This is a genomic window from Micromonospora sp. DT46 (genome assembly GCF_049841735.1).
Taxonomy (GTDB): Bacteria; Actinomycetota; Actinomycetes; order Mycobacteriales; family Micromonosporaceae; genus Micromonospora; species Micromonospora reichwaldensis.
Window position 1 is genome coordinate 234,983 of sequence record NZ_JBNCKW010000009.1, and the last position, 84,040, is coordinate 319,022.

Genomic DNA, 84,040 nt, shown 5'->3' on the forward strand with positions numbered 1-84,040 from the left:
CGCGCGGCTGGCCGAGCCGTCCCCGCTGCTCACCCGCGAGGCCGCCACCGTGGCGGCGGCGCTGGTCGCCGACGACCTGCGCGCCCACGCCGAGGGGCGGGTGCCGCGCAGCCGCGCCGCGATCGTGAAGGTCGACCTGCGCGAGCTGACGGTCACGGTGCACCGGATGCTGCCGTACCCCCGGTGCGAGGTGTGCGGGCCGGAGTGGGTCGACGAGCCGGACCACGCGCTCGCCGACCGGCGGGTGATCCCGACCCACCGGCCGGGCAGCCCCCGGGGTCGCGACCTCGTCGCCGAGCTGGACGCCCTGGTGGACACCTACGTCGACCCGCGTACCGGGATCGTGCGCAAGCTCGCCGACCACACCCTCGGCGGGCAGATCGTCACCGTGGCGGAGCTGGCGGGCAGCGTCGGCGAACGTAACGGCTACGGACGGGCGCCGCAACGCCGGGCGAGCCGGACCACCGCCCTGCTGGAGGCCCTGGAACGCTTCTCGGCCGTGCCGGGGGACCGCCGGTCGGTCACGGTGGGCTCGTACCACGACCTCGCGGACCGGGCGCTGGACCCGCGCACCCTCGGGTTGCACCCGGCCGAGGCGTACGCCGAACCCGACGTCGTGTTCGAGCCCTTCGACCCGGATCGCGCCTACCGCTGGACCTGGGGCTGGTCGTTCCTGCGGCAGAGTCCCCTGCTCGTCCCCGAGACGCTCGCCTACTACGGCAACTACCCGCACGGGCCGGACGGCCACGGCTTCGTCTACGAGATCTCCAACGGCTGCGCCCTGGGCAGCAGCCTGGAGGAGGCCGTCCTCTACGGGACGCTGGAGGTCGCCGAGCGCGACGCCTTCCTGCTGGCCTGGTACGCGCGGCTGCCCCTGCCGGAGATGGACCTCGGCACGCTGGACGTCGAGGCGGCGTTGCAGGTGGCGTCGCTGCGGGCGGAGACCGGCTACCGGATCCGGCTGTTCGACATGACGGCCGAGCAGGGCATCCCGGCGGTGTGGGCGCTGGCCACCGCCCCGGCCGGGTCCGCCGGCGCGGCGCTGGTCTGCACGGCGGGCGCCCACGTGAGCGGCGAACGGGCGACCCGGGCCGCGCTGGCGGAGCTCGGCGGCACCCTGATCGGGGCCGTGCGGCAGTCCGCCGACCCGGACGTCCTGGCGCGGGCGGCCCGCATGGTCGACGACCCCTCGGCGGTGCGGGAGATGGAGGACCACCAGGTGCTCTACTACGACCCGCGGGCCGCGTCGCGGCTGTCGTTCCTCACCGGACGTACGCCCACCCGGGGCCTCGGCGCGGTCGGCGTCGACACCGGCGACTTCGACCACGACGACATCGGGGCGTTGACGCGCGCCGTCGTCGACCGGTACGTCCGGCTCGGGATGGACGTGGTCGTCTTCGACCAGACGCCGGAGGAGTTGCGGCACACGGGCCTGCACGCGGCGAAGGTCCTCGTCCCGGGCACGCTGTCGATGACCTTCGGCCACCGCTACCGCCGAACGGACCTGCCGCGCCTGCGGGAGGCCCGCCGCCGGTGGGGGCTCACGGACAAGCTCCTCGCCGACGCCGACATCAACCCGCATCCGCACCCCTTTCCCTGACGGCCGGAATCACCCTGGAAGGGCTCCCATTCGATATCGGGGGCCCTTTCTTCGGCGTACCCGGCGGTTTCCTTTCGGCGTTCAACGCGCGCATGGACGACCGTGAGATCGGCTGCCAGGATGTGCGCACCGGAATCCGCTACGGATTCCCGGAAGTGGGAAAGGAGAATGAAATGGCGATGAACGAGCACTCGCCGGAGTTCGCGATCAGCGACCTGCCGGTGGACGTCTTCGAACTGTCGACCGCCGGGCTGGAGGTCGAGTCGCTGACCGCCGGTCACGGCATGGTGGAGCACGGCGGATCGAACGCGTGCAACTCCATGGTGCTGGCGTGCAGCTGCGGACAGTGCGCGTGCAGCTCGGGCTCGTGTCACGAGGTCTGGTGACGGCATCGCGTCGACGCGTCGCCGGCGGTACACCGACAGACCGCCGGTGACGCGCTGAGGCGGGTCCGGTCGGGCGGGAGTTTCGCTCGGCCGGACCCGTTCCGCCGGTGCCCGCCGGGGGTGTTCAACACCGTTGCTGGACGCCCCGGAGGGTTCGTGTCACCCTCGCCGGGCCGGGGCCCGTCGTGGCCGGAAAAAAATAGGTGGAGGCAAGATGAAGAAAGAGATGAGCGGCCCGAATTTCGCGATCAGCGACCTGCCGGTCGACGTCTTCGAACTGTCGATCGAGGGGCTGGAGGTGGAATCCCTGACCGCCGGGCACGGTATGCCCGAGCACGGCGCCTCCGGGCACCTTTCCCCGGTCGTCTCGGGATGCAGTTGCGGTTCCGCGTGCTACTTCCACTACTGATGACGGCACGTATCGCGGCGGCCCCTCGCCGGCCCGGAGCCATTCCCGGCACCGTTCGGCGGGAGTCGCGGTGAGCCGGCGCGCGGCGTCGGTGCCGGCGCGGACGCCCGCGGTCCTGCGCCGCGCCGCGCTGCCGGTCGCCGTCCTCGACGCGTTGCGGTTCCCCCGCACGGCGCGGGGGGTCGACGAGGCCGTACGACTGCGGGCCGACATCGTCCGGCGGGGCCGGGACCTCGCCGACGCGCTGCACGCGATGGTCGGTCAGCTTCCGGCCGGGTCCCCCCTGCGACCGCGGATCGTCGGCCTGCGCCGCGCCCTGCACGCTGGCCGGCGCCCGGCCGGCCGGGAGTGGGCGCCCGAGGTCGCCGGCCACCTGCCGGCGGCACTCGCGGAGGCGGTCTCGCGCTGGTCGGTCGACCTCGTGGCGGTCGGGGCCGCCGAGGAGGCCGTCGACGGGCTCCTCGCCGCCGAGCACGAGCAGCGGCGGGCCGCCCTGGTGAAGGCCGCCACCGACCCGAGCTTCCGGGTCGCGCTCGGGGGCACGAGCCCGACCCTCGCCGCCGAGCTGGAGAAGTGGATCGGTCAGCCGCACCGGATCCCCCGGGCCAGGACCACGCTGAGCGTCGCCCGCTACCTGGCCCGCGCGTCGGCGAAGACCAGCCCGCTCAGTGCCTTCCTGACCAGCGGGCCGGTCGAGTGGGTCCCGTACGGTCCCGCACTGGCCGTCCGGCCGGGAGCCGGTCGCGGCGCGTTCGAGTTGTCCTACGCCCACCTGCGCGAGGAGATCGCCCACCTCGTCGTCGGGCACCCCGCCGTGCGGGACGAGGCGCCACTGACGCTCAACCCGACCGCCCACGTCGCCGACGAGCACGTCCTCTACCTTCCCTCCGCAGGCTCGGAGGCACTCTGCGCCGTGCCCGCCCGCCCGTCGGTGCGGAGACTGTTATCGTTGCTCGGCCCCGAACCGCACGGGCTGCCCCGCAGGGAGCTGCGGAACCGCCTCGCCGGTGGCGACGCCCGCCTGCACGAGCAGGTCGACACCTTCCTCGACCACCTGTTCCGCAACGGCCTCGTCGTGCGGGCCCTGCCGGTCGCGCGCATCGAGGACGTGCCCGCCGCGCCGGCCGACTGGCTCGCCGACCGCCTCGCCGGCCGCGCCGCCGGCGAGCATGCCGGCGCCACGGACGAGCATGCCGGCGCCGCCCTGGCCGCCGACCTGACCGCCCTCACCGAGGCCTTGTCGGTACGGCCGTCCGCCGACGACCCGGTGGCCTACGGTGACCACCGCGCTGGGCTGGTCGCCCGGGTGCACGGGCTCACGGCGCACGTTGGCGCGGACGACCGGCGCCGGGCGGTGTTCACCAGTGTCGCCGGCCTCCACGTGCGCGACACGGTCGTCTCGGCGGAGCCGCTGGGGACCTGTTCCGTCGCCGCCTGGCAACCCGTCCTCGACGACCTCGACGCGCTGCGGCGGTGGCTCGCCCCCTGGTCGCCCCTGCTCCCGGTCAGGCTGGCGCTCACCGAGATCCTCGGTGACCGCGTCGCCGCCCGGGGAGCCGTGCCGGTGCTCGAGGTCTACCGCGAATTCCAGGCGGCCCTCGGCGCCGACGGTGAGGCCGGCGGGGAGCTGCGTCGCTGGCTCGCCCCGACGATGCCCTCCTGGCGGGGGGAGAGCCCGTTCGCGTCGGTGCGACGCCTGGGTGGCGTGCTGCGCTCCGCCGCCGGTGCCCTCGCCCCCTTCCCGCTGGCGTCCGGTGAGCCGGGCGTGGCCCGGACGCAGGTGGACGTCGAGCCGCGGGTGCTGCGGGAGGCCGCTGCGGCCTACCCCGCCTGGGTTCCGCCACTGCGCTCGATCGGCGTGCTGCTCCAGCCCACAGGCGAGGACGCCGGCGGACCCAGGGCGGTGGTCAACTCGGTCCGGACGGGCTTCGGTTCGCTGCGGGCCCGCATCGATCACCTCGCCGGTGTGCCCGGGGCGGGGCTGATCGCCGACGAGGGCAGCGGCCCGATCTACGCCGGCCTGCGCAACCGGTTCGGGATGTCGATCAACGACCACCGTCCCCGGCTGCCGTACGAGATCGTCGACGTCCCGTACCTGCCGCCCGGGCCGGGCGCGCCCCGACGGCTGGCGGTCGGTGACCTGGTCGTGCGGCACGAGGAGGAGACCGGGCTGCTCGCGCTCTGGTCGGTGGCGCACCGGCGCTTCGTGCGCGTCGTGCACACCGGCATGGGGGCCTCGGCCTACCTGCCGATGTTCGCCCAACTGCTGACGACGCTCTCCGGCGAGCTTCCGTCGCACCTGCCCGTGCCGCCGGTCGCCGGGGTGCGGACCGTGGACACCGGGGACGGGCGGCGGGACTGGCCCCGGCTCGTCGCGGGCCGGCTCACCCTCCGCCGCTCCCGGATCCATCTGGCCGCCGCCCGCGTACCCGTGCCGCAGCCCCACGAGAGCGACGGCCGCTTCCTGCTGCGGCTGGCGGAGTGGCGGCGGGCGGAGCAGCTGCCCCGGCGGGTCTTCTTCCGGGTCTCCCGCGACGACTCCGGCGTCGAGCCCCTCCCGCCGGTCGGACCGGCCGGGGCCTACTGGGCGGGAAACAAGTGGCACAAGCCGATCTATCTCGACTTCGACAGCTGGTTCCTGGTCCAGGGTCTCGTCGCCGCGGTCCGTCGGCCCGGTACCACCGGGATCTCCTTCGACGAGGCGCTGCCCGACCCGCTGGCGCCGGGCACCGGCCCGGAGCATCACGTCAGCGAGCTGGTCCTCGACGTCGCCGGCGCGGACTGACGAGGGCTCGTCCCGGCGCGGAGACGACGGTGGGGAGGGACGGTGATCCGTCCCTCCCCACCGTCGACCGTGCCGCTCAGGACAGGAACTTGTCCAGGGCGGCCTCGATGCTGCCGGAGTCCGGCGCCGCGTGCGACTTCATGGTGGTCTTGTTGTACGAGATGAAGCTCGGGCAGCGCGCCGCCGGGGCGCTGACGGTGCCGCCGTCGCCGATCTTCTCGCCGGTCTTCGCGGCGTAGAAGGTCAGGGTGTAGCGCGACGAGATGTAGTCGATGGTGACCTGCTTGCCGGCGCTGTCCTTGTACTGGCACTTCTTCGGCGCGCCCTCGCTGCCCTCGACGAACTTGAGGCAGCCGACCACGGACACCGTCTGGAAGTCGGCGCTCTTGGCGTAGTACGGCTTGTTCGAGGCGACCGACTTCGACGACCAGAAGTTCGGCCGGTCGGGGTTGTTCGAGAACGTGTACGCCTTGGCGCCGGACGGGCCGTTGTAGGTGGCCGCGTTCAGGATCTGGCCGCCGTCGCAGACGTTGGACAGGTCGCTGGAGTAGCGGGCGGTGACCGCGTTGTTGTTCGGCTCCTGCGTCTCCTGCTGCCCCGGGGTGGGGGAGGCGTCCGTGCCCGGCGTGCTGCTGGTGCCGGCGTCGGGGCTGGGACCGCCGGTCGCGACGATGGTGGGCTCGTCGTCGTCACCGTTGACCAGGACGAGGCCGATGCCGGCGCCGCAGATGGCGAGCACGAGGACCACCGCGCCGGCGACCAGTCCGATGACCAGGCCCTTGTTCGACTTCTTCGGCGGCGGGAAGGGAGCGCCGAACTGCGGCGCCTGCGCTGGCTGCCCGTAACCCGGGTACCCGCCCTGCTGCGGGGCCGGCGGCCCGCTCCAGGGGGTGACGTTCGGGTCCGGCTGCTGCCCTCCGTACGGAGGGTAACTGTCGCTCATGTGAAGCCCTTATCGCTGTCGACGTGTGCCCAGGCACGGGATCAGGGATCAGGGTAGTGAGCGCCGCAAACCGTGACGATGGGCGGCTGAATTCGATAGAGGCACAGTTCGGTACCGACGGCGTCACGCGTGACTCTACGTACGAGTTACGGGCCAGTACGTGGCGAGATGCCCACAGATCCGGGGGTCGCGGACCGTGTGGATCCGGGCCGCCGGAAGGGAATTCCGTTGTGCGGCCCCGGGTGCGGACCGATGGGCGGGTCCAAGCCGGTGGTGTGACCAACATCACTCATTCGTGAACCGAGATGTAGCTGACATTCCGCTAGGAAGACCGCGACCGCCGGCCCGGACGCCTGCTCTGGGCGTCCGGGCCGACCGCGCCGGTGCCGTGCTGGTGAGGGGCGGATGTCAGGCGGGCGCGCAGGTCACCGTCGTCGTGGCGGCGCCCCCGGTGGTGCTGCCGAGGAAGCCGAAGGTGGCCTGCGCGCCGGGGGCGAGGGCGCCGTTCCAGTCCACGTGGCGGGCGGTGACCTCGGCCCCGTCCTGCGTCAGCCGGGTGTTCCAGGACTGGCTGATCCGCTGACCGTCGGTGAACGCGAAGCGGACGGTCCATCCGGAGATCGGCGCGGCGCCGGAGTTACGTACCGTCACCTCGCCCTGGAAGCCGCCCTGCCACTGGCCCGCCACCCGATAGCTCGCGGCGCAGCCGTCAGCCGGGCCGGTGGGCGTCGGCGTCGGGCTGGCGGTGGGCGTCGGGCTGGCGGTGGGTGTCGGAGTGACGCCGCCCAGCGCCGCGGCCAGGGCCGGGTACCAGCGGTCGGCCATCTTCTGGTCGCCGGCCGCGTTCGGGTGTACGCCGTCGTAGGTGTCGGTGGCCGTGCTGAACCCGGTCCACTGGTCGACCACCACCACCGGCGAGGCGGGGGTGCCGGTCGCCGCCGCCCAGCCGTCGATCGCGCCGTTGAGGGCCGTCACCCGCTGGCCGCACTCCGGGCACGTGGGCGGCGCCATGGGGATGATCTTCGCGACGAGGACCCGCATCGCCGGGTTGCTGGCCCGCATCTGGTCCACCAGCCTGCCGTACGCGGCGAGGATCGTGGCCGGCGGGATGTTGCTCCACACGTCGTTGGTGCCGAAGTGCATCAGGACGATGTCGGGCCGGGTGGCGGCGAGCCAGCCCGGCAGCAGGTTCTGGTTGGCCACGTTGGTCACCAGGTAGCCGCCGTGCCCCTCGTTGTCGCCGTCGTGGGGCTGGCCGCAGCCCTGCGGGCCGAGCGTCCCGACGAAGTCGACGTCGGTGTGGCCGGTGGCCTGGAGGCGGTTCCAGAGCACGGAGCGCCAGCAGCCGGGGGACCCGGTGATCGAGTCGCCCAGCGGCATCACCCGTACGGGCGCGGCGACCGCCGGCAGCGCGGGGGAGGGGGCGGTGAGCCCGGCGGCGAGGGTGAGGGGGATCGCCGCCAGCGCGGCGAGCAGGGCGTGGAGCAGGGGCCTTCGGAGCATGGTGGAGGAACTCCTGTCACAGGTCGAGGTGCGATGTGTGACGGCCCGGTGCTCCCCCGACAGTCAACCAGCAAAGTCGACGCATCTCAATGGAATCCCGTTTCACGCAAGGCATTCACGGCCAATGCTTTTCAACATCTTCCTCATATCGTGAACATCAACAAAATTCACGATCATGAATGTGGCGGCTAAGGTTTGCTCATCGTCCAGACCGCCTGTCGGGTGTGCCACGAGCCACCCGGGGGCCACCACAGTAGGAGGACCGGGAGATGTCACTCCCTCGCACTCATCGGCGGACCCTCGCCGCTGCGGCCAGCGTGTTCGCCAGCGCCGCCATGGTCACCACCATGATCGGCGCACCGGCGGCGGCCTCGGCCACCGGCGAGATCCTCAGCGCCGGTGGCGCGACCGCCGTGGCCGACAGCTACATCGTGGTACTCAAGGACACCAGCGTCGGCGGTCGCGCCGGCACCCGGCAGGGCGAGGTGAAGAGCACGGCGGGCTCCCTCGCCGCCCGCTTCGGCGGCAGCGTCGGGCACGTCTACGGTGACGCGCTCAACGGCTTCGAGGTGAAGCTCTCCGAGCGGGCCGCCAAGCGCCTCGCCGCGCACCCCGACGTCGCCTACGTCGAGCAGAACCACACCGTGACGACGACGGCCACCCAGAACAACCCGCCGTGGGGCCTGGACCGCATCGACCAGCGGAACCTCCCGCTGAGCCGTACCTACACCTGGAACAGCAGCGGCACCGGCGTGACGGCGTACATCATCGACACCGGCATCCGGACCACCCACGTCGACTTCGCCGGTCAGGCCGTCGACGGCTACGACGCGATCGACAACGCGCTGCCGGCCGCCGACTGCAACGGCCACGGCACCCACGTCGCGGGCACCGTCGGCGGCAACACCTACGGCGTGGCGAAGGACGTCCGGCTGGTGGCCGTCCGCGTGCTGAACTGCCAGGGCAGCGGCACCTGGGCGCAGGTCATCGCCGGCATCAACTGGGTGACCTCGAACCACCAGGCGGGCCAGCCGGCGGTGGCGAACATGAGCCTCGGCGGTTCGACCAACGCCGCCCTGAACACCGCCGTGGCGAACTCGATCGCCGACGGCATCACCTACGCCGTGGCCTCCGGCAACTCGAACGCCAACGCCTGCAACTTCTCGCCGGCCTCCGTGCCGACGGCGCTGACCGTCAACGCCTCGCAGAGCAACGACGCCCGCGCGTCGTTCTCCAACTACGGCACCTGCACCGACCTGTTCGCCCCCGGCGTGGGCGTGCTGTCGGCCTGGTCCACCAGCGACACCGCCACCTCGTCCATCAGCGGCACCTCGATGGCCTCGCCGCACGTCGCCGGCGCGGCTGCCCGGGTGCTCAGCGTCAACCCGAGCTGGACGCCCGCCCAGGTCCACTCGTACATCGTCAGCCAGGCCACCCCGAACGTGATCACCAACCCGGGCACCGGTTCGCCGAACCGCCTGCTCTACCTGGCTCCCACCTTCTGACCGACACCGTCGGCACACCGGCCCCGGGGCGTCCGCGCCCCGGGGCCGGCGCGCGTGCGGAAGACGTCGACGGGTGTCCATGTTGCGGGGAGCCCGGGGCGCGCCTAAGCTGCCGTCAGTGGGAGCGCTCCCGGGCCCGTGGGCGGGGATCTGTCGCGAGGCTCCTGGCCCGACGACCCGCCTGCGGGCCGTCGGCGTACGAACTGCCGTACCCGTCGGGCGGACGTGGCGTCCCGCCGCCCTGCGCTGCCGGCACCCCCACCACCGATCGGAAGCGAAGGCACCCGTATGAAGCTCCTACCGCGCCCGTCCCGGCGCACCCTGGTCATGGCCGGCGCGGTCGGCGCGCTGACCGTCGCGGCGTCGGCCGCGGTCCCGGTCGCCAGCGCCCAGGCCGCCACCGGCTGCGCCGTCACCTACACCACCAGCAGCTGGTCCGGCGGCTTCACCGCCAACATCACGATCAAGAACCTGGGCGACGCGGTCGACGGCTGGACGCTCGGCTTCGCCTTCCCCGACGCCGGCCAACGGGTCGGCCAGGGCTGGTCGGCGACCTGGAGCCAGGCCGGCGCCGCCGTCACCGCGCGCAACGTGAGCTGGAACGGCGCGCTGGCGACCGGTGCGTCGACCAGCATCGGGTTCAACGGCACGTGGAGCGCCGCCAACCCCGCGCCGACGGCGTTCACCCTCAACGGCACCGCCTGCACGGGCGCGACCACGCCGACCACCCCGCCGGCCCCCACCACGCCGCCGCCCACCACGCCGCCGCCCACGACCCCGCCGCCGACGACCCCGCCGCCGGGCGGTCAGACGCCGGTCGCGATCAACGGCCAGCTGCGGGTGTGCGGGGCCAACCTGTGCAACCAGTACGGCAAGCCGATCCAGTTGCGCGGCATGAGCACCCACGGCATCCAGTGGTTCGCCAACTGCCTCAACGACGCCTCGCTCGACGCGCTCGCCGACGACTGGCGGGCCGACCTGCTGCGGATCGCCATGTACGTCCAGGAGGACGGCTACGAGACCGACCCGGCCGGCTTCACCAACCGGGTCAACACCCTGGTCGACGAGGCCGAGCAGCGCGGCATGTACGCGCTGATCGACTTCCACACCCTGACGCCGGGCGACCCGATGCACAACCTCGCCCGGGCCAAGACCTTCTTCGCCGCCGTCTCCGCCCGCAACGCCGCCAAGAAGAACGTCATCTACGAGATCGCCAACGAGCCCAACGGCGTCAGCTGGGCGACCATCAAGAGCTACGCCGAGCAGGTCATTCCGGTGATCCGCGCCAACGACCCGGACGCGGTGGTCGTGGTCGGCACCCGCGGCTGGTCCTCGCTGGGCGTCTCCGACGGCTCCAACGCCAACGAGGTCATCAACAACCCGGTGAACGCGACCAACGTGATGTACACGTTCCACTTCTACGCCGCGTCCCACCGGGACAACTACCGGGCCGAGGTGGAGCGGGCCGCCGCCCGGTTGCCGCTGTTCGTCACCGAGTTCGGCACGGTGGACTACACCGGTGACGGTGGGGTCGACGCCGCCAGCAGCAACGCCTGGCTCGACCTGTTGGACCGCCTGAAGATCAGCTACGCGAACTGGACCTACTCGGACAAGGCCGAGGGCAGCGCCGCGCTGCGGCCGGGCACCTGTGCCGGGGGCACCTACACCGGCCCGGGCGTGCTCACCGAGTCGGGCGCCCTGATCCGGGACCGCATCCGTACGCCGGACAACTTCCCCACCGCCTGATCCCGTTCCCACGTGAGGCCCCGCCACACCCGGCGGGGCCTCGCCGTGCTCCCTTGAACGAACGGGGCGCCGGCCGGCGGAGGACCCGCCGCGGGGCCCTGTCGGGCTGATGTCGTGGACGATTCACCGCCGCCCGCCGCCCGCCGCCCGCCGCCCGCCGCCCGCCGCCCGCCGCCCGCCGCCCGCCGCCCGCCGCCCGCCGCCCGGAAACCGCCTGATGTCACAGACGACTCAGCTCGACAGCGTCGCGCGACCCTTCCACCGCGGACCGGCTCGGCGGCCACACCGCAGCGCGGAGCGCGGAACCGCCCGTCACCGGGCCGGCGCTCGCGTGACCGACCGCAGCCGGCCGGTCGCACCGCGCCCTCAGGCCGGCACGGCGTGGTCCGCCTCGAACCGCTCCCGGGTGAGGAACGCCAGCTGGGCCCGCTTGTCGGGCATGTCGATCTCGTCGGCGAAGGTGAAGCCCTCCCGCCGCAGCCGGTCGAGCGCGCGCTCGTTGCGGACGTCGGGCTCGACGACGATCCGGAGCCGGGTGGGGTCGGCGAACAGGTAGCGGGCGAGGGCGGGGCCGATGGCGGTGGTGAGGCCCTTCGGCGGGCGCCTCCCGGGAGCGAGCAGCAGGTGCATGCCGACGTCGCCGGGCCGCACGGTGTAGCGCTCGCCGACCGGGTCCGCCTCCGGCTGGTAGGTCTGGAACAGGCCGATCGGCGCGTCGTCGAGCATGACCAGGTACGCGTGGTGGGTGTCGAGGCCGTCGACGAACTCGTAGATCTCCCGCACCTCGTCGACCGAGTGCGAACCCATGCCCCAGAACGCCGCCCGGGGCTCGGTCACCCAGCCGTGCACCAGCTCCGCGTGGGCCTTCGGGTCCAGCGCGACGAGCGACAGCTCGCCGAAGCCGGGGATGTTCTCCTGATATGTCACGGTGTCGCGTCTCCTGGTTCTGGGGTGAGTTCTCGCCAGTCGGTGACCACCGGAACCAGCTCGCCGCCGGCCCACAGTGGCAGTTGGTCGTCGAAGTGCGGGTCGCCGGGGCGCCCGGACGCGCCGAAGGGGACGATCCAGCGGCTCTCGGCGGGGTCGGTCAGGTCCCACACGTAGCGGGCCACCGGGCCCCGCCAGCACGCGTCGGACACGCCGGGCACGCTCGACGTGGCCAGCACGCAGTCGGCGTCGCCGGCCAGCTCGACCCGCTCCCGCATGCCCCGTACCGCCTCGTCGGTGGCCGCCGCCACGCCGAGGTGGACGGGGTGCAGCACGTGCCGCCGGCCCCACGGCCCCGGCGGGTCGCCCGCCGCGACGTCCTCGAGCGCCCCGGCCGCCACGGGACCGATCTCGCCGCCGAGGCGGTGCAGCCCGGTGGCCACCCCCTCCAGGGCGTGGCCGATGCGGGACAGCGGGTCGGTCCACGGCGCGAACAGGCCGTCGAACGCGCTCGGGGCGTCGCGCAGCGGACGCAGGCACGGGTGGTCGTACAACCTGCGGGCCAGGGCCGCGCGCCAGGCGGCCCAGGCGCCGGCGTCGGCGCTGTCGGCCCGCATGTCCCCGTCCCACGTGGCCAGCCGGTCCCGCAGCCGCCGGGCCGGCCCGCTGAGCCCGCCGGGGTCGACCCGGTCGAGCAGGCCGCGCAGCGCCCCGGCCGCCAGCCGGGTGTCCATGTGTACGGCCTCCGCCCGGGCGCCGTCGGCGAGCAGGGCGCGGATGCGGCGGGCCCGGTGCGGCGGGGCGAAGCCGGTGCCGAGGTCCGCCACGTCGGGGCGGCGGTCGTTGGCGCAGACCGCGAACCCGTCGACGGCGGTGCGTCGCGGCTCGGCGTAGCCGCCCTGCCACCGGTACCGGGGATCGTCGCCGGGCACCGGCTCCCGGCGGCACCGGTCGTCGCGGAGCGGGACGAGGCCGGCGACCAACTGGTGAACCGTTCCGCGCCGGTCGGCGACCAGGACGCTGTTGACCGGCTCGACCCAGTCGCGCAGCGCGTCGGCGACATCGTCGGCGCTGCGGGCGCGCAGCAGCGGCAGCAGCGCGTCGAAGCCCAGGCGCTGCTCGACCCGGCTGGGGGTACGCAGGCTGATCGCCTCGCCGGTGTTCCGGTCGTGGTCGACGACCGGCCCGCGCGGCGTCTCGATCACCTCGACGGACTCCGCTTCGCCGCCGCGGACCTCGATCCGCTCGACGTGCCGGTGCGCCGGCACCCAGCCGTCCGCCTCGCGGACCAGCACCCGGTCGCCGTCGCGGCGCAGCTGTTCGCGGTAGAGGTCCTGGTAGTCGGCCATCGCGTTGGTGACGGCCCAGGCGACCTCGCCGGCGTGTCCGAAGTGGGGGAGGCCGGGCACGCCGGGGAACGCGAAGCCGAACACGTCGAACTCGGGGCAGGCCAGGCGCACCTGGTGGTAGATGCCGGGCAGTTCGAGGATGCGGTGCGGGTCGCCGGCGATGACGGGCGCCCGTCCGGTGCCGGGGTCGCCGGGCACGGCCCAGGCGTTGCTGCCCGACCCGTCGGGGCCCTCGACGGCGAACAGGTCCGTCGCGGACGGGCCGAGGGTGGCGGCGACGTGGGCGTGCCACAGCTTGTTGGGGAAGGTGGAGAAGAGCACGTGCTGGACGAGGAAGACCCCCAGCGGCGACCACGGCCGCCACCGGCCCGGGGCGCAACCGACCGCCGCGAACTCGGGTGCCGCGGCGGCGCCCTCGGCGAGTCCCTCGTTGACCCCGTCGACGTAGGCGCCGACCCACTGCCGGGTGGCGGGGGCGAGCCGCTCGTAGCAGCGCCGGGCGGTGTCGTCGAGGCGGGCCCGGCGGGCGAAGCGGTCCCAGCCCAGCTCGGCGGGGCCGACCCGCTCGGCGAGCCGGCCCTCGGAGCGACACCGTTCCACTTCGATCTGCCAGGCCCGGTCGACGGCGGCGACCCGGCCCTGCAACCGGGCGAGGCCGTCGACGCTGTCGGCGCTCAGGTGCGGCACACCCCACCGGTCGCGATGGACGCCGGTCATCGTCGCGCCGGGCGGATGGGCGGTCGTCCCGCCTGCCACAGGAATGTCAACTTAGGCTACCCTCCCCTAACTGAGGCAGACCTTACCTGGAGGGGTGCGTGAAGCGAAACTGGGAAGCCCTGGTGCTCAAGGCGATGGGCGGCCGCGAATTCCGGCTGACCGTGCTCGGCACCGAGGCCGTCGGCGAGCGCTACCGTCGACTGCGCATGGACGGCGGCGGGCTGCTGGAGGCGTGCGGCGTGCACCCCACCATGTGGGTGCGGCTGTGGTTCGACAACGACGGCAAGCCGCACCAGCGCGCGTACACCCTCGTCGATCCCGACCCGGAGACCGGCCGCTTCGACCTGGAGTTCGCCATCCACGACGGATGCGCCGCCCGGTGGGCCGCCGCCGCCCAGGTCGGCGACACCATCGAGGCCACCGTGCAGGGCACCGCCTTCAACCTGCCGGACCCCGCCCCGCAGCACCTGTACCTGGTGGGTGACGCCGCCTCGCTCCCGGCGGTGAACAGCCTGCTCGCCGCGTCCCCCGACACCCCGGCGACGGTCTGGCTGGAGTACGCCCACGAGGGTGAGAAGGAGCTGGCGCCGCGCGCCCACGCCAGGCACCAGGTCACCTGGGTGCCGCGCCGCGACGAGGGCCAGCACCTGGTCGAGACGGTCTGCGCGGCCCTGCCCGCCGCCGAGGACGCCCACTACTGGGTGGCCTGCGAGGCGGCCAGCACGCGCGGCATCACCAAGCACGTGCGGCGGAACCTGGGCGTCGGCAAGCACCAGCTCACCTCGCTGGCCTACTGGAGCGCCCGGTGAGAGGTCGGCTCGGCACGCTGACCGCGCTCTACGTCACGCAGTACCTCGGCATCGGCTTCATCACCGTCGGGCTGACCGCCATCCTGCGCGACGGCGGCACCTCCCTCGACACGCTGGCGCTGTTGCAGTTCGTCGGACTGGTCTGGCCGATCAAGTTCCTCTGGGCGCCCGTCCTCGACCGGTACGGCTCCCGCCACCGTGGTCACTACCGGTCCTGGCTGCTGGTGCTCCAGGGCGGCCTGGTGCTGGCCCTGCTGGCGCTGCTGCCGTTCGACCGCCCGGCCGCGCAGCTCGGGCCGGTCGTCGCGATCTGCGTCGCGTACGTGTTCCTCTCCGCGACGCAGGACATCGCCGTCGACGCCGTCGCCGTCCGGCTGCTCTCCGAGCGCTCGAGGGGCACCGGCAACGGCATCCAGGTCGCCGCGAGCTACGTCGGCAACCTGCTCGGCGGCGGCGCCTGCGTGGTCGTCTACGACCGCTTCGGGTGGGCGCCCGCGATCCTGCTGCTCGCCGCCCTGACCGCCGTCGGCCTGCTGGTGGTGTGGCGGTTCCGCGAGCCGGACCGCACCGACCGCGTCGAAAGCGCCGGTGCGGCGTACCGGGCGCTGCTGTCGGTGCTGAGCCAGCCCGGCTGCCGCCGGTGGACCTTCGGCGTGGTGCCGCTGGTCTACATCGGCGCGGGCGCGACGTACGCCCTGGTGACGCCGGCCCTGGTGGACGCGGACTGGTCCCTGGCGCGCATCGGTGTGGTGACCGGCGTGGTGACCAGCCTGCCGGCCATCGTGGCCGGTCTGGTCTCCGGGGCCGCGATCGGCCGGTTCGGGCGGGGCCGCGTGCTCGTCGCCGGGGGAGTGGCGCTCGCGCTGTCCACGGCGATGCTGCTGCCGTTGCTGAACGGCCGGGCCCCGCTCGCCGGGACGGTCGCCGCGCTCTGCTGCTTCATGGCCGCCTACACGATCGCCAACGTCGTGCTCTACACGGTCAACATGGACTACTCCCGGCCCGGCACGGGCGGTACGGACTTCACGGTGCTGTCGTCGTTCGGGCTGGTCTGCTCGTTCGTGGCGGCCTCCGTCGCGCTGGCCGCGGCCGAGGTGTTCGGCTATCCCGCGGTCGCGGTCGCCTCCGTCGTCCTGGTGGCGCTGGGCGTCGCGCTGGGCCTCGGGCACCAGCGGCGGTTCCCGCCCCGATCCGTTGTGGCGCCGGGGGAGCGCGAGTTGTCGAAGGTGTCCGGCTGAGTGATATCGCTCAATGTGGGCAACGATGTTGACACATCCTTAGGTTAGGGTAACCTAAGCTCGCTCGATCACCGACTGCGGGCGGATGGTGACGTCCCGCCATCCCGCCGTACCGTCCATTCCCGACCGTTGAGGACCCGCATGAGCCTGCCCGGATCCACCGTCCAGGTGCCTTCGACCGGGGTGACCCCCGCCTCCGACGGCGCCCGCGCCCACCTCTTCACCGCCGGCACGGTGGAGGACTACCGGCGCGTGCTGGCCGAGGGGATCGGCCGGGTCGCGACCCGGATGGCCGAGGTGGACCGGCCGTTCACCGGCGTGACACCGGACGAGCTGGTGCCGCGGATCGCCGGCATCGACCTGGACCGGCCGCTGGGCGACAGCGGCGCCGCGCTCGACGAGCTGCACGACGTCTACCTGCGCGACGCCGTCTACTTCCACCACCCCCGCTACCTCGCGCACCTCAACTGCCCGGTGGTGATCCCCGCGCTACTCGGCGAGGCGGTGCTCAGCGCCGTCAACTCCTCGCTGGACACCTGGGACCAGAGCGCCGGCGGCACCCTGATCGAGCGTCGGCTCATCGACTGGACGGCCGACCGGATCGGGCTGGGGCCGGCCGCCGACGGCATCTTCACCAGCGGCGGCACCCAGTCCAACCTCCAGGCGATGCTGCTGGCCCGCGAGGAGACCTGCGCGAACCTGGTCGGCCGGGCGACCGAGCGGCAGTCCCGCCCGGAGCTGCTGTCGCGACTGCGCATCCTCACCTCGGCGGCCGGTCACTTCAGCGTGCAGAAGGCGGCCAAGCTGCTCGGCCTCGGCGCCGACGCGGTGGTCACCGTGCCCACCGACGCCGACCGGCGGATGCGCACCGCCGACCTGGCCCGGGAGATCGCCCGGTGCCGGGAGGAGGGGCTGGTGGTGATGGCCGTCGTGGCCACCGGTGGCACCACCGACTTCGGCACCATCGACCCGCTGCCGCAGATCGCCGACATCTGCGCCGCCGCCGGCGTGTGGCTGCACGTCGACGCCGCGTACGGCTGCGGGCTGCTGGTGTCGCCGACCCGGCGGCACCTGCTCGACGGCATCGAGCGGGCCGACTCGGTCACCGTCGACTACCACAAGTCGTTCTTCCAGCCGGTCAGCTCCAGCGCGCTGCTGGTGCGCGACCGGCGCGTGCTGCGGCACGCCACCTGGCACGCCGACTACCTCAACCCGGCGCGGATGGTCGAGCAGCGCATCCCCAACCAGGTCGACAAGAGCATCCAGACCACCCGCCGATTCGACGCCCTCAAGCTCTGGCTGACCCTGCGGATCATGGGGCCGGACGCGATCGGTGAGCTCTTCGACGAGGTGGTCGACCGGGCCGCCGCCGCGTGGCAGCTGCTCAGCGGGGACCCCCGCTTCGAGGTGGTGACCCGCTCGCAGCTGAGCACCGTGGTCTTCCGCTACCTGCCGGCCGCCGCCGGCCGGGAGGTCGTCGACGACGCCAACCTGTACGCCCGCGAGGCGCTGGCCGCCTCCGGCGCCGGGCTCGTCGCCGGTACCAAGGTCGACGGCGCGCACTACCTCAAGCTCACCCTGCTCAACCCCGAGACCACGATGGACGACATCGCCCACGTCCTCGACCTCCTCGCCGAACACGCCGGCTGGTACGCCCAGACCAGGACCACCGCCGAGCTGTCCTGCCCCGTCGGCTGACGATCCGCCCCCCGCTCTGGAGAACCGCATGTCGACGCACGACTTCATCGCCGTCGGGCTGGGCCCGTACAACCTGGGCCTGGCCTGCCTGACCGAGCCGATCGACGAGCTCGACGGAATCTTCCTGGAGGCGCGGGACACCTTCAGCTGGCATCCCGGGATGCTGCTGGAGTCGACCCGGCTCCAGACGCCGTTCATCGCCGACCTGGTCACGCTCGCCGACCCGACGTCGCCGTACTCCTTTCTGAGCTACCTGAAGGAGTCCGGGCGGCTGTACCCGTTCTACATCCGGGAGAGCTTCTTCCCGCTGCGCAGCGAGTACGACGACTACTGCCGCTGGGCCGCCGGCAAGCTGGGCGGCGTCCGGTTCGGGCAGCAGGTCACGGCGGTCGAATTCGACCCGGCCGACGAGCACTACACCGTCACGGCCACGGTGGCGGCCACGGGCGGGTCGGTCACCTACCGGGCCCGGCACCTGGTGCTCGGCACCGGCACCCCGCCGTACGTGCCGGAGGCCTGCGCGGGCCTCGGCGGCGACGCGATCCACAACTCGCAGTACCTGGAGCACCGGGCGGCGCTGCGCGCCAAGCGGAGCATCACCGTCGTCGGCAGCGGGCAGAGCGCGGCCGAGATCTACCACGACCTGCTCGGCGACATCGACACGTGCGGCTACCAGCTCAACTGGGTGACCCGTTCGCCCCGGTTCTTCCCCCTCGAATACACCAAGCTCACCCTCGAGATGACCTCGCCGGACTACGTGGACTACTTCCACGCCCTGCCGGAGTCCACCCGCTACCGGCTGGAGTCCGAGCAGAAGGGGCTGTTCAAGGGCATCAACGCCGACCTGATCAACGAGATCTACGACCTGCTCTACGCCAAGAGCATCCCCGGCCCGGTCCGCACCCGGCTGCTGACCAACACCGCGCTGACCACCGCCACCCACGACGAGTCGAGCGGGACGTACACGCTGGGGCTGCGCAACGTCGAGCAGGAGCGCGACTTCACGCTGGACACCGAGGGGCTGGTGCTGGCGACCGGCTACCACTACCGGGTACCGGAGTTCCTGGAGCCGGTGCGCGACCGGATCCGCTGGGACGCGCACGGGCGCTTCGACGTGGCCCGCAACTACAGCATCGACCACACCGGCCGGGGCATCTTCCTCCAGAACGCCGGCACCCACACGCACAGCGTCACCTCGCCCGACCTGGGCATGGGCCCGTACCGCAACTCGTGGATCATCCGCGAGCTGCTGGGCCGCGAGCACTACCCGATCGAGAAGGGCATCGCCTTCCAGGAGTTCGGCGTGCCGGCCGGGGCCGCGTCGTGACCGAGGTCGTCCACCGTCGCGCCGACGGCCGGCTCGGCGAGTTCGCCCTGCGTACGCTCGACCCGGACGCCGACGCGCCGCTGCTGCACCGTTGGGTGACCCACCCGAAGGCGGCGTTCTGGCTCATGCAGGACGCCGACGTGGCCCGGGTCGCCGAGGAGTACCGGCGGATCGCCGCGCACCCGCACCACGACGCGTTCCTCGGCCTGCACGAGGGCCGACCGGCCTTCCTCGCCGAGCGGTACGACCCCGCCCACGTCGAGCTCGTCGGCCTGTACGACGCGGCCGACGGCGACGTCGGCATGCACTTCCTCTGCGCGCCCGCCGACGCCCCCGTGCACGGCTTCACCCGGGCGGTGATCACGACGGTGATGGCGTGGCTCTTCGCCGACCCGGCCACCCGCCGCGTCGTCGTGGAGCCCGACGTGCGCAACACGGCGGTGCACGCGCTCAACGCGGCCGTCGGCTTCACCGTGGTGGGCCCGATCCGCAAGCCCGAGAAGGACGCGCTGCTCAGCGTCTGCACCCGTGACCAGTTCCACGCCGCAACCCGAGGAGACGTGCCCGCGTGAACCCGCTCGCATCCGTGGCCCACCTGACGCCCGCCAACTGGGCGCACGCCAACCGGCTGCTGGTCCGCAAGGCGCTGGCCGAGTTCGCCCACGAGCGCCTGCTCGCGCCCGAGCCGCTCGACGCGGACCAGGCGGCATCCTTGACGGGGGAGCGGCGGTACCAGGTGCGCGGCGACGACGGCGAGGTCGTCTACCGGTTCACCGCGAGCCTGCTGGCCCTGGACCACTGGCGCATCGACGCCGACAGCATCACCCGCCACCGCGGCGACGCCGAGCTGCCGCTGGACGCCCTGGAGTTCTGCCTCGACCTGCGCGGGGCGCTCGGGCTGAGCGACCAGATCCTCCCCGTCTACCTGGAGGAGATCAGCTCCACGCTGGCCAGCACCGCGTACAAGCTCGACAAGCCGGCGGTCAGCGCCGCCGAGCTCGCCGACGCGGACTTCCAGGCCATCGAGACCCAGATGACCGAGGGCCACCCGGGCTTCGTCGCCAACAACGGCCGCATCGGCTTCGGCATCGACGAATACCGGGCGTACGCCCCGGAGGCCGGCCGCCCGCTGCGGCTGCTCTGGGTGGCCGGGCACCGCGACCGGACGAGCTTCAGCTGCGCCGCCGACCTCGACTACGACACCCTGATCCGCGCCGAGCTCGACGAGGAGACCCGCGCCGGGTTCGCCGACACCCTGACCGGGCTCGGCCTCGACCCGGCCGACTACCTGCTCATCCCGGTGCATCCGTGGCAGTGGTGGAACCGGATCTCCGTCACGTTCGCCGCCGAGGTGGCGCAGCGCCGGCTCGTGTGCCTCGGCCCCGGCCCCGACGAATACCTCGCCCAGCAGTCCATCCGCACCTTCTTCAACGTCACCGACCCGTCCCGGCACTACGTCAAGACCGCGCTGTCCGTGCTGAACATGGGCTTCATGCGGGGGCTGTCGGCCGCGTACATGGCAGCCACCCCGGCCATCAACGACTGGCTCGCCGAGCTGATCGACGGCGACGAGGTCCTCAAGCGCACCGGGCTGACGATCATCCGCGAGCGGGCCGCCGTCGGGTACCGGCACCTGGAGTACGAGGCGGCGACCGACCGGTACTCCCCGTACCGCAAGATGCTGGCGGCCCTGTGGCGGGAGAGCCCGGTGCCCGCGCTGGAGCCGGGCCGGCGACTGGCCACCATGGCGTCCCTGCTGCACACCGACCGCGAGGGCCGCTCGTTTGCCGCCGCGCTCATCGCCCGGTCGGGGCTGGCGCCGCAGGTGTGGCTGCGCCGCTACCTCGACGCCTACCTCACCCCGCTGCTGCACAGCTTCTACGCCCACGACCTGGCGTTCATGCCACACGGCGAGAACGTCATCCTCGTCCTGGACGGCGGGACGGTCGAGCGGGCGATCTTCAAGGACATCGCCGAGGAGATCGTGGTGATGGACCCGGAGGCCGACCTGCCCCCGCTGGTCGAACGGGTCAGGGCCGACGTGCCGGAGGACATGAAGCTGCTCTCCATCTTCACCGACGTCTTCGACGGCTTCCTGCGCTACCTCAGCGCCATCCTCGTCACCGAGGGCGTCCTCGACGAGGAGACCTTCTGGCGGACGGTCGCCGGGTGCGCCGCCGACTACGCCGACAGCGTCCCGCACCTGGCCGAGCGGCTGCGGCGCTACGACCTGTTCGCCCCGGAGTTCGCACTGTCCTGCCTGAACCGGCTCCAGCTGCGCAACAACCAGCAGATGGTCGACCTCGCCGACCCGTCGGCCGCGCTGCAACTCGTCGGCACCCTGACCAACCCCATCGCCCGCTTCGCCCCGGCCGCCCGATGACGACGACGCTCGCGCCCCCCGCCGGGGCGCCGGCCGGCGGCGCGGACGGTCGGGTGCGGGGCCGGTGGCTGATCCTCGCCGTGCTCTGCCTCGCCCAGGTCACCGTGGTGCTCGACAACACGGTGCTGACCGTGGCGATCCCCGTGCTCACGACCGAGCTGGCCGCCAGCACCGCCGACGTGCAGTGGATGATCAACGCGTACGCGCTGGTCCAGTGCGGACTGCTGCTCACCGCCGGCAGCGCCGCCGACCGGTACGGTCGCCGCCGGATGCTGCTGGCCGGCCTCGTGCTGTTCGGGCTCGGGTCGCTGGCCGCCGGGCTCGCCCAGTCCAGCGGCCAGCTCATCGCGGCCCGCGCCGGCATGGGGATCGGCGGCGCGCTGCTGGTCACCGCCACCCTCGCGGTGGCGATGCAGGTCTTCGACGACGCCGAGCGGTCCCGGGCGATCGGCCTCTGGGCGGCGGCGAGCGCGCTGGGCTTCGCGGCCGGGCCGCCCTTCGGTGGGCTCGTCCTCGCCCACCTGCCGTGGGGGGCGATCTTCCTGGTCAACGTCCCGATCGTGCTGGTCTGCCTGGTGGCGGCGTGGGCGCTGGTGCCCGAGTCGCGCCAGCCGGCCGGCGGCCGCCTCGACCTGGGCGGGGTGCTGCTCTCCACGGCCGGCCTGACCGCGGTCGTCTACGCGATCATCGCCGGGCCGGAACACGGCTGGGCCGCCACCCCGGTGCTCGTCGCGGCGGTGACCGGGGTGCTCCTGCTCGCCGCCTTCGTGGCCTGGGAACGGCGGGTCGCCGACCCCATGCTGGACATGCACTTCTTCCGCAACCCCCGCTTCGTGGGCGCGGTCTCCGGCGTCGTCCTGATCACCTTCGGCGCCACCGGCGCGCTGTTCCTGCTCACCCAGCACCTCCAGTTCGTCCGCGGCTACCCGGCCTGGGAGGCGGGGCTGCGGATGATGCCGTTCGCGCTCTCCATCGTCCTGCTGAACGTGGGCGGCGTCGCCACGCGGGTGATCCACCGGCTCGGGCTGGCGTACTCGATCGCCCTCGGCATGACGCTGCTCGCCGCCGGTCTCGCCCTGATCACCCACGCCCCGTCGGACGGCTACGGGGTGCTGCTGCCGGGCCTGCTGGTGATGGGCGCCGGCTGCGCCGTGGCCAACCCTGCCATCGTCGAGGCCGTGATGAGCGCCATCCCGCCGGAGAAGGCCGGGGCGGGCGCGGGCGTGGACGGCACCATGACGGAGGTCGGCAGCAGCCTCGGCGTCGCCGTGCTGGGCGCGATCCTCAACGCCCGCTTCGCCGCGCTGCTGCCCGCCGCCGTGGCCGGCGCCGGCTCGTTCCCCGCCGCGCTGGCCGCCGCGCGCAGCGAGTCGGAGCGCGCGCTGGTCTCCGACGCGTTCCGCTCCGCCCTGGAGACCGGGCAGACGGTCGGCGCCGTGGCCGTCTTCGCGGGCGGCTGCGTGGCCGCCGCGCTGCTGCGCCGCGCCGAGCGGGCCGGCTGAGCGCCGACCCGCCCCGTTCCGACCCGTTCCGCTCCGCCAGCCGACGGCGCCGCGGGGAAGGGCTCGTCGCCGCGCAGGTGACCGACGCCGCCGCCAGCCGCGGCGTCGGCGTCCGGCCCGACCGCGTCGACGTCCGGGGCCGGACGGTGCCGGCGTCAGGGCCGGACGGTGCCGGGGCCTGGCCCGACCGTGTCGACGTCAGGGCCGGCGGAGCGTCCGCAGTGCGCCGGCCCAGGCGACCACCTCGTCGAGCATGGTGTTGAGGGCCTGCTCGTGGTGCGCCGCCGGCCGGAAGTCACGGAAGTTGACGAAGTCCGTCGTCAGGGAGAGCGCGACCTGGGACCGGACGTCGGCCACGCCGAGCTGCCCGAGCACCAGCCGCAGGTGCTCCGCCGCCCGCGTACCGCCGTGCACGCCGTAGCTGACCAGGCCGGCGGAGGCGTGCTGCCACTCCTTGAACAGGAAGTCGACGGCGTCCTTCAGCGCGCCCGGGATCGAGTGGTTGTACTCCGGGGTGACGAAGACGAAGCCGTCGAACCCGGCGATCGTCGACGCCCAGCGGCGTACGGCGGGGCGCCTCGACGGCGCCATCGACGGCGGCAGCACCTCGTCGAAGTGCGGCAGGTCGTGGTCGGCGATGTCGACCAGCTCGACCGTGGCGTCGCCCCGCTTGGCGGCGACGTCGGTCACCCAGCGGGCCACGGCGTCGGCCTTGCGGCCGGGCCGCGTGCTGCCGACGATGACACCGATCCTGACCATGGCTGATCTCCTCTACAGGGTGGGTACGGAACGCACGGGGGCCGGCGGGCCGGTCAGGCCACGGGCCAGCTCCACCGCGCCGTGCAGGGACGACAATCCGCCCAGGGCGGCGGCCCGCACCGGTGGCGCCGGCCGCCCGGGCCGGCCGGCGGCGCGGGCCCGCTCGGCGACGAGCGGCACGAAGTCGGGCAGGCCGGCGGCGAACCCGCCGCCCACGATCGCCAGCGCCGGGTCCAGCAGCTCGCCGAGGCTCACGACCGCCGCCGCCAGCGCCCGGCAGCTCGCGTCGACCGCCTCCACCGCCCACGGCCGGCGCTCGTCGAGCCCCGCCTGCAGGTCGTCGAAGCTCACCTCGGCGCCGCGGCCGGCGCCCGCCCGGCGCAGGGTGGCCGGGCCGGACGCGATCGACTGGAGACAGCCGCGCCGGCCGCAGTCGCAGCGCTCGCCGTCGAGGGCGACGACCATGTGACCGATCTCGGCGGAGGAGCGGCCGGGCACCGAGCGCCCCGCCAGCACCACGCCGCCGCCGATCCCGGTGCCGACGCCCAGGTAGACCACGTCGTCCCGGCCGGCGTGCCGGGCCTCGGCCAGCGCGGCGAGGTCACCGTCGTCGGCGACGGCCGTCGCCGCGTCGGGGAAGAGGCGGCGCAGCGCACCGGCGAGGTCCAGCCCCGCCCAACCGGGCCGGCCGGGCCAGGTGGTGACGGTGCCCGCCGGGTCCGTGGTCGCCGGCATCGCCACCCCGACCGCACCCACCGGTCCCCACGCCTCGCGCAGCCGGTCCGCCTCGGCGGCCAGCGCGGCCAGGTCCGCGGCCGGGTCGGCGCCGCGTGGCCAGCGGAAGGTCCGGTCGTACGCCGGCCGTCCGGGCGCCTCCGCGCGCAGCGCCACCTTGGTGCCGCCGACGTCGACACCGAGCACGCCGTCGCCCCGCTGCGGACCGGTCACGCCCGCGCCTCAGCCCTCAAGCACGTGCAGGACCACGAGCGCGACGGCCGCCACCGCGAAGATCACCGGCGTCAGGGTCATCGGGGCCGGGTCCTTCGCGCGGGCGTGGTAGACCACCGCGCCCACCATCTGCAGGGCGAGGCCGATCGCCGCCGCGATGCCCAGCGGCGCCCAGAGCAGGCCGAGCAGCAGCCCGGCGACCGCGGCGAGTTCCAGCACCCCGAGCAGGCGCGTCAGCCCGGGCGAGACGCCGAGGTGGTCCATCCGCTCGCGCATCTGCGCCTGCCCGGTGAGCTTCGGCACGGCGGTGCCCAGGAACACCGCGGCGAGGATGAGGGTCAGGACGAGGATGGGAATGTGCACGTGATGTCCTTCGGGAAGAGTCGGAACGTGCGGACGACCGTACCGCTGGCGCATCGACGCCGATCGGGCCGGACGGCGCGGTGACGGGTCGTCATCGGACGGTCGCGGCGAGGGCGCGGGCGGCCAGGCGGTAGCCCAGCGACCCGAGCCCGACGATGACGCCGCTGGCCAGCGGGGCGATCACCGAGTCGTGCCGGAAGCTCTCCCGGGCCCAGACGTTGGACAGGTGTACCTCGACGAAGGGCCGGGGATAGTTGGCCAGCGCGTCGCGCAGGCTCCAGCCCGCGATCATCAGGGCGCCCGGGTTGACGATGGCGCCCACGGTGTCGTAGTTGTCCTGGATGGCGCGGATCATGGCGCCCTCGCAGTCGTGCTGCTCGGCCACCACCCGCCAGCCCCGTCCCGCGATCTCCTCGCCGACGGCCCGTTCGATGTCGTCCAGGGTGTCGGTGCCGTAGATCTCCGGCTCCCGTCGGCCGAGGATGCCCAGGTTCGGGCCGTTCAGCAGCAACACGTCCGACACGCTTCACCTCGCGGGGCGTGGCCCTGTCCCGACAAGGCCCGATGACTGGTCCACCGCAGTCTTACTACGCCCGCGACGCCGGGCGAACCGGCGGTGGCCGTGGCGCGGCGGACTAAGGGGTGGCTAGGGGCTGTTAGGGGCGGTGACCGCGCGTCCGCTTCGGTTACCGTCCTCCCTGCCGAAGCGACGCCGCCGACTCCAACGGAAGCGTCACCTACCTCGAACCGGCCATCGGCGCCCCGGTGCGCCCGGACCGCGTGCCGGCGGTACCCGGTCGTCCCGCCCGATGGTCCGGCGAAGCCCCTGGTCTGCCCGAGTTGGGAAGTGGGAAGTCATGAGTGGTCAGCCCTCGACGGTGTCGGAGTTCCCCGAGTGGCCGCAGTTCGGCGACGAGGAGCGCGCCGGACTGATCCGCGCCCTCGAACAGGGGCAGTGGTGGCGGATGGGCGGCAGCGAGGTCGACTCCTTCGAGAAGGAGTTCGGTGACTACCACGGCACGCCGCACGCGCTCGCCGTCACCAACGGCACCCACGCCCTTGAGGTCGCCCTGGAGGTGCTCGGCGTCGGGCCGGGCACCGAGGTGATCGTCCCAGCCTTCACGTTCATCTCGTCCTCGCTGGCCGCGCAGCGCCTCGGCGCGGTCGCCGTGCCGGTCGACGTCGACCTCGACACCTACTGCATCGACCCGGCCGCCGTCGAGGCCGCGATCACCCCCCGCACCAAGGTCGTCATGCCGGTGCACATGGCCGGCCAGTTCGCCGACATGGACGCGCTGGACAAGCTCGCCGCCGACGCGGGGGTGGCGGTGCTCCAGGACGCGGCGCACGCCCACGGCGCGCAGTGGCAGGGCAAGCGGTCCGGGGCGCTCGGCTCGGTGGCCGCGTTCAGCTTCCAGAACGGCAAGCTGATGACTGCCGGCGAGGGCGGGGCGGTGCTCTTCCCCGACGAGGAGCTGCGCGAGCGGGCGTTCCTCGTGCACAGCTGCGGCCGGCCCCGCACCGACCGGGACTACCTGCACGGCACCACCGGCTCGAACTACCGGATGGGCGAGTTCACCGCCGCCGTGCTACGCGCCCAGCTGTCCCGCCTGGACGAGCAGATCGCGCTGCGCGAGCAGCGGTGGCCGCTGCTGTCGAGCCTGCTCGCCGAGATCCCCGGCGTGGTGCCGCAGACCACCGACCCCCGTACCGACCGCAACCCGCACTACATGGCGATGTTCCGCGTCCCCGGGATCACCATCGAGCGCCGCCGCGCCGTGGTCGACGCGCTCATCGCCCGGGGCGTCCCGGCGTTCGTGGCGTTCCGGGCGATCTACCGGTGCGAGGGCTTCTGGAAGGCCGGCGCTCCCGACGAGTCGGTCGAGGCGATCGCGGCCCGCTGCCCCAACGTCGAGCAGATCCACTCCGACTGCATCTGGCTGCACCACCGCACCCTGCTCGGCACGGAGCAGCAGATGCACGAGATCGCCGCCGTGCTCGCCGACGTCCTCGCCGGATGACGGCCCTGCCCCCGGCCGCCGCGCCCGACCGACCGGTGCGGGTCGCGGTGGCCGGCCTCGGGTGGGCCGGGCGGGAGATCTGGCTGCCCCGGCTCGCCGCGCATCCGGGCTTCGAGGTGACCGCCGTGGTCGACCCGGAGCCCGGCGTACGCGACCGGGCCCGTGGCACCCACGACGTCCCGTCCGCGTACGCCGACGTCGACGACCTGCCCGCCGGGGCGGTCGACCTGGTGGTGGTCGCCGTACCGAACCACCTGCACGCCACCGTGGCGGTCCGGCTGCTGCGCCGGGGCGTACCGGTGTTCCTGGAGAAGCCGGTCTGCCTGACCTCCGCCGAGGCGACCCTGCTGGCCGACGCGGAACGCGACGGCGGCGCGGTGCTGCTGGCCGGCAGCGCCGCCCGCTACCGGGCCGACATCCGGGCCCTGACCGGGGTGGCCGCCGAGCTGGGCCCGATCCGGCACGTCGACGTGGCCTGGGTCCGCGCCCGGGGGGTGCCCGACGCGGGCGGCTGGTTCACCCGGCGCGACCTCTCCGGCGGGGGAGCGCTGGTGGACCTCGGCTGGCACCTGCTCGACACGGTGCTGCCGATGCTCGGCCCGACCCGGGTCACCCACGCCATCGGCAGCGTCTCCGACGACTTCGTCAACGACAGCGCCGCCCACGCCGCCTGGCGCAGCGACACCGGCGCCGGTGGTCGCGCCCCCGGGGACGTCGAGGACACCGCCCGGGGCTTCCTGCTCACCGCCGAGGGGACCTCGGTCGCCCTGCACGCCTGCTGGGCCTCGCACGAGTCGCTGGACCGCACCACCGTCACCGTGCACGGCGCCGCCGGATCGGCGACGCTGCGCTGCACGTTCGGCTTCAGCCCCAACCGGGAGCCGGCGCCGGTGCTGACCCGCACCCGGGACGGCGAGACCGTCCGGCTGTCGCTGCCCGAGGAGCCGATCGGCGCCGAGTACGACCGCCAGCTCGACGAGCTGCCCGCGCTGCTCGCCGACCCGGCGTCGCGGGGCGCGGCCGTCGCCGAGGCCCGCCGGACCATCGACATCATCGAACGGATCTACCAGTCCGCCCGGCCCACCGCGCCGGAGCGGCAGCACGCGCTGGCGGGCCATCGCGACCGGTGAGAACCACCGTCGGCCACACTCGCTTCCGGGAGCAGCCATGAGCCATCCATCGTCCACCGTCGAGGTGACCCCGCCGTCGCCGGGCCGCGGCCCGATCCGCGCGGTCGTGTTCGACCTCGACGGCGTCATCGTCGACAGCTCGGCCGTCATGCGTGAGGCGTTCAGCATCGCGTACGCCGAGGTGGTGGGCGACGGGCCGGCGCCGTTCGAGGAGTACAACCGGCACATGGGCCGGTACTTCCCGGACATCATGCGGCTGATGGGGCTGCCCCTGGAGATGGAGGAGCCGTTCGTCCGGGAGAGCTACCGGATGGCCCACCTGGTGCCGCTCTTCCCCGGCGTCCGGGAGACCCTGGAGACGCTGCACTCCCGGGGGATCCGGATGGCGATCGCCACCGGCAAGGCCGGCCCCCGGGCCCGCTCCCTGCTTGACCAGCTCGGCGTGCTGGGCCTCTTCGGTCAGGTGATCGGCTCCGACGAGGTGGCCCGCCCGAAGCCCGCCCCGGACATCGTGCTCCAGGCGCTCGGCCACCTCGACGTGCCGCCCGGCCAGGCGATGATGGTCGGCGACGCGGTCATCGACCTGCTCAGCGGCCGGGACGCCGGGGCGACCGCGGTGGCCACCACCTGGCACGGCGGGGACGTCGCCGCGCTGCTCGCCGCCGGCCCCGACCTGGTCGTGCACGCCCCGACGGAGCTGCTCGCGCACTGCCCGGCGGCCCTCGTCCACTGAGACCCGCCCGCCCGCTCCCCGTCGTGACGGGCGCGACCCGAACCTGTCGTGCACGTCCGGCCCGCCCTGAACAGGCGGGCCGGGACACCGTCCGGAGTCCCCGCCCGCCTGTCCGGTGTGCCCGGTCGGGTCGGTTCAGCCGTTGCGGCTGACCGGCGCCGTACCCACCACGTAGTTGGTGCCGACCTCGACGCTGTTGGGGATCTCGCGGCTGGTCTGGGTGTCGCAGTTGACGATGTTCCAGTGCAGGTGCGGGCCGGTCACGTTGCCGGTCGCCCCGGAGGTTCCGATCCGCTGTCCCTGCGCCACGCGGTCACCGTTGTTGATGATCGTGGCACTCAGGTGGGCGTACTGGGAGCACCGGTTGTTGCCGTGGTCGACGAGCGCCATGATCCCGCCGCCGCCCGCCCAGCCCTCGAAGCGGATGGTGCCCGCGGCGGACGCGAGGATCGGCACGCCCACCGGCATGCCGAAGTCGATGGCGTGCCGGTTGTAGACGTCGTTGTGGGAGAAGCTGCTGCCCGCCGCCTGGGTGATCGGGTAGGCGCGTCCGGCCGGGAACGGCAGCTTGAACTGGGCGGAGCTGCCGCAGGGCGGGACGACCGGGCCGTTCGAACCGGTCTCCAGGAATCCGTCGGTGAGCCACCCGCCGCCCGAGAGCTTGTTCCAGATGTTGGTGACGCCGGCGAAACCCTGGACGGAGTCCCCTCGGACGTGGCAGGTGATGGTGACGGTGTTGCCGTTGGGGACACTGCCGATCACCGCTGCGCTCACCGACGGCGCATTGCGGATGTTCAGCGGGAGTCCACTGGGTACGTACACCCTGACCTGGGCGGCGGCGTGTGCCGGCACAGCCGACAGGGCCACGGTCAAACAGGAGACCAGGACAGCGATCAGGGTCTGCGTTACGCGGCGCAGGGAAATCACCTCCGACTGGCCCGCCGGGGGCGGGCGATAGATCATCATCGACAGCGTGATGCTAGCCCCGGCGGAAGCCGTGGCGATACACGTCGATAGGGGCCCCTGAAGCGCTCTCAGTGCGCGCCGTCGACGGCCCCGGGTCCGGCTTCCAGGAAGCGCAGCATGGCGGTGGCCAGGATCTCGGCGACGGGGGCCGGGACCAGGTCGGTGCGGATGGTGACGCGCAGGAGGGCGCCCCCGTTGCCGGGAAGCACCTCGGCGACGCAGGAACCCGACCACTCCCGGGCGTACGGCTCGACGACCTCCTCGGTCCGGCAGCCGGGCAGCTCCAGCGGCAGCACCACGTTGTCCTGGTAGGCGAACGAGGGCATGCTGTTGGCCACCTCGCGGGACATGCCGAGGACCGGGTCGACGGTCATCTCCACGAAGGAGACGTCCTGGGCGGCCATCAGCGCGTCCGCGGTGCGCTGGACCGCTCGGATCAGGTCCTTCTCCGGCCCGTCGAAACGGACCCGCAGGCAGTTGGAGGTGATCCTGCTCGTGAAGGTGGAGTCGAGGATCCGGCTGCCGCGCTGGGCGACGATCATCAGCAGGGCGATGTCGTCCTGCTGGTGGATGGTGCGCAGCGCCGAGGCGTAGGCGGCGGCGAAATAGGTGGAGCGGCTGAACCGCTGTTCGCGGGCGGCCCGGTCCCAGCGGTCCAGCACCTCCGGAGGGACGGTGACGATGTGCCCGGTCCGAGGGCCCCAGGTCGGGGTCTGCTCCAGCAGCGACTGCGGCCGGCCCTCGCCCTGGCGGGCGAGGCCGCGCAACTGCTCGCGCCAGTAGTCGCGCTGCGCGTCGAGGTCGGTGGCGGCCCGCAGGCGGGTGTGCTCGTCGTGGAACTGGCGCAGCGTGGGCGCGGGGCGGTCCCAGCCGGGCGCCCGGCCGGCCAGGCGGGCGGCGTAGGCGTGGCCGAGGTCGCGGACAAGCAGCGCGTGTGACCAGCCGTCGAAGGCGATGTGGTGGATGCCGATGCCGAACAGGATGCGCCCGGTCGACCTGTCGCGGATGAGCGCGGCCCGCCAGTTGCGGCCCTGGGTGTAGTCCAGCGGCTGCTGCACGGCCTCGGCGAGCTGGTCGAGGGCCTCCTGCTCGCTGGTGGCGTCGGTGAGCAGTCGCAGCTGCGGCATGCCCGGCTTCGGTGGGACGACGGCCACGGGGGGGTCCACCCGCCGGTAGCGGGCGTACAGCGCCTCGTGCCGGCGGTGCACGTCGCCGAGCGCCGCCATCAGCGCGCGCAGGTCCAGCTCGCCCTCGATCCACCAGGTGGTCGGGCAGACCAGGTCGAAGGGGAGCCAGACGAACTTGCCGACCGACAGGGTCAGCGGGACGGGCCCGGCCGGGCCGGGACGGCCGGTGACGGACGGTTCCGGTTCGGCCGGGGGACGGCGGGGCGCGGTGGTGAGCCAGTGCGCCAGGCCGTGCGGGGTGGGCGTGCGGTGGATCTGCGAGACGGGTACGACGACGTCGGCGGCCTCGTCGACGGCCGCGGCGACGGCGGCGGACTGCAGGGAGGTGCCGCCGAGGGCGAAGAAGCTGTCCCGCGTGCCGACCCGGTCGATGCCGAGGACGGTCGCAAACACTCCGGCCACGAGACGTTCCTCGTCGGTGGCGGCCTCCATGTAGTCCACGCCGAGGTCCGGGCGCTGCGGGCCCGGCTCCGGCAGTGCCCGCCTGTCGATCTTGCCGGTGCCGCCGACGGGGAACCGGTCGAGGACCATGATCACGGCGGGGACCATGTACGGGGGCAGCACACCCGAGGCGTGCTCCCGCAGCTCGGTCACGGCCGGCTTGCGGCCGTCCCGGCCGGTCACGTAGCCGACCAGCCGGGCGACGCCCCGGTCCTCGCGGCGGACGACCACGGCCGTGCCGACGCCCGGGTGCTGTTCGAGGACGGCCTCGATCTCGCCGAGCTCGATGCGGATGCCGTTGACCTTCACCTGGTGGTCCATCCGGGCGAGGATCTCCAGCGCCCCGGAGGCGTTCCACCGGCCCAGGTCGCCGGTGCGGTAGGCGACTCCGCCGCCGTACGGGTCGGTGACGAACCGTTGGGCGGTCAGCTCGGGTCGGTTGAGGTAACTGTCGGCGACCCCGGCGCCGGTGATGAGGATTTCGCCGGCCACGCCCATGGGGACGAGGCCGAGGTTGGCGTCGACGACACGGATCTGCCGGTTGGGCATGGGCCAGCCGATCGGCACGTACGCGCCGCTCCAGCCGGCCGACGCGTCGAACCACGTGCACGCCACGGCGGCCTCGGCGGGCCCGTACGCGTTGATCAGGCGCGCGCCGGCCGCGATCCACCGTTGCGCCATGCGCGGCGGAACGGGCTCCCCGGCGAGGGTCACGCAGGACATGCTCGGGCAGTCGGCCGGGTCCACGGCGGCGAGGTTGGTGGGCGGGCAGAACGCGTGGGTGGTCTCCTCCTTCGCGATCAGCTCCGTCAACCGGCGGGCGTCGAGCAGGTCGTCGCGGGAGCTGACGACGACGCGGGCGCCGGAGGTCAGCGCGGTGTAGATCTCGCCCAGGGCGACGTCGAAGACCGGCGCGCAGCAGTGCAGCATCCGGCTGTCCGGGCCGACCGCGCACTCGTCGCGCATCCAGGTGACGAAGTTCGTCAGCATGTCGTGGGTCAGCACGACGCCCTTCGGCGTGCCCGTGGAGCCGGACGTGTAGATCACGAACGCCGGCCGGGAGGCGTCCACGACCGGCAGCTCGCCCGCTTCGGCCGCCTCCACGGCGGACCACTCGTCGTCGAGGGCGACCACCTTGACGCCGTCCGGGCGCGGGATGCGTGGGGCGACCTCGCCGACGGTGAGCACGACCCGGGCGCCGTGGTCGGCCAGCAGCAGCCGCATCCGCTCCGCCGGCCAGGACACGTCCATCGGCGTGTACGCCGCGCCCGCCCGCAGCACGGCCAGGGTGGCGACGAGGGTCAACATGCCGCGGTCCAGCGCCAGCGACACCACGTCCCCGACGCCGACACCGGCGGAGCGCAGGTAGCGGGCGAGCAGCTCCGAACGGCGTGCCAGTTCCGCGTACGTGACGACCTCGCCGTCGGCGACGCCCGCGATCGCGTCCGGCGTGCGGCGCGCCCACTCCAACACCAGCTCGTGCAGCGGCTCGGCCGGCACCGGGCGGACCGGACCCCGGCCCCACGCGAGCAGCCGCTCCCGATCGGCCGCGCCCAGCAGCGGCAGCCCGGACAGCGGGACCTCGGGTTCCCGCACGCCGGCCGATAGCAGCGTCACGGTCTGGTTCAGCAGGCCCCGCACCCAGTCCGCGGAGAAGCCCTCCGCCGTGTGGTCCGCCCGCAGCCCGGACCCGTCCGAGGCCACGCTGACCATCAGGTCGACGTCCACCGTCTCCGGGCCCACGCCGGGCACCGGGCCGTCGACCAGGTCGACCGCCACCGGGCCCACCACACCCGCACCCGCCGCCGGCGCGGCCCACGCCGCACGCACCCGGCCCACCAGCTCACCGAACGCCGGATCGTCCGCCACGCCCACCCGCAGCACCGTCCCGCCCGAGGACAGGCCGAGCGCCACCTCCTCCTGACCGGTGTAGCGGGCCAGCACCCCGACGAGGCCCGCCAGCACCACCAGTCCCGCCGGCTCCGGGCCCGCCAGGTCGGGTAGCGCGAGCGTACGCAGCTCGGACGCCGCCCGGGCCGGCCACGCCAGCGGCCGGCGCAGGTCACCCATCAGGTCGAGGGCCTCGAAGTCGGGCCCCGCGACACCCGCGGTCGGGGCCTGGGCACCTACGAGCCCGACGGACATGGGTCAACCTCCGATCAGGACCGGCACCACCGGCAGGGGGTACGGCCGGGTCAGGAAACCAGGAACAGCTGCGTGTACGGGCGGTCAGGCGGTGCCGGGAGCCGGGACGGGCCCCGATTCGAGGAAGCGGAGCATGTGGGCGCCCAACTCCTCGGCGAGGGAGAACGGGATCAGGTCGGTGCGGATGGTGATGCGCAGCAGGGCGTCGGTGTCCCGGGGGATCGCCTCGACGGTCAGCCCGCTCATCACCTCCCGCGCGTACGGCTCGACGACCTCCTCGGTCCGGCAGCCGGGCAGGTCCAGCGGGAGGACCACGTTGTCCTGGTAGGCGAAGCCGGGGATGCTGGCGACCACCTCGCCGGGCAGGCCGACGGCCGGGTCGGCGGCGGTCTCCGAGAAGGGGATGTCCTGGGCGGCCATCAGCTCGTCGACGGTCTGCTGGACGTGCCGGAGCAGGTCCTCCTCGGGCCGGAACCGGACCCGGACGCAGTTCGAGTTGATCCGGGTGGTGAAGGCGGAGTCGAGGATGCGGCTGCCGCGCCTGGCCACGATCATCAGCAGGCCGATGTCGTCCTGCTGGTGGATGGCGCGCAGCGCGGAGGCGTACGCGGCGACGAAGTAGCTGGACCGGCTGAACCGCTGTTCCCGCGCCGCCTGGTCCCAGCGTTGCATGACCTCGGGGGTGACGGTGACGATGTGCCCGGCCTTGGGGCCCCACGCCAGTGCCTGCTCCAGGGGCGCCTGGGGTGGGGCCTCGCCCTGGCGGGGCAGGCCGCGCAGCTGCTCGCGCCAGTAGGTCCGCTGGGCTTCGAGGTCGGCGGCGTCGCGTAGCCGGGTGTACTCCTCGTACGACTGGCGCAGCGTCGGCGCGGGGCGTGCCCAGGCCGGGGCCTGGCCCGACAGCCGTGCCGCGTAGGCGTGGCTGAGGTCGCGCACGAGCAGCGCGTGTGACCAGCCGTCGAAGGCGATGTGGTGGATGCCGATGCCGAACAGGATCCGGTTGGTGGTCTTGTTGCGGATCAGGGCGGCGCGCCAGTTGCGGCCCTGGGTGTAGTCGAGGGGTTGCTGTACGGCCTCGGCGAGCTGGTCGAGGGCCTCCTGTTCGGTGGCGGCGTCGGTGAGCAGTCGCAGTTGCGGCATGCCCGGGTTCGGCGGGATGAGCGCCACCGGCGGGTCGACGCGGCGGTAGCGGGCGTGCAGGGCCTCGTGCCGGCGGTGCACGTCGCCGAGCGCCGCCATCAACGCCCGCAGGTCCAGCTCACCCTCGATCCACCAGGTGGTCGGGCAGACCAGTTCGAAGGGGAGCCAGACGCACTTGGCGACCGAGAGGGTCAGCGGGACAGGCTTCGACGGGCCCGGACGGCCGGTGACGGGCGCCTCCGGTTCGGCCTTGGGGCGGCGGGGGGCGGTGGCGAGCCACTGGGCCAGTCCCTGTGGGGTGGGGGTGCGGTGGATCTGTGAGACGGGTACGACGACGTCGGCGGCCTCGTCGATGCCGGCCGCCACCGCCGCCGACTGCAACGACGTGCCGCCGAGGTGGAAGAAGCCGTCGCGTGCCCCGACCCGGTCCAGCCCGAGCACCGCCGCGAAGACCCCCGCGACGAGGCGTTCGGAGTCGGTGGCCGGCTCGGTGTACGGCACGTCGAGGTCGGGGCGTTGCGCGTCGGGTGCCGGTAGCGCCCGTCGGTCGATCTTGCCGGTGCCGCCGACGGGGAACCGGTCGAGAACCATGATCACGGCGGGGACCATGTAGGGCGGGAGCACGGCGGCGGCGTGCTCCCGTAGCTCGGCGGTGACGGGGAGGCGACCCTCGCGCCCGGTGACGTAGCCGACCAGCCGGGCGGTGCCGTGGTCCTCGCGGCGGGTGACGACGGCGGTGCCGACGTCGGGGTGTTGTTCGAGGACGGCCTCGATCTCGCCGAGTTCGATGCGGATCCCGTTGACCTTGACCTGGTGGTCCATCCGGCCGAGGATCTCGAGTGCTCCGGTGGTGTTCCACCGGCCCAGGTCGCCGGTGCGGTAGGCGGTGCCGCCGCCGTACGGGTCGGTGACGAACCGTTGGGCGGTGAGTTCGGGTCGGTTGAGGTATTGGTGGGCGACCCCGGCGCCGGTGATGAGGATTTCGCCGGGCACGCCCATGGGGACGAGGTCGAGGTTGGCGTCGACGACGCGGATCTGCCGGTTGGGCATGGGCCAGCCGATCGGCACGTACGCGCCGGGCCAGCCCGTCGACGCGTCGAACCAGGTGCAGGCGACGGATGCCTCGGCGGGCCCGTACGCGTTGATCAGGCGGGCGCCGGCGGCCATCCACCGTTGCGCCATGCGGGGCGGGATCGGCTCCCCGGCGAGGGTCACGCAGGACATGCTCGGGCAGTCGGCCGGGTCCACGGCGGCGAGATTCGTGGGCGGGCAGAACGCGTGGGTTGCCTGCTCCTTCGCGATCAGGTCGGTGAGGCGGCGGGCGTCGAGGAGATCGTCGCGGGAGCTGACGACGACGCGGGCGCCGGAGGTCAGCGCGGTGTAGATCTCGCCGAGGGCCACGTCGAAGACCGGCGCGCAGCAGTGCAGCATCCGGCTGTCCGGGCCGACCGCGCATTCCTCGCGCATCCAGGTGAGGAAGTTGGTCAGCATGTCGTGGGTCAGCGCGACGCCCTTCGGCGTGCCCGTGGAGCCGGACGTGTAGATGACGAACGCCGGCGCGGACGCCTCGACGACCGGCAGGTCGACGGGTTCGGCCGCCTCCACGGCGGGCCACTCGTCGTCGAGGGCGACGACCCGTACGCCGTCGGGTCGGGGGACGCGTGGGGCGACCTCGCCGACGGTGAGCACGACCCGGGCGCCGTGGTCGGCCAGCAGCAGCCGCATCCGCTCCGCCGGCCAGGACACGTCCATCGGCGTGTACGCGGCTCCCGCCCGCAGCACGGCCAGGGTGGCGATCAACGTCCAGAGGCTGCGGTCCAACGCCAGCGACACCACGTCACCGGGCCGTACGCCCAGCGACCGTAGCTGCGCGGCCAGTGCCCCCGAGCGGCGGGCCAACTCCGCGTACGTCAGCACCTCCCCGCCGGCGACGCCCGCCACCGCGTCCGGCGTGCGCCGCGCCCACTCCAGCACCAGCTCGTGGATCGGCTCGGCCGGCACCGGGCGGGTCGGACCCCGGCCCCAGCCCAGCAGCCGCTCCCGCTCCGCGTCCCCCACCAACGGCAACCCCGACAGTGCGGTCTGCGGCGCTGCCGACCCCACGGACGCCAACAGCACCACCTGGTCCACCAGGCCCCGCACCCACTGGGCCGAGAACCCGTCCGCCGCGTAGTCCACCCGGATCGCCGATCCGTCGCCCGCGACGGTCACGTCCACGTCCACGTCCACCACGTCCGGTCCCACCTCGGCCACCGGAGCGTCCACCAGCCCGACCACCACCGGACCCGCCGCGTCCCGCGCGACCGGCTGGGCCAGCGCCGCGGCCACCCGCGACACCAGCTCCCCGAAACCCGGATCACCCGTGACGTCGACCCGCAGCACGCCACCCGACGACAGCCCCACCGCCACCTCGGCCTGGCCGGTGTACCGGGCCAGCACTCCCAGCAGACCGGCCAGCAGCACCGCGCCGGGGGGCCGCGCGCCGGCCGGGCCGGGCACGTCGACCGGCCGGAACTCGGAGGCCGCCCGGGCCGGCCACGCGGTCGGCCGGCGCAGGTCCCCCATCAGGTCGAGGACCTCGAAGTCGGGCCCGACGACATCCGTGGCCTGGGCACGACCACCAACGAACCCGACAGACATCAGTCAACCTCCGATCAGGCCCGGCGTCGCCTGCGGGGGTACGCCGGGGAAGAACCACGAACTCCGGGGACGCGGCCCGCGCGCCCACGGCCATGACAAGCAGCCCGATGTGTACGGGGTGGACCGTCAACCGGTGGTGGGTGAGCCCGCCGGCCCGGCTTCCAGGAAGCGCAGCATGTGCCCGTTCAGCTCCTCGGCGAAGCTGTACGGCAGGTAGTCGGTGCGGATGGTGACGCGCAGGAGGGCGTGGTCGGCGCGGGGAAGCACCTCGACCGTGAGCCCGTTGGGCACCTCCCGCGCGTACGGGTCGACGACCTCCTCGGCCCGGCAGCCGGGCAGTTCCAGCGGAAGCACCACGTTGTCCTGGAACACGAAGGTCGGCAGGCTGGCGACCACCTCGCCGGAGAGCCCGGCGGCGGGGTCGTCGGCGGTCTCCGCGAAGGGGACGTCCTGGGCCCGCATCAGGTCGCTGATCGTCTCGTTGACCCGCAGGACGAGTTTGTCGTCCTCCGGCCCGTCGAAGCGCACCCGGACGCAGTTGAGGTTCAGCCGGGTGGTGAAGGCGGAGTCGAGGACGCGGCTGCCCCGCTTGGCCACCACCATCAGCAGGCCGATGTCGTCCTGCTGGTGGACGGCGCGCAGCGCGGAGGCGAACGCCGCGACGAAGTAGCTGGACCGGCTGAACCGCTGCTCCCGGGCGGCCCGGTCCCAGCGCTGCATGACCTCCGGCGTGACGGTGACGGTGTGCCCGGCCTTCGGACCCCACGCCAGCGCCTGCTCCAGCGGTGCGGTGGCGTCGCCCCGGCCCTGGCGGGGCAGGCCGCGCAGTTGTTCGCGCCAGTAGGCCCGCTGCGCGTCGAGGTCGGCGGCGTCGCGCAGCCGGGCGTACTCCTCGTACGACTGGCGCAGCGTCGGCGCCGGCCGCGCCCACTCGGGGGCCGCGCCCGACAACCGCGCCGCGTAGGCGTGGCTCAGGTCCCGCACCAGCAGCGCGTACGACCAGCCGTCGAAGGCGATGTGGTGGATGCCCACGCCGAACAGGACCCGCCCGGTCGACTTCTCCCGGATCAGGGCGGCCCGCCAGACGCGGCCCTGGGTGTAGTCGAGCGGCTGCTGCACCGCCTCGGCGAGCTGGTCCAGGGCCTCCTGCTCGCTGGCGGCGTCGGTGAGCAGCCGCAGCTGCGGCATCGCCGGGTTCGGCGGGACGAGCGCCACCGGGGGAGCTGTCCGCCGGTAGCGGGCGTGCAGGGCCTCGTGCCGGCGGTGCACGTCGCCCAGCGCCGCCATCAGCGCCCGCAGGTCCAGCTCGCCCTCGATCCACCAGGTGACCGGGACGACGACCTCCGGCGGCGACATCAGGCACTTCGCGACCTGCTGCGCGAGCGGAACCGGGCCGGGACGCTGACGGGCCTGCCCGGCGGTCGAGCCGGCGTCCGTACGGCGGGGCGCGGTGGTCAGCCAGTGGGCCAGCGCCTGCGGGGTGGGGGTGCGGTGGATCTGCGAGACGGGCACGACGACGTCGGCGGCCTCGTCGATGCGCGTCGCCACCGCCGCCGACTGCAACGACGTGCCACCCAGGTCGAAGAAGCTGTCGCCCGTGCCGACCCGGTCGATGCCGAGGACGGTCGCGAACACGGCGGCGACGAGGCGCTCCTCGTTCGTCGCCGGCTCGACGAACTCCACCCCGAGGTCGGGGCGTCGGGTGTCGGGTGCGGGCAGGGCCCGCCGGTCGACCTTGCCGGTGCCGCCGACGGGGAAGTGGTCGAGGACCATGACGACGGCGGGAACCATGTAGGACGGGAGCACGGTGGCGGCGTGCGCGCGCAGGTCGCCGACGGCGGGGGTACGGCCGTTGCGTCCGGTGACGTAGGCGACGAGTCGGGCGGTGCCGTCGTCCTCGCGGCGCACGACCACGGCGGCGCCGACGTCGGGGTGTCGGGCGAGGGTGGTCTCGATCTCGCCGAGTTCGATGCGGATGCCGTTGACCTTGACCTGGTGGTCCATCCGGCCGAGGATCTCCAGCGCGCCGGTGGCGTTCCACCGTCCGAGGTCGCCGCTGCGGTAGGCGGTCCCGCCGCCGTACGGGTCGGTGACGAAGCGTTCGGCGGTGAGTTCGGGGCGGTTGAGGTAGCCGTCGGCGACGCCGAAGCCAGCGATGAGGATTTCGCCGGGTACGCCCATCGGGACGAGGTCGAGGTTGGCGTCGACGACGCGGATCTGCCGGTTGGGCATGGGCCAGCCGATGGGCACGTACGCGCCGCCCCAACCCGCCGACGCGTCGAACCACGTGCACGCCACGGCGATCTCCGCCGGCCCGTACGCGTTCACCACCCGCGTGCCCGCCGTCAACCACCGCTGGGCCAGCTGCGGCGGGACGGCCTCGCCGCCGAAGATGATGCAGCGCAGACCCGGGCAGGCGGCCGGATCGAGCGGGGCGACGTTGGTGGCCGGTCCGAACGTGTGGGTGACGTCGTGCCGGTTGATGAGGTCGGTGAGCCGACGCGCGTCGAGCAGGTCGTCGCGGGAGCAGACGACGACGCGGCCACCACCGGTGAGCGTCGCGAAGATCTCCCCGAAGGCGGCGTCGAAGACCGGTGCCGCCGAATGCAGCATCCGGCTGTCGGGGCCGATGGCGCACTCGTCGGTCATCCACGCCAGGAAGTTCGTCAGCCTCTCGTGCGTCAGCACGACACCCTTGGGCGTGCCCGTCGAACCCGACGTGTAGATCACGAACGCCGGCGCGGACGCCGGCACCACCGGCAGGTCCACCGGCTCACACGCCCGCACCACCGGCCAGTCGTCATCCAACGCCACCACCGACACCCCGTCGTCACCGGGAATCCGGGGCGCGACCGCACCGACGGTCAACACCACCCGGGCGCCGTGGTCGGCCAGCAGCACCCGCATCCGCTCCACCGGCCACGACACGTCCATCGGCGTGTACGCCGCGCCCGCCCGCAGCACACCCGTCGTCGCCACCAGCGACCACAGCCCGCGTTCCAACGCCACGGACACCACGTCACCGGCGCCCACGCCCACCGACCGCAGATACGCCGCCAGCGCGGCCGACCGGCGATCCAGTTCCCCGTACGTCAACACCTCATCGCCGGCGACACCCGCCACCGCCTCCGGCGTGCGCCGCGCCCACTCCAGCACCAGCTCGTGGATCGGCTCAGCCGGCACCTCACGCACCGGGCCCCGGCCCCACTCCAGCAACCGCTCCCGCTCCGCATCGCCCACCAACGGCAACGCCGACAACCCCACCTCCGGCCCCGCCAACCCGGCGGAGACCAGCACCACGACCTGGTCCACCAGGCCCCGCACCCACTGCGCCGAGTAACCCTCCGCCGCGTAGTCCACCCGCAGCGCCGACCCGTCCGGGGCCACACCGATCACCAGGTCGACGTCCACCACTGCCGGCCCCGCGTCCGCCACCGGAGCGTCCACCAGCCCGAGCACCACCGGGCCCACCGGCTCCCGGCCCACGGCCACCGGCGCCGCCAGCGCCGCGCGCACCCGCGTCACCAGCTCGGCGAAACCCGGATCACCCGCCACGTCCACCCGCAGCGCCGAACCGCCGCCACCGGACTCCAGGCCCAGCACCACCTGCTCCTGGGCCGTCCAACGGGCCAGCACCGCCACGACCCCCGCCACCACGACGTCGCCGCCCGGCCCGTCGTTCGGCGGCGAGGAGGGCAGCACCCGGTGCACCGAGGCGGCCCGGGCCGGCCACACCGTCGGCCGGCGCAGGTCCCCCACCAGGTCCAGTGTTTCGGCGTCGACCGCGCCGTCCACGGTCCGCGCACCATCGAACCCGACAGACATCAGCTCAACCTCCGATCGAGAGGGGGTGACCGGAAGGCACGGGGCCTCGGTACCGCACCACCGGGCGCATTCCGGTCGGCGCGGCAGGGGCGGTTCGCGGGCACCGCGGCCGACTCGGGTGGCCGGGCGCGGACATGCGGTGCGACCAGGACGGGTTCACCGTCCGAATTCCGGGTCGCCACCACGTCGTCGATCGAAAGGAGCAGGTCGGTGCCCGATCCGATCACCGGCGCCTCCCGTCCGTCCGGGGCGCCGCGCACCCACACTCGTCCCCCGCCCGGTGCAATGAAAGGGAACGACGAACCGATGGGGCCCGACCCTACGAAGCGCGGTGGAGTGGCGTACACCCCTAGAGATGCGCACGTCGACCCCTAGGGTGACGGCCGGAGATTCCGGCCGGGGGCCGCCGAGGATACGTCCGGAGCAATGACCGACCACCGGTCCGCGTCCCGTGTCCTCGCCGCCGGATCGGCAATTTGCGCTGGTCAGTGTGGTGTTCTCTGCTGATGATTGATCAGGATCGCGGCCAGATGCCGCGAATTTTTCGGCATTAACACACGCGGCTATATCTTTTCTATAGTGGATGGTTGGCGCCCTCCGGCAGGGTCGATGCACGAATGTCCGGGTTTCGACGGAGAACGATCCCGGGGTCTAAGTCGAAAAAGGCTATTCGGTCAGCCCAGGTCCAGGGTTCGAATCGGAGAATTGGCGATCCCGGCGACGGAAAGGGCCGCCCGCGGTCGGCTGACCGGCCCATCCCACGGAAATGAGCATTGACTATGCTTTGCCGATCATGACCCAGTCGGTGACTGGCAAATTCAGCCACCGCCTGTTGGTGTGCACCTCGCCGAACGCAGCGCTGACCACAAGCCAGCCCGCTACCTGGCCGGTCTCGCCAGAGACCGGCCGGCCGGTGCACGCGGTACGCCCGACTCTCGTGGCCGAGCGGCCTCATCAGGACCGGGAGCGCCTGCGACCGTCCACGTTCTCCGCAGTTCGTGGTCGTTGCGCACCCGGACTCCGTGCCACCCGAGGCCCTTCGTGGGCCGGCATGTCAGGAGATCCAATGGACGGACCTATCCAGGTACAGGTGTTCGCTCACGACGGGGTGGTCCTGGCCCGGCCACCCGATCCGGTGACGACCGCCGGCAGCCGCTATCTCGCCGGTGCGGGCGCCGCCCTGTACAACGGGCTGGACATGATCACGGGTCTCCACCTGACCCTTCCGCACCAGTCGGCGGCCATTTGCAGCACCGGCTCCAGCGCGGACAAGTCGCTGCGCCTGCTCAGTCGGTGCGGTCTCAAGACGCCCAGCGACCTGCGCGAGTTCCGCTCCGGCGCGCAGGCGGTGCAGTTCGCCCGGGACGCCGCCGAGCGGGGCGAGACGCTGGAGTTCCAGTTCCCCCCGCACGATCCGCAGTTGCGGGCCGCGCGGGCCCGGGTCGCCCCGGACCTGCTCGCCCGCCTCAACAACAAGACCACCCTGGAAACACTGATCGCGCCGGAATACCTGCCCCGTCGCCAGGTCGCCACCCCCGCCGAGGTACGCCGCATCGTGCAGCAGGACCGGCGGCCGGCGGTGGTCAAACCGGCCGGCGTCGAGGTGTACAGCGGAATCGCGATCTTCACGAGGCGGTTGCAGGACCGGCGGCACCGGTCACTGTTCAACCAGCTGGAACAGGTGAGCGATCGGTGGATCGTCGAGGAGGAAGTGCCCTTCCGGACGATCTGGGGCGTCCAGTTCGGCGTGACGGAGAGCGGAGCGGTGCAGTACTTCGGTGCGTCCGTACACCTGCCGCAGCCCACTTCGACGTGGGTCGGTTGTGTGATGGACGACGACCAGCCGCCGGCGGAGCTGATCGAAGCGCTGACCGTAGGGGTCCGAAAGGCCAGTGCCCTCGGGTACCGCGGGTACTGCTCCTTCGACGCCGGGATCGGTCGCGACGGCGCCCTGCGGGTCATCGATCCCAACTTCCGGGTCAGTGGGGCCACCACCTCGCTGCTGCACCGCAGTTCGCTGCTGGGGCAGCACCCGTGCGCCATGACGACGTTCTTCTCGCTGGCCCCCGGCGTCGACGCCGAGCCGATCCTCGCCCCGTTCATCGACCGGGGGCAGTTCGTCGCGTTCATGCACCACGACCCGGCGGAGACGGACAACGGCCCGCTGCCGGCCACCATCGTCGGCATGGTCGGCGCTGCGGACCGGTACGCCTGCGGGGTGCTGGTCGCGCAGATCCAGCGGGCACTGGGCGGTTGACGCGTCGTCCCTCTCCGGGCCGTGGTGACGGTCCGGAGGGGAGGCCCGACCGACCACGGCGGCGCCCGTCCCGCCCGGGGGAAAACGCCGTGCGCGCTCGCCGGCGCCGCGGCCATGATGAGGATCATGAGCGTGCGCGTCGACGATCCGGTCCGCCTCGGTGAGAGCCGACTCCCCGACGGGCGGTTGCTCGGCTGGGCCGAGTGGGGGCCGCCGGACGGTGTCCCGGTGTTGCTGTGCCCGGGGGCGGCCACGAGCCGGTGGCTCGGCTTCGGCGCGGACGTCGTCGACGCGCTCGGGGTGCGTCTCGTCTCCGTGGACCGCCCGGGGCTCGGCAGCTCGACCCCCGCGCCCGGCCGGACGTACGCCGACTTCGCCGCGGACATCCGCGACCTCGTCGGACTGCGGGGGCTGGCATGCCCCGCGGTGGTCGGCAACTCGCAGGGCGCGCCGTTCGCACTCGCGTGCGCCGAGGCGGGCGTCGCCGGCGCGCTGGCCATCGTGGCCGGCGCGGACGAGGTCGCCGCGCCGGAGTTCGCCGAGGCGCTGCCGGCGGAGCTGCGTCGGCTCGTGGACACGACTGCCGTCGATCCGGCCGGGGCGGAGCAGATCTTCGCCGGCTTCGACGCGGACGCGATGTGGGACATGGTGACGAGCGGGAGTCCCGAGGCCGACCTGGCGGTGTACCGGGAGCCGGGCTTCGAGGCCGCCTACCGCCGGGCCCTGCACGAGGGGTTCGCCCAGGGCCCGGCCGGCTACGCCCGGGACACCGTCCTGGCCATGGGGCGATGGCCCTTCGACCTCGCGGAGATCACGGTTCCGGTCGACGTCTGGTACGGCGAACAGGACACCAGCCACTCACCCGACAACGGAGCGACGCTGGCCGCCCGGATCCCCGGTGCCGTCCGGCACCTCGTCCCGGGGACCGGTGGCGCGGTGCTGTGGACCCGTGCCGAGCCGATCCTCCGCTGTCTGCTCGGACGAGCATCCACCTGAGCCGGGCTGCCGGCGGTGTCGGGTGCCGGCCGCTACATGCCGGTCAGCGCGGTGCGTACGGCGGGCTCGGGGACGTCGGCGACCAGCTCGGGCCCGGCCGGGCCGTCCAGGACGAAGGACAGGCCCGAAGTGGCTTTCTTGTCCCGCCGCATCAGCGCGACCAACTCGTCGTGGTCGACACCGCCGGGCAGCGCGGTGTCGAGGCCGTAGCCCGCCACCACCTCGTGGTGCTCGGCCACCCGGTCGGCCGGGACGCGGCCGAGGACGCCGGCCAGCCGGCCCGCGAAGACCGTGCCGACGCCGACCGCCTCGCCGTGCCGCAGGCCGAAGTCGGTGGCCCGCTCCAACGCGTGCCCCAGCGTGTGACCGTAGTTGAGGATGTGCCGCAGACCGGAGTCACGCTCGTCGGCGGCCACCACCCGCGCCTTCAGGGCCACGCAGGCGGCGATCTGCTCCGCCACCGGCCGGTCGCGCAGCTCGCCCGCGCCGATGAAGTGCGCCCGGGCGATCTCCCCGTAGCCGTTGCGCCACTCCCGCTGCGGCAGCGTGCCCAGGTGCTCGGTGTCGCAGAGCACCGCCCGGGGCTGCCAGTACACCCCGACCAGGTTCTTGCCCTCCGGCAGGTTGACCGCCGTCTTCCCGCCGACGCTGGCGTCCACCTGGGCGAGCAGCGAGGTCGGCAGGTGGATCACCGCGACGCCCCGGTGGTAGAGGCCGGCGGCCAACCCGACCACGTCCGTGGTGGTGCCGCCGCCGCAGGAGACGACGGCGTCGGCGCGGGTCAGTCCGAACTCGGCGAACGCACGGCAGAGCTGCTCGACCGTGGCCAGGTTCTTGTCGTGCTCGCCGTCGTGGGCCGGCACCACCCGGTGCGGCACACCCGGGTCGGGCGTCCACTCCGGAGGCCGGGCCGAGACCACCACGACCCGCCGGGCACCGATCCGCGCCACCTCCGCCGGCAGCCGGTGGCGCACACCGGGGCCGATCAGCACCGGGTACGCGCGCTCGCCGAGCGCCACCTCGATCCGGGCCGGCTCGGCGGGGGCGTGCGGGTCAGGTGCGGACGGGTGCATGTGGCTGCTGCCTCCTCTTGACGACGGGCACCGGTGCGGCGGCGACCGGGCGTTCCCGGACCATCGACAGGCGCAGCGCCAGCGCGGCCAGCGAGTCGACGTCCGGCCCGATGCCCCAACGGTCGTGGGTGAGCTGGGCGTGGTGCGCCAGCAGGAAGCCCGACGGCGCCGCCGGGTGGTGCCGGCCGACCACGTCGGTCACCCGGTCCAGGTAACGCCGCCAGGCCACGGCGACCTCCCCGCACAGCGGCAGGTCGCCGGCCGCCAGGACGATCTTCTCCGCGCCGGCGTCCGCCTGCGCGGCCAGGTCCCGCCGCTGCGCGGCGGTCAGCCGCTGGCTGCGTTCCTGCCAGTGCAGGAAGAGGAACGCCAGCCGGTCGGCCGCCGGCACCAGCCCCGTCAGGTACCGCAGGTGCGCCACGGCCAGCGGCAGTTCGACGCCGGCCAGCCAGGGAGTGTCCCCGCCGAGCAGGGTCAGGGCCAGGTCGCTGCCCGCCGACGCGAGCGGGCCGCCCCGGGCGGCGTCGCGCACCACGTACCGGTCGGCGGCGAAGGAGACCCCCGGGTCGTACGCGAGCAGCCCCGCCCGTACCGCGTCGAGCGCGGCCGGGGCGGCGTGGAAGCCGAGGCTCACGTGCGGCCCGGCGGGGGAGCCCTCCGGGTCGAAGAACCAGTCCATGCCCGGATCGGCCCGGCGGGCGGCGGCGACCAGACCGGCGAGGACCGTGCCGACCAGCTCGGTCACCCGCGTGTCCGGGGACCCGTCGGCCGGCACGGCCGAGCGGGCGAACAACCAGCAGCGTTCCAACGACGGCACCTCGGCTGACGGGCGGGTGGAGCACAGGACTCGACGGTCTGCGGGGGAGTGGCCCCATCATCGGCCTGCGGCCCGTCCCACCACCTGATCAGCGGTCCGAACTGGGGACGACTTAGGGGGTGACAGGGGTAGGACGCCGGCAGGGTGCTCGGAAGACTTGGGCCGCTACGGCGAGCGGGGTCTACGCCGCGGATGAGAAGTCTCGCCGACGGACGGATGTGGTGACATGCTTCGGAGCGACCTGATCCAGCCGTTGTCCGATCTGATCGAGGCGCACGCCGCCAGGTTGGGGAACAAGGTCGCGTTCCGCGACGACCGCCGGGCGGTCGGATACGCCGACCTGGCGGCGCGGACCCGCCGGCTGGCCGGTCACCTGGCGGCGTCGGGGGTCGGGCGGGGCGACCGGGTGGCCTTCTGCCTCGGCAACCGGGTGGAGACGGTGGAGACCTGGCTGGCCGTGACGCGGGCGGCCGCGGTCGGCGTACCGGTGAACCCGCACAGCACCGACGCGGAACTGGCCCACCTGCTGGACGACTCCGGTGCGGTGCTGGTGGTCACCGACCCCCGGCACCTCGACCAGCTGCTGCGGCTGCGTGCCGGCCGGCCGGCCCTGCGGGTCGTGGTCACCGGGGACGGCCCGGTGCCCGCCGGGGTCACCGCGTGGCGTGACCTGGTCGACACCGAGCCGGGTGTGGACGCCCGTGACGACCTGGGCCTCGACGAGGTCGCCTGGATGCTCTACACCTCCGGCACCACCGGCCGGCCCAAGGGCGTGCTCTCCACCCAGCGCACCTGCCTCTGGTCCGTCGCCGCCTGCTACGTGCCGATCCCCGGGCTCACCGACGCCGACCGGGTGGTCTGGCCGCTGCCGTTGTTCCACAGCCTCTCCCACATCGGGTGCGTGCTCAGCGTGACCGCCGTCGGCGCCACGGCCCGGCTCATCGACGGCTTCTCCGCCGACGACGTGCTGCGCGCGGTCGACGAGGACGAGGCCACCGTGCTGGCCGGTGTGCCGGCCATGTACCACCACCTGGTCACCGCCGCCCGGGAGAGCGGCTTCCGCGCCCCGGCCCTGCGGGTCTGCCTGGTCGGCGGGGCGATCACCACCGGCGCGCTGCGCCGGGCGTTCGACGAGGTCTTCGACGCGCCGCTGCTCGACGCGTACGGCAGCACGGAGACCTGCGGCTCGATCGCCGTCACCCGGCCGGACCAGCCCCGGGTCGAGGGTTCCTGCGGCCGCGCGGTGCCCGGCGTCGAGGTGCGCCTGGTCAGCCCGCAGACCGGCCTGGACGTGCCGACCGGCGCCGAGGGTGAGGTCTGGGTGAACGGGCCGAGCGTCATGCTCGGCTACCACGGCCTGCCGGAGGTCACCGCCGCCGCCCTGCGCGACGGCTGGTACCGCACCGGCGACCTGGCCCGCCGCGACGCCGACGGCAACATCTTCGTCACCGGGCGGCACCAGGAACTGATCATCCGGGGTGGCGAGAAGATCCACCCGGCCGAGGTGGAGGAGGCCCTGCGCGGGGTGCCCGGCGTCGCCGACGTGGCGGTGACCGGCCGCCCGCACGACGTGCTCGGCGAGGTGCCGGTGGCGTTCGTGGTGCCCGGGCCGGAGGGCTTCGACCCCCGGGCCGGGTACGCGGCCTGCCGGGAGAAGCTCTCCTACCACAAGGTCCCCGAGGAGCTGTACGAGATCGGGCAGGTGCCCCGCACCGCCTCCGGCAAGGTCACCCGCCGGCTCCTGCTCGACCGGCCGGCGCGGCTGCGGGCGGTCAACGGCAGCCACCACGAGACGCTGAGCCTGATCGCCTGGCAGCCGCTCGACCTGGCCGCCGTACCGCCGGTCGAGGCGCCCGCCCCGACGGCCGCGCAGGCCGCCGCCGCCCCGGCCCGCCGCTGGGCGCTCGTCGGTCGCGGGAGCGACGAGCTGGTGGAACCGCTGCGCGCGGCGTCGCCCGGGGACCGGTTCCGGTCCCACCGGGACCTGGCCGCCCTGCGCGAGGCCCCGGACGTGCCCGACGTGACGGTGCTGCTGGTCGAGCCGGCCGACGCCGTCGTGGCGGACCTCGCCGAGCGGCTGCGCGGCTGGCTCGACGACGACCGGTTCGCCGGCACCCGCCTGGTGCTGCTGACCGGCCCGGCCGCCGCACCCGCCGCGAGCGACGCGCCCGGCGACCTGGACACCGGGATCGACGCCGCCGCCGTGCCCGGGGGATGGCACCAGGCCGATCCGGCGGCCGGCGCGGTCCAGGCGGTCGGCCGCAGTCTGCAGGCCGCCTACCCGGACCGGATCGTGCTGGTCGACGGCGACGCCGGAGACCGCTCGACCGCCCTGCTCCCCGCCGTGGTGGACGCCGGCGCCGCGCAGGTCGCGATGCGGGCCGGGGCCGCCCTGCACGCCGTCCTCGTGCCCGTCCCGGCGACCGTGCCGGCGCGGCCGGTGAGCGTGGCCGACCCGGACCGCCCGGTCCTGGTCACCGGCGCGGACGGGCCGACCGGCGCGGCGCTGGCCCGACACCTCGTCGCCGCGCACCGCGTCCGCCGGCTGCGGCTGCTCCACGTCGGTGCCACGCCCGGGGTCGCCCTGGTGGATCTGGTCACCGAACTCGTCGCCGCCGGCGCCGACGTCGCCGCGCTGCCCGCCGACCGGGCGGGCGACGAGCCGCCCGGCGGGGTCTTCCTCTGCCCGTCCGACGACGACCTGACCGACGACGAGGACATCGCCCGGCTGCTCCGCCTCGCCGGGAGGCTGGACGCCGCGACCGGGCTCCCGGCCGCCTCGTTCACCGTCCTCGCGCCGTCCGCCCTGCTGCTGGGCGCCGCCGGCCGGGAGCGGGCCGCCTCGGCCGTGGGCGCCCTGCACGCCCTGACCGCCCGCCGCCGGGCCGCCGGTCTGCCGGCCCGGGTCGTCGGCACGACCGCGCACGCCGACCGGGAGCCGTCGCCCGCCACCCCCGCGGTAACCGGAACCGGGGCGGGAAGCGTCGTCCCGGCGGCCGTACGCGCCGATCTCGCCGCGTTCGACGTGGCCCACGACGGCGACGACCTGGTCGTGCTCGCCCGCCCGGCGGGCCACGCCGACGCCGCGCACCCCGCCTGGCGCGGCCCCGTCGCGGCGCTCGACGACGCCGCCGACGACCGGGACGCCGCCGAGTTGCGCCGCCGGCTGGCCGGGCTGAGCACCGCCGAGGGGGACCGGCTCCTGCTGGATCTGGTCCGCACCGCCACCGCCGAGGTGGCCGGCCTGTCCGGCCCGGCCGCGGTGCGCCCCGGCCGGGCCTTCAAGGAACTCGGCTTCACCTCGGTCAGCGCGGTCGCCCTGCGCGACCGGCTGGCCCGGGCCACCGGGGTACGGCTCTCCGCCACGGCCGCCTTCGACCGGCCCAGCCCGGACGCTCTCGCCCGGCACCTCGCCGCCCGGCTGCGCGGCACCACCGGGCAGGCCGGCCCCGCGACGGACCGGCCGTCCGCGCCGTCCACCGTGGACGATCCGGTGGTCGTCGTCGCCATGGCCTGCCGGCTCCCCGGCGGTGTCGGTTCCCCCGAGCAGCTGTGGGACCTGGTCGACGAGGGCCGGGAGGGGCTCACGGAATTCCCCACCGACCGGGGCTGGGACCTGGCGCACCTGTTCTCCGACGACGCGGACCGTCCCGGCACCTCGTACGTCCGGGTGGGCGGCTTCCTGACCGACGCGGCGGACTTCGACGCCACCCTGTTCGCGATCAGCCCGCGCGAGGCGCTCGCCATGGACCCGCAGCAGCGGCTGCTGCTGGAGACGTCCTGGGAGCTGTTCGAGCGGGCCGGCATCGACCCCACCTCGCTGCGCGGCAGCGCCACCGGCGTCTTCACCGGCGTCATGCACCACGACTACGCCGCGAACCTGCGCCAGGCGCCGCCCGGCACCGAGGGCTACCTCGGCGTCGGCACCGCCGGCAGTGTCGTCTCCGGCCGCGTCGCGTACGCGCTGGGGCTGGAGGGGCCGGCGGTCACCGTCGACACGGCGTGCTCGTCGTCGCTGGTCGCGCTGCACCTGGCCGCCCAGGCGCTGCGCGCGGGCGACTGTTCCCTCGCCGTGGCCGGCGGCGTGGCGGTGATGGGCACCCCGCAGGCGTTCGTGGAGTTCAGCCGGCAGCGCGGGCTCGCCCCGGACGGCCGGTGCAAGGCGTTCGGCGAGGGCGCCGACGGCACCGGCTGGTCCGAGGGCGTCGCCGTGCTGCTGCTGGAACGGCTCTCCGACGCCCGCCGGCGCGGGCACCCCGTCCTCGCCGTGCTGCGCGGCTCCGCCGTCAACTCCGACGGCGCGTCCAACGGGCTCACCGCCCCCAGCGGGCCCGCCCAGGAGCGGGTCATCCGCCGGGCGCTGGACGCGGCCGGGCTCTCCGCCGCCGACGTGGACGTCGTCGAGGCGCACGGCACCGGCACCCGGCTGGGCGACCCGATCGAGGCGCAGGCGCTGCTCGCCACGTACGGGACGGGTCGTGGCGACGCCGAACCGCTGCGGCTGGGCTCGCTGAAGTCCAACCTCGGCCACACCCAGGCCGCCGCAGGGGCCGCCGGGGTGATCAAGATGGTGCTCGCGATGCGGCACGGAACGCTGCCCCGCACCCTGCACGTGGACGCCCCGACGTCCGAGGTGGACTGGTCCGCCGGCGCGGTCGAGGTGCTCACCGAGGCCCGCCCGTGGCCCGAGGTGCGACGGCCCCGGCGGGCCGGCATCTCGTCGTTCGGCATCAGCGGCACCAACGCGCACGTCATCGTCGAGGCGCCCGCCGCCGACCCGCCCCCCGTGCCCGGGACCGCGGACCGGGAGTCCCCGTCCGGGGCCGCGGACCAGCAGTCGCCGTCCGGGGCAGCGGACCAGCAGTCGCCGTCCGGGGCAGCGGACCAGCAGTCGCCGTCCGGGGTCGCGGACCAGCAGCCGTCGTCCGGGGCGGCCGCCGCCACCCGACGACCGCCCGTGCCGTGGCTGCTCGCCGCGGCCTCCGGTGAGGCGCTGCGGGACCAGGCGGCCCGCCTGCTGACCTGGCTCGACGGGCCCGGGGCGGACGCCGACCCGGCCGACGTCGGGCACGCGCTCGCCACCACCCGCGCCGCCCTCGAACACCGGGCCGTGGTGCTGGCCGGCGACCCGGCCACCGCCCGGACGGGCCTGACCGCGCTGACCCGCGGCGAGGCGGACGCGGACGTGCCGACCGTGCTGACCGGCCGGGTAGTCGACGGCCAGCTCGGCATGCTCTTCGGCGGGCAGGGCGGCCAGCGCGCCGGCATGGGCCGCGAGCTGCACGCGGCGTACCCGGTCTTCGCCGACGCCTTCGACGCGGCCTGCGCCGAACTCGACCGCTGCCTCGCCGGCCACGCCCCGCACCCCGTCGCGGACGTCGTCTTCGCCGCCGAGGGCGACGAACTGGCCGACCTGCTCGACCAGACCCTGTACACCCAGCCGGGGCTGTTCGCCTTCGAGGTGGCGCTGTACCGCCTCCTGGAGTCCTGGGGCGTGCGCCCCGACGCGGTGCTCGGCCACTCCGTCGGCGAGCTGGCCGCCGCGCACGTGGCCGGGGTGTTCCCCCTCGCCGACGCGGCGGCGCTCGTCGCCGCCCGCGCCCGGCTGATGCAGCAGCTGCCCGCCGGGGGCGCGATGGTCGCCGTCGAGGCCGACGAGGCCGAGGTCGCCGCGCACCTCACCGACCGGGTGGGCCTCGCCGCCGTCAACGGCCCGACGAGCGTCGTCGTCTCCGGCGACGCCGACGCGGTGCTGGCCGTCGCGGCCACCCTGCGCGCCGCCGGGCGTCGTACCAGCCGGCTGCGGGTGTCGCACGCGTTCCACTCGCCGCGCATGGAACCGATGCTCGACGAGTTCCGCGCGGTGGCGGCCGGCCTCACGTACCGCACCCCGCACCTGCCGGTGGTGTCCAACCTGACCGGCCACCCCGTCGACCCGGCCCGGCTCTGCTCGCCCGACTACTGGGTGGCGCACGTGCGGGGCACCGTCCGCTTCCACGACGGCGTGCGGGCCCTGCACGGGCAGGGCGTCACCACCTTCCTGGAGGTCGGTCCGGCCGGCGTGCTCACCGCGATGGCCCAGGACTGCCTCCTCGCCGAGGCCGACGAGTTGGCCTTCGTGCCCGCCGTACGGGGCGTCGCCGACGAACCGGAGGCGCTGCTCGCCGCCGTGGCGCGGCTGCACGTCCGGGGCGTCCCCGTCGACCGCGCCGCCCTCGCCGGCCCCGGGCCGCACCGCCGCGTCGACCTGCCCACGTACGCCTTCCAACGCCGGCACTACTGGCTGCCCGCCTCAACCGCGGTCGGTGGCCAGGTCGGCGTCGGGCTGGCCGACGCCGGGCACCCGCTGCTCGGCGGCGTGCTGGCGGTCGCCGGCACCGGGCAGGTCGTCTGCACCGGACAGGTCTCCGCGGCCACCCAGCCGTGGCTGGCCGCCCCCGGTGACGGCACTCCCGCGCTGCTGCCCGCCAGCGCCCTGCTGGACATGCTCACCCACCTCGGCGAACAGCTCGGCACCCCGACGGTGCGGCGGCTGCGCGTCCCCGATCCGGTGCCGCTGCCCGCCGAGGCGACCCTCGAGGTGCAGGTCGGCGTCTCGGCGCCGGACGAGCACCGGCGCCGGGTGGCGCACTGCCACGTCCGGGCCGGCGACGGGCAGCCCTGGCGGGAGGTCGCCGAGGCCGTGCTCGGCCCGGTCGACCCGGAGAGCGGCCGGGGTGCCCTCGCCCCGGCCTGGCCGCCCACCGGCGCCCGACCGGTGGACCTGACCGCCCCGCAGTACCAGGCCATGGCCGGGGAACTGGCCCGGGCCGCGTGGGTCGCCGCCGACCGGCTCTTCGTCGACGTACGCCTGCCCGAGGACGCCCGGGACCCGGACGCCGAGCGGTACGGCGTGCACCCGCTGGTGCTGGAGGCGGCCCTGCGCCTGCTCCCGCTCGCCGACTTCGCGCCCGGCCACGACGCCGCGCCCACCGGCCGGCTGCTGCCCACCGAGTGGGCGGGCGTGCGCCTGCACGCCACCGGGGCGCACGCGCTGCGCGTCTGCCTGGCCCCAGCCGGGGCGGACGCGGTGACCCTGACCGCCGTCGACGCCGCGGGCGTGCCCGTGCTCGACGTGGACCGGGTGGTGCTGCGGACCCTCGACCTGCCGCCCGCCGAGACGCCGGCGCCCCCGCCCGCCCCCGCCGGGCTGTACGCCGTCGACTGGTCGCCCGCGGCGTTCCCGGCGACGCCCGCGCCCTCCTGGACGCTCGCCGACGGCACACCCCCGGACGGGCCGCTGCCGCCGCTGCTGGTGCTGCGCGTCGGCGACGGCGAGCCGGGCCGTTCGGTGCCCGACCGTGCCCACGCCGTCGGCCTCGCCGTGCTCGGCGTGCTCCAGAGCTGGCTGGTCGACCCCCGCGCGGAGACCACCCGCCTGGCCCTCGCCGTCCGCGACGGTGACCCGGTGCACGCCCCGGTGGCGGGGCTCGTCCGGGTCGCCCAGGCGGAACAACCCGACCGGTTCCTGCTGCTCAGCCTCGACGCCACCGACGACGCGACCGTCCGGGCGGCGCTGGCCGTCGCCGGGGACGAGCCCGAGATCGCCGTCCGTGACGGCCGGGTCCTGCTGCCCCGGCTCCACCCCGTCGAACCGCCCCCGGCCGGTACGCCGGTCCCGGCGCTGGCCGGCGGCACCGTGCTGGTGACCGGCGGCACGGGCGGCGTCGGCCGGCACGTCGCCACCCACCTCGCCACCGTGCACGGCGTCGCCGAGCTGGTCCTCGTCAGCCGCACCGGCCGGGCCGGCGACTGGACGGACGCGTTGACCGACGCCGGCGTCACCGTCCGGGTGGTCGCGGCCGACGTCGCCGACCGGGCGGCGCTCGCCGAGGTCGTCGCCCCGCTGGCCGACCGGCTCGTCGCCGTCGTGCACGCCGCCGGGGCCACCGACGACGCGCTGCTCACCGACCTCGACCCGGCCCGCTGGGAGCGGGCCCTGCGGTCCAAGGTGCACGGCGCGTGGCACCTGCACGAGCTGACCGCCGGCCTCGACCTGGCCGCGTTCGTGCTCTTCTCCTCGGCCGCCGCCACCTTCGGCAGCCCCGGCCAGGGCAACTACGCGGCCGGCAACGCGTTCCTCGACGCGCTCGCCGCGCACCGCCGCGCCCAGGGCCTGCCGGCGACCGCCCTGGCCTGGGGGCTGTGGGCCGCGCAGGACGGGATGGCCGGCCGGCTCACGCCGGCGGACCTGGCCCGGCTCGCCCGGGGCGGCACCCGTCCCCTCGACACGGCCGCCGGGCTGGCGCTGTTCGACGCCGCCCTGCACGTCGACCGGGCGACGCTGGTGCCGATCGGGCTCGACCTGGCCGCCGTGCGGACCTCCGGCGAGGTGCCCGCCCTGCTGCGGGCGCTGCTGCCCCCACCGCCCCGTCGGGCCGTCAACGCCGACGCCGCGCCCGCCTCCGCCAAGGGCTTCGCCGACCGGCTGGCCGAGCTGGCCGAACCCGACCGCGCCGCCCTGCTGCTGGACCTCGTACGTACCCGGTGCGCCACCGTGGTCGGGCACACCGGCCCCGACGACGTCGAGCCGCGCCGCCCGTTCAAGGAACTCGGCTTCGACTCGCTGATGGCCGTGGAGCTGAGCAACCGGCTCACCGCCGTCACCGGCGTCCGGCTCGCCCCGCACGCCGTGTTCAACCACCCCACCCCGGAGCTGCTCGCCGCGCACCTGCACGCCCGGCTGCTCGGCACCGCCGCCACCGAGGTCACCGACGCGAGCACCGTCGCACTGGACGAGCCGGTCGCCATCGTCGCGATGGCCTGCCGCTTCCCCGGCGGCATCGGCTCCCCGGAGGAGCTGTGGCGGCTGCTCGACGCGGGCGCCGACGTCATCGGTGACCTGCCCGACGACCGGGGCTGGCCGCTGGCCGACCTCTACGACCCGGTGCCCGGCACGGCCGGCCGGACGTACGTGCGGGCCGGCGGGTTCCTCACCGGGATCGCCGACTTCGACGCCGCGTTCTTCGGCATCAGCCCCCGCGAGGCCCTCGCGATGGACCCGCAGCACCGGCTGCTGCTGGAGACCTCCTGGGAGGCGTTGGAACGCGGCGGCATCGACCCGGTCACCCTGCGGGGCAGCCGCACCGGCGTCTTCGCCGGCACCCACGGCCAGGACTACGGCGACCGGATCGCCCCCGGCGTGGTCTCCGACGACGGTGAGGTCACCGCCGACGAGGGGCACCTGCTCACGGGTACGGCCGGCAGCGTCCTCTCCGGCCGGGTCGCGTACGCGCTCGGGCTGGAAGGGCCGGCCGTCACCGTCGACACCGCCTGCTCGGCGTCGCTGGTGGCGCTGCACCTGGCCGTGCAGGCCCTGCGCCAGGGCGACTGCGACCTGGCGCTGGCCGGTGGCGTGTCGGTGATGTCCACCCCGGCCGGGCTGACCGGGTTCAGCCGCCAGCGCGGTCTCGCCGCCGACGGGCGGTGCAAGGCGTTCGCCGAGGACGCCGACGGCTTCGGCATGTCCGAGGGCGTCGGGATGCTGGTGGTGGAGCGCCTCTCCGACGCCCGCCGCCGGGGCCACCCCGTGCTGGCCGTGGTCCGCGGCTCGGCGGTCAACCAGGACGGCGCGTCCAACGGGCTGACCGCCCCGAACGGGCCGTCGCAGGAGCGGGTCATCAAGGCCGCGCTCGGCGCCGCCGGGCTGACCGCCGCCGAGGTGGACGTCGTCGAGGCGCACGGCACCGGCACGTCGCTCGGCGACCCCATCGAGGCGGAGGCGATCCTCGCCACGTACGGGCAGCGCCCGGCCGGCGCCCCGCCGGTGCTGCTCGGCTCGGTCAAGTCCAACCTCGGGCACACCCAGGCCGCGGCCGGCGTCGCCGGGGTGCTCAAGATGGTCCTCGCCATGCGGCACGGCCGGCTGCCCCGCACCCTGCACGCCGAGCGCCGCAGCTCGCGGGTCGACTGGGAGTCGGGCTCGCTGGAGCTGCTCACCGAGGCCCGCCCGTGGCCCGCGGCGGACCGGCCGGCGCGGGCCGGTGTCTCGTCGTTCGGCATCAGCGGCACCAACGCCCACGTGATCGTCGAGGCGGTCGCCGGGTCGGCCCCGGACGCCGACGCCGCAGCCACGCCGACGGAGGCGTACGCGCTGCCGTGGCTGCTCTCCGCGCGTACCCCGGAGGCGCTCGCCGGGCAGGCCCGGCGGCTGCGGGAACACCTCGCCGAGCGGCCCGACCAGCGGCCCCTCGACGTGGCCTGGTCGCTGGCCACCAGCCGCAGCACCTTCGACTCGCGGGCGGTGCTGGTCGGCGCGTCGCCGGACCAGGTCGCCGCCGCCCTCGACGCGCTCGCCGAGGGCCGGCCCGACCCGGCGGTGACGCGGGGCGAGGCCCGTCCCGTCGGCCGGTGCGTCTTCGTCTTCCCCGGGCAGGGCTCCCAGTGGCTCGGTATGGGACTGGACCTGCTCGACCAGGCCCCCGTGTTCGCGGAGCGGATGGCGGCCTGCGACGCGGCGCTGCGGCCGTACCTGGACTGGTCGCTGCTGGACGTGCTGCGTCAGGTGCCCGGCGCGCCCGGCCTCGACGAGGTCGACGTGGTGCAGCCCGCACTGTTCGCGATGATGGTGTCGCTGGCCGAACTGTGGCGCTCCTACGGCGTGCAGCCGGCCGCCGTCGTCGGCCACTCGCAGGGCGAGATCGCCGCCGCCTGCGTCGCCGGGGTGCTCTCCCTGCCCGACGCCGCCCGGGTGGTGGCGCTGCGCAGCCGGGCGCTGCGGGCCCTGGCCGGACACGGGGCGATGGCCTCCGTCGCGCTCCCCGCCGACACGGTCCGCGACCGGATCGCCCGGTTCGGCGACCGGATCTCGGTCGCCGCCGTGAACGGGCCGGCCGCCGTCGTGGTGTCCGGCGAGCCGCAGGCGGTGGAGGAACTCCTCGCCGAACTGGCCGGCGAGCAGGCCCGGGTCCGGCGCATCGCCGTCGACTACGCCTCGCACTCCGCCCAGGTGGCGGGCCTGCGCGACGAGCTGGCCGAGGTGCTGGCGGGCATCGCCCCCGGCCCGGCGGCCGTGCCGCTCTTCTCCACCACCGACCTGCGCTGGCTCGACGGCGAGGAGATGGGGCCGGACTACTGGTACCGCAACCTGCGGCAGCCGGTCGAGCTGGAACAGGCGATCCGCTCGCTGGCCGAGCAGGGCCACGACACGTACGTCGAGTGCAGCCCGCACCCGGTGCTCACCGTGGGCATCGAGGCGACCCTCGCCGACCACGACGGCGAGAGCGTGGTGGTCGGCTCGGTGCAGCGCGACCAGGGCGACCGGGCGCGGTTCCTGCTCTCCCTGGCCCAGCTGCACGTGTGCGGGGTCGCGGTGGACTGGCGGCCCGCGCTGGCCGGCGGCCGGCGGGTCGACCTGCCCACGTACGCGTTCGCCCACCGCCGCTACTGGCCCCGGCCCGTCTCCGGCCCCGGCGACGTCGGCGCCGCCGGCCTGGACGCCGCCGGGCATCCGCTGCTCGGGGCGTCGGTCGCGCTGGCCGAGACGAGGGGCCACCTGTTCACCGGGCGGCTGTCGACCGACGCGCAGCCGTGGCTGGCCGACCACCGGGTCTCCGACAGCGTGCTGGTGCCCGGCACCGGCCTGGTGGAACTCTGCCTCCGCGTCGGCGACGAGATCGGCCACCCGGTCCTCGACGAACTGGTCATCGAGGCCCCGCTGACCCTGCCCGCCGACGGCGCGACCCAGGTGCAGGTGACGGTCGGCGCGGGCGGCGACGACGGACGCCGCCCGGTGACCGTGCACTCCCGGCCCGCCGACGGCCCGGCCGCGGGGCCGTGGACCCGGCACGCCAGCGCCACCCTCTCCGCCGACCAGCCCGCCGCGTCGCCGCAGCCCACCACGTGGCCGCCGCGCGACGCCCGCCCCGTCGACCTGACCGGCTTCTACGCCGGCCTGGCAGCCGACGGCTACGCGTACGGGCCGGCGTTCCAGGGGCTGCGCGCGGTGTGGACCAGCGGCGACGAGGTCTACGCCGAGGTGGAGCTGCCGGCGGCCGCACGGGTCGACGCCGACCGGTACGGCCTGCACCCCGCCCTGTTCGACGCCGCCCTGCACGCCGCGCACTTCGGCGGCCTCGCCGGGGCCGGGGCCGGCCGGCTCCTGCTGCCGTTCGCCTGGAACGGCGTCAGCCTGCACGCCACCGGGGCGACCGCCCTGCGGGTACGGCTGACCCAGGTGGGACCGCACGCCATCGCGCTGACCGTCGCCGACCCGACCGGCGCCCCGGTGGCCGAGGTGGCCGCCCTGACGATGCGGCCGATCTCCGCCGCCGAGCTGGCCGTCACCGACGACCGTGCCACCCGCGACGCGCTGTTCCGGCTCGACTGGACGCCGCTGCCGCCGGCCGACGCGGCCACCCCGGTCGACGCCGTGGCCGTCGCGCCCGGCCTGGACGGCTTCGGGCTGCACCCCGGGCTGGACGGGCTCGCCGACGCCGTCGACGCGGGACTGGCCCTGCCCGGGGCCGTGCTCGTGCCGCTCGACGCGGAACCCGCGCAGCCCACCCCCCGCGCGGCACGGCACGCCGCCGTCCGCGCCCTCGACCTCGTCCGGCGCTGGCTCACGGAGCCCCGCTGGGCGGCGTCGAGGCTGCTGCTGGTGACCCGGGGCGCGGTGGCCGTGCACCACGCCGGCGAGGTGACCGACCCGGCCGCCGCGGCGGCGTGGGGCCTGGTGCGCTCCGCCCAGTCGGAGAACCCGGGCCAGGTCGTCATCGTCGACGTCGACGGCGACGGGATCGGCCCCGACCAGGTCGCCGCCGTGCTGGCGGCGGACGAGCCGCAGGCCGCGATCCGGGGCGGCACGGCGTACGTGCCACGGCTGGCGCGGGCCGGCTCGGCGGGCGAACTCGCCGCGCCGCCCGCCGCCGCGTGGCGGTTGGACGCGCCGGTGCGGGGCAGCCTGGAGAACCTCACCCTGGTCCCGACCGACGCCGCCGACGCCGTTCTCGGCCCCCGCGAGGTCCGGGTACGCGTCCGCGCCGCCGGCCTGAACTTCCGCGACGTGCTCAACGCGCTCGGCCTCTACCCGGGCGACGCGGGGCCGCTCGGCGGCGAGGGCGCCGGCGAGGTCGTCGAGGTGGGCGCCGAGGTGACCGACCTGCGCCCCGGCGACCGGGTGTTCGGGGTCTTCGTGGGCTGCTTCGGGCCCGTCGCGGTCACCGACCGCCGCCTGCTGGCCCCGATGCCGGCCGGCTGGTCGTACGTCGAGGCCGCCTCCGTGCCGGTGGTCTTCCTGACCGCGTACCACGGCCTGGTCAACCTGGCCGGGCTCGGCCGGGGCGAGTCGGTGCTGGTGCACGCGGCGGCCGGCGGCGTCGGCATGGCCGCCGTGCAGCTCGCCCGGCACCTCGGCGCCGACGTCTACGCCACCGCCAGCCCCGCCAAGTGGGACGCCCTGCGCTCGATGGGCGTCGCCGAGGACCGTATCGCCTCGTCCCGGACCCTCGACTTCGAGAACCGGTTCGCCGAGGCCACCGGCGGACGGGGCGTCGACGTGGTGCTGGACTCGCTGGCCCGCGAGTTCGTCGACGCCTCGCTGCGGCTGCTGCCGCGCGGCGGGCGGTTCATCGAGATGGGCAAGACCGACATCCGCGACGCCGCCCAGGTCGCCGCCGACCACCCGGGGGTGGCCTACACCGCCTTCGACCTGACCCTGGAGGACCCCGACGAGGTGCAGCGCATGCTCGTCGAGCTGCTCGGGCTCTTCGAGCGGGGGACGCTCACCCCGCTGCCCACGCAGGTGTGGGACGTCCGCCAGGCGCCGGAGGCGTTCCGGCACGTCAGCCAGGCCCGGCACGTCGGCAAGGTGGTGCTCACCATGCCCAGGGCGTGGGACCCCGACGGCACCGTGCTGCTGACCGGCGGGACCGGAACCCTGGGTGGGCTGGTCGCCCGGCGGCTGGTCGAGACGCACGGCGTACGGCGGCTGCTGCTGGTCAGCCGCCGCGGCGAGCGGGCCCCTGGCGCGGCCGAGACGATCGCGGAACTGCGCTCCCTGGGCGCCGAGGCCACGGTCGTGGCGGCCGACGTGGCCGACCGGGACAGCCTGGCCCGGGTCCTGGACGCGGTACCGGCCCGGCACCCGTTGACCGCGGTCGTGCACCTCGCCGGGGTGCTCGACGACGGGATCGTCACCGCCCTCACCCCGCAGCGCGTCGACACGGTGTTCGCGCCGAAGCTCGACGCCGCGTGGCACCTGCACGAGCTCACCCGCCACCTCGACCTCGCCGGGTTCGTGCTCTTCTCCTCCGGCGCGGGCGTCTTCGGCGTACCCGGTCAGGCCAACTACGCGGCGGCCAACGCGTTCCTCGACGCGCTCGCCCTGGCGCGCCGGGCCGAGGGCCTGCCGGGCCGGTCGTTCGCCTGGGGACTGTGGGAGCAGGCCAGCGAGATGACCGCCAAGCTGGACCGGACCGACCCCCGGATCACCGCCCGCGACGGGCAGCTCGCGATCCCGTCCGACCTGGGGATGGCCCTGTTCGACGCGGGCCTGCGGCTGGCCGAGCCGGTGCTCGTGCCGACCAGGATCGACGTCGCCGCGCTCGGCGAGCGGGTCGAGCGGCCCCCGGCCCTGCTGCGCGGGCTCATGCGGCGGGAACGGCCGAGCGCCCGGTCGAGCGCCCCGACCGGCGGCGGGCGCACCCTCGCCGACGAACTGGCGGCCCTGGCCGGGCCCGACCGCCACACCCTGGTGGTCGACCTGGTACGCGAGCAGGCGGCGAGCGTGCTCGGGCACGGCAGCCGCGCGGCGGTCGCCCCCGGCCGGGCGTTCAGCCAGATCGGCTTCGACTCGTTGACCGCCGTCGAGCTGCGCAACCGGCTGACCACGGCGACCGGTCTGCGCCTGCCGGCCACGCTGATCTTCGACTACCCGGACCCGAACGAGCTGGCCACGTTCCTGGTGTCGCAGTTGGCGCCGGACACCGGCCCGGAGGTTCCGCCGGTTCTCACGGACCTGGAGAACCTGGAACGGTCACTGACCGAGGCCAGCGTCGAGGCGGAGCTGCACGCCCAGATCGGGTCCCGGCTGGAGGTGCTCATCGCCAAGTGGCGGACGATGCGCGCCGGCTCGGGCGGGGATCCCGACCTCGACCTCGAACTGGCCAGCGACGACGACCTCTTCGACCTCATCGACTCCGAACTCGGTCTCTGATGGCCGCCCGGCCGCGCCGCACGGCGCGAGCCGTCCCTTCCGACACCGTGTCCGACCGACCCCCGAGGAACCGATACCGATGCTGATGACCGACGTCCTGATCGTGGGCTACGGCCCCGTCGGTGAGATGCTCACGATCCTGCTGGCGCAGCGAGGTCTCACCGTCACGGCGGTCGAGCGCTGGGCCACCCCGTACAACTTCCCGCGCGCGGTCTCGTACGACGGGGAGGCGAGCCGCATCCTGGCCGCCGCCGGCGTCGCCGACCGGCTCGGACCGGTGGTGGAGTCGTCGGGCGAGTACACCTTCAAGAACGGCTTCGGCCGGACCCTGCTGCACGTCAAGGTCACCGGCGACGGCCCGATGGGCTGGCCCGACTCGGTCTCCTTCTACCAGCCCGGGCTGGAGGCGCTGCTCGCCGAGCGGGGAGCGGAGCTGCCGGGCGTGACGGTGCTGCGCCCGTACCAGGTGACCGGCCTGGTCGAGCACGACGACCGGGTCGAGGTCACCATCGCCGGCCCGGAGGGCGAGGAGGTCCACGCGGCCCGCTGGGTCGTCGGCTGCGACGGGGCCAACAGCTTCGTCCGGGAACACCTGGGCAGCGACGTCACCGACCTCGGCTTCACGTACGACTGGCTGGTCTGCGACGTCGTGCCGCACGAGGCCCGCGAGTTCAAGCCGAACAACCTCCAGGTCTGCGACCCGGCGCGCCCCCGCACGGCCGTGTCGGCCGGCCCGGGGCACCGGCGGTGGGAGTTCATGCGGGTGCCGGGGGAGAGCCGGGAGGAGTTCGAGACCGTCGAGAGCGTGTGGCGGCTGCTCGGCCTCTTCGACATCACGCCCGACAACGCGACCCTGGAACGGTACGGCGTCTACACCACCCAGGCGTGCTCGGCCGACCGTTGGCGGTCCAACCGGATCCTGATCGCCGGCGACGCGGCGCACGTGATGCCGCCGTTCATGGGGCAGGGCATGAGCTCGGGTTTCCGCGACGCCCTCAACCTCGCCTGGAAGCTCGACCTGGTGCACCGCGGCCTGGCCGAGGAGGCGCTGCTGGACACCTACCAGGAGGAGCGCTGCGCGCACGTGCAGCACGCCATCCGGATGTCCATGGACTCGGGCACGGTGATCTGCGAGACCGACCGCACCGCCGCCGCCGGCCGGGACTCCGTCATGCTCGCCGAACTGCGCCGACGCACCTCCCGGCCGCGTACCCGTTCCCTGCTGGAGCCCCTGGCCGGCGGGGTCCTGCACGCCCGTACGGCCGAGGCCCCGGCGGCCGGCGCGGGCGTGCCGATGCCGCAGGGCCGCGTCGAGGTCGACGGGCGCGCCGGCCTCTTCGACGAGGTCGTCGGCACCGGCTTCGTCCTGGTCTGCGCCGAGGACCCCGACGACCTGCTCGACGCGGACGCCCGGGCCTTCCTGGACTCGCTCGACGCCCGGGTCGTCCGGGTCGTCCCCGCCGGCGCGCCCGCCCCCGGGCCCGGCGCCGCGCCGACCGCCTTCGACCTCGACGACGTGTACCTGTCCCACCTCAAGCGGTACGACGCCGTCGCGGTGCTCGTCCGGCCCGACTTCTACGTCTTCGGCACGGCAGCCGACCCGGCCGGTGTACCCGCGCTCGTCGAGGACCTGCGCCAGCAGGTCCGGCGCGGCTGATCGGCATCCACCCCTCGGAAGGAACCCACATGTTCGAGAACCTGAAGATCGCCGGCCGGGCGATCCGCACGGTCTTCACCGCCGACCCCATCACCCGGGTCCGGCGCTTCTACGAGATCCAGTCGCCCGACGTCGAGTTCGCGGCCCGCCGCACGCACTACATGAACGTGGGCTACTGGGAGGACGGCGTCACCGACCTCGACACGGCCGCCGAGGCGCTGGCCGACAAGCTGGCCGACGCCGCCGGGCTCAAGCCGGACGACACCGTCCTCGACGTGGGCTTCGGCTACGCCGACCAGGACTTCAAGTGGCTGCGCGAGCGCCGGGTCGCCAAGGTGTACGGGCTCAACATCACCCCGCACCACGTCGAGGCGGCGCAGCGCCGGGCGCAGGAGGAGGGCCTCGCGGACCGCACCGACTTCCGGCTGGGCAGCGCCACCGAACTGCCCTTCGAGGACAACACCTTCGACCGGGTCGTCGCCCTGGAGTCGGCCTTCCACTTCTACCCGCGCAGCGCGTTCTTCGCCGAGGCGCTGCGGGTGCTGCGCCCGGGTGGCGTGCTGGCCACGGCCGACATCATCCCTGTCAGCGGAGACGTCGTCCGCGCGGCCATCCAGTCCGGCCCGCTGAGCTTCGTCAAGTTCAGCATCCCGAAGGAGAACTGGCACGACCGGGACACGTACCGGCAGGAGCTGGTCGAGGCCGGCTTCGCCAACCCGGAGGTGCACTCGATCAAGGAGCGCACCTGGGAGGGCTGGCGGGCGTACATGGCGGGACGGACCAACGACCCCGAGTTCCGCGCCGTCGTCAAGCCCGCCGTACGCAAGAGCATGGCCGCGCACTGGAAGAACCAGGACCTCATGAAGCGCGAGATGGCGCAGCTCGACTACGTGATCGCGGTCGGCCACAAGCGGTGACGCCCCGCACGGACGAGGGGCCCGCCGACCGGTCGTGACACCGGTGGACGGGCCCCTCGTCCGTGGGATCAGACGGCGGGCGCCGCGGTCAGGGCCGTCGAGATGGCCCGCAGGACCGCCGGCTGGTGCTCGGCCAGGAAGAAGTGCCCGCCCGGGTAGACCTTCAGGTCGAACGGCCCGGTGGTGTGGGTCGACCAGGCCCGGGCCTCCTCGACCGTCGTCTTCGGGTCGTCGTCGCCGGTGAAGACGGTGATCGGGCAGCTCAGCGGCGGACCCGGCCGGTAGGTGTAGGTCTCCGCCGCCCGGTAGTCGCTGCGGATCGCCGGCAGCGCGGCCCGCAGCATCTCCGGGTCCCCGAGGACGGCGGAGTTGGTGCCGCTGAGCTTCCGGACGTCGGCCAGCAGGCCCTCGTCGTCGAGCAGGTGCACCGTCTCGTGCCGCGCCTGCGACGGCGCACGGCGTCCGGACGCGAACAGGTGCGCCGCCGTACCGCCGTCCTGCTCGATCAGCCGGGCGAGTTCGAAGCCGACGCTGGCCCCCATGCTGTGCCCGAAGATGGCCAACGGCTCGTCCAGCCACGGCCGCAGCACGGTGAAGACCTCCCGCGCGAGCTGGTGGATGTCACCGATGCACTTCTCGTGGCGGCGGTCCTGCCGGCCCGGGTACTGGATCGACAGCACCTCGACGGCGGGGGAGAGGCTGCGGGAGACGGGGAAGTAGAAACTGGCCGACCCGCCGGCGTGGGGCAGGCACACCAACCGCCTGGCGCCACCCGGAGCCGGGTGGAAGCGTCGCACCCACAAGCCGTTGTCGGTATTTGGCGTGGTCATCCTTGGCGGTCCTTCCAGCGGCTGCGTTTCCCGACCGGATCTGCACGGACCCGGTCGAGGCGACGCTAGTGCGACGGGTGGGGACCGGACACCCCTAGCTGGCCCGTTGCCTGGTTAGGGGTTGTCCGCGCTCGCGCACACCCAATAACTTCTCCCCGCAGATGGGGATCTGCGTGGCTCTCGGCCGAGCGAGCCGAACGACAGATACAGGTGTCGCCTGAGACTTCTGCGCATTCGTACCGTCGCTTACGTCGAGTCTCCGCCGTGAATCGCGATGGGCTGGGTTGATGGACACCGAAGACAAGCTCCGGGAGTACCTGAAGAGAGTCACCGCCGACCTGCGGCGGACCCGGCAACGGCTCCGTGACGTCGAGGCCGATGCGCAGCAGCCCATCGCGATCGTCGGCACCGGCTGCCGGTTCCCGGGCGGCGTACGCACGGCCGAGGAGCTGTGGGACCTCGTCGCGGCCGGCGGCGACGCCATCGCCTCCTTCCCCACCGACCGTGGCTGGGACCTGGACGCGCTCTACGACCCCGAGCGCTCCCGGCCGGGCACCTCCTCGGTACGCGAGGGCGGCTTCGTGCCCGACGCCGCCGAGTTCGACCCCCGGCTGTTCGGCGTCTCGCCGCGCGAGGCCCTCGCCATGGACCCGCAGCAGCGGCTGCTGCTGGAGACCTCGTGGGAGGCCGTCGAGTCGGCGGGCATCGACCCCACCAGCCTGAGGGGCGCCCGCGTCGGGGTGTTCGCCGGCATGACCCACAGCGGGTACGCCCACCCGCCGGAGACCCCGCCGGCGGGCGTCGAGGACTACCTGGGTCTCGGCAACGCGGGCAGCATCGCCTCGGGTCGGGTGGCGTACTCGTTCGGTTTCGAGGGGCCGGCGGTGACGGTGGACACGGCGTGTTCGTCGTCGCTGGTGGCGTTGCACCTGGCGGTGCAGGCGCTGCGGTCGGGCGAGTGCGACCTCGCCCTGGCCGGCGGCGTGACGGTGATGCCCACCCCGGCGGTGTTCGTCGACTTCACCCGGCAGGGCAACCTCTCCCCGGTGGCCCGGTGCCGGGCGTTCGCCGACGCGGCGGACGGCACGGCGCTCGCCGAGGGCGTCGGAATGCTGCTGGTGCAGCGCCTGGCGGACGCGCAACGCGACGGCCGCCAGATCCTGGCGGTGGTACGCGGCACGGCCGTGAACCAGGACGGCGCGTCGAACGGGTTGACGGCGCCGAACGGCCCCTCCCAGCAGCGGGTGATCCGGCAGGCCCTCGCGAGTGCGGGTCTGTCCACGGCCGACGTGGACGTGGTGGAGGCGCACGGCACCGGCACGACGCTGGGCGACCCCATCGAGGCGCAGGCTCTGCTGGCGACGTACGGGCAGGGCCGGGATGCGCCGTTGTTGCTGGGGTCGGTGAAGTCGAACATCGGTCACACGCAGGCGGCTGCCGGGGTGGCCGGGATCATCAAGATGATCTCGGCGATGCGGACGGGTGTGGTGCCGGCGACTCTGCACGTGGACGCGCCGTCGTCGCACGTGGACTGGGCGTCCGGTGCCGTGGAGCTGGTGACGCGGACGCGTGAGTGGCCGGCGGTGGAGCGTCCCCGTCGGGCGGGTGTGTCGTCGTTCGGCATCTCCGGCACGAACGCCCACGTGATTCTGGAACAGCCGGAACCCGAGACCGATCCCGAGATCGAGGCGGAACCGGCGGCGGGCCCCCTGGGGTTGCCGGTGCCGTGGGTGGTGTCGGGTCGCTCGGAGCGTGCTCTGGCGGGTCAGGCGGCGCGGTTGGCGTCGTTCGTGCGGGACCGCGCTGATCTTGCGGTGGCGGACGTGTCGTGGTCGTTGGCGACGACCCGGGCGGCGCTGGAGCACCGCGCGGTGGTGTGGGGCTCGGACGTCGACGACCTGGTCGCCGGTCTGTCGGCTGTCGCCGAGGGCGGGCCGGCGGTGTCGGGTGTGGTGTCGGCGGGCCGCCGGGCGGTGTTGTTCACGGGTCAGGGCTCGCAGCGCGCCGGCATGGGCCGGGAGCTGTACGACGCGTTCCCCGTCTTCGCGGCGTCCTTCGACGCGGTGTGCGCGGAGATCGATCCGCGTCTGCCGCGCGGGTTGCGCGAGGTGGTGTTCGCGGAGGCGGGTTCGGCTGACGCCGGCCTGCTGGATCAGACCGTCTTCGCGCAGGCGGGCCTGTTCGCGGTCGAGGTGGCGTTGTGGGAGCTGCTCGCGTCGTGGGGCGTGCGGGCCGACTACCTGGCGGGTCACTCGATCGGTGAGGTGACGGCGGCGTACGTGTCGGGAATGCTGTCCCTGCCGGACGCGTGCACGCTGGTGGCGGCGCGGGGCCGGTTGATGCAGGCGTTGCCGGCCGGCGGCGTGATGGCGGCCGTCGGCGCGTCGGAGGAGGCTGTCGCCGAGCTGATCGGGGCGTCGGGTGCGGCGGTGGACGTCGCGGCGGTCAACGGTCCCGCGTCGGTGGTGGTCTCGGGTGCCGCCGGCGAGGTGGCCCCGGTGGTGGCGACCGCCCGTGAGCGGGGTTGGCGGGTCAAGGAGCTGTCGGTCAGTCACGCGTTCCACTCCCGCCTGATGGAGCCGATGCTCGACGAATTCCGGTCGGTGGTGGCGGGGCTGGACTGGCAGCCGCCGAGGATCCCGATCGTGTCGAACGTGACGGGCGCGGTGGCGGACGCCGCAGAGATCACCGATCCCAGCTACTGGGTGCGGCACGTGCGGCAGTCCGTGCGGTTCGCCGACGCCGTACGGACCCTGCACGAGCAGGACGTGACGCACTTCCTGGAGGTCGGCCCCGACGCCGTGCTCACCGCGATGGCCCAGGACTGCGTCGAGGCGACCGGCGACGTCCAGTTCACCGCCACGCTGCGAGCCAACCACCCCGAGCCCGACACGCTGCGCACCGCCCTCGCCGAGCGGTACGTCACCGGCGGCCACGTCGACTGGACCGGATACCTCACCGCTGCCGGGGCACGCCCCCGCACGGTCGCCCTGCCCACGTACGCCTTCGACCACCAGCGCTACTGGCTCAACACCACCGACGGCGGCGCGGGCGCGCCCGGGCTCGGCGTCCGCCCCGTCGACCACGCGCTGCTCGGCGCCGCCGTACGCGTGGCCGACGACGACGTACGGCTCTTCGGCACCGAACTCTCCGCGCGTACCCACCCGTGGCTCGCCGAGCACGTCGTCTGGGACTCGGTCGTGGTGCCCGGCGCCGCCCTGGTCGAGATGGTCCTGCACGCGGGCGCGCAGGTCGGCTGCGACGCCCTCGACGAGCTGACCCTGGAGGCGCCGCTGGCGCTCACCGGGCAGGACGCCCGGTCGGTGCAGGTGAAGCTGGGCACGGCGGACGAGGAGGGACGCCGGCCGGTCACCATCCACTCGCGGGCCGCCGCCGACCCGGACGGGGAGTGGGACCGCCACGCGGCAGGCGTCCTCGCACCCGCCGCACCGCAGCCCGACGGGGCCGAGCCGGGGCCCTGGCCGCCCACGTCCGGCACCGCCGTCGCGGTCGACGAGGTCTACACCGAGCTGTCCCGCCTGGGCGTCGAGTACGGCCCGCTCTTCCGTGGCCTGCGCGCCGTCTGGCGTACCGAGGACGAGGTGTGCGCCGAGGTGGCGGTGCCCGACGGCACCGAGGTCGCCGGCTTCGGCATCCACCCCGCCCTGCTGGACGCGGCCCTGCACGTCGTCGGCCTGCTCGACGCCGACCAGGAGGCGTCCGGCGTACGCCTGCCCTTCGCCTGGACCGGCGTCACCCTCTCGGCGGTCGGCGCGACCACGCTGCGGGTACGCGCCCGGCGCAGCGGCGGCGGGGTCACCCTGACCCTGGCCGACCCGGCCGGCGCCCCCGTCGCCCGGATCGGCTCCCTGGTCTCCCGCCCCGTGACCGCCGAGCAGGTACGCGGCGCCGACGCGGGCGTCGACTCCCTGTACGACGTCGCCTGGCAGAGCGTCCCGGCGGGCGCCCCGGCGACCGCTGGCGCGGTGCTCCTCGGCGACGCCCCGTCCGACCTGGCGGCACTCGCCCGGTACGGGCTCGCCGAGCTGGCCGACGCGGTCGACGTCGGCCTGCTCGACACGGAGCTGGTGCTGCTCGCCGCGTACGCCGACGACGAGCGCGCCCCGGTCCCCACCGCCACCCGGACCCGGCTCGCCGCCGTGCTGACCGTCGTGCAGGGCTGGCTCGCCGACGACCGGCTGGCGGAGCGGCAACTGGTCGTGCTGACCCGGGGGGCCGTCCCCGCCGGCGACACCGGCCGCACGACCGACCTCCCCGGCGCGGCGGTCTGGGGCCTGCTGCGCTCGGCCCAGGCGGAACACCCCGGCCGCTTCGTGCTGGTGGACCTCGACGAGGCGCGGCGACCGGAGCCCGGCACAGTGGACCTGGTGGCCCGCGCGGTCGCCACCGGCGAACCCCAGCTGGCGGTCAGGGACGAGCGGGTGCTGGCACCCCGGCTCACGCCCGCCGTTCTCGACCCGGCGCTGGGCGCCGACCTCGACCCCGACGGGACGGTCCTGGTCACCGGGGCCACCGGCGCCCTCGGCGGCCTGCTGGCCCGGCACCTGGTCGGCACGCACAAGGTGCGCCGGCTGCTGCTCGTCAGCCGGCGCGGATCGGACGCCCCCGGCGCGGCGGAGCTGCTGACCGAGCTGACCGCGCTGGGCGCGCAGGTCCGGTTGGCGGCCGGCGACGTGGCGGACCGGGACTCCCTCGCCGCACTGCTGGCCGGCGTCCCCGCCGAGCACCCGCTCACCGGCGTGGTCCACGCCGCCGGCGTCCTCGACGACGCGGTGATCTCGGCGCTGACCCCCGGGCGGATGTCCGCCGTGCTCTCCGCCAAGGCCGACGCCGCCTGGCACCTGCACGAGCTGACCCGGGGGCGGAACCTGGCGATGTTCGTCCTCTTCTCGTCGGTCGCCGGCGTTCTCGGCGGCCCCGGGCAGGGCAACTACGCCGCCGCGAACGCCTTCCTGGACGGCCTCGCCCAGCACCGGCGCGCCGCGGGCCTCGCCGCCACCTCCCTGGCCTGGGGGCTCTGGGCCGCCGACAGCGGAATGACCGGCGCCCTCGACGCCGCCCAGCGGCAGCGGATGAGCCGCAACGGCCTCCACCCGCTCGACACCGACCAGGCGCTGCGCCTCTTCGACGCCAGCCTGCGCGGCGGCCGCCCCCACCTGGTGCCGGCGCTGCTCGACCCCGCCGCGCTGCGCCGCCAGGCCGACGCCGGCCAGCTCCCGGCGCCGCTGCGCGGCCTGGTCCGGGCCCGGCGGCGCGTCGTCGCCGGCGGCGACGGCGGCGGACCGTCCTTCGCGCAGCGCCTGGCCGGCACGCCCGAGGCAGAGCGCGGCCGGCTGGTGGAGGACCTGGTCAAGGCGCAGGTCATCGAGGTGCTCGGCTACCCGCCGGCCACCGTCGTGCCCTCCGGGCAGACGTTCACCGGCCTCGGCTTCGACTCGCTGACGGCGGTGGAGCTGCGTAACCGGCTGACCGCCCTCACCGGGATCCGGCTGCCGGCGAGCCTGATCTTCGACTGCCCCACGCCCGCCGCCCTCGCCGACTTCCTGCTTGTCGACGCCGCCCCGCCGGCGCCCGAGGCGGGCCTGCTGGCCGAGCTGGACCGGCTGGAGGCCGCGTTCGCCGCGACCGGGCCGGAGGAGCTGGAACGACTGGCCGGCGACGACGAGACGCGGACCGCCGTGGCGGTCCGCCTCCGGGCGCTGGTCACCAGGTGGAGCGACGCCACCGATCGGTTGGCCGACGTCAGCCAGGCCCTCGACGAGGCCTCGGACGACGAGCTGTTCGACTTCATCGACCAGAAGTTCGGCCGATCCTGACCACGAGTCCGCCGCTTGCCCCTTAGCGACAGGTGATCAACCCGATGGCGAACGAAGCCAAGCTCCGCGAGTACCTCAAGCGCGTCACCGCTGACCTGCACGAGACCAGCGAACGCCTGAGGGCCGTCGACGAGCAGAACCACGAGCCGATCGCGATCGTGGGGATGGCCTGCCGCTACCCGGGCGGGGTGCGGACCCCCGAGGCCCTGTGGCGGCTGGTCGAGTCCGGCGTCGACGCCGTCACGCCGTTCCCCGCGGACCGGGGCTGGGACGTGGAGAACCTCTACGACCCGGACCCGGACGCGCACGGCAAGTCGTACACCCGCGAGGGTGGCTTCCTGCACGACGCCGGCGAGTTCGACGGCGGGTTCTTCGGCATCTCGCCGCGCGAGGCGCTGGCGATGGACCCGCAGCAGCGGCTGCTGCTCGAGGTCGCCTGGGAGGCGGTCGAGCGGGCCGGCATCGCCGCCGACTCGCTCAAGGGCAGCCGCACCGGCGTCTTCACCGGCGTCATGTACCACGACTACGTCTCCCGGCTGAACGGCGTGCCGGAGGAGGTCGAGGCGTTCGTCGGCACCGGCAACCACGGCAGCGTCGTCTCCGGCCGCATCGCGTACACCTTCGGGTTCGAGGGCCCGGCGGTGACCGTCGACACCGCCTGCTCGTCCTCGCTGGTGGCGATGCACCTCGCCGTGCAGGCCCTGCGCTCCGGCGAGTGCACGCTCGCGCTGGCCGGCGGTGTCACCGTCATGTCCAGCCCCGACACGTTCGTCGGCTTCAGCCGCCAGCGCGGCCTGTCCCCGGACGGGCGCTGCAAGTCCTTCGCCGCCGCCGCCGACGGCACCGGCTGGAGCGAGGGCGCCGGCCTGCTGCTGCTGGAACGGCTCTCCGACGCCCAGCGCAACGGCCACCCGGTGCTCGCCGTCGTCCGTGGCACGGCCGTCAACCAGGACGGCGCCTCCAACGGCCTCACCGCGCCGCACGGCCCGTCCCAGCAGCGGGTGATCCGCCAGGCCCTCGCGAACGCCCGGCTCTCCCCGGCCGACGTGGACGCGGTGGAGGCCCACGGCACCGGCACCCGCCTCGGCGACCCCATCGAGGCGCAGGCGCTGCTCGCCACGTACGGCCGGGACCGGGCCGAGGACCAGCCCCTCTGGCTCGGCTCGATCAAGTCCAACCTCGGGCACACCCAGGCCGCGGCCGGCGTCGCCGGCGTGATCAAGATGGTCATGGCGATGCGCCACGGCGTCCTGCCGCGGACCCTGCACGTCGACGAGCCGTCCCCGCACGTCGACTGGTCGGCCGGGGCGGTGAGCCTGCTCCGGGAGCCGCGCCCGTGGCCGCGCGGCACCCGGCCCCTGCGGGCCGGCGTCTCCTCCTTCGGCGTCAGCGGCACCAACGCCCACGTCATCGTCGAGGCCGCCCCGCCCGCCCCGCAGCCGGCCGCCGGCACCGACGCCGTCGCCGGGCCCGACCCGCTGCCGTGGGTCGTCTCCGCGCGCAGCGCCGCCGCGCTCGGCGCCCAGGCCGACCGGCTGCGCTCCTGGCTCGCCGAGCACCCCGACGCCGCGCCGGCCGCCGTGGGCCGGGCCCTGGCCACCGGCCGGTCCGTCCTCGAACACCGGGCGGTGCTGCTCGGGGCCGACCGGGACGAGTTGGTCGCCGGGCTCGGCGCGCTCGCCGACGGCGTCCCGGCGGCGTCCGTGCGGCGCGGGGTCGCCAGCCCCACCCGCGTCGCCGTGCTCTGCACCGGGCAGGGCGCCCAGCGCGTCGGCATGGGCCGACAGTTGTACGCGGCGTTCCCGGTCTTCGCCGCGGCCTTCGACGCCGCCTGCGCCGAACTGGACAAGCACCTCGACCGCCCCGTACGCGCCGTGCTCGACGGTCCCGCCGAGGTGCTCGACCGCACCGGCTACGCCCAGGCGGCGCTGTTCGCCGTCGAGGTGGCGGCCTACCGGCTCGTCGAGTCCTGGGGCGTCGTGCCGGACTTCGTGGCCGGCCACTCGGTCGGCGAGGTGGCCGCCGCGCACGTCGCCGGCGTGCTGTCGCTGCCCGACGCCGCGCGCCTGGTCGCCGCCCGGGGCACCCTGATGCAGGCCCTGCCCACCGGCGGGGCGATGGTGTCGATCCGCGCCACCGAGGCGGAGGTGCGCGCGCACCTGGACACCGCCGGCGAGGCGGCCGGCGCCGGCCTGGCCGCCGTCAACGGCCCGGAGTCCGTCGTCGTCTCCGGCGACGAGGACGCCGTGCTGGCGGTCGCCGCACACTTCGCGGCCCTCGGCCGCAGCACGAAGCGGCTGCGGGTCAGCCACGCCTTCCACTCCGCCCGGATGGACCCGATGCTCGACGCGTTCGGCGACGTGCTCGGGCAGCTGACCTTCGCCGCGCCCCGGATCCCCGTGGTCTCCACCGTGACGGGCGCGGTGCTCGACCCCGACGAGGTGCGCTCCCCGGCGTACTGGCTGCGCAACGTCCGCGACACGGTCCGCTTCGAGGCGGCCGTGGCCACCCTGCGTGAACTCGGGGTGGGCGCGTACGTCGAGGTGGGGCCGGGCGGGGTGCTCTCCGCGCTGACCCAGGAGATCGTCGGCGCGGACCAGGCGGTGTGCGCCCCGATGCTGCGCGCCGACCACGACGAGGCGGCGACCGCGCTGGCCGCCGCCGCCACCGTGTGGGCCCGGGGCGTGCCGGTGGACTGGGCGGCCCTGTTCGACGGCCCGCCCGTGTCGGTCGACCTGCCCACGTACGCGTTCCAGCGCGAGCGCTACTGGCTGCTGCCCCTGCCGCAGGCCGCCGACGTGACCGCCGCCGGACTGACCCCGACCGGCCACCCGCTGCTCGGCGCGGTGTTCCGCTCGGCCGACGGCGACGAGGTGACGCTCACCGGCCGGCTGTCGGTGGAGAGCCAGCCCTGGCTGGCCGAGCATGCCGTACGCGACGTGGTGCTCTTCCCCGGAACCGGCTTCGTGGAGCTGGCGCTGCGCGCCGGCGCGGAGGTCGGCGCCGACCGGCTCGCCGAGCTGACCCTCCAGGCGCCGCTGGTGCTGCCGGAGACCGGCGGCGTCGACGTGCAGGTCGCCGCCGAGCGTGCCGGCGGCGAGGCGTGGCAGTTGACGGTCCACGCCCGCCGCTCCGGCACCGACGACCTGTGGGTCCGGCACGCCACCGGCCTGCTCGCCCCGGCGCACGAGGACGGCGGCGCCACGCTGGCGGACTGGCCGCCGACCGGTGCCACCGCCCTGGACGTGTCGGAGCTGACCGGGCGGGCGGCGCGGGCCGGGTTCGCGTACGGCCCCGCCTTCCAGGGGCTGCGCGCCGCCTGGCGGGTCGGCACCGACGTGTACGCCGAGGTGGCGCTGCCCGAGCCGGCGGCCGACGAGGCCGGCGCGTACGGGCTGCACCCGGCGCTGCTCGACGCCGCCGTGCAGGCGGTCGGGCTCGGCATCGTCGACCCCGGCGAGGCCCGGCTGCCGTTCGCCTGGTCGGACGTGACGCTGTCCGCCCACGGCGCGGACACGCTGCGGGTACGGCTGACCCCCACCGGCGCGGACACGGTGGCCATGCTGGTCGCGGACGCCGCCGGCGAACCCGTCGCCCGGGTCGGCTCCCTGGTGCTGCGGCCCCTGCCGGCCGGGGAACTCACCTCCGGCGGGTCCCCGTGGCGTCGCTCGCTGTTCCGCCTCGACTGGCCCCGGCACGCCGGCGGCGTGGGCGCGCCCGACGGCACGACCTGGGCGGTGCTCGGCGACCGCCCCGCGCCGCTGCCGTCCGGCGTGACCGCCGCCCGGCACGCCGACCTCGACGCGCTCTGCGACGCGGGGGTACCCGACGTCGTGCTGTACCCGGTGGCCGGCGCCGCCGCGACCGGCCCCGGCCCGGTCCACGACCTGCTCGCCGAGGTCCTCGCCGTGCTCCAGGGCTGGCTCGCCGCCGAGCGCCACACCGGCGGGTCCCGGCTGGTCGTCCTCACCAGCGGCGCCGTCGCCGTGGACGACGACGCCGACGTCGCCGACCTGGCCGGCGCCGCCGTGTGGGGCCTGCTCCGGTCCGCCCAGGCCGAACACCCCGGCCGGTTCCTCGTCGTCGACCTCGACGAGGAGGAGAGCTCCGCGTCCGCCCTCGCCGGCCTGCTGTCGGCCGACGAGCCGCAGGCGGCGGTGCGCGACGGCGTGGTCCGGGTGCCCCGGCTCGTCGCCGCCCCGGAACCCGACGCGCCGGCGCCGGCGCTGGACCCGGACGGCACGGTGCTGGTCACCGGCGGCACCGGTGCCCTGGGCGCGCTCGTCGCCCGCCACCTGGTCACCCGGCACGGGGTCCGCCACCTGGTGCTGACCAACCGGCGCGGGCCCGCCGCGGCCGGCGCCGCCGACCTGCTCGCCGACCTCGCCGACCTGGGGGCCACCGCGACGGTCGAGGCGTGCGACGCCGCCGACCCCGACGCCCTCGCCGCGCTGCTCGACCGGATCGACCCGGCGCACCCGCTGACCGGCGTGGTGCACACCGCCGGCGTGCTGGCCGACCGCACCCTGACCTCGCTCACCGCCGAGTCCCTCGACGAGGTGCTCCGGCCGAAGGTGGACGCCGCCGCGCACCTGCACGAGCTGACCGCCGCCCACGGCCTCGCGCTCTTCGTCACCTACTCGTCGGCGGCCGGCGTGACCGGCAGCCCCGGCCAGGCCAACTACGCGGCGGCCAACGCCTTCCTGGACGCGCTCGCCCACCGGCGGCGGGCTGCGGGCCTCCCCGCACACTCCCTGGCCTGGGGGCCGTGGGTCGAGTCGGGCGGCGGCATGACCGCCGGCCTCGACCGGGCCGACACCGACCGGCTGGCCCGCGCGGGCGTACGGCCGCTTCCCGAGGCGGACGGCCTCGCGCTCTTCGACGCCGCTCTGCTGACCGGCCTGCCCACGACGGTGCCGATGGCGCTGGACGGCCCGGCGCTGCGCGCCCAGGCCGAGGCGGGCACCCTGCCGTCGGTCCTGCGCGGCCTGGTCCGCGCGCCCCGGCGTCGCGCCGCCCGGTCGGGCCCGGCGGAGACCGCCGCCCTGACCGAACGGCTGGCCGGGCTCGACCGCGAGGAGCGCGCCGCGGCCCTGCTGCGGCTCGTCCTCGACCAGGTCGCGGCGGTGCTGGGGTACGCCGACGCCGCCGCCGTCGAGGCCGGACGCCCGTTCACCGAGCTGGGCTTCGACTCGCTGACCGCCGTCGAGCTGCGCAACCGGCTGGGCGCGGTGACCGGCCTGCGCCTGCCGGCGACCCTGGTCTTCGACCACCCGACCCCGCTCGCCCTGGCCGAGCACCTGGACGCCGAGACCGGGACCGCCGCCGGTGCGCCGCCGGCCCCGGTCGCCGCCGTCGCGGCGCTCGACGAGCCGATCGCGATCGTCGGCATGAGCTGCCGCTACCCGGGCGGCGTACGCAGCCCCGAGCAGTTGTGGGACCTCCTCGTGGCCGGTGGGGACGGCATCACCGGCTTCCCCGCCGACCGGGGCTGGGACGTCGACGACCTGTACGACCCGTCCGGCGCGCGCCGGGGCAGCAGCTACGCCCGCGAGGGCGGCTTCCTGGCCGACGCCGGCGACTTCGACGCCGACCTGTTCAAGATCTCGCCGCACGAGGCGCTCGCCATGGATCCGCAGCAGCGGCTGCTGCTGGAGACCTCGTGGGAGGCCATCGAGGACGCCCGGATCGACCCGCTCGCGCTGCGGGGCCGCCCCGTCGGCGTGTTCGCCGGCATGATGTACCACAACCACGCCGCCGGGCTGGCCGACGTTCCGGAGGCCCTCGACGGCTACCTCGGCGTCGGCACCGCCAGCAGCGTGTTGTCGGGCCGGGTGGCGTACTCGTTCGGCTTCGAGGGGCCGGCGGTGACGGTGGACACGGCGTGTTCGTCGTCGCTGGTGGCGTTGCACCTGGCGGTGCAGGCGCTGCGGTCGGGCGAGTGCGACCTGGCGCTGGCCGGCGGCGTCACCGTGATGGCGACCCCGGAGACGTTCATCGACTTCTCCCGGCAGCGGGGCATGGCCCCCGACGGCCGGTGCAAGTCGTTCTCGGACGCGGCGGACGGCACGGGCTGGTCCGAGGGCGTCGGCGTGCTGCTGGTGCAGCGGCTGTCGGACGCGCGGCGCGACGGGCGCCGGGTCCTCGCGGTCGTGCGGGGCACGGCCGTCAACCAGGACGGCGCGTCGAACGGGTTGACGGCGCCGAACGGCCCCTCGCAGCAGCGGGTGATCCGCCAGGCCCTCGCGAACGCCCGGCTGGGCGTCGCCGACGTCGACGTCGTGGAGGCGCACGGCACGGGCACGACGCTGGGCGACCCCATCGAGGCCCAGGCGCTGCTCGCCACGTACGGGCAGGACCGCGACGACCGGGACGCGCTGCTGCTGGGGTCGGTGAAGTCGAACATCGGCCACACGCAGGCCGCCGCCGGGGTGGCGGGCGTCATCAAGATGATCATGGCCATGCGGTACGGGACCGTGCCGGCGACGCTGCACGTGGACGAGCCCTCGTCGCACGTGGACTGGTCGTCGGGCGCTGTGGAGCTGGTGACGCAGGCGCGTGAGTGGCCGGGTGTGGGCCGTGCGCGCAGGGCGGCCGTGTCGTCGTTCGGCATCTCCGGCACGAACGCCCACGTGATCATCGAACAGGCGGAGCCGGAGCCCGCCGCGGCGTCTGCCGCAGCCGTCGGGTTGCCGGTGCCGTGGATGCTGTCGGGGCGCTCCGAGCGGGGCCTGGCGGGTCAGGCGGCGCGGTTGGCGTCGTTCGTGCGCGATCGTGGCCTGTCGCCGGTGGACGTGTCGTGGTCGTTGGCGACGACCCGGGCGGCGTTGGAGCATCGCGCGGTGGTGTGGGGCTCGGACGCGGACGAGCTGGTTGCCGGTCTGTCGGCGGTGGCCGAGGGCCGGTCGTCGGGTGTGGTGTCGGCGGGTCGCCGGGCGGTGTTGTTCACGGGTCAGGGTTCGCAGCGCGTCGGGATGGGCCGGGAGCTGTATGACGCGTTCCCGGTCTTTGCGGCGTCGTTCGACGAGGTGTGCGCGCGTTTCGACGGCTTGTTGCCGCGTTCGCTGGGCGAGGTGGTGTTCGCGGAGCCGGGTTCGGAAGCTGCTGCTCTGTTGGATCAGACCGTCTTTGCGCAGGCGGGGTTGTTCGCGGTCGAGGTGGCGTTGTGGGAGCTGTTCTCGTCGTGGGGTGTGCGGGCGGACTACCTGGCGGGTCACTCGATCGGTGAGGTGACGGCGGCGTACGTGTCGGGGATGTTGTCCCTGGCGGACGCGTGTGTCCTGGTGGCGGCGCGGGGCCGGTTGATGCAGGCGCTGCCCGCCGGCGGTGTGATGGCGGCGGTCGGCGCGCCCGAGACCGTGGTGCGGGAGATCATCGACGCTGCGGGTGCGGCGGTCGACGTCGCGGCGGTCAACGGTCCCGCGTCGGTGGTCGTCTCGGGTGCCGCCGGCGAGGTGGCGTCGGTGGTGGCGGCCTGTCGTGAGCGGGGTTGGCGGACGAAGGACCTGGCGGTCAGTCACGCGTTCCACTCGCGGTTGATGGAGCCGATGCTGGACGAGTTCCGGTCGGTGGTGGCGGGGCTGGACTGGCGGTCGCCGCGGGTGCCGATCGTGTCGAACGTGACGGGCGCGGTGGCGGACGCCGCAGAGATCACCGAGCCCGGCTACTGGGTGCGGCACGTACGGCAGCCGGTGCGGTTCGCCGACGGTGTGGCGGCGCTGCGGGCGCACGGGGTGGACACCTTCCTGGAGATCGGCCCGGACGCGACGTTGACGGCGATGGTGGCGGAGATCGTCGCGGATGCGGCGGTGCGGCGGGTTCCGGCGTCGCGGCGGGACCAGCCGGAGGTCGCCGCGGTGACGGCGGCGTTGGGGCAGCTGTGGGTGGCGGGCGTGCCGGTCGACTGGGCTGCCTACCACGGTCAGACCGGCGCCCGGCCGCACGCGGTCGACCTGCCCACCTACACCTTTGACCATCGACGTTACTGGATCAATGCCGCGACGCGGTCCTACCGTCCCCCCGCCGCCCGGCGTACCGCCGCCGACGAGGACTTCTGGCGGGCGATCGAGGCGGAGGACCTGACGACCCTCGCCGAGAGCCTGGCCGTCGACGCCGACGCCCCGCTCGCGGACGTGCTGCCGGCGCTGTCCACCTGGCGACGCCGCCGGGACGCCGAAGCGGCCCTCGACTCCTGGCGCTACCGGGTGGCCTGGCAGCCGCTCGCGGACGACGCCGCCCGCGCCGAGGCGACCGACTTCCTGCTCGTCGTACCGGCCGACGCCGACGCGGCCGTGACGGACTGGGCCGCCGCCCTCGGCGCCGCCGGCGGGCGGATCGTCGAGGTCGACGCCGCGTGCGACCGCAAGCGGCTCGCCCACGACCTCGCCGAGGCGTCGGCCGGCCGCGACGGGGACGTGCTGCCCGTACTCTCCCTGCTGGCCCTCGACACCCGGCCGTACGCCGGGGCCGCCTCCGTGCCGACGGGCCTCGCCGGCACGGTCGCGCTCGCGCAGGCCCTCGGGGACGCCGGGATCACCGCCCGGCTCTGGATCGTCACCCGCGGCGCGGTCTCCGTCGGGTCCCGGGACCGGCACGTCGACCCCGTACAGGCCATGGCGTGGGGCTTCGGCAGCGTGCTGCGCGCCGAGCACCCGCACCGGTGGGGCGGGCTCGTCGACGTCCCCGAGCAGCCCGACCACGGCGTCGTGCGCATGCTCCGGACGCTGATCGCCGGCACCGGTCGGGAGGACGAGGTCGCCCTGCGCGGCACCGGCGGCCACGCCCGCCGGCTCGTTCGTGCGACGTACGGCGACACCGGTGCGCGCCGTTCCTGGACGCCGCGCGGCACGGTGCTGATCACCGGCGGCACCGGGGCGCTCGGGGGACACGTCGCCCGCACGCTGGCCGCCGAAGGAGCCGAACACCTTCTGCTGGTCAGCCGGCGGGGTGGCGAGGCGCCCGGCGCGACCGCCCTCGCCGAGGAACTCGCCGGGCTCGGCACCCGGGTCACCCTCGCGTCCTGCGACGTGGCCGACCGGGCCGCGCTCGCGGCGCTGCTCGACTCGATCCCCGCCGAGCTTCCGCTGAGCGCGGTCGTGCACACCGCCGCCGCCCTCGACGACAACGTCGTCGACGCCGTCAGCGTCGACCAGCTGGCCACCGCCCTGCGGGCGAAGGTCGACGCCGCGCGCAACCTGGACGAGCTGACCCGGGGCACCGACCTCTCCGCCTTCGTCCTCTTCTCCTCCCTCGCCGGCCTCATGGGCGCCGCCGGGCAGACCACCTACGCGCCGGGCAACGCCTTCCTCGACGCCCTGGCGCAGCGGCGTCGCGCGGAGGGGCTGCCGGCGACCTCGCTCGCCTGGGGCCTCTGGGCCGACGGCGGGGTGAGCGCCGGTGAGTTCGAGCAGCGGCTGAGCCGCACCGGCTTCGGCGCCATGGCACCGGAGACGGCCGTACGCGCCCTCACCCGGGCGCTGGACCGCGACGAGACGTACCTCGTGGTGGCCGACATCGACTGGGCCCGGGTGGCCGCCGCCGGCGGTCGGCGCCCGCACCCGCTGGTCCGCGACCTGCTGGCCGAGGCCGGCGCGGCGGCCGACGCCCCCGTGCCGGCGGCCGACCTGCGCCTCCGCCTGGCGGGAATGTCCGGTGCGGAGCAGCTGCGCGCCCTCGGCGAACTCGTGCGTGCCGAGGTCGCGGCCGTCCTGGGCCACGAGTCCGCCGAGCGGGTGGCACCGGACCGGGCCTTCCAGGACCTCGGCTTCACGTCGCTGGCGGCGGTCGAGCTGCGCAACCGGCTCGACGCCGCGACCGGCCTCGCGCTGCCGACCACGCTCGCCTTCGACTACCCGAACTCGGCGGCCCTGGCCGGCCACATCCACGCCGAACTGCTCGGCGGGCAGGCGCTGCCCGTCCTCGCCACCACCGGCCCCGTCGTGGGCGACGACCCGATCGTCATCGTCGGCATGGGCTGCCGTTTCCCGGCCGGAGCCGAGTCCCCGGAGGGGCTCTGGGACCTGCTGACGGCCGGCGCCGACGCGATGTCGGACTTCCCGACCAACCGGCACTGGGACCTGGAGTCCCTGGCCGGCACCGACTCCTACGTCTCGCGCGGGGCCTTCCTGGCCGACGCGGGTGGCTTCGACGCGGAGTTCTTCGGCATCTCGCCGCGCGAGGCGCTGGCCATGGACCCGCAGCAGCGGCTGCTGCTGGAGGTCGCCTGGGAGGCGTTCGAGGACGCCCGGATCGAGCCCCTCGCGCTGCGCGGCGACCGGGTCGGGGTGTTCGCCGGCACGAACGGGCAGGACTACGAGACCGTCGTACGCCAGGCCGGGGAGGCGCTCGCCGGATTCGGCGCGACCGGCGCCTCCGCGAGCGTGTTGTCGGGTCGGGTGGCGTACTCGTTCGGTTTCGAGGGGCCGGCGGTGACGGTGGACACGGCGTGTTCGTCGTCGCTGGTGGCGTTGCACCTGGCTGTGCAGGCGCTGCGGTCGGGCGAGTGCGACCTGGCCCTGGCCGGCGGCGTCACCGTGATGGCCACCCCGGGTGCCTTCATCGAGTTCTCCCGCCAGGGCGGGCTGTCGGCGGACGGCCGCTGCAAGGCCTTCGCCGAGTCGGCGGACGGCACCGCGTGGGGCGAGGGCGTCGGCGTGCTCGTGGTGCAGCGCCTGTCGGACGCGCGGCGCGACGGCCGCCGGGTCCTGGCGGTGGTACGCGGTTCGGCGGTGAATCAGGATGGTGCGTCGAACGGGTTGACGGCGCCGAACGGTCCGTCGCAGCAGCGGGTGATTCGTCAGGCTCTTGCGAGTGCGGGTTTGTCGGCGGTTGATGTGGATGTGGTGGAGGCGCACGGTACGGGTACGTCGTTGGGTGATCCGATTGAGGCTCAGGCGTTGTTGGCGACGTATGGGCAGGGTCGGGATGTGCCGTTGTTGTTGGGGTCGGTGAAGTCGAACATCGGTCACACGCAGGCGGCTGCGGGGGTGGCCGGGATCATCAAGGTGATCTTGGCGATGCGGCATGGGATGGTGCCGGCGACCTTGCACGTGGATGCGCCGTCGTCGCATGTGGACTGGTCGTCGGGTGCGGTGGAGTTGGTGACGGCGTCGCGGGTCTGGCCGGGGGCGGGGCGTCCTCGGCGGGCGGGTGTGTCGTCGTTCGGTATCTCCGGCACGAACGCGCACGTGATCATCGAGCAGCCGGAGTTGGCGGCGGAGCCCGCGCCGCAGCCGGTGCTGGGGTCTGCTTCCGCGTCGGCTGCGGAGCCGGTGGCGGCGGCGGAGTCCGTCCACCCCTCGGGTGCGGAGCAGCGCGGCGAGACCGACCGGGGCGGATCGGCGGACGGGCTGCCGGTTACCGCGTCCGCCGAGCGCGCGTCCGTGGGTCTGCCGGTGCCGTGGGTGGTGTCGGGGCGCTCCGAGCGGGGTCTGGCGGGTCAGGCGGGGCGGTTGGCGTCGTTCGTGCGCGATCGTGGCCTGTCGCCGGTGGACGTGTCGTGGTCGTTGGCGACGACCCGGGCGGCGTTGGAGCACCGGGCGGTGGTGTGGGGCTCGTCGGTGGACGACCTGGTTGCCGGTCTGTCGGCGGTGGCCGAGGGCCGGTCGTCGGGTGTGGTGTCGGCGGGTCGCCGGGCGGTGTTGTTCACGGGGCAGGGTTCGCAGCGCGTCGGGATGGGCCGGGAGCTGTATGACGCGTTCCCGGTCTTTGCGGCGTCGTTCGACGAGGTGTGCGCGCGTTTCGACGGCTTGTTGCCGCGTGGGTTGCGCGAGGTGGTGTTCGCCGAGCCGGGTACCGCCGATGGGGCTCTGTTGGATCAGACCGTCTTTGCGCAGGCGGGGTTGTTCGCGGTCGAGGTGGCCTTGTGGGAGCTGTTCTCGTCGTGGGGTGTGCGGGCGGACTACCTGGCGGGTCACTCGATCGGTGAGGTGACTGCCGCGTACGTGTCGGGGATGTTGTCCCTGGCGGATGCGTGCACGCTGGTGGCGGCACGGGGCAGGTTGATGCAGGCGCTGCCGGCCGGCGGCGTGATGGCGGCGGTCGGCGCGTCGGAGGAGGCTGTCGCCGAGCTGATCGGCGCGTCGGGCGCGGCGGTCGACGTGGCGGCGGTCAACGGTCCCACGTCGGTGGTGGTGTCGGGTGCTGCCGGCGAGGTGGCGTCGGTGGTGGTGGCCTGTCGTGAGCGGGGTTGGCGGACGAAGGACCTGGCGGTCAGTCACGCGTTCCACTCGCGGTTGATGGAGCCGATGCTGGACGAGTTCCGGTCGGTGGTGGCGGGGCTCGACTGGCGGGTGCCGCGCGTCGCGGTGGTGTCGAACGTGACGGGTGCCGTGGCGGACCCGTTGGAGCTGGTGGATCCGGAGTACTGGGTGCGGCACGTGCGGCAGCCGGTGCGGTTCGCCGATGGTGTGGTGGCGTTGCGGGCGCTGGGGGTGGACACCTTCCTGGAGGTGGGTCCGGATGCGACGTTGACGGCGATGGTGGCGGAGATCGTCGCGGATGCGGGGGTGCGGCGGGTTCCGGCGTCGCGGCGGGACCAGTCGGAGGTCGCCGCGGTGACGGCGGCGTTGGGGCAGTTGTGGGTGGCGGGTGTGCCGGTCGACTGGGCTGCCTACCACGGTCAGGTCGGCGCCCGGCCGGGCGTGGTCGACCTGCCCACATACGCCTTCGACCACACCTGGTACTGGCCCGAGGCGGCGCCCGTGGCCCGCCGGGACGCGCACGGCGAGGCTCTCGACGGGCGGTTCTGGGCGGCCGTCGAGTCCGGCGACCCCGACCTGGTCGGCGGCGAGCTGGGCGTCGGCGCGGACGAACCGTTCAGCGCGGTCCTGCCGAAGCTCGCGCAGTGGCGGCGGGCCGCACAGCAGCAGTCGACTGTGGATTCCTGGCGCTACCGCGTGGTGTGGCGACGCCAGGACGTGACCGGGAACGAGGACCTGACCGGCTCCTGGCTGGTGCTGATGGTTCCCGGCCAGGAGGACCACCCGCTGCTGGCCGGGCTGGCGGAGCGGGGCGCCGAGGTGGTGCCGGTGGTGCTGGACGCGCTGGACCGGGACGAGATCGCGCGCCGACTGGCCGGAGCGGTGGAGGCCGGGAAGCCGGTCGCCGGGCTTGTCTCGCTGCTGTCGCTGGCCGGAGCGGGCGTGGTCGAGGCGCTGGCGGTGGCGCAGGCGCTGGCCACGACGGAGGTCCAGGGGCGGCTCTGGTGGCTCACCCGTGGGGCGGTCTCCTTGGACGACGCGGAGCCCCTGACCGACGTGTTGGGTGCTGCGGTGTGGGGTTTGGGTCGGGTGGTGGGTTTGGAGGTGCCGTTGCGGTGGGGTGGTTTGGTGGATTTGC

Annotated in this window: 38 protein-coding genes (1 of these 38 only partly in view); 23 read left to right on the forward strand and 15 right to left on the reverse strand. The window is 74.6% G+C overall.

The genetic code is table 11. The annotated features are described in order from the left end of the window. The 4 genes from ACLQ20_RS25430 to ACLQ20_RS25445 all read left to right on the forward strand — a co-directional run. Positions 1 to 1,600, forward strand: partial view of a TOMM precursor leader peptide-binding protein gene (locus ACLQ20_RS25430; RefSeq protein ID WP_358120388.1) — the 3' portion only. It extends 338 nt beyond the left edge of the window; only the last 1,600 of its 1,938 coding nucleotides appear in the window; its start codon lies off the left edge, out of view; its stop codon occupies positions 1,598 to 1,600. A 173-nt stretch (positions 1,601 to 1,773) separates the two neighbouring features. Continuing rightward, entirely contained in the window at positions 1,774 to 1,986 is a 213-nt protein-coding gene (locus tag ACLQ20_RS25435; RefSeq protein ID WP_192581497.1) for a thiomuracin/GE37468 family thiazolyl RiPP peptide, read from the forward strand. Positions 1,987 to 2,200: 214 nt separating this feature from the next. After that, a complete protein-coding gene (locus tag ACLQ20_RS25440) occupies positions 2,201 to 2,395 on the forward strand; it encodes a thiomuracin/GE37468 family thiazolyl RiPP peptide (protein WP_151456127.1) in 195 nt (64 codons plus the stop codon). Between the two features lie 70 nt (positions 2,396 to 2,465). Then, the gene (locus ACLQ20_RS25445) at positions 2,466 to 5,180 is read left to right on the forward strand and encodes a hypothetical protein (protein WP_425857892.1); all 2,715 of its coding nucleotides are present in this window, start codon (positions 2,466 to 2,468) and stop codon (positions 5,178 to 5,180) included. Between the two features lie 76 nt (positions 5,181 to 5,256). Here the strand turns inward: ACLQ20_RS25445 and ACLQ20_RS25450 are convergent, their stop codons facing one another. Together ACLQ20_RS25450 and ACLQ20_RS25455 are read right to left on the reverse strand one after the other, a co-directional pair. Next, entirely contained in the window at positions 5,257 to 6,123 is an 867-nt protein-coding gene (locus ACLQ20_RS25450) for a hypothetical protein (RefSeq protein ID WP_151456125.1), read from the reverse strand. Between the two features lie 408 nt (positions 6,124 to 6,531). Then, positions 6,532 to 7,626, reverse strand: coding sequence for a cellulose binding domain-containing protein (locus ACLQ20_RS25455; protein ID WP_425857893.1), 1,095 nt, complete (start codon positions 7,624 to 7,626; stop codon positions 6,532 to 6,534). 269 nt (positions 7,627 to 7,895) lie between these two features. Between ACLQ20_RS25455 and ACLQ20_RS25460 the strand changes: the two genes are divergently transcribed. Both ACLQ20_RS25460 and ACLQ20_RS25465 read left to right on the forward strand, forming a co-directional pair. Beyond that, positions 7,896 to 9,131, forward strand: a complete 1,236-nt coding sequence (locus ACLQ20_RS25460) for a S8 family peptidase (RefSeq protein ID WP_151457771.1) — start codon at positions 7,896 to 7,898, stop codon at positions 9,129 to 9,131. A 288-nt stretch (positions 9,132 to 9,419) separates the two neighbouring features. Further along, positions 9,420 to 10,877, forward strand: a complete 1,458-nt coding sequence (locus ACLQ20_RS25465; RefSeq protein ID WP_425857894.1) for a cellulase family glycosylhydrolase — start codon at positions 9,420 to 9,422, stop codon at positions 10,875 to 10,877. 366 nt (positions 10,878 to 11,243) lie between these two features. Here the strand turns inward: ACLQ20_RS25465 and ACLQ20_RS25470 are convergent, their stop codons facing one another. Together ACLQ20_RS25470 and ACLQ20_RS25475 are read right to left on the reverse strand one after the other, a co-directional pair. Continuing rightward, positions 11,244 to 11,804: a GNAT family N-acetyltransferase gene (locus tag ACLQ20_RS25470; protein ID WP_151455077.1), complete on the reverse strand. Its 561-nt coding sequence runs from the start codon at positions 11,802 to 11,804 to the stop codon at positions 11,244 to 11,246. Then, positions 11,801 to 13,870: a penicillin acylase family protein gene (locus ACLQ20_RS25475; RefSeq protein ID WP_425857895.1), complete on the reverse strand. Its 2,070-nt coding sequence runs from the start codon at positions 13,868 to 13,870 to the stop codon at positions 11,801 to 11,803. Before ACLQ20_RS25475 ends, ACLQ20_RS25470 begins: the two co-directional genes overlap by 4 nt. Before the next feature lie 98 nt (positions 13,871 to 13,968). Here ACLQ20_RS25475 and ACLQ20_RS25480 point away from each other — a divergent pair, with 98 nt between their 5' ends. From ACLQ20_RS25480 to ACLQ20_RS25510, 7 genes are all read left to right on the forward strand, one after another. Next, entirely contained in the window at positions 13,969 to 14,679 is a 711-nt protein-coding gene (locus ACLQ20_RS25480; RefSeq protein WP_151455075.1) for a siderophore-interacting protein, read from the forward strand. Next, complete coding sequence (locus ACLQ20_RS25485; RefSeq protein ID WP_327028011.1) at positions 14,676 to 15,917, forward strand: MFS transporter; 1,242 nt, start codon at positions 14,676 to 14,678, stop codon at positions 15,915 to 15,917. Before ACLQ20_RS25480 ends, ACLQ20_RS25485 begins: the two co-directional genes overlap by 4 nt. 141 nt (positions 15,918 to 16,058) lie before the next feature. Continuing rightward, on the forward strand, positions 16,059 to 17,615 hold the full coding sequence (locus tag ACLQ20_RS25490; protein ID WP_151455073.1) for a pyridoxal phosphate-dependent decarboxylase family protein: 1,557 nt from the start codon (positions 16,059 to 16,061) through the stop codon (positions 17,613 to 17,615). Between the two features lie 28 nt (positions 17,616 to 17,643). Further along, positions 17,644 to 18,942: a lysine N(6)-hydroxylase/L-ornithine N(5)-oxygenase family protein gene (locus tag ACLQ20_RS25495; RefSeq protein ID WP_425857896.1), complete on the forward strand. Its 1,299-nt coding sequence runs from the start codon at positions 17,644 to 17,646 to the stop codon at positions 18,940 to 18,942. Beyond that, a complete protein-coding gene (locus ACLQ20_RS25500; RefSeq protein WP_151455071.1) occupies positions 18,939 to 19,514 on the forward strand; it encodes a GNAT family N-acetyltransferase in 576 nt (191 codons plus the stop codon). Before ACLQ20_RS25495 ends, ACLQ20_RS25500 begins: the two co-directional genes overlap by 4 nt. Further along, positions 19,511 to 21,325, forward strand: coding sequence for an IucA/IucC family protein (locus tag ACLQ20_RS25505; protein WP_151455070.1), 1,815 nt, complete (start codon positions 19,511 to 19,513; stop codon positions 21,323 to 21,325). Before ACLQ20_RS25500 ends, ACLQ20_RS25505 begins: the two co-directional genes overlap by 4 nt. Beyond that, a complete protein-coding gene (locus tag ACLQ20_RS25510) occupies positions 21,322 to 22,827 on the forward strand; it encodes an MFS transporter (protein WP_151455069.1) in 1,506 nt (501 codons plus the stop codon). The genes ACLQ20_RS25505 and ACLQ20_RS25510 overlap by 4 nt, the downstream gene beginning before the upstream one ends. 198 nt (positions 22,828 to 23,025) lie before the next feature. Here ACLQ20_RS25510 and ACLQ20_RS25515 read toward each other — a convergent pair whose 3' ends face one another. The 4 genes from ACLQ20_RS25515 to ACLQ20_RS25530 form a co-directional block, all read right to left on the reverse strand. Continuing rightward, complete coding sequence (locus ACLQ20_RS25515; protein WP_151455068.1) at positions 23,026 to 23,586, reverse strand: NADPH-dependent FMN reductase; 561 nt, start codon at positions 23,584 to 23,586, stop codon at positions 23,026 to 23,028. A gap of 12 nt (positions 23,587 to 23,598) precedes the next feature. Continuing rightward, a complete protein-coding gene (locus ACLQ20_RS25520) occupies positions 23,599 to 24,534 on the reverse strand; it encodes an ROK family protein (protein ID WP_425857897.1) in 936 nt (311 codons plus the stop codon). A 9-nt stretch (positions 24,535 to 24,543) separates the two neighbouring features. After that, complete coding sequence (locus ACLQ20_RS25525; RefSeq protein ID WP_151455066.1) at positions 24,544 to 24,897, reverse strand: DoxX family protein; 354 nt, start codon at positions 24,895 to 24,897, stop codon at positions 24,544 to 24,546. 91 nt (positions 24,898 to 24,988) lie between these two features. Further along, a complete protein-coding gene (locus ACLQ20_RS25530) occupies positions 24,989 to 25,420 on the reverse strand; it encodes a type II 3-dehydroquinate dehydratase (RefSeq protein WP_151455065.1) in 432 nt (143 codons plus the stop codon). Between the two features lie 334 nt (positions 25,421 to 25,754). On the opposite strand from ACLQ20_RS25530, the gene ACLQ20_RS25535 reads away from it, so the two are divergent. From ACLQ20_RS25535 to ACLQ20_RS25545, 3 genes are read left to right on the forward strand one after another with little or no spacing between them, the layout of a single operon-like run. After that, positions 25,755 to 26,918 (forward strand): DegT/DnrJ/EryC1/StrS family aminotransferase, encoded by a 1,164-nt coding sequence (locus tag ACLQ20_RS25535; protein ID WP_327028023.1) that lies wholly within the window; start codon positions 25,755 to 25,757, stop codon positions 26,916 to 26,918. Then, entirely contained in the window at positions 26,915 to 28,048 is a 1,134-nt protein-coding gene (locus tag ACLQ20_RS25540) for a Gfo/Idh/MocA family protein (protein ID WP_425857898.1), read from the forward strand. Before ACLQ20_RS25535 ends, ACLQ20_RS25540 begins: the two co-directional genes overlap by 4 nt. Positions 28,049 to 28,085: 37 nt before the next feature. Continuing rightward, on the forward strand, positions 28,086 to 28,781 hold the full coding sequence (locus ACLQ20_RS25545) for an HAD-IA family hydrolase (RefSeq protein ID WP_327028025.1): 696 nt from the start codon (positions 28,086 to 28,088) through the stop codon (positions 28,779 to 28,781). 135 nt (positions 28,782 to 28,916) lie between these two features. Here ACLQ20_RS25545 and ACLQ20_RS25550 read toward each other — a convergent pair whose 3' ends face one another. The 4 genes from ACLQ20_RS25550 to ACLQ20_RS25565 form a co-directional block, all read right to left on the reverse strand. Continuing rightward, positions 28,917 to 29,555: a peptidoglycan DD-metalloendopeptidase family protein gene (locus tag ACLQ20_RS25550; protein WP_358120346.1), complete on the reverse strand. Its 639-nt coding sequence runs from the start codon at positions 29,553 to 29,555 to the stop codon at positions 28,917 to 28,919. 260 nt (positions 29,556 to 29,815) lie between these two features. After that, positions 29,816 to 33,520, reverse strand: a complete 3,705-nt coding sequence (locus ACLQ20_RS25555; RefSeq protein WP_425857899.1) for a non-ribosomal peptide synthetase — start codon at positions 33,518 to 33,520, stop codon at positions 29,816 to 29,818. An 84-nt stretch (positions 33,521 to 33,604) separates the two neighbouring features. Beyond that, positions 33,605 to 37,300, reverse strand: a complete 3,696-nt coding sequence (locus ACLQ20_RS25560) for a non-ribosomal peptide synthetase (RefSeq protein ID WP_425857900.1) — start codon at positions 37,298 to 37,300, stop codon at positions 33,605 to 33,607. A gap of 126 nt (positions 37,301 to 37,426) precedes the next feature. Further along, on the reverse strand, positions 37,427 to 41,125 hold the full coding sequence (locus ACLQ20_RS25565; protein ID WP_358120337.1) for a non-ribosomal peptide synthetase: 3,699 nt from the start codon (positions 41,123 to 41,125) through the stop codon (positions 37,427 to 37,429). 1,090 nt (positions 41,126 to 42,215) lie between these two features. On the opposite strand from ACLQ20_RS25565, the gene ACLQ20_RS25570 reads away from it, so the two are divergent. Continuing rightward, on the forward strand, positions 42,216 to 43,382 hold the full coding sequence (locus ACLQ20_RS25570) for an ATP-grasp domain-containing protein (RefSeq protein ID WP_358120334.1): 1,167 nt from the start codon (positions 42,216 to 42,218) through the stop codon (positions 43,380 to 43,382). A gap of 228 nt (positions 43,383 to 43,610) precedes the next feature. Next, entirely contained in the window at positions 43,611 to 44,378 is a 768-nt protein-coding gene (locus ACLQ20_RS25575) for an alpha/beta fold hydrolase (protein ID WP_370518963.1), read from the forward strand. Between the two features lie 32 nt (positions 44,379 to 44,410). Here ACLQ20_RS25575 and ACLQ20_RS25580 read toward each other — a convergent pair whose 3' ends face one another. Continuing rightward, positions 44,411 to 45,451 carry a 3-dehydroquinate synthase family protein gene (locus tag ACLQ20_RS25580; protein WP_358120331.1) on the reverse strand — a complete coding sequence of 347 codons (1,041 nt, stop codon included), beginning with the start codon at positions 45,449 to 45,451 and terminating at the stop codon, positions 44,411 to 44,413. Further along, the gene (locus tag ACLQ20_RS25585) at positions 45,432 to 46,268 is read right to left on the reverse strand and encodes a hypothetical protein (RefSeq protein WP_225852288.1); all 837 of its coding nucleotides are present in this window, start codon (positions 46,266 to 46,268) and stop codon (positions 45,432 to 45,434) included. Before ACLQ20_RS25585 ends, ACLQ20_RS25580 begins: the two co-directional genes overlap by 20 nt. A 226-nt stretch (positions 46,269 to 46,494) precedes the next feature. Here ACLQ20_RS25585 and ACLQ20_RS25590 point away from each other — a divergent pair, with 226 nt between their 5' ends. The 3 genes from ACLQ20_RS25590 to ACLQ20_RS25600 all read left to right on the forward strand — a co-directional run bounded on the left by ACLQ20_RS25590 (position 46,495) and on the right by ACLQ20_RS25600 (position 64,035). Then, positions 46,495 to 61,461: an SDR family NAD(P)-dependent oxidoreductase gene (locus tag ACLQ20_RS25590; protein ID WP_425857901.1), complete on the forward strand. Its 14,967-nt coding sequence runs from the start codon at positions 46,495 to 46,497 to the stop codon at positions 61,459 to 61,461. Between the two features lie 79 nt (positions 61,462 to 61,540). Next, entirely contained in the window at positions 61,541 to 63,118 is a 1,578-nt protein-coding gene (locus ACLQ20_RS25595) for a bifunctional 3-(3-hydroxy-phenyl)propionate/3-hydroxycinnamic acid hydroxylase (protein WP_327028037.1), read from the forward strand. 29 nt (positions 63,119 to 63,147) lie between these two features. Continuing rightward, a complete protein-coding gene (locus tag ACLQ20_RS25600) occupies positions 63,148 to 64,035 on the forward strand; it encodes a class I SAM-dependent methyltransferase (RefSeq protein ID WP_132240759.1) in 888 nt (295 codons plus the stop codon). Between the two features lie 68 nt (positions 64,036 to 64,103). Here the strand turns inward: ACLQ20_RS25600 and ACLQ20_RS25605 are convergent, their stop codons facing one another. Then, positions 64,104 to 64,865: a thioesterase II family protein gene (locus tag ACLQ20_RS25605; RefSeq protein WP_425857902.1), complete on the reverse strand. Its 762-nt coding sequence runs from the start codon at positions 64,863 to 64,865 to the stop codon at positions 64,104 to 64,106. Between the two features lie 284 nt (positions 64,866 to 65,149). On the opposite strand from ACLQ20_RS25605, the gene ACLQ20_RS25610 reads away from it, so the two are divergent. Both ACLQ20_RS25610 and ACLQ20_RS25615 read left to right on the forward strand, forming a co-directional pair. Then, the gene (locus tag ACLQ20_RS25610) at positions 65,150 to 70,702 is read left to right on the forward strand and encodes a type I polyketide synthase (RefSeq protein WP_425857903.1); all 5,553 of its coding nucleotides are present in this window, start codon (positions 65,150 to 65,152) and stop codon (positions 70,700 to 70,702) included. 44 nt (positions 70,703 to 70,746) lie between these two features. Then, positions 70,747 to 84,040 (forward strand): type I polyketide synthase (locus ACLQ20_RS25615; protein ID WP_425857904.1); only part of this gene is annotated, 13,294 nt, incomplete at its 3' end.

Coding starts and splice junctions, on each gene's coding strand:
- ACLQ20_RS25515 (WP_151455068.1), bottom strand. CDS start 23,586: ATGGTCAGGATCGGTGTCATCGTCGGCAGCACGCGGCCCGGCCGCAAG.
- ACLQ20_RS25440 (WP_151456127.1), top strand. CDS start 2,201: ATGAAGAAAGAGATGAGCGGCCCGAATTTCGCGATCAGCGACCTGCCG.
- ACLQ20_RS25460 (WP_151457771.1), top strand. CDS start 7,896: ATGTCACTCCCTCGCACTCATCGGCGGACCCTCGCCGCTGCGGCCAGC.
- ACLQ20_RS25475 (WP_425857895.1), bottom strand. CDS start 13,870: ATGACCGGCGTCCATCGCGACCGGTGGGGTGTGCCGCACCTGAGCGCC.
- ACLQ20_RS25465 (WP_425857894.1), top strand. CDS start 9,420: ATGAAGCTCCTACCGCGCCCGTCCCGGCGCACCCTGGTCATGGCCGGC.
- ACLQ20_RS25565 (WP_358120337.1), bottom strand. CDS start 41,125: ATGTCTGTCGGGTTCGATGGTGCGCGGACCGTGGACGGCGCGGTCGAC.
- ACLQ20_RS25495 (WP_425857896.1), top strand. CDS start 17,644: ATGTCGACGCACGACTTCATCGCCGTCGGGCTGGGCCCGTACAACCTG.
- ACLQ20_RS25455 (WP_425857893.1), bottom strand. CDS start 7,626: ATGCTCCGAAGGCCCCTGCTCCACGCCCTGCTCGCCGCGCTGGCGGCG.
- ACLQ20_RS25580 (WP_358120331.1), bottom strand. CDS start 45,451: ATGCACCCGTCCGCACCTGACCCGCACGCCCCCGCCGAGCCGGCCCGG.
- ACLQ20_RS25600 (WP_132240759.1), top strand. CDS start 63,148: ATGTTCGAGAACCTGAAGATCGCCGGCCGGGCGATCCGCACGGTCTTC.
- ACLQ20_RS25595 (WP_327028037.1), top strand. CDS start 61,541: ATGCTGATGACCGACGTCCTGATCGTGGGCTACGGCCCCGTCGGTGAG.
- ACLQ20_RS25450 (WP_151456125.1), bottom strand. CDS start 6,123: ATGAGCGACAGTTACCCTCCGTACGGAGGGCAGCAGCCGGACCCGAAC.
- ACLQ20_RS25510 (WP_151455069.1), top strand. CDS start 21,322: ATGACGACGACGCTCGCGCCCCCCGCCGGGGCGCCGGCCGGCGGCGCG.
- ACLQ20_RS25490 (WP_151455073.1), top strand. CDS start 16,059: ATGAGCCTGCCCGGATCCACCGTCCAGGTGCCTTCGACCGGGGTGACC.
- ACLQ20_RS25540 (WP_425857898.1), top strand. CDS start 26,915: ATGACGGCCCTGCCCCCGGCCGCCGCGCCCGACCGACCGGTGCGGGTC.
- ACLQ20_RS25560 (WP_425857900.1), bottom strand. CDS start 37,300: ATGTCTGTCGGGTTCGTTGGTGGTCGTGCCCAGGCCACGGATGTCGTC.
- ACLQ20_RS25435 (WP_192581497.1), top strand. CDS start 1,774: ATGGCGATGAACGAGCACTCGCCGGAGTTCGCGATCAGCGACCTGCCG.
- ACLQ20_RS25590 (WP_425857901.1), top strand. CDS start 46,495: ATGCTTCGGAGCGACCTGATCCAGCCGTTGTCCGATCTGATCGAGGCG.
- ACLQ20_RS25555 (WP_425857899.1), bottom strand. CDS start 33,520: ATGTCCGTCGGGCTCGTAGGTGCCCAGGCCCCGACCGCGGGTGTCGCG.
- ACLQ20_RS25545 (WP_327028025.1), top strand. CDS start 28,086: ATGAGCCATCCATCGTCCACCGTCGAGGTGACCCCGCCGTCGCCGGGC.
- ACLQ20_RS25605 (WP_425857902.1), bottom strand. CDS start 64,865: ATGACCACGCCAAATACCGACAACGGCTTGTGGGTGCGACGCTTCCAC.
- ACLQ20_RS25535 (WP_327028023.1), top strand. CDS start 25,755: ATGAGTGGTCAGCCCTCGACGGTGTCGGAGTTCCCCGAGTGGCCGCAG.